Raw genomic sequence first — 115,343 nt, forward strand, 5'->3', positions numbered from 1 at the left:
CATCATGACGGTGCTCGCCGCGTGGTGCTCGATGAGCGCGCACAGCCGGTCGGCGTCTCCCGGCGGCGCGAGGACGAGCGTGGTCGGGGTGGCGTTGAGCACCATGGAGACGGTGGTGGCGCTCGCGGTGATGCCCAGGTTCACGGACGCCACCATGGGGGTGGGCTCGTCGTGCGCCATCACGGAGGGCGGTCCGCCCGCCGTCGCGAGGTTCTGGTGCGAGACGACGACGCCGCGGGCCAGTCCGGTGGTGCCGGAGGAGTACACGATCTCGGCGGCGTCCGCGGGGCTGTGCACGAGGTCCACCGGTGTCTCGCCCGGGGCGGACAGCTCGTCGAGCGTCCCGGTCCAGGCGACGGCCGAGGTCTTGGGCGGGGCGGTCCGCCCGTGGACGATGCCGGCCAGCTCGCACTGCAGGGCGCGCCGTTCGAGCTCGTCGGCCGGGAGGGCCAGCGGCAGGTGAAGGACGGTGGCGCCGGCCTTGAGCGCGCCGAGGTAGGCGACCGCGTAGCCGGCCCAGTCCATGCCACCGAAGAAGATGCCGATACGGGTGCCCCGGCTTGTGCCGGCCGCGAGCAGCCCGCGGGCCAGTGCCTCCGAGCGCCGGTCCCACTCGCCGTACAGCAGGTCGGGGCAGCCGTCGATGACGAGTGCGGTGCGGCCCGGGTGAAGTGCGGCGTGGGAGCGGAGCTGGTCGGTGAGGTAGGAGAACGTCCGTTCCGTCATGGCGTACTCAACCCACTATCTGGAATGCGACACCGTTGCGGCCCCCGAACCGCGGCGCGGTGGCGGCGAGCAGGTGGCCGAGGATGAACCGGGCGCGCTCCTGCGGCGGGTCGTCGCTCAGGGATCCGAGGTAGCGGTCGTGGGCCGCGAGGGAGCGTACGGCCCGGTCGCGGGAGTCGTCGTCGACGGCCACGGCGTGCGTGGCGTGCGGGGAGCCGGCGATCGCCACCTTGCCGGCCCGCCACGGCTCGAGTCCCTCGTCGAGCAGCTCGGGGAAGATCCAGCGGTTGGCGGCGTCGGCGACGGCGTCCAGGGCGGCGAGACCCACGGCACGGTGGTCGGGGGTGTTCCACGCGCCGGACGCCCAGGTGTCGTGGTGGTTGAAGGTGACGATGAGTTCGGGGCGGTGCCGCCGGACGGCGCGCGCCAGGTCGCGGCGCAGGCCGGGCCCGTACTCGATCGTCCCGTCGTTGTAGTGGTCGAGGAAGTCGACCTCGTGCACGCCGAGTTCCGCGGCGGCCTTGCGCTGTTCGGCCTCGCGCACGGGCCCGCACTGCGCCGGTTCCAGATCGGAGATGCCTGCCTCGCCCCGGGTGACGAGGAGGTACGCCACCTCGCGCCCCTGGGCGGTCCACTGGGCCACGGCGGGCCCGGCACCGAACTCGATGTCGTCGGGGTGGGCGACGATCGCGAGCACGCGGCTGAAGTCGTCCGGCAGTTCGAGGAGTGTGTCGGCCATGGGGTGTCCTTCCCGGTGGACGAAGGAGATGAGGTCAGGCGGCGGCGTCGGTCTGCTTGGGAACCCGGATGACCAGGGCGGCGATGAGGATCGCGGCCGCGGCCAGGCCCGCGCTGCACAGGAACGCGACGGTGTAGCCGTGCGTGTCTCCGAGGCCGCCGACGGCCTGCGTGACCGTGGTCAGCACCGCGAGGCCCAGGGAACCGCCGACCAGGATCGCGGTGTTGAAGAGCCCCGACACGGCTCCGGCGTCCGCGGGGTCGACGCCCGTGGTGGCCAGCGTGCCCGCCGGCATCATGGTCAGGCCGAGGCCGATCCCGGAGATGACCGTCGGGCCGAGGACGGTGCCGACGAAGCTGCCCGACGACGCGGCGAGGCCCAGCCACCCCATGCCGAGCCCGAGACAGAGCAGGCCGGTCATCAGCATCCGGGTCAGCCCGACGCGGGCGACCGTCTTCATACAGACCTGGGCGAACACGAGCAGGGTGGCGATCAGGGGCAGGTACGCGAGGCCGGTCTGCAGCGCGGAGAACCCGAGGATCTCCTGCAGGTACAGGGTGACGAAGAAGAAGTAACTCATCTGCGTGGCGCCGAAGATCGCCATGATGGCGAGCGCACCGCTGGTGTTGCGCAGCCGGAAGACCTGCAGCGGGACGAACGGGTGGACTTGGCGGCGTTCGACGGCGAGGAACACGGCGAACAGCACGGCCGCGACCACCAGCAGGCCGCCGCGCAGCGGAGAGGTCCACGAGCGCTGCGTGTCGAGGAACGCGAAGACGGTCATCAGCAGCGCGGCGGTGAACGTCACCGCGCCCGCCACGTCGATCGAGGGCCGCTCGTCGGCACGGCTCTCCTTGATCGTGGTGGCGGCGAGCCCCACGACCAGCGCCCCGATCGGGACGGCGACGAAGAAGCTGAACTCCCAGCCGGGGCCCGACGTGAGCAGTCCGCCGACGATCAGACCGAACAGCGCCCCGGCCGCCTGAGCGCTCCCCCACAGGGCGAACGCCCGCTGCCGCGAAGGCCCTTCCTCGAACGAGGTGATGATCAGTGAGAGGACGACGGGGGCGGTCAGCGCGCCGCCCATGCCCTGCACCGCTCGCGCGATGACCATGACCGTCGGGTCGGTGCTGAATCCGCAGACGACGGACGCCAGCGTGAACACGGTGACGCCGATGATCAGTACCCGGCGCCTGCCGAACAGGTCACCGATGCGGCCGCCGAGCGGCAGCAGTCCTCCGTACAGGAGGCCGTAGGCGTTGACGACCCAGGGCAGGCCCGACTCGGTGAAGTCGAGATCGCGCTGGATGAAGGGCAGCGCCACGTTGACGATGGTCTGGTCGACCTGGATGAGCAGCTCGGCCATCAGCAGCGTGACGAGGATCAGCCGGGCGACGAGTGCGCCCGTGGCGGGGCTTTGCTCGGCGGCCTGCCGGCCGTCGTCGGTCCTGACGGTCATGGCTCTCCTGATCTTCGTGCCACACCCGCCACTTGGGCAGGCTCGGTCGAGGCCACGTTAGGGACGGGGAGCCCGAGCCGGATGCTCAATACAGCGCATCGCCGGTGGGGGATCGAAAGACCTGCCGCGCCGGCTCGCGGCGCCTGCGACACGGCGCGGGGGCCGGGGCGTTCGCCCCGGCCCCCGCGGTGTCCGACCCCGTCGTCACCACTCGACGTGCATCACGCGCGGAGCACGAATGATCATGTCCGCCTTCCATTCGACGTCGCCGCTGAGCCGCAGGCCCGGCATGCCCTCGACGAGGGCCTTGAGCGCCTCCTGCAGTTCCACCCGGGCGAGGTGCGCGCCCAGGCAGTGATGGGCGCCGTGGCCGAAGACCATGTGCCGGTTGTCGGCGCGGTCGATGACGACCTCGTCGGCGTTGTCGAAGACGAGGCCGTCGCGGTTAACCGCGCTCGTGTCCACGATGACCGGCTCGCCCTCGCGCACGAGGACACCGCCCACCGTCATGTCCTCGAGCGCATACCTCGGAGAGATGCCGTTCGCGGCGAACGGGACGAAGCGCAGCAGCTCCTCGACGGCCGCGGGAATCGCCTCGGGGTCCGCGCACAGCCGCGTCCACAGCTCGCGACGCTGCTGGAGCACATGGACGAAGCTCGAGATCTCACTCGCCGTCGTCTCGAATCCGCCGATGAGGATCGAGATGCACAGGCCGATGAGCTCCGGCTCGGCGAGCCGGTCGTGGGCGTCGCGCGCCTCGATGAGGGCGCTCGTCAGGTCGTCCCGCGGCTCCGCACGGCGCTCCTTGACCAGGTCCTCGAAGTACTTCTGCAGATCCATGAAGCTCTGCACACACTCTTCGTCGGTCAGTTCGCCCGTGGACAGCGCCGCGTCGCACCATCCCCGCAGCCGGGTCCTGTCGTCCTCCGGTACGCCGAGGAGCTCGCAGATCACGGTGACGGGGATGGCCAGCGCGTACGAGCCGACCAGCTCGGCGGGCGCACCGCCGGCCTTCATGTCGGCGACGAGCCCGGCGGCGAGCTCGCCGATCCAGGCCCGCTTGTTCTCGATGCGCCGGGGGGTGAAGGCTTTGGAGACGAGCGTGCGCAGGCGGGTGTGGTCCGGGGGGTCCATCGTCAGGATGCTCTCGGGCACGGCCCGCGGCGTCATGCGCGGCTCGTCGCGCTGGGTGGCCAGGTGACGGGAGAACCGCCGGTCGGTCAGGACGAAACGTGCGTCGTCGTACCGCGTGACGAGCCACGCGGGCTCACCGAACGGCAGCTGTACGCGGATCGGGTCCCCGTCCTCGAAGAGCTTCGCGTACGACTGCGAGAGCTCGAGCCCCTCGCTTCCGGTGAAGGGGTACGCGACCGGTGCCGGCTTCTCGGTTTCCACTTCGGTGCTCACTGTCGACTGCCTCCTCGGAAATGCCCGCCGTGACGCGGCGTCACGCTAACGGCCCGGGCCGCGGCGGCCTGCTCAATCCGGAGCATCGGGCGGAAGTACCGGGCGGGATACTCCGCACATGACTCAGATGCGGATTCAGGCCACCTTCGTCGTCGACGTCTGGGACGGCACCGACGACGATCAGGTCGACGGCGGCCCGGTCACCGGTCGCGTCGAACTGACCAAGACCTACACGGAAGGCGATGTGAAGGGCTCGGCCACCGGCCACATGGTGACCACCCAAGGCCCCGGCGGCGCGGCCTACGTGGCGCAGGAGCGGGTCACCGGAATCATGGGCGGCCGCACGGGGACGTTCGTCCTGGAGCACCGGGCGACGCAGGTCCCGGGCACCGACCCGGTGACGTGGGCGGGCATCGTGCCGGGATCCGGCACCGGCGAACTGGCCGGCGTCAGCGGCGAGGGCTCACTCGGCCACGGCACGCTCGACCTCCAGGTCGAGTTCGCCACCGACGGGGCTGCCTAGTCCGCGGCGCGAAGGGCCGTTCAGCCCTTCCCGGCGGCCGCCAGGATCTTCTCGGAGGTGTGGAAGAACCGCCCTGTGGCCTGTACCCCGAAGGTCTTCTCGATGGCGGGGACCGGGTTGACGGGGCGGCCGTTGACCAGCCGCCACCGCACATAGGCCGTCGCCCCGCAGGCGCCGAGGACTTCCCAGTCGCCCTTGGCGGAGCGCAGCGGGAACTCGCCGTCCGTCAGCGGGCCCGAGCTGTAGACCATGGAGAACCGCTCGTCCGGGGCCGGCTGCCGGCCCACGAACGGGGACGCTGCCAGCTCCGTGCGCAGTTCGTCCGTCGTGCGCAGGATCGTGGGAACCTCGAACCCGAAGGTCTCGGCGAGGCCGGCCTCCACGCGCTCGACGATGCGGGCGCGGTCGTTCCCCGCGCCGGTGAAGAAGGCGTTCCCGCTGGCGATATAGGTGCGCGCGCCCGTGAATCCCAGCTGGGTGAGCACCTCGCGCAGGCGGGCCATCTCGACCTTGCGCCCGGGGACGTTCACGGCCCGCAGGAAGGCGATGTACGTCGGATCGGTCTGACCGGCCGGAGCAGTCACATCGGTCGCATCGCTCGGAACGGTCCTCATGTGCGTGCGGGTTCCTTCCTCGTTGCCACGTCGCGCCCGGCCGGAGCCGGGCGCCATGTTCTCACGCGTTTCAGAACGTCCGCTCGGCCACCGGGAAGCGGTTGTGCGCGGCGTTGCAGCGGGTCAGATCGTCGACGAACACGTTGAGGAGAGGCCGTTCGTCCGCGTGCCAGTGGAAGTGGCCGCCGGGGAGGCGGCGGGCGCGGAAGGAGCGGCGGGTGTAGTCGCGCCAGCCGCCCAGCTCCGCACCCCGCACCGTGAGGTCGTCCTGCCCCGCCAGCGCCGTGACGGGGGCGTGCACCGTGTTGTCGAGTCCTTCCTCGTACGACTCCGCGAGCGCGAAGTCGGCTCGCAGCACCGGCAGTTGGAGCCTCGCCAGGCCGGCCTCGCCGAACGTGCCGGGATGGATACGGGGGTGGTGGCCGGCGCGGGCCAGGAACTCCTCGTCCGGCAGGTGCCCGATGGGCTCCTCGCGCGGGGGCAGGTGAGGCGCCGGGTACCCGGAGACGTACAGCCGCTCGGCGACCAGTTCGTGGTCCCACTCCAGACGGGCCGCGATCTCGTAGGCCAGTACGGCGCCGAAGCCATGGCCGTACAGCGCGAAGGGCCGGTCGCACAGACGGGCCACGGTGGGCACCAGCTCGTGCAGCAGCGGCTCCAGGCGGCGGCGCGGCTCCTCCCGCATCCGGCTCCCGCGCCCCGGCAGTTCGAGGGGGGTGACGGCGATGTGCGGCTGGAGACGCTCGCACCACGGCAGATAGACGCCCGCTGAGGCGCCGGCGTACGGCAGGCAGAACAGGCGCACCGACGTGCCGGTCATGCGGAGGCCGCCGGGGTGGGGGTGAGGGCGGTCGATACGTCGAGCACGGTGGTTCCCCTCTCGGTCCACAAGCCCTTTCGCAGGGCTGTTGCTGCCGCCGGACCCTACGGAGGAAATGCGCCAACTCCCTTTTTCTGTAGTGGGTTTGGTGGTCGGCTCCGAGTGCTTGTGCACCGCGGGTCGATGTCCGTTGCCCACACCGAGCGGCCCCAAGGGCGCATGTGGCAGGTCTCGAGCGCCTCTCGAGTTGCCGTCCATAGCGTCCCCTCGGGGACGACCAGGACCCGAGAGAGGAGTCCCGATGACCGGCACGCTCGTGCGCGGCGCCGCCCGAACGCGTCCGCGCCTGATGGCGGTCCACGCCCACCCCGACGACGAGTCCAGCAAAGGCGCGGCGACCTTGGCGAGATACGCCGCCGAGGGCGTCGAGGTGCTGGTGGTGACCTGCACCGGAGGGGAACAGGGGTCCATCCTCAATCCGGGGTACCCGCGCCCGCGCGGGCCCGTGGACATGTCCGTGCTGCGCGCCCGGGAGATGGAGCGGGCCCGGCGGATTCTCGGCGTGCGGCACTCCTGGCTCGGATATGTGGACTCGGGGCTGCCGCACGGGGACGAACCGCTCCCTGCGACCTGCTTCGCGCGCGTCGCCCCACAGGCGGCCACGGCCCGTCTGGTGCGGCTGATCCGGCAGTTCCGGCCGGATGTCGTCACGACGTACGACGAGGACGGCGGCTATCCGCACCCGGACCATGTCATGGCGCACCGGATCACGGTGGCGGCCTTCACGGCGGCCGGTGACGGTGCGGCGCATCCTCGTGCGGGGCGTCCGTGGCAGCCGCTCAAGCTGTACTACAACCACGGCTCGCATCCGGCGCGCAGCGCGGCGCTGCACCGGGCGCTGCGGGAGCGGGGCAGCACGGCACCGTACGCGCCGCTGCCCAACGAGCCGGTGCGGCAGCCGGACATCACCACGCGGGTGCCGTGCGCCGAGTACTTCCCACTGCGGGACCGGGCGCTGCGCGCCCACACCTCACAGGTGGAACCGCACGGCGTCTGGTTCGCCGTGCCGACGCCGGTGCAGCAGGAGGTGTGGCCCACCGAGGACTACACACTCGCGCGGTCGCTGGTGCGCACGGAGCTGCCGGAGAGCGATCTGTTCGCCGGAATCACCACGGCGGCCACCGTCGGACGCCGTGGCGTCGGCCCGCGTCAGGTCAGGGCGCGCCGCCCCGAAGGGCTCCGGGTGAAGATGCCGGCGGACGCGGCGAGGGCCGCGCTGCGGGCCGCCTCGTCGGGCAGGAGCGGGTCGGGTTCGGCTCGCAGCAGGACCAGTTGGTGATAGAGCGGCGCGGTGGCGGCGACGAGCAGGGGGCGTGCGGCGGTGTCCGGCGGAACGTCCCCGCGCTCGACGGCCCGCTCGACGGTGACCTCGCAGCGCGTGTAGCGGTCGTCCCAGAACCGGCGCAGGGCGCGGGCGGCCTGTTCGGAGCGGAATGACGCGGCGATCAGGGCCGCGGTGACCGACGGCTGCTCGGACAGGGCCGTCTGGATGTCGTGGTTCAGTGCCGCCAGGTCGCCGTACAGCGTGCCGGTGTCCGCGGGCTCCCAGTCGTCGCCCATGCCGGCGTTCAGGACGTCGGCGAGCAGCCCGCCGACGTCACCCCAGCGCCGGTACACCGTGGTGCGGTGGACTCCCGCGCGGTCCGCGACGGCGTCCACCGTGAGCGCGTCGTAGCCGTGTTCGACCAGCTCGCTACGGACCGCGTCGAGCACCTGGGCGCGGTTGCGGGCGGTGCGGCCGCCGGGGCGCCGGACCGGGGGCGCCGGGGCGGCAGCGGCGGCGGCGGCGGAACCGGATGCGGTATGCGGGGCGGCAGAGTCGGTATCCGGTATTCCGGTTGCTCGGGGAGGCGGTGGCATGACAGCATCTTAATGCAACTGTTGTCGTACTAGTGGGGTCGTCGATGATCTTCCGAAGTGTTCGCCCGGCCCCGCGGCCCGCGCCGGCCGCTCCGTCCCCGAATGCTTCGGAGTCCTCACATGCCTACGCAGATCACCGTCCGCTCCGTCACCAAGTCCTTCGACGACCGGCTCGTCCTCGACGCGGTGACGTGCTCGCTCCCCGCGGGTGAGCGCGCCGGGATCATCGGGGAGAACGGCTCCGGGAAGAGCACCCTGCTGCGCCTGCTCGCCGGGCGCGAGCAGCCCGACCAGGGCAAGGTCGTCGTCCAGGCCGACGGCGGCGTCGGCTACCTCGCCCAGGACGAACAGCTCCCTTCGCGTGCCACCGTTCAGGATGTGATCGACCGGGCCCTGGGCGACCTGCGCACCATGGAGGAGCGCATGCGTCGCCTGGAGGCCTCGATGGCCGACGGCGACGAGAGCGGCATGGCCGAATACGGAGACCTGATGACGGTCTTCGAGCTGCGCGGCGGCTACGACGCGGACGCCCGCGTGGAGCGCGCCCTGCACGGTCTCGGCCTGGACCTCCTCGACCGCGACCGCACCGTGGACGGCCTCTCCGGCGGAGAGCAGGTGCGCCTGCGCCTCGCGGCCGTCCTGGCGGCCGGTCCCGAGGTGCTGCTCCTCGACGAGCCGACCAACCATCTCGACGAGGACGCTCTGAGCTGGCTGGAGGACCACCTGCGCACCCGGCGTGGCACCACGGTGGCCGTCTCCCACGACCGGATGTTCCTCGAGCGGGTGGCGACGAGCCTGCTGGAGGTGGACGCGGACAGCCGCGGCATCGTGCGGTACGGCAACGGCTACGCCGGCTATCTCGCCGAGAAGGCGGCGGCCCGAGCGCGCGCGGCCCAGGCACACGCGCAGTGGCAGACCGATGTGGCCCAACTGCGCGAGGCGGCGGCGACGACCGCCCGGCGGGTGGCACCGGGGCGAGCGATGAAGGACGGCAACAAGATGGCCTACGACCGGGCGGCGGGCCGCGTGCAGCAGTCCCTGGCCAGCAGAGTGCGCCAGGCCGAGGAACGGCTGCGCCGCCTCCTCGCCGACCCGGTGCCCTCCCCTCCGGAACCCCTGCACTTCGCGCCCGTACTGCGGGCGGCACGCGTGCAGGGCCCCGTCCTCGACGCGGCCGGCATCGGTGTCGCCGGTCGGCTCGACCGCACGGACCTCACGATCGCGGCGGGCGAGCGACTGCTGATCACCGGGCCGAACGGGGCGGGCAAGACCACCCTGCTGCGCGTCCTGGCCGACGAGCTGGCGCCGGACACCGGTTCGGTCACCCGCCGGGGCCGGATCGGCTATCTCCCGCAGGAACCGGCTCCCGGCCGGCCCGGCGAGAGTCTGCTCGCCGCCTTCGCGCGCGGCCGCTCCGGGCAGACCGCCGAGCACCGCGACCGTCTGCTGTCCCTCGGCCTGTTCGACGCCGAGCAGCTCACGGCCTCGGTACGGGGCCTGTCCACCGGGCAGCGCCAGCGTCTCGCCCTGGCACGGCTCGTGACGCAGCCGTCGGACGTGCTGCTGCTCGACGAGCCCACCAATCATCTTTCGCCCGCACTCGTCGAGGAGCTCGAAGCAGCCCTGGCCGGCTACGACGGCGCTCTCGTGGTCGTCAGTCACGACCGCCGGCTCCGCCGGCGCTGGCAGGGTGCTCAGCTCACCCTGTCGACGAGTGCACCACAGGCCGTCCGGGTCTGAGACACGGACGGCCGCACGCACCAACTCGCAAGGAGTCACCCATGCTTCAGTCCAGCGCCGTGTTCAAGCAGGTGTCCGTCGCGGACCCTCAGTTCTGTCCGGCCCCTACGACGTCACCACCGGGCCGGACGACGCGCTGTGGTTCACCCTGATCCACTCCGGAGGCATCGCCCGCCTCACACCCGACGGCGCGCTCGACCGTCATGCGCTCGACTCCCCGGCGTGCGGCCCCTCGATCATCACGCCGGGCCCGGACGGGGCCCTGTGGTTCACCCGTTGCCAGGACCACCGCATCGGGCGGATGACGGTGACAGGGCAGGCGACCTCTTTCGCCGTTGCGACGCCGGACAGCGGCCCCTACGGCATCGCCGCGGGCGGTGACGGCGCTCTGTGGTTCACCCAGTTGCACACGGACCGGATCGGCCGCATCACCGTGGACGGCCGGGTGACCGAGTTCCCGTTGCCCTTCAAGGGCGCTTTTCCCTCGGCCATCACCGCGGGGCCCGACCAGGCGCTGTGGTTCACGCTGAACCGGGCGGACGCCGTGGGGCGCATGGATCTCGGCGGAGAGGTCACGGTCCACCCGCTGCCCACCGAGCACGCGGCACCGGTCGGCATCACCGTCGGCACGGACGGCGCGCTGTGGTTCGTCGAGATCGGCGCCGGTCAGGTCGGACGGGTGGGCACCGACGGCGTAGTCCGGGAGTTCCCTCTCCCGGACCGCGCGTGCCGGCCGCACGCGATCACCGCCGACCCCGCCAGGGGCGTCTGCTGGTTCACCGAGTGGGCCGCCGGCCGCATCGGATCGATCACGCCCGACGGCCACATCGAGGAGTACGAACTCCCGGACCGCGGCGCGGAACCGCACGGCCTCACAGTGGCGCCGGACGGTGCGCTGTACGTCGCACTGGAGACGGGGCGGATACTGCGCATGGAGCTCTAGGACCGGCTTGTCCGGCGGGTCGTGCCCACGGCCAGTCCTTCCCGCGAACGCTCTTCGCCCCCGGCCGACGGCGCGGGGGCGAAGCTCTGTTCACAGGGTCTTTCCATCAGGGCTCTTCACGGTGTCACCGCTTCACCACGGACCTCCTCCGGTGTGGTGTCGCGCAGTTCACCGTCGAGCAGGACCCAGCGGGTGATCCCGATCGACTCCAGGAACGGCACGTCGTGGCTGGCCACGATCAGGGCTCCCTCGTAGGACGACAGGGCCGAGGTCAGCTGGCGCACGCTCGCCATGTCCAGGTTGTTCGTCGGCTCGTCCAGCATCAGGAGCTGGGGCGCCGGCTCGGCGAGCATCAGCGCGGCCAGGGTCGCGCGGAAGCGTTCGCCGCCGGACAGGGTCGCGGCCTGCTGGTCGGCGCGTGCCCCCTTGAACAGGAAGCGGGCGAGGCGGGACCGGATGCGGTTGTTGGTCGCCTGCGGTGCGAATCGCGCCACGTTCTCGGCGACGCTCAGGGCCTCGTCGAGTACGTCGAGCCGCTGGGGAAGGAAGCGCAGCGGCACGTGCGCCACGGCCTCCCCCTCCACGGGTTCGAGTTCACCGGTGATGGTGCGCAGGAGCGTCGTCTTGCCCGCCCCGTTGCGCCCCACGAGCGCGATCCTCTCGGGCCCGCGCAGCTCGAACTCGCCCTGTACCCGGGCGCCATGGGCGAGGTGCAGTTCGCGCAGGGTCAGTACGGTGCGCCCGGGCGGCACCGCGGTGTACGGGAGGTCGACATGGATCTCGTCGTCGTCGCGTACCGCGTCTACCGCCTCGTCGAGCCGGTCCTTCGCCTCGGCGAGTTTCTCCTCGTGCATGATGCGGTGCTTGCCGGCGGCGACCTGGGCCTGTCGTTTGCGCTCGCCCATGACGACCTTGGGCTCGCGCTTGGTGTCCCACATCTTCTGTCCGTAGCGCTTGCGCCGCGCCAACTTGATTTGTGCGTCGGCCAGTTCGCGCTTCTGCTTCTTCAGGTCGGACTCGGCGACCCGCACCATCCGCTGTGCCGCCTCCTGTTCGGCGGCCAGGGCCTCCTCGTACGCGGACAGATTGCCTCCGTACCAGGTGACCTCACCGCCTCGCAGGTCGGCGATCTGGTCGACGCGTTCCAGGAGTTCACGGTCGTGGCTGACCAGGACCATCACACCGGACCACGCCTCGACCGTGGCGTACAGCCGCCGCCGGGCCCGGAGGTCGAGGTTGTTGGTGGGCTCGTCCAGGAGCAGTACGTCGGGCCTGCTGAGGAGCAGCGCGGCGAGGCGCAGGAGCACCGACTCGCCGCCGGACACCTCGCCGATGGTGCGGTCCAGGCCGATGTGGCCGAGGCCGAGCCCGGACAGCATGGCGACGGCGCGCTCCTCGACGTCCCAGTCGTCGCCGACTGCGGTGAAGTGTTCCTCGCTCGCGTCGCCCGCCTCGATGGCGTGCAGTGCGGCGCGGGCCTCGGCGATGCCGAGGGCCACGTCGACACGCAGGGACGTGTCGAGCGTGACGTTCTGCGGGAGATAGCCGACCTCTCCGGTCACCCGGACGGTGCCGGAGGCCGGGGTCAGCTCCCCGGCGATCAGCTTCAACAGGGTTGATTTCCCTGACCCGTTGAGGCCGATGAGCCCGGTGCGGCCGGGCCCGACGGCGACCTGCAGGTCCTCGAAGACGGGCGTGCCGTCCGGCCAGGCGTAGGTGAGGCCGGCGCAGGTGATGGAGGTGGGGCCGGAGAAGTTCGGGTGGGTGGTCATGGGGCCTCGCGGTTGCTCGGTGCGAACGGTGGTGGGGGTGCAACGCGTTCGAGACACCGTGGGCGCGGCGACGACGGGAGGAGATGCCGGATTCCGGACCGCGGCCTGATGGGCGGCGGCGCGGGGAGGGGACGGCTCGTGACGTCGAGGTCGCACACAGGAGCGTCCGCAGTGCCGGGATGTACGGCGTGAGCTGCGTGACGCGACGGTGACTCGGGACCTCAGACGAGCAACGTCCTTCTCCTATCGACGGCAGCAGAATCGCTATACAGCGTATAGCGATGGGTGGGGGATGTCAACGACTCGCTCTCGACGATGCACTCCATGGCTCTGCGCTCCATGCGCTCAGTAGCGGTAGTGGTCCGGCTTGTACGGGCCGTCGACCTCTACGCCGATGTACGAGGCCTGCTCGGGGCGCAGCGTCGTCAGCTTCACGCCGAGGGCGTCGAGGTGCAGGCGCGCGACCTTCTCGTCGAGGTGCTTGGGAAGCACGTAGACGTCGGTCGGGTACTCGTCGGGCTTGGTGAACAGCTCGATCTGCGCCAGCGTCTGGTCCGCGAACGAGTTGGACATCACGAACGACGGGTGGCCCGTCGCATTGCCCAGGTTCAGCAGACGGCCCTCGGACAGGACGATGAGGACCTTCCCGTCGGGGAACTTCCAGGTGTGGACCTGCGGCTTGACCTCGTCCTTGACGATGCCCGGGATCTGCGCGAGACCGGCCATGTCGATCTCGTTGTCGAAGTGGCCGATGTTGCCCACGATCGCCTGGTGCTTCATCCTGGCCATGTCCGAGGCCATGATGATGTCCTTGTTACCGGTCGTGGTGACGAAGATGTCCGCCTTGTCGACGACCTCGTCGAGCGTCGCCACCTGGTAACCGTCCATCGCCGCCTGCAGCGCGCAGATCGGGTCGATCTCGGTGATGATCACCCGGGCACCCTGGCCACGCAGCGACTCGGCACACCCCTTGCCCACGTCGCCGTAGCCGCACACGACGGCGGTCTTGCCGCCGATCAGGACGTCGGTGGCACGGTTGATGCCGTCGATGAGGGAGTGACGGCAGCCGTACTTGTTGTCGAACTTCGACTTCGTCACGGCGTCGTTCACATTGATCGCCGGGAACAGCAGGGTGCCGTCGCGGTGCATCTCGTAGAGACGGTGGACACCGGTCGTGGTCTCCTCCGTCACACCGCGGATCTCCGAGGACATGGCCGTCCAGTCGAGTCCGCTGCGGTCCAACAGGGCGCGGACCACGGCCAGTTCCTCGTTCTCGGCCTCGGGCAGTATCCCCGTCTTGCGGTACTCGACACCCTTGTGGACGAGGAGGGTGGCATCGCCGCCGTCGTCCAGAATCATGTTCGGCCCGGTGTGGCCCGGCCAGGTCAGCGCCTGCTCCGTGCACCACCAGTACTCCTCCAGGGTCTCGCCCTTCCAGGCGAAGACCGGGATGCCCGCGGCGGCGATCGCGGCCGCCGCGTGGTCCTGGGTGGAGTAGATGTTGCAGGAGACCCAGCGGACGTCGGCGCCGAGGGCGACGAGGGTCTCGATGAGGACGGCCGTCTGGACCGTCATGTGCAGGGACCCGGTGATCCTGGCACCCGCCAGCGGCTGCGCCGCCGCGTACTCCTCGCGGATCGACATCAGGCCGGGCATCTCGTGCTCGGCGAGGGTGATCTCCTTGCGGCCGAAGGCGGCGAGGGACAGGTCGGCGACCTTGAAGTCCGTGAAGTCAGCGGGCGGCTGCGAGGGCATGTGTGCTCCTTGAGGTACGGATGCTCTGGATGTTCTCGTGGATCTCGAGCGTCGCGGTGGACCGGTTGAGGGTGATGTAGTGCAGCCCGGGCGCTCCCTCGGCGAGCAGCCGTTCGGCCATGGCGGTGGCGTACTCCACGCCGATGCGATGTCCCTCGGCCGGGTCACCGGCGGCCGCTTCGAGGCGGTCTGCCAGCGCGGCGGGGAAGCGGGCGTCGGACAGCTCGGCGAAGCGGCGGATCTGCCGCACGTCGGTGGCCGGCATGATCTCCGGGATGATCGGGGTGTCGCAGCCGGCCGCCGCGACCCGGTCACGCAGCCGCAGATAGTCCTCCACGTCGAAGAACATCTGGGTGATGGCGTAGTCGGCGCCGGCCCGGCACTTGGCGACGAAGTGGCTGATGTCGCTGTCCCAGTCGGCCGAGCGGGGATGCCGCTCGGGGAAGGCCGCGACGCCGACGCTGAAGCCGCCCAGGTTCCTGACGAGCCGGACCAGTTCATGTGCGTGCGTGAACCCCTGGGGGTGCGGCGTCCATGGCGCGTTGGGGTCGCCGGGCGGGTCGCCGCGCAGGACGAGCACATCGCGCACGCCCGCGTCCGCGTACTGGCCGATGATGTGGCGCAGTTCGGCCACCGAGTGCCCCACGGCGGTCAGATGGGCGACCGGGCGCAGGGTGGTCTGGGCGGCGATGCGCTTGGTGACCTCGACGGTACGGTCCCGGGAGGAGCCGCCCGCGCCGTAGGTGACGGAGACGAACGTCGGCGAGAGGGCTTCGAGGCGGCGGATCGCCTGCCACAGCATGCGGCTGCCGGACTCGGTCCTGGGCGGGAAGAACTCGAAGGAGAAGGTCGGGGTGCCGCTCGCCAGAATGTCGCGCAGCGTGCTCAATTGCGGCCTCCGGCGTTGAAGTAGCTCGCTTCGGGGTGGTGCAGGACGATCGCGTCGGTGGACTGCTCGGGGTGCAGCTGGAACTCCTCGGACAGGACGACGCCGATGCGTTCCGGTGCGAGAAGCGTGGCGATCTTGGCCCGGTCGGCGAGGTCGGGACAGGCCGGATAGCCGAGCGAGTAGCGGCAGCCCTGGTACTCGGTTCGGAACATGCCGTCGAGCAGGTCGGGGTCACCGCCGCCGATACCCAGCTCGGAGCGGACGCGTGCGTGCCAGTACTCGGCGAGCGCCTCGGCCAACTGGACCGACAGGCCGTGCAGTTCCAGGTAGTCGCGGTACGAGTTCGACTCGAAGAGCTTGGCCGTCTCCTCGCCGATCCGGGAGCCGACGGTGACGACCTGGAGGCCGACGACATCGGTCTCGCCCGACTCCTCCGGGCGGAAGAAGTCGGCAAGACACAGGTGCCGGCCGCGGCCCTGGCGGGGGAAGGAGAACCGGGACAGCTCCGAGCCCGCCTCGTCGAGGAGGATGAGGTCGTCGCCCTTGGACACGCACCGGAAGTAGCCGTGGACCACGGCCGCTTCCAGCAGGTTGTCCGTCTGCAGCCGGTCGAGCCAGCCGCGCAGGCGGGGACGGCCTTCCGTCTCGACGAGTTCCTCGTAGGTGGGCCCGTCGCCGGTGCGTGCCTGCTTGAGGCCCCACTGGCCCTTGAACAGCGCGTCCTCGTCGAGCCAGGAGGCGTACTCCTTGAGCTGGATGCCCTTGATGACGCGGGTGCCCCAGAAGGGCGGCTCGGGGACCGGGTTGTCGGTGGACGTGTCGGAGCGTGCGGGCCCCTCTTCGGGCCGCTCCTCGATCTGTACGTTGCCCGCCTTCACCCGGCGCTGCTTGAGCTCCGGCAGTGTCGCACCCGGCACGCCCCGCTTGACGGCGATCAGGGCATCCATCAGACGCAGGCCCTCGAACGCGTCGCGCGCGTAACGGACTTCGCCCTCATAGATCTCGTGGAGGTCCTGCTCGACATACGCCCTCGTCAGCGCCGCGCCACCCAGAATGACGGGGAAGTCGGCGGCCATCTTGCGCTGGTTGAGCTCCTCCAGGTTCTCCTTCATGATCACCGTCGACTTGACGAGGAGTCCGGACATACCGATGACGTCGGCCCGGTGCTCCTCGGCGGCCTCCAGGATCGCGGAGACGGGCTGCTTGATGCCCAGATTCACCACGTTGTAGCCGTTGTTCGACAGGATGATGTCGACGAGGTTCTTGCCGATGTCGTGAACGTCGCCACGCACGGTGGCCAGGACGATGGTCCCCTTGCCCTCGGCATCGGACTTCTCCATGTGCGGCTCCAGATACGCCACCGCGTTCTTCATGACCTCGGCGGACTGGAGAACGAACGGCAACTGCATCTGGCCCGACCCGAAGAGCTCGCCGACAACCTTCATACCGTCCAGAAGCGTCTCGTTGACGATTTCCAACGCCGGGCGGGACTGCAAGGCCTCGTCGAGATCGGCCTCCAGGCCGTTCTTCTCACCGTCGATGATGCGGCGCTTGAGGCGCTCGTCCAGCGGCAGCGCGGCCAGCTCCTCCGCCTTGCCGGCCTTGAGAGACTTCGCGGTGGCGCCCTCGAACAGCGCCATCAACTTCTGCAGCGGGTCGTAACCCTCGGCACGACGGTCATGGATCAGGTCGAGCGCCGTCTGCACCTCCTCCTCGCTGAACCGCGCGATCGGCAAGATCTTCGACGCGTGCACGATCGCCGAGTCCAGGCCCGCCTTCACACACTCGTCCAGGAACACCGAGTTGAGGAGGATACGGGCGGCCGGATTGAGACCGAAGGAGATGTTCGACAGACCGAGCGTCGTCTGCACGTCCGGATGGCGCTTCTTCAGCTCACGGATCGCGCCAATGGTCGCGATACCGTCCTTGCGGGACTCCTCCTGACCCGTACAGATCGTGAAGGTCAGGCAGTCGATGAGGATGTCCGACTCATGGATGCCCCAATTGCCGGTCAGGTCGTCGATCAGACGCTCGGCGATGGCGACCTTGTGCTCGACGGTGCGAGCCTGACCCTCCTCGTCGATCGTCAGCGCGATCAGCGCCGCGCCGTGCTCCTGCGCGAGCCGGGTGACCTTCGCGAAACGGGACTCGGGACCGTCACCGTCCTCGTAGTTCACCGAGTTGATGACCGCGCGACCACCGAGCTTCTCCAACCCGGCCCGCAGGACCTCGACCTCCGTGGAGTCCAGGACGATCGGCAGCGTCGACGCCGTCGCGAAGCGGCCGGCCAACTCCTCCATGTCGGCGACGCCGTCACGGCCCACATAGTCCACGCACAGATCCAGCATGTGCGCGCCCTCGCGGATCTGGTCGCGAGCCATCTCCACGCAGTCGTCCCAACGGGCCTCCAGCATCGCCTCGCGGAACTTCTTCGAGCCGTTCGCGTTCGTCCGCTCCCCGATCGCCATGTACGCGGTGTCCTGACGGAACGGGACCGTCTGGTACAGCGAGGCGGCACCCGGCTCGGGACGCGGCTCGCGAACGGCGGGCTGTACGCCCCGCATCCGCTCGACGAGCCGGCGCAGGTGCTCCGGGGTGGTGCCGCAGCAGCCGCCCACCAGGGACAAGCCGTAGCTGTTGACGAAGTTCTCCTGCGCGTCCGCCAGTTCGGGCGCGGTCAGCGGGAAGTAGGCGCCGTCCTTGGTCAGCACCGGCAGTCCCGCATTCGGCATACACATCAACGGCGTCGTCGAGTGCTGCGCGAGATGGCGCAGGTGCTCGCTCATCTCGGCGGGGCCGGTCGAACAGTTGAGGCCGATCAGGTCGATGCCCAGCGGCTCCAGGGCCGTCAGGGCCGCCCCGATCTCCGAGCCGAGCAGCATCGTGCCGGTCGTCTCGAAGGCCAGGGAGCAGATCAGGGGCAGTCCGACGCCCAGTGCCTCCATGGCCCGGCGGGCGCCGAGCAGACCGGCCTTGGTCTGCAGCAGATCCTGTGTCGTCTCGACGATCAGTGCGTCGGCGCCGCCCGCGATCAGGCCCTCGGCGTTCTGCTGGAAGCCGTCGCGCAGGATGTCGTAGGTGATGTGCCCGAGCGTGGGCAGCTTGGTGCCGGGGCCCATCGAGCCGAGGACCCAGCGCTGCTGCCCGGTCTTCGCGGCGAACTCGTCGGCGACCTCGCGCGCCACCCGGGCGCCGGCCTCGGAGAGCTCGACGATGCGGTCGGCGATCTCGTACTCGCCGAGGGCCGAGGAATTCGCGCCGAACGTGTTGGTCTCGACGCAGTCCACGCCCACCGAGAAGTACGCCTCGTGGACGGAGCGCACGATGTCGGGGCGAGTGACGTTCAGGACCTCGTTGCAGCCTTCGAGGTCCTGGAAATCCTCCAGGGTGGGGTCCTGCTCCTGCAGCATGGTGCCCATCGCGCCGTCGGCCACGACCACACGGGTGGCCAGGGCCTCGCGGAGGGCGGCCACGCGGGCGCGGTCGGACAGGGGCGGGAATGTGTCGGTCATGCCGTGTCCCCGAGGCAGCCCGCGAGCGGCTGTGCCGCTTCGGTTCCGTACGCCTGCGCCACCGTGTCGAACAGAGCGGCCTTGTCCACGCGGTAGGTCTGCGAGCCGACCGTGGCCAGCGCCCGCGCGGCCAGGGCGCAGCCGAGCCGGGCCGCCGTCACCAGGGACAGGTCCCGGGCCACGGCGCCGAGGAAGCCGGCCCGGAAGGCGTCACCCACGCCCGTCGGGTCGGCCACCGGCACCCCGGCGACGGCGGGCACGGTCAGCGGGGGCCGTCCCTCGCTCTCGACGAGGGCGCCGCGGTCGCCGAGCGTGGTGATCCAGGTGCCCACCCGGGACAGGACCTCCTCACGCGACCACCCCGTGCGCTCAAGGAGCAGCGCGGCCTCGTACTCGTTGGTGAAGAGCCAACGGGCGCCGGACACCAGCTCCCTGACCTGCGGGCCGTCCAGACGGGCGAGCTGCTGGGACGGGTCGGCCGCGAAGGCGACCCCGAGTTCGCGGCACTGCCGGGTGTGGCGCAACATCGCCTCCGGGTCGTTGGGGGCGACCACGACCAGGTCGAGTCCGGCGACCGGTACGGGCAGCCGGGTGAGGTCGATCTCGCGGGCCTCCGCCATCGCGCCGGTGTAGAAGGACGCGATCTGGTTGGAGTCGCGGTCGGTGGTGCACATGAAGCGGGCGGTCTGCCGCTCGTCGGACACGTGGACTCCACCGGTGTCGACGCCGTTCTCCTTGAGCCACACCTCGTACTCGGCGAAGTCGGCGCCGACGGCACCGACCAGCAGGGGTGCGAGGCCGAGGCCGCCGAGGCCGAAGGCGATGTTGGCGGCGACCCCGCCGCGCCGTACGTCGAGGCTGTCGACGAGGAACGACAGTGAGACATGGTCCAGTTGATCGGGGATCAGCTGGTCCGCGAACCGGCCGGGGAAGACGGTCAGATGGTCGGTGGCGATCGAGCCTGTCACCGCTGTACGCACGTTGGCACTCCCGTCGGGGCGACGTGACCGGTCAGATACCGGCCGCGGCCCTGAGTTGGGGGGCGCGGTCGGTCCGCTCCCAGGTGAAGTCGGACAGTTCGCGGCCGAAGTGGCCGTACGCGGCGGTCTGCGCGTAGATCGGGCGCAGCAGGTCGAGGTCGCGGATGATCGCGGCGGGGCGCAGGTCGAAGACCTCCCTGACGGCCTGCTCGATGCGCGTCTGGGCCACCCTGCCGGTGCCGAAGGTCTCGATGAACAGGCCGACGGGCTCGGCCTTGCCGATCGCGTACGCGACCTGGACCTCGCACCGGTCGGCGAGTCCGGCCGCGACGACGTTCTTGGCGACCCAGCGCATCGCGTACGCGGCGGAGCGGTCGACCTTGGACGGGTCCTTGCCGGAGAAGGCGCCGCCGCCGTGGCGGGCCATTCCGCCGTACGTGTCGATGATGATCTTGCGGCCGGTGAGGCCGGCGTCGCCCATCGGGCCGCCGATCTCGAAGCGGCCGGTCGGGTTGACCAGCAGACGGTACTCGTCCGTCTCCAGCTTGATCCCGTCCTCCGCGAGCCGGGCGAGAACGTGCTCGACCACGTGCTCCTTGATGTCGGGGGCGAGCAGGGTGTCGAGGTCGATGTCGGGCGCGTGCTGCGAGGAGACGACGACCGTGTCGAGGCGCACCGGCCGGCTGCCCCGGTACTCGATGGTGACCTGGGTCTTGCCGTCGGGGCGCAGGTACGGGAGCGTGCCGTTCTTGCGGACCTCGGTGAGGCGGCGCGACAGGCGGTGGGCCAGTTCGATGGGCAGCGGCATCAGCGTCGGCGTCTCGTTGGTCGCGTAGCCGAACATCAGCCCCTGGTCGCCCGCGCCCTGCCGGTCGAGCTCGTCGCCGTCGGCGGCGCCCTCGGCGCGGGCCTCGTAGGCGACGTCGACGCCCTGTGCGATGTCCGGCGACTGGGCGCCGATCGACACGGAGACGCCGCAGGACTCGCCGTCGAATCCCTTGGCCGAGGAGTCGTACCCGATGCCGAGGATGGTGTCGCGCACCAGCTGGGCGATCGGCGCGTACGCCTTGGTGGTGACCTCGCCCGCGATGTGCACCTGGCCGGTCGTGATCAGGGTCTCGACGGCGACGCGTGAGGTCGGGTCCTCGCGCAGCAGGGCGTCCAGAATCGTGTCGCTGATCTGGTCGGCGATCTTGTCGGGGTGGCCCTCGGTGACGGACTCCGAGGTGAACAGATAGGAGGACATGTTTCTCCAAAGAGTCTCGGGCGGACGGTGCGTCAGACCGTGCCGGTGGCGTACCGGCTCGCGGGGCGGCTCAGTCCGAGCCGGGCCCGCAGGGTGGTGTCCGCCGGCTGCGGCGCGCCGGAGCGGCGCAGCGTGGGGGCGGTCGTGGTGAGGAACGGGTCGTGCGCGCCGCTCAGCGCGACGGTGAGACCGTCGGCGCCCGAGGCGGCCAGCAGGCCCTCAGCGTCGGCGTGGTCGAGCAGGGGGACGAGGACCTTGGCCCCGGGCGCCGACGACCGTACGGCGGGAACGTCCGCGGGGTCGTCGAGCAGTACGAGGTCGGCGTCCGCGGCGAGGGCGGGGCCCCGCACGGCGACGACGGGGTGCCCCTGGGGCGGGCGGGCGACGTTGAGCGGGCCGGCCACGTCGAAGTGGCGTCCGCGGTGGTCGAGTCGGTGGATCGTGTCGAGGCGCCAGTACTGGCCGTCGGCGCGGTCGTGGACGTACGCGTCGTCGTCGAAGCTGTCCCACAGCCCGCGGGCGACCTCGATCAGTTCGGCCGTACGGCCCTCGGCATCGGCGGCGCCCGCCAGCCAGCCGGTGCGGCCCCGGCCCAGGTGGTCGAGCGAGGCGACGATCCGGGCCACGTGGTAGGGCGCCTGGTCGTCGGGGAGCGGGGAGACGATCAGGCCGATGCGGTCGGTGCGCGCGGCGAGGGCCGCGGCCAGCGTGGTCGTCTCGAACGGGGCCTGGCGGCCGGGCGACCCGGCCGCGTCGTCGAGGATCAGCGCGTCGAGACCGGCGGCCTCCGCGGCGCGTGCCACGGCGGTGAGCCCGTCGAGTGTCGGTGCGTCCGTGCCGTGCGTGGCGATCCGGCCGACCAGAAGAGGGGTGGTCATGCGGTGGCTCCTGCCGTGGTGCGGTCGGCCGGCTGCCCCGGCACGGGGGCGTCGAGGCCGAGGTTCTCGCGCAGCGTGCTGCCTTCGTACGAGGTGCGGTACAGGCCGCGGCGCTGGAGCTCGGGGATCACGTGGTCGACGAAGTCGTCGGCGGAGCCCGGCAGATACGGGAAGTCGATGTTGAAGCCGTCGGCGCCGCGCCCGGTGAACCAGCTCTCCATGTGGTCGGCGAGCTGCTCGGGCGTGCCGACGACGATGTCGCCCATCAGCCGCAGGGCGAGCTGCCGGATGGACAGGTTCTCGCTGCGGGCGAGCCCCACCAGGCGCTCGGTCGTCGACTGGGACTGGTTGGTGTACGGGATGTCGGGCACGGGGCCGTCGATCGGGTACGCGCTCAGGTCGACGTCGCCGAGGAAGTCCTGCAGGGTGCGCAGCGCGACATGGTCGTGGGTGAGGTCCTGGAGCTCCTGCAGGCGCGCCTCGGCCTCGGCCTCGGTGGCGGCGACGATCGGTGCGAGGGTCGGCCACACGAGGACCTTCTCCGGGTCGCGCCCCTGGGCGGACACGCGCTTCTTGAGGTCGGTGTAGAAGCTCTGGGCGTCGGGGAGCGTGTTGTGCCTGGTGAAGATCACCTCGGCGTGGCGGGCGGCGAACTCCCGCCCCACGGGCGACGATCCGGCCTGGATGATGACGGGGCGGCCCTGCGGCGGGCGGGCGATGTCGAGCGGGCCTTCGACGGTGAAGTGCTCTCCGTGGTGGCCGATGGGGTGCTCGCCGCTGTCCCAGAGCTGCTTGACGACGTCGATGAACTCCTCGGCGCGCTGGTAGCGCAGGCCGTGTTCCAGGTGCTCGGGGAAGCCGAAGTTCGCGGACTCCCAGGGGGCGGCGGAGGTGACGACGTTCCAGCCGGCACGGCCGCCGCTGAGGTGGTCGAGGGAGGCGAACCGGCGGGCGATGTGGGCCGGTTCGTTGTAGGTCGTCGTCGCGGTGGCGCACAGTCCGATGTGCTCGGTGGCGGCGGCGTACGCGGCGAGCAGCGTCAGCGGCTCGAAGTGCTCGGTGCGCGAGGTGCGGCACAGCGAGTCGAGGCGGGTGCCCCACACGGCGACGATGTCGGCGATGAACACCGCGTCGAACAGGCCGCGTTCCAGGGTCCGGGCGTTCTTCTTGTGGAACTCGAAGTCGAGCTGGGCGTCCGCCTGGGTCGACGGATGGCGCCAGGCGGCGACGTGACCGCCGGGGCCGTCGATGATGCCGGCGAGGGTGATGCGCCGACGGGGCGTGGTCATCGGATACCTCCGTGGATATTCCGCCCTTCAGGGCGGCGAGGAATCGGTTTCCTGCGGGGCAGGGCAACGGGCTGCGATTTGCCGTCTGGGCGGATCGCAGTGCTCTGACCCGCAGGTTTGGCCGTAAGTAGTGGGGCGGCTACTTTGTGAGCGTGACCGGGGGCCAGGTGAAGCGGGCGTTCAAGTACCGCTTCTATCCGAGTGATGCGCAGGCAGCGGAGCTGTCGCGCACGTTCGGATGTGTGCGCAAGGTCTACAACATGGCCCTGGCGGCCCGTGCCGAAGCCTGGGCGCGGCAGGAGCGGATCAACTACAACCAGACGTCCGCACTGCTCACCGAGTGGAAGAAGACCGAGGAACTCGCCTACCTCGGCGAGGTGTCCTCGGTGCCGCTCCAGCAGACGCTGCGGCACCTGCAGACGGCATTCGCGCACTTCTTCGCCAAACGGGCCCGGTACCCGCGGTTCAAGTCCCGGAAGAAGTCGCGTAAGTCCGCCGAGTACACCACGTCGGGGTTCCGCTTCCGGGACGGCGAGGTCACGCTCGCCAAGATGACGGAGCCCCTGTCGATCGTGTGGTCGCGGCCTCTGCCTCACGGGGCGGCCCCGTCCACGGTGACCGTGTCCCAGGACGCGGCCGGCCGCTGGTTCATCTCGATGCTCTGCGAGGACGCGACTGTTCAGCCCCTGCCCACCTCCGGCACGGCGGTGGGCATCGATGCGGGACTCACCCATCTGCTCACCCTGTCCACCGGCGAAAAGATCGCCAACCCCCGGCACGAGCGGCGGGACCGGACCCGGCTCGCCAGGGCCCAGCGGGAACTGTCCCGCAAGACGCCGGGCAGCAACAACCGGGCCAGGGCCCGCCGCAAGGTTGCCAAAGTGCACGCGAAGATCGCCGACCGGCGCCGGGACCACCTGCACAAGCTGACCACTCGACTCGTGCGTGAAAACCAAACGCTCGTGATCGAGGACCTGACCGTGAGAAACATGGTCAAGAACCACACCCTGGCGCGCGCGATCAGTGACGCGTCCTGGGCCGAGTTCCGGAGCATGCTGGAGTACAAGGCAGCCTGGTACGGGCGGGATGTGGTCGCAGTAGACCGCTTCTTCCCCTCCTCCAAGCTGTGCTCCGCCTGCGGTGCACTCGCCGGGCGCATGCCGCTCAACATCCGCACCTGGACGTGCGAGAACTGCGGAACGACCCACGACCGGGACGAGAACGCAGCGAACAACCTTCTGGCCGCCGGGCTGGCGGCAACGGCCTGTGGAGCCGGTGTAAGACCTCAACGGAGAACTCCGGGCGGGCAATCGACGATGAAGCAGGAAACTCCACGGCGCGAGCCGCAGGAACCCTCTCCCCTCAGGGAGTAGTGGGAAGTCAAGTTTCGGTTCTCTCCCTAGGTAAGGTTCGGTGCGCTCGGCGTCAGTTCCTGACGGCGGACGCCAGGATCCGCGCGAGGGCGCGGACGTTGTCGCCGGTCAGCATCGTCACGTGGTTGCCCGGGACGACCCGGATGGCCAGGTCCTCGACGTGGTCCTCCCAGCCGAGGCCGGCCCGCGCGTGGAAGCGGTCGCTCTCGTCGTAGTCGGTGCCCTTGCCGAATCCGGTGTCCCCGGCGCGCAGCACGGCGACGGGGCCGGCGTACGGGCCCGGCCGGTAGCGCTGGACCGCCTCGACGCTGTCGCGCATCAGCGCGACCGGGTCGCCGCCGCCGTCGCCGCGCATCCACTCGGCGATCTGGGCGAGTTCGGTCAGATAGGAGGCGGAGCCGTCGGGTTCGGCGGTCCGCGCGTCGTGTTCGCCGTCCGGGTCCGAGGGCCGTGCGCCGGGGCCTTCCGCGTCCGGGGCCGGGGCGCGGCCCTCGGCGACGGCGCGCAGCTGGTTGGCGAAGGAGCCGTCGGCGTCGGCGTCGGTGAGTTCGCCGTCGGGGGCGCCGGCGTCGACCATCACCACCAGCGGCGGGCGGCCGCCCTCCTCGGTGATCCGCCGGGCGATCTCGTAGGCGATGACACCGCCGCCGGAGAAGCCGCCCAGAACGATCCGCTCCCCCGAGTCCAGGGCGGGGCGCAACGCTTCGAGATAGAGCTCGGCGAGCTGCTCGGCCGACAGGTGCTCCGGCTCGGGGTCGTCCACGCGCGGGTCACGGATGCCGACCAGCGCCTCGGGGCCCTCGTAGCAGTGGGCGAGCTGCGCGTAGCAGGCGACCTGGCCGCCGGGCGGGTGGACGAGGTGGACGGTTCCCGCGCCGGGCCGCTCGGCGGGGCGCAGTGGTACGAGGACATCGGCGGGACCGGAGCCGGTGGTGTCCCGCGGCTCCTGGGTGAGCAGATGGGCGAGCTCACCGGCCCTGGGGTGGGCGAGGAGTTCGTCCAGGCGCAGGGTGCGTCCGGAGCGCAGGTTGAGCTCCCGCAGCAGCCGCATCGCCAGGAGCGAGTGACCGCCCGCCTGGAAGAAGTGCACACCGGGGTCGGCGACGGGGGTGCCGAAGACGGCCTGCCATGCCTCCTTCACCACCTGGGTCTGCGGTCCCTCGGGCCAGGTCACCGCCTCACCGGCGGCGTCGGCCACGGGCTCGGTGCGGTCCGCCATCCTCGGCAGGTCCGCCGGGGACAGCCCGGCGAGGATGTCGGCCACGGTCGTCGACTCGTCGGCCGTGTCGGGCAGCTCACGCAGCAGCCCGGCGCACTGGTCGACAAGCAGGGCGGCGTCGGCGTCGGCGATCCGGCCGCGGTCGTACACGGTGGTGAGGACCAGGCTGCCGTCCACGTCGCGGAAGGCGAGGAGGGTGACCGGGAAAGCGGTCTGGGAACCGGCGGCCTCCGGGAGTTCCACGCGGATGCCGTGCGCGGCGAGCGTGGACTCCAGGTCGTCGGAGGAGCGCGGGTAGTTCTCGAAGACGATCAGGCTCTCGACGAGTTTCTCGTCCGCCCTGCGCCCGCTCCACTCGTGGATCTGTCCGGTCGACACCCACTCGTACGCGGCCATGTCGAGCGCCTGGTCGCGCAGTTCGGTCAGCAGTTGGGGCACGGTGTGCGCCGGGTCGACCTGGATGGTCATGGGCAGCGAGTTCATCAGCAGTCCCGGGAGCCGCTCGACGGAGTCGAGGGCGATACCGCGGCCCGAGACGGTGACGCCGAAACCGACCGGGGACGGCCCGTGGCCGCCGCCCGCCCGGTACAGCAGCAGCGCCCACACGGCCTGCAGCGCGCTGGACTCGGTCGCGGCGCGGGCGGCCGCCCAGGAACGCAGCCGGTCGGCCTCCGGGCGGCTGAGCCGGACCTCCGCGCGGCTCCAGCCGCTCTGGCCGGTCGCGGGGCCGGGGAGCGCGGGCCGCACCAGCGGAGCGGCCGCCGGCACCGCCGCCGACCAGAACTCCCGCGCCGGAGCGGTGTCCTGCTCGGCGAGCCAGCGCGCGTAGTCGCGGATGTCGGGGCGTCGCTCGCCGCCCGGCAGGGTGCCGTCGGCGAAGTAGGCCCGGTAGAACTCCTGGAGCAGGACCGACACACTCCAGCCGTCCAGCAGTACGTGATGGAACGTGATCAGCACGCGGGTCGACGGGGTCCCGGCGCCGTCCGGGTCGTCGACGAGCGTGGCCCGCAGGAGCCCCGGCACGCGCAGGTCGAAGCCGCGCACGCGGTCCTGCTCCATCAGCTCGTCCCAGTCGACGCTGCCGGCCGGGTGCCGGACGACGTCGGCGGTGACCCGGTCGTGCAGGACCAGGCACGGCGCGTCGTCCCAGTCGAACGCGGCCCGCAGCACGGTCTCGCGGTCGAAGACGGACTGCCAGGCGGCGGTGAACCGCTCGGTGTCCAGGGGGCCGTACCAGCGCCAGAACAGCTGCTCCACATAGCGGCCGCTGCCGGAGTGGGCGAGCGCGTCGAGGAGCAGGCCGTGCTGCTGAGGGGTGACGGGCACCGTCTCCGGCGGGTCCACGGCGGACGGGCCGGCGGCGATGGAGTCGGTCAGCGCCTCGGCACGGGACGGCTCGGCCGCGCCCGGGAGAGCGGCCGGGAGGCCCGGAGCCGTGATCTCGCCAGCGGACACGGCGTCCGGGTCGGCGCCCGCGAGGGTGGCCAGGACCCAGCGCATCTGGTCCACGAGCGCCTTGACGCCCGCCTCGTCGACACCGTCGGCGGGGCTGGGCACCCAGGTGAGCCCCATGCGCAGCCGGCCGCCGTGGACGATGCCGTACACCTCGACGCCGTACACCCGCTCGCAGCGCGCGGAGTGCTCGCGCGGGATGGGGCGGCCGGACATGGTGAAGCCGCCGTCCGCACTCAACTGGTCGGCCTGACCGTAGTAGTTGAAGCAGACGAGGGCGGGCGGCAGAGCACGCAGCTGGGTGCGAAGCGCGGGATCGGAGGAGAACTCGCGGCAGGCGCCGAAGCCGACGCCGCCGTCCGGCACGCCGGTCAGGCCGTCGGCGACCTGGGCGAGCCAGCGCTCCGGGTCCGTGGCGCGCTCGGCGGCGAGGACGACCGGGTGGATGGAGGTGAACCAGCCGACCGTGCGGAACAGGTCGTCGCGGCCGTGCCTGCCATGGGTCTCGACGTCGAAGGTCACCTCACGGGTACCCCGCCACCGGGCGAGTGCCTGGGCGAAGGCGCCGGTCATCACCTGGTGGACCTGCAGGCCGAGCTTACGGGGCAATGGTCCGATGAGGCGGGTGGTGGCCTCGGGGTCGAGGGAGAACTCGACGCGGCGGATGTCCTGCTCGTCGGGCGCCGGGGTGGTGAGCAGCAGGCTCTGGGCCTCGCCGCGGGCGGCGGCCAGGGCGCGCCAGTAGTCGGCCTCGCCGGGGCGTGCGGCGACGGCGGGGAGGGAGGCGACCCACTCCTCGTAGCGGCACGCCTCGTCGGGCAGGGCGGGCAGTGTGCCGTCGGACAGGGACGCCAGTGCGTGCTCCAGGTCCTCCAGGAGGATGCGCCAGGAGACGCCGTCGACGACCAGGTGGTGGATGGCGACGAGCAGCAGGCCGTTGTCCTCGGGCCGACGCCGGTCGTGGGCGAGGAGAGCGCGGACGTGGACGCCCTTGAGCGGGTCGAGGCTGCGCTCGATCTCTTCGAGGGCCGCGTCGAGTTCGCCGTCGTCGGTGACGTCGCGCTCGCGCAGGACGTCACGTGGGTCGTAGGCGGAGAACGGCGCGGCCCCGGTCATGTGGCCCTCGGAGAAGTCGCCGTGTGCGTCCGCCGTGAAGCGGGCGCTGAGCGCGGGGTGTGCCGCGACGACGGCCTGCAGCGCGAGGCGCAGCACGGTGGGGTCGACGGGGCGGTTGAGTTCCAGGAGCACCGACTGGTTCCACTGGTGCAGGTCCGTCCTGATGTGCCGGAAGAACCAGGACTGCACCGGTGCGAGCGGGGAGACACTGCTGCCGCGGGTGCGGTCCGCGACCGCCGGTACGTCGGCGGCCGCCCCGGCGGTGGCGGGTTCGCCGGTGGGCTGCGGTGCGGCGTCGGCGTCCAGGTGTGCGGCGAGATCGGCCAGCACGGGATGGCGGTAGATCTCGCGCATGGCGAGGGTGAAGCCCTCGCGGCGCAGCCGGGAGACCATCTGCATGGCGAGGATCGAGTCGCCTCCGGCTTCGAAGAACTGCGCGTCGTCGCGCACGTCCCCGAGGAGCTCTCGCCAGACGCTACGGACGGCCGGCAGCGAGCTCCTGACGTCGGCACGCGGCGCGGGAGCGGCCGGCGCGGGAGCGGCCTCGGGCGATACGGCGGGCTCGACCGGCCCGGCGGGCTCGGCCTCGACGGCCGGCTCGCCCTGCGTCGCCAGCTGGTCGAGGGCCCGGCGGTCGGTCTTGCCGTTCGGCAGGACGGGGATGCGGGGCACCCGGTGGAAGTGGGCCGGGACCATGTGGGACGGCAGCAGCGGCCCGAGAGCCGCGCGCACGTCCGTGACCTCGGCCCGCGTCACCACATGGGCCACGATCTGGAGGCTGCCCCGGGCGTGGCGGGAGACCTGGACCGAGGCGTCCTGGACGGCGGGCAGCGACATCAACGCCGCGCGGACCTCGCCCAGTTCGACCCGGTTTCCGTTGATCTTGACCTGGTCGTCGAGGCGGCCCAGGTGGGTGAGAGCGCCGCCCGGCAGGAGCCGGACCAGGTCCCCCGTGCGGTACACGGTGTCCGTGCGGCCGCCCACCTGCAGGGCGCGGTAGCGGTCCGCGGTGCGCTCGGGGTCCCCTACGTAGCCGTCGGAGACGGTGCCGCCCCCGATCCACAGCTCGCCCGGTGCGCCCGGCGGCAGTTCGCGCAGGGACTCGTCGAGCACGTAGGCGCGGATGTTGTCGAAGGGCACTCCGATCGGCACCTCGCCGCGGCGTGTCCAGAAGGAGTCGTCCCCGCGGCCCCAGGAGAAGACCGTGGAGTACGACGTCTCGGTCGGCCCGTAGGCGTTGTGCAGCCGGGCCGGGTGCGCCGCCTCGAAGGCGATGCGGAGCTCGTTGGGCAGTGACTCGCCGGTGGAGACGACCGTGCGCAGGGTGCGGTTGGCCGTGAACGCCTCCGCCTCCAGCAGCAGGCGCAGTTGGGAGGGGACGGCGTGCAGCAGCGTGACGCCGTGCCGCTCGATGGCCTCGGCCAGCAGGTCCGGATCGCGTTCGGCGTCCGGTGGCGCGACGACCAGGCGGGCGCCCGACACGAGGGCGACGAGCATCTCGTGGGCGCTGACGTCGAAGGTGAAGGGCGCCTTGAGGAGCATCGCGTCGTCGGAGCCGATGCCGAAGTGCCGGACGGCGGCGAGGACGTCGGTGACCAGGGCGCGATGGCTGAGCTGGACGCCCTTGGGGGTGCCGGTGGAGCCGGAGGTGTAGAGGACGTGCAGCGCGTCGGCGGGCGCCGGTCCCTGCACGGCCGCCACGCCGGACCTGGCCAGTTCGGCCAGCGGCACCTGCTGCGGGCCCGCCGGGCAGGCCCCGGCGGTGTCGGGGGCGACGATCGCGAGCCGGATCCCGCTGCTGTCGACGATGTGGCGGCGCCGCGCCTCGGGGTGGGCGGCGTCCAGAGGCACGTATGCGGCACCGGTGCGCAGGATCCCGAGCATCGCGGCGACGGCCTCGTCGCTGCGGGGCAGCAGGACGCCGACCCGGTCGCCGGCGCGCACGCCGCGGGCGACGAGTCCGGCGGCGTACCCCTCGATACGGGCGTCCAGTTCGCGACGGGTCCAGCGGCGGTCGCCGAACTCGACGGCCACCGCGTCCGGGCGTGCCTGCGCGGCGGCGCGGATCAGTGTGTCGATGTCCGTGTCGTCGAGGGGGTGGTCGGTGGCGTTGAGGTGGTCGAGGGTGGCGCGGGCGCGCGGCCCGATCCCGTCGAGCTCGGCGACGGCACGGTCCGGCCCGCGCACCAGCTGCCGGGCGAGCTCGCAGACGTGCTCGGTGAAGGCCTCGGCGGTCGCGGTCTCGATGCGGGCGGCGTCGTACTTGAGCCGGCCGCGCAGCGTGCCCCCGCCCTCGTACAGCTCGAGGGTGAGCAGACCGAGGCCGGGGGTGGGGACGTCCTGGCGCCAGCGGGCGCGCAGTCCGCCGCGCAGCTCGACGCCCTCGTCGGCGGCGGCGCCCGGGTCGGCCCAACTGTGCAGCACGAACGTGCAGTTGAACGGGTCGGCCGCGGCGCCGCCCGGGGCGAGCTTCGCGATGCGCGGGAACGGAAGGCGCGAGTGGTCCACGGCGCGGGCCAGTTCCCGCTGCACGCCGCCGACGAACGCGGCGGCCGTCAGGTCCGGGTCCTGGGCGGGGGCGCGCACCAGGAGGGTACGGACGAAGTAGCCGACGGTGCGGTCGAAGCGCGGGTCGGTACGGGCGCCCAGCGGGACACCGACGGTGGGTGCCTGCTGGCGGCCGTACGTGCCCAGGGCCTTGAGGTAGGCGGCGAGCAGCACGGCGGCGGCACCGGCCCGGTGCTTCCGCGAGAACGCGGTGATCTCGCCCCACAGCCCGGCGTCCAGGTCCAGCGGCACCATCGCCTCGCGGGGCGCGTCGGCGCCCGGGGTGTCCAGCGGGAAGTCGACGGTGAGGTCGGCGCCGTCGAGCCGGCCGCGCCAGTACTCCTCGGCGGCGGCGGTGTCCTGCCCGGCCTCGTGGGCGCGGGCGGTGACGTAGGCGCCGAATCCGGCGGGGGCGGCACCGGGCACCTCGCCGTATTCGTACGCGCCGAGCAGGTCGGCGAGGAGGAGGCCGGTGGACTCTCCGTCGACGACGAGGTGGTGCACGACGAGCAGCAGCGTGTGGTGATCGGGTGCGTGCGCGATCAGCACGGCGCGCAGCACGCCGTCGCGTTCCAGGTCGAGTTCCCGGCGGGCTTCGGCGAGCAGGGCCCGGGCCGGAGCGTGACCGGTGTCGGGGGCGGCGCCGCGGCGCTCGATGCGCGGGGCGCGGGCCGGGTCGACGTCGAGGAAGGGCAGTCCGTCGCCGCTGCCGGTGTCGTCGTCGCAAACGCGCGCCGAGAGCAGCGGGTGGCGGGCGACGAGAGCGGCCAGGGCGGCCTCCAGCGCGGCGTCGTCGAGCGGGCCGCGCAGGTCGATGGCGAGCGGCACGTTGTACGGCGAGTTCTGCGGGTCGGCCCGGTGCTGGAGCAGCAGCCCGAGCTGGTCCTCGGTCAGGGGTACGGTGCCCGCCTCGGCCGCCCCTGGGCCGGCGGTCGCGGCGGTCTGCGCGCCTGAGCGCTGGAGCATGGTCATCAGGTGTCTCCTGAGTCGGAATCCGAGGCTTGGGTTCGTCCGGGCACACCTCGGCCCGGTGGTCCGCACGGTCCGGGCACGAGTGTGGTGCGCGCCGCCGACACGTCGCTGACGTGCGGCTGATGCGGCGCGCGACGGCGGACCGCCCGCCGTGCCGGACGGGCGGGGTGTCAGCTGCGGCCCGAGCGGGCCTCGACCAGGGCCGCGAGGCGGTCCAGGCCGACGTCGATGTCCTGGGCGGTCAGCACGGAGTACGACAGCCGCAGCTGGCGCAGTCCGCCGGTGCCCGCGTAGAAGTGGTACATCGGGGTCCACAGCACGCCGAAGCGCCGGGCGGACTCCTCCAGTGCCTCCTCGTCGGCGGTGAACGGCACGGTGACCACGGCGAACAGGCCGCCGGTGGGCACGTTCCAGCTCACCCCGCTGCCCCCGCCCTGCGGGAAGCGCGCGGCGAGGCCGTCGAGCAGGGTGCGCAGGTTGCGGCGGTAGACGGCGGCCTCGCGGGCGCAGGCCCGTTCCATGCTGCAGCCGTGCTCGAGGAGCAGTCCGCCGATCGCCGCCTGCGCGAGCGCCGAGGTGTTGAGCGTGAACATGCTCTTGAGCTTGGCGAGCTGATCGGCGAAGAAGCCGCCCTGCGCGACCGGCTGGTCGGCGACGACGTACCCGATGCGGGCGCCGGGGTAGGCGGTCTTGGAGTACGAGCCGATGTAGACGACCCGTCCCGCGCTGTCCAGGGACTTGAGGGTGGGCAGCCGGCCCTGGCCGTCGTGGAACATCGAGTACGGGTTGTCCTCGATCAGCAGGATGTCCTGCTCCTCGGCGACGCGCAGCAGGCGCCTGCGGTCGTCGAGGGACATCCGGGAGCCGCCGGGGTTGGCGAAGTCGGGGATGACGTAACAGGCCCGCGGGTGCAGGCCGTCGGCCCGGGCCCGGGTGATGCTGCGCGCCACGTCGTCGGGGTCGAGGCCGCCGGGGCCCTCGGGCACCAGGTGGACCGCGGTCTCGGTGAGGCGGGCGGCGCCGGTGAAGCCGACGTAGGTCGGCGCGGCGGCGAGCACGACGTCGCGTTCGTCGCGGCGCAGTGCACGCAGCAGCAGGACCATGGCCTCCTGGCAGCCGGTGGTGACGAGCACCGCGTCCGGGTCGGCCGGGATCCCTTCGTCCACCTCCAGCTGACGGACGATCAGCTCGTTGATGATGCCTTTGGTGGGGCCGTACTGGAACAGGGCCCGGCGCACCTGTTCCTCGCCGAGTCCGCGCTCCTGCTCCAGGTACCGGGTGAACCGCCGCAGATGCCGGTGCAGCGCCTCGGTGCGGTAGTGGCCCTCGAAGGGGCGGCCCGCCGCGAACGACACGGCGTCGGGGTAGTTCCCGGTGACCTCGTTGAGCAGCGTCATCGAGGTCAGCGCGGGGTCGGCGAGGCTGGTGTGCAGGTCGGCGACGGCCAACAGGGGCGCGGCCCGGGGTGCTTCGAGCAGCGCGGCCGCTTTCATGCGGCGGCCTCGTCCATGGCGTCCACGAGGCTCTTGGGCCGCATGTCGGTCCAGTTCTCGCTGATGTGGGCGAGCGCGCTCTCGCGGTCGGTGGCCGGCAGGGCGATGCTCCAGCCGGCGGGGACCTCGGCGAAGGACGGCCACAGCGAGTACTGGCCCTCGTGGTTGACCAGGACGAGATACGTGCCTTCGGCGTCCTCGAAGGGGTTGCTCATGACGGTCTCCCGGTTCCTTGTGCTAGGCGTGGTGGGACAGCGGTTGCAGTGGTCCCCATCCAGGCTGGCCGGGAGGGCCGACGCGGGGCTGACATGTCGCTGACGAGGTCGTCGACCAGCTCGAGCAGTACGGGAGCGGGCTCGTCGGCCAGGTGGAAGTGGCCGCCGGAGAAGGTCCGGTGGCGTACGGGACCGGTGGTGGCGGCGGTCCAGTCGGCGGCTTCGTCCGCGGTGAGTTCGGGGTCGCCGGTGGCCCGGTGCACGGTGAGGGGCAGGTCCGGGGCGGGCCCGGCGGGCTGTACGTAGGTCTCGGCGAGCGCGTAGTCGGCGCGCGCGGTGCGCAGCACCAGGTCGAGCAGGTCGGGGTGGGCGAGGACCTCGTCGGGAACGCCCTCGAGACGCCGCAGTTCGGCGATGAGTTCCCGGTCGCTGCCGAGGTGGACCCGGCCCGGCCTGACCCGGTGCGGCGGGGGCATACCGGAGACGATCAGCCTCAGCGGCGGGTGGCCCGCGGCCAGCAGGCGCCGGGCTGTCTCGTAGGCGGCGAGGGCGCCGAGGCTGTGCCCGTACAAGACGACGGGGCGGTCGAGCAGGGGCCGGGCCGCGTCGGCGGCGGCGTCGGCCAGCGCGTGCAGATCGGTGTGCAGCGGTTCGGCGATGCGGTCGGTGTGGCCGGGGTACTGGACGGCGTGCAGCTCGACGGTCTCGGGCAGCAGGGCGGGCCAGTTCCAGTAGGCGGTGGCCGAGCCGCCGCCGTGCGGGAAGCACACCAGCCGCACCTGGGCGGCCGGCCGGGGCACGGGGCAGCGGTACCAGGCGGCGGTGACACCGGTGGTGCTCATGCGGCCGCTCCTGGCCGCGCGGGCCATTCAAGGCGGGCCACGGCGTCGAGGACGCGCTGGACGTCCGGGAGGTAGTGGGCTTCGAGCAGCGGGGCGGGGTAGGGCACGTCGAAGCCGGTGACGCGGCGCACCGGGGCCTCCAGGTGGTAGAAGCAGCGCTCGGTGATCCGTGCCGCGATCTCGGCGCCGGGCCCGGCGAAGCCGTGGGCCTCGTGGATGACGACGGCACGCCCGGTGCGGCGGACGGCGGCGCACACGGTCTCCTCGTCGAACGGCGACAGGGTGCGCAGGTCGACGACCTCCAGGCTGATGCCCGCTTCGGCCGCGGCCTCGGCGGCCGCCATGGCCACGGGCAGCGAGGGCCCGTAGGTGACGAGGGTGGCGTCGGTGCCGGGCCTGCGGACGGCGGCCCAGCCGAGCGGCCCGGTGTCGACGGGGAGCGTGACCTCCTCCTTGTGCCAGTACAGGCGCTTGGGTTCGAGGAAGACGACCGGGTCGGGCGAGGCGATGGCGCGGCGCAGCAGCGAGTACGCGTCGGCGACGGTGGCGGGCGTGACGACGGTGAGGCCGGGGGTGGCCATGTAGTAGATCTCGGAGGAGTCGCTGTGGTGCTCGACGCCGCCGATGCCTCCGCCGTAGGGGATGCGCACGGTGATGGGCAGCGGCAGGGAGCCGCGGGTGCGGGAGCGGAACTTGGCGACGTGGCTGACGAGCTGCTCGAAGGCCGGATAGGCGAAGGCGTCGAACTGCATCTCCACGACGGGGCGGTAGCCGTACATCGCCATGCCCACGGCGGCGCCGATGATGGCGGACTCCGCGAGCGGTGTGTCGAAGCAGCGTTCGTCGCCGAACTCGCGGGCCAGGCCGTCGGTGACCCGGAAGACGCCGCCGAGGGTGCCGACGTCCTCGCCGAAGACCAGGGTGCGCTCGTCCTCGCGCATCGCGTGCCGCAGCGCCGAGTTGAGGGCCTTGGCCAGGGTGACCTCGGTGGCCGGGGTCATCGCCGGGCTCCTTCTGCCGCGGGACCGGTGTCCGCGGCCCGTTCGTCCGCGAGCAGTGCCGACTGTTCGCGCAGGTGGTGCGGCGGGTGGTGGTAGACGTGCTGGAACATCTCCATCGGGTCGCGCCGCGGCGGCTCGGCGAAGTCCCGGCGCAGCGCGGCGCTCAGCTCCTCGGCCGCCCGCGCTGTTTCGGCGATCCCCGCCCGGTCGAGGACGCCGTCGTCGACGAGGGTGTGCTCCAGGCGGGCGACCGGGTCCTTGTCGGCCCAGGCGGCGACCTCGTCCGCGGAGCGGTAGCGGGTGTCGTCGTCGGCGTTGGTGTGGGCCTCCATGCGATAGGTGAGGGCCTCGACGAGGGTGGGGCCGCCGCCGGTACGGGCCCGGTGGGCGGCCTCGGCGACGACGGCGTGCACGGCGAGGGCGTCGTTGCCGTCGACGACGGCTCCGGTGGCTCCGTAGCCCTCGGCCTTGTCGGCGAGGGAGCGGGCCGCGGTCTGCTTGCTCAGGGGGACGCTGATCGCGTACTGGTTGTTCTGGATGAAGAACACGACGGGTGCCCGGCGTACGGCCGCGTAGTTGACGGCCTCGTGGAAGTCGCCCTCGCTGGTCGCTCCGTCGCCGATGTAGGCGAGGGCCACCACGTCGTCGCCGCGCATCCGGGCCGCGTCGGCGAGGCCGGCCGCGTGCAGGCACTGGGTCGCGAGCGGGGTGCACTGGGGCGCCGCCCGGTGGGCGGCCGGGTCGTAGCCGCAGTGGCGGTCCCCACGGAACAGGGTGAGCACGTCCTCGGCGGGGATGCCCCGCGTCAGCAGGGCGACGCTCTCGCGGTAGGTCGGGAAGATCCAGTCGGTGGGGCGCAGGGCGAGCACCGAGGCGGTCTGGCACGCCTCCTGGCCGCGCGAGGACGGATAGACCGCGAGCCTGCCCTGCCGGGTGAAGGTGGTGGCCGTCCGGTCGAAGGCACGGCCGACGACCATCGCCCGGTACAGCTGGAGCCCGGTCAGGGCCGCGGCCGTGCCGGGTGCGGCCGGTGCGGGCGCGTCGAGCACCGTCATCGCTTCTCGCCGCCGCTCGCGCCGGCGTCGGCCCCGCCCCGGTTCCGGTTGATCCAGGTGTTCTCCAGGGTGGTGATGAGGCCGGGGCTGTGCAGCTGGCGGGCCTGCTCGTACGCGTACTGGGCCAGGTAGCGGCGGAACAGTTCGAGGGGCTCCTCGACGAGGTTGAGCATGCGCCGGTTGGCTCCGACGGCCGGGTGGTCGAGGTGCCCGGCGGCCGCGCGGACGGCGCCGTCCATGGCGTCCGCGGGCACGGTCTCGTCGACGAAGAGGGACGCCTCGGGGTCGGTGGCCCGCAGTTTCCTGCCCCAGAAGATCAGGCGCCGCGTCAGGCGCGAGCCCGTCAGGTGCAGCAGGCGCATGTTGGCGACGCCCGGGACCAGTCCCTCCTCCATGGCCGGCAGGCTGAACCAGGAGTCGTCGGCGGCGACGACCCGGTCCATGGTGGGCAGGATCTGCATGCCGCCGCCGATGGCGAAGGCGTCGACGGCGGCGACCCACGGCTTGTCGGCGTCCGGCCACCAGCCGTCGCCCGCCGTGTCGTCCAGGCACAGGCCGCGCACGAACTTGGCGATGTATCCGGCCTCGCGGCGCAGCAGGAAGCCGAGCAGCGAGATGTCGCCGTGGTAGAGGTGCGTGAGGTTGATGCCCGCGCTGAAGACGCGCCGGCCCGCGTAGGCGGGGTGGGACTGGGGGGCGCCGCGCAGCACGCCGACGTGGCTGGCGGGGTCGAGCAGCACCAGGTCGGTGCCGGTCTCCAGGGCCTCGACGGCTGCGTCGTCCTCGGCGTTGAGGAACTCGGCGTTGCACAGCTCCAGTTGGGCGATGCCGTCCTCACGGGTGACGGTGGCGATGCCCAGGTCGGCGTGGCCGGTGAGCTGGTAGTCGAGGAGGGCGGCACGGGCGCGCGCGGTAGGGCGGAGCATGGAGCGCAGCAGGTGGTTGCCTGCGATGGGGGCGTTCAGGACGGCCTGGAGGAAGATGCCGACGGCGATCTCCCAGCCCTCCTTGTTGCGCTGCGTGTGCCGTGACTCCGCGGCGAGCTGGGCGCGGGTGGGCACCAGGCCCGGGAAGTGCGCGGCGGCCAGGCCGGTCAGTTCCTCCAGGCGCGGGCTGCGGGTGAGGCCGTCCGTGAGCTCGGCGTAGATCCGCTCGGCGTACGCCGCGAGGAACCGGCGGCGCAGGCTGCTCGCCTCGTCGTGGAGGGCCGCGGCGTCGCGCTGTTCGGCGGCGGTGCGCTCGGTGCGCGGCGGCATCGCCTCGACGATCCGCACGACGGATTCGAGATGGGCGGTGACCGGGCCGCAGTCCTTGGCGAAGTCACCGCTGAGGTTGGGTGGGTGGCCGGGTGCCGTCCGCAGCAGCACGGCGGGGGCGGCGAGCGTGGGTGAGCGCACGGTGTGTCTCCGATCGTTCAGTTGCCGGCCCGCGTGGCGCCGCGGTCCGCCAGGGTGCGGGCGATCACGCCCAGGGCCTCGGGCCGGGCAAGACCCGCGTGGTCGGTGTCCAGGTGGTGCTCCTCGACCCGGCCGCTGACGTAGGGCCGCCAGCTGTCCGGGGTGAGCGCCGGGTCGGTGCGTCCGACGGTGGCCCCGAAGAAGACGAGGTCTCCGGCGAACGGCTGCGGCCTGAAGTCCGTGATGAGCCGCGTGTTGTTGAGGAAGACCGTGACCATGCGGCCCACGGACGCGTCGTCGAGGTTGGCCAGTGCGCTGCCGCTCTCGCCGAGGCGCTCCAGGACGGCGGCCCGCTCCAGGGGCGCGTCGCCGAAGGTCTCGGCGCGGTCGATGCCGGCGGCGTTGAGCAGGATCGCGAGGACCTGTTCCTCGCCGACCTCGTGCTCGGTGCCGTCGTAGGCGTCGGGATAGCCGTCGAGGACGGCGAGCAGCGTCACTTCGGCGCCTTCCGCCTGGAGGCGGGTGGCGACGGCGTGGGCGACCAGACCGCCGAAGGACCAGCCGAGGATCTCGTACGGGCCCTCGGGCACCGTCTTGCGGATCTGCTCCGCGTAGTCGCGGGCCATGGCGTCGATGTCGGCGGGCAGCGGCTCCTCGTGGCTCAGGCCGCGTGCCTGGAGCGCGTACAGGGGCTGGTCACGGTCGATGTGCCGCAGGAGCCCGGAGTAGATCCAGCCGAAGCCGCCGGCCGGGTGGACACAGAACAGCGGGGTGCCGCTGCCCGTGGCGCGCAGGGGGAGCACCACGCCGAACGGGTCGTGCTGGGCCGGTGAGCCGCCGTCGATGCGGGCGGCGAGCGCGGCGACGGTGGGTGCCTCGAAGAGGGTGCGGACGCCGACCTCGGTGCCGAGCCGGGCCCTGATGCGGCCGACGAGCCGGGTGGCCAGCATGGAGTGTCCGCCGAGTTCGAAGAAGTTGTCGTCGATGCCGACCCGCTCGGCGTCGAGGACCTCCGCGAACAGGCCGCACAGCAGTTCCTCGCGCGGCCCGCGCGGCAGTCGTCCGGCGCCGCCGCCCCACTCGGGCTCCGGCAGCGCCGCACGGTCGAGCTTGCCGTTGGGGGTCACCGGCAGGGCGGTCATCGGCACGAACGCGGCCGGGACCATGTAGTCGGGCAGCAACTGCTCCAGTTCGGCGCGCAGTTCCGCGGGGCGGACGTCCTGGCCGACGACGTAGGCGACCAGCACCTTGTCCCCGCCGCGCGGGCGGGCGACGACCACGGCACGGGTGACGCCCGGGTGGGTGGCGAGCGCGGTTTCGATCTCGCCGGGTTCGATGCGGAAGCCGCGGACCTTCACCTGCTGGTCGGCGCGCCCGAGGAACTCCAGGGCCCCGTCGGCATTGCGCCGGGCGATGTCGCCGGTGCGGTACATCCGGCCGCCCGCGTCGTCGAAGAGCTCTGCGTAGGGGTCGGCCGTGAAGCGCTCGGCGGTACGGGCCGCCTGGGCCAGGTAGCCGCGGGCGAGGCCGGCGCCCGCGATGTAGAGCTCGCCGGGGACGCCGGGCGGCACCGGCCGCAGCTTCTCGTCGAGGACGTAGGCGCGGGTCTCGTCCAGGGGGCGGCCGATCGGCACGGCGGCGGGCACCTGCCCGGCCTCGGTGAACCGGTGCCAGGTGCAGCCGAGGGTGATCTCGGTGGGCCCGTACAGGGCCTTGACCGTGGTGCCGGGGCAGGCCTGAAGGACCCGGCGGACGGCGGTGGGCGGGACCACGTCGCCACCGGTCCACACGTCCTTGACGCCCGCGAAGACCTCGGGGGCCTCGTCGGCGACGGCGCCGAGCAGGCCTGCGGTCAGCAGCAGCGAGGTGACGCCCTGTCCGGGCAGGACGCGGCGCAGCATGGTCGCGTCGACGTCCCCGCGGGGGGCGACGACGATGCGGCCGCCCGCGAGCAGCGGACTCCACAGCTCGTAGGTGGAGATGTCGAAGGCGTACGGGGAGTGCATGAGGACCCGCGACTCGGCGGCGGTCTCCCAGCAGCGGTCCACGGCGAGGGCGATGGCGTCGCGGTGGGTGATGCCGATGCCCTTGGGCAGGCCGGTGGAGCCGGAGGTGTACATGATGTACGCCAACTGGTCCGGCTGAACGGTGACTTCGGGGGCGGTGGCCGGCTCCCCCGTGAGCGGCCCGTCGTCCACGGCGAGGGTCCGGGTGCCCAGGCGGGCAGCGGTCTCCTCGTGGAAGGCGTCGGTGAGCAGCAGCGCCGCGCCGGTGTCCGTGAGGACGTGCCGCATCCGGTCCTCGGGATAGCCGGTGTGCAGCGGCACGTACACGCCACCCGCCTTGAGGACGGCGAGCGTGCTGACGACGAGGTGCGCGGAGCGTTCCTGGAGGACGGCGACCGGTGTCTCCGTCCGCACGCCCTCGGCGACGAGACGGTGCGCCAACTGGTTTGCCCGTGCCTCGAGTTGGGCGTAGGTGAGCGTGGTGGCGCCGGGTTCGGTGACGGCGATCGCGTGCGGGGTGCGGGCGGCGCGTTCGGCGACGCGCTGCGGGAGCGAGGCGTCGGCGGCGGCCCGGCCTGGGCGGTGCGCCGTGTCGTTCCAGCCGGTCAGCACCAGGTTCCGCTCGCCGGTGCCCAGGATCGGCACATCGGTGACGGTGGCGTCGGGGTCGGCGGCGACGTACCGCAGGAAGGCCACGAGGCGGTCCGTGAGTGCCTGCGCGGTGGCCGCGTCGAACAGGTCGGTGCTGTATTCGAGGACGGCGTCGATCCCCCGGGGTTCGCCGCTCGCGCCGTGCCGTTCGGCCAGGTTGAACGTCAGGTCGAACTTGGCGGCGCCGAGAGCGACGACCTCGGGCCGTGCGGTGAGCCCGGGCAGTTCGAGGACGGCCTCGGGGGTGTTCTGGAGGGCGAGCAGCACCTGGAAGAGCGGGTGGCGTGCCAGGGAGCGCCCGGGACTCAGCTCCTCGACGAGTTTGTCGAACGGCACGTCCTGGTTGGCGTACGCGGCGAGGTCGGACTCCCGTACCCGGTCCAGGAGTTCACGGAAGGTGGGGTCGCCGGAGGTGTCGGTGCGCAGGACGAGCGTGTTGACGAAGAAGCCGACGAGATCGTCGAGCGCGTCGTCGGTGCGGCCCGCGACGGGGCTGCCGACCGGGATGTCGGTGCCCGCGCCGTGCCGGGTCAGGACCGCGGACAGCGCGGCCTGCAGCACCATGAACAGGCTGCCGCCGCTGGAGCGGGCGAGCGCGAGGAGCTGCCGGTGCAGGTCGGCGTCGAGGGTACGGAAGACCGCCTCGCCGCGGTGCGCGGGAACGGCCGGGCGGGGCCGGGCGGCGGGGAGTTGCAGTTCGTCGGGCAGCCCGGCCAGGGCCTCCTTCCAGTACGCGCTCTGCCGGGCGATCGTGCTCGCCGGGTCGGACTCGTCGCCGAGCACCTCGCGCTGCCACAGCGTGTAGTCGGCGTACTGGACCGGCAGCGGCGCGAACTCGGGGGCGCGGCCCTTTCCGCGGGCCTCGTAGGCGGTGACCAGGTCGCGGGTGAGCGGGGCGAGGGACCAGCCGTCACCCGCGATGTGGTGCAGCAGGAGCAGCAGTACGTGCTCCCGCTCGTCGAGGCGGAACAGGACCGCCTTGAGCGGGAGGTCTGCCGTGAGGTCGAAGGAGTGCCGTGCCGCCGCGGCCAGGTCGGCTGCCAGGTCGTCCTCGGTGGTGTCGCGCCGGTGCAGGGCGGGGCGCGCGTCGGCCGGGGCGAGGATGTGCTGGCGGGGGCTGCCGTCCTCGCCCTCGGGGAAGACGGTGCGCAGCGTCTCGTGCCGGGCGCTCACGTCGGCGAGGGCCGCGGTGAGTGCGTCGGCGTCGAGGGTTCCGGTCAGGCGCAGGCCCACGGGCATGTTGTAGCCGGGGTCGTCGCCGGTGAGGCGGCCGAGGAACCACAGGCGGCGCTGGGCGGGCGAGAGCGGCAGCTCGGCCGGCCGTTCCATGGGGCGCAGTGCGGGGCGGCTGCCGCGCCCGGCGGCGTCGACGGCCTCACCGAGCCGGGCCACGGTGGGTCCCTCGAACAGGTCGCGCAGCGAGACCTCGGCGCCCAGGACCGTCCGGATGCGGCTGAGCAGCCGGGTCGCGAGGAGCGAGTGTCCCCCGAGGTCGAAGAAGTTGTCGTCGATGGAGATCTGTCCGGTGCCGAGGACTTCCGCGAACAGGCCGCACAGGATCTCCTCCCGCGGGCTGCGCGGGGCGCGGCCCGCTGCGTCGGGGGCCTCCGGCGCCGGCAGCGCGGCCCGGTCGAGCTTGCCGTTCGGGGTGAGCGGCAGCGCGTCAAGGACGGTGTACGCGGCGGGGACCATGAAGTCCGGCAGCCGTGCGGCCAGGTGGGCCCGTACGTCGCCGAGGTCGGCGCCCTCTCGGGTGACGAGGTAGGCCACGAGCCGGTCGCCGTGCGGCAGGGCCGCTGCCTGGACGATGTGCGGGTGCGCGGTGAGCGCCGCCTCGACCTCGCCGGGCTCGACGCGGAAGCCGCGGATCTTGACCTGGTGGTCGATACGCCCCGCGAACTCCAGCTGTCCGTCCGCGTTCCAGCGGCCGAGGTCACCGGTGCGGTACATACGGGTGCCTTCGGCGCCGTACGGGTCGGCGACGAAGCGGGCGGAGGTCAGGGCGGGCTGTCCCAGATAGCCACGGGCGACGCCCGCGCCGGCGAGGTACAGCTCGCCGGTGACGCCCGGCGGCACCGGGCGCAGCGCGCTGTCGAGGACGTACACCCGGTCGTGGTCGACGGGGCGTCCGATCGGTACGGCCTGCGGCCAGTCAGCGGGGTCGGCGGGCAGGGTGTGGGTGGTGACGGCGTGGGTCTCGGCGGGGCCGTACACGTTGTGCAGGCGCCGCCCCGGAACCGCGTACGCGAAGTCACGCATCCGCTCGGTCGGGGTGAGCGCCTCGCCGCCCTGGAGGATGTCCGTGAGGTGGGGCAGGGTGCGGCCCGCTTCGGCAGCGGCCTCGGCGACCGCCTCGACGACCAGGTTCGGCGCGAACAGCTCGGACACGTGGTGCTCGTCGAGCCAGCCGGCGAGCAGCTCAGCGCTGTGCCGGACCTCGTCGGACGGCACGAGGAGCGTCTTGCCCATGACGAGCGGGGAGAGGATCTCCTGGACGGAGAAGTCGAAGCCGATCGCGGTGAACTGGGCGGTGCGCACGCCCTGCCCGCCGGGGAAACGGCGGGCGTGCCAGGTCAGCAGGTTGACCAGGGCGCTGCCCGGCATGACGACGGCCTTGGGGGTGCCGGTGGACCCGGAGGTATAGATGACGTACGCCGGGTGCTGGGGCAGCAGCGGCGTGGTCCGGTCGGCGTCGGTGAGGTCCGTGTCGGAGTAGGCGGACAGGCCCTGTGGCATCGAGTCGAGCACGATCGCGGGACGGGCGTCGTCGATCATGAAGGCGATGCGTTCGGCGGGGTAGGACACGTCGACGGGCAGGTACGCCGCGCCGGTCTTGAGGACGGCGGCCATCGCCACGTACAGGTCCGGGCAGCGCGGCATCCGCAGCGCCACGATCCGTTCGGGCCCGGCGCCCAGCTCCACGAGGCGGCGTGCCAGCCGGTTGGCCCGGGCGTTGAACTGGGCGTACGTCAGCGACTCATTGCCGTGCACCAGTGCCAGAGCATCCGGCGTACGCGCCACTTGGCGTTCGAGAAGGTGGGGTACGCGCGCATCGGTGTCGCTCTCCGTTCCATCGGTCTCGTTCCACTCGTCCAGAACCCGGCGGCGTTCGGCGGGGTGCAGCAGTTCGACGCTGCCGACGGTGGTGTCGGGGTCGTCCGCGACGGCGTCGAGGAGTCGTTCGAGCCGGGTGACGAGCGCCTCGGCGGTGGCCCGCTCGAACAGGTCCGTGCTGTATTCCAGGGCGGCCTGGATGCCGCCGGGACCGCCGTCCCCCGCGCGCAGTTCGACCATGCTCAGGTGCAGGTCGAACTTGGCGACGCCGACGCCGACCGGCAGTGCCTCGGCCTCGAGGCCGGGCAGCGCGAGGCGGGCCTCCCCGCTGTTCTGGAAGGCCAGCATGACCTGGAACAGGGGGTGGCGGGCGAGGGAGCGCTGCGGGCGCAGCCGCTCCACGAGCTTCTCGAACGGCACGTCCTGGTTGGCGTATGCGGCGAGGTCTGACTCCCGTACCCGGTCCAGGAGTTCGCGGAAGGTGGGGTCGCCGGAGGTGTCGGTGCGCAGGACGAGCGTGTTGACGAAGAAGCCGACGAGGTCGTCGAGCGCGTCGTCGGTGCGGCCCGCGATGGGGCTGCCGACGGTGATGTCGGTGCCCGCGCCGTGCCGTGTGAGCAGCGCCGCGAACGCGGCCTGCAGCACCATGAACAGGCTCGCGCGGCTGGTGCCGGCGAGCGCGGCCAGGCGCTGGTGCAGTTCGGGTGTGATCCGGAACGGCACGGTGTCGCCGCGGTGGGTGGCGACGGCGGGCCGGGGCCGGTCGGTGGGCAGCTCCAGTTCCTCGGTGATGCCGTCGAGCCGGCCGGTCCAGTAGGCGAGCTGGTGTGCGTAGCGGCTGTCGGGGTCGTGCTCGTCACCGAGCAGTTCGCGCTGCCACAGCGTGTAGTCGGCGTACTGGACCGGCAGCGGCGCGAAGTCGGGGGCGCGGCCGGCGCGACGCGCGGCGTAGGCCTCGGTCAGGTCGCGGGCGAGCGGCGGCCAGGACCAGCCGTCTCCCGCGATGTGGTGCATGAGCAGCAGCAGGACGTGTTCCTGCTCGCCGAGCCGGAACAGGGTGGCGCGCAGCGGGAGTTCACCGGCGAGGTCGAAGCCGCGGCGGGCCGCCTCGGTGAGCTCCGCGCCGAGGCGCTCGGCGGTGGTGGACACGGTCTCGAAGGAGGGCCGCTCGGCGTCCAGGACCTGCTGGCGGGGGACGCCGCCGCGCTCCGGATAGACGGTGCGCAGCGTCTCGTGACGCCGCATCAGGTCGGTGAGGGCGGCGCGCAGGGCGTCCTGGTCGAGGTCGCCGGTGAGCCGCAGACTCATCGGGATGTTGTAGGTGGCGCTCGGGCCTTCCATGCGGTGCAGGAACCAGAGGCGGTACTGGGCGAAGGACAGCGGCATCTCGTCGGGACGGGTGCGTACGGTCAGTGCCGGGCGCGCGTCGTGCGCGCCGTCGACGCGCTCGGCGAGCGCGGCGACGGTCGGCGCCTGGAACAGGTCGCGGACGGCGAGTTCGGCGCCGAGGACGGTGCGGATGCGGCTGAGCAGCCGCGTCGCGAGGAGCGAGTGCCCGCCCAGGTCGAAGAAGCTGCGGTCGATGCCCACCTTGGGCAGCCCGAGCACCTCGGCGAACAGGGTGGACAGGATCTCCTCGCGGCGGGTGCGCGGGGCCTGCCCGGTGGCTTCGGTGCCCCAGTCGGGGGCGGGCAGCGCGTCCCGGTCGAGCTTGCCGTTGGCTGTCAGCGGCAGCGCGTCCAGCAGCACGTAGGCGGCGGGGGCCATGTGGGCGGGCAGCCGCTCGGCGACGAGGTCGCGCAGCTCGCCGGTGAGGCGGGAGTCCTCGTGGCCGCGGGCGGGATCGTTGGCGAGAGGGCGGTCGCCGCCGCGCGGGGTGTAGGCGGGGCCGTCGCCGGTGTACGCGTCGAAGGTGTCGTCGTGCGCGCCCCAGGTGCACACGGCGCCGAGGCCGCGCACCGCGTCGGGGTCGACGGCCCCCTCGGGCACGGGTCCGTCGAGGAGGCCGGCGGCCTCGGCGGCCCCGCCGCCGGTGAGCGCGGCGCGCGCCGCGCCTTCGCGCACGAGCCGGGCGTTGGGGATGCCGGTGACGCGCACGTGGCGCTCGCCCAGTGCCTCGGCCAGGCCCTCGAAGGTGTTCACGTCGGCGTTCCAGCGCAGGGTCCGCTCCGGCGCCACGGCTGCCGTGGGCCCGGCGGAACGGCGCAGGGTGACGTCGTAGCGGTGGCGGCTCATCTCGTTGTGGTGGGCGGCGTCGCGCAGGGTGACGTCCGCCGAGGCGAACAGCGGCTCCCGCGCGGCGAGGTCCGTGAAGAAGTCCGGGTCGAGGAGGAGTTCCTTCTCGGTGACCAGGGACTGCTCGACGGCGCGGCGCACCGCCGACGGGTCGGCGAAGGCGCCCGCGCGGCGCAGTTCGACGGCCGTGCGGAAGGTGCGCAGGGTCCGCAGGTTACGGAGGTCGCCGAGGAAGACGGTGCCGCCCGGGGCGAGCAGTCGCGCGGCCGCGCGAAGGACGTCGGCGAGGTAGCCGGCGTTCGGGAAGTACTGGACCACCGAGTTGACGACGACGGTGTCGAACCGGCCCTCGGGCAGGCCCTCCGTCTCGTGCGCGGCCCGCGCGCGGACGGTGACCTTCGCGGACAGTTCGGGCCGGGCGTCCAGGTGGGTCCGGAGCTGGGCGACGACGCTCGTCGACAGGTCCGTGCCCCAGTACTCCTCCACGTGCGGGGCCACCTGCGAGAGGATCAGGCCGGTGCCGCAGCCGATCTCCAGGACCCGGCGCGGACGCAGCGCGAGGACCCGCTCGACGGTCGCGGACCGCCACTCCCGCATCTCGTCCAGGGGGATCTCCTCGCCGGTGTAGCTGCTGTTCCAGCCGGAGAAGTCCTCGCCGAACACGCGGCCGGGCTCGGCCTCGTAGAGCTGCTCGTACGTCTCCTGCCACATGCCGACCTGTTCGGTGCCGCGCGCCTCGTCCTCGGTGCCGCCCTGGGTGTCGCGCACCAGGTAGGCGACGAGCCGCTTGTCGCCGCTTGTGGCGGGGCCGTCCTCGCGGGCGACGACGGCGGCCGTGGCGACGGACGGGTGCGCGGTGAGCGCCGCCTCGACCTCGCCGGGCTCGACGCGGAAGCCGCGGATCTTGAGCTGCCGGTCGGCGCGGCCGGCGAACTCGAGCTGCCCGTCGGTCCGCAGCCGCGCGAGGTCGCCGGTGCGGTACATGCGGGCGCCGGTCTCACCGAACAGGAGCGCGTACGGGTCGGGGACGAACCGCTCGGCGGTCAGTTCCTGGCGGCCCAGATAGCCGCGGGCGAGGCCGGCGCCGGCGACGTACATCTCGCCGGTGACGCCGGGCGGCACGGGCCGCAGCCGCTCGTCGAGGACATACACGCGCGCGCCGTCGACGGGGCGGCCGATCGGCGGGACGACGGCCCCGGCCAACGGTGCGCTCAAGGTGGCGCACACGGTCGTCTCGGTGAGGCCGTACGCGTTGACCATGCGGCGGTCGGGGGCGAACCGCTCGCTCTGGTCGGCGGCCGTGGTGTCGCCCGCGACGATCAGGTCCGTGCCGGGCGGCAGCGCACCGTCGGGCAGGGCGGGAAGAGCGCTCGGCGGGAGGGCGATCAGCGTGACGCCCTGGTCGCGTACGAGGCGTGCGAGGCCGGGGCCCGGCAGGAGTTCGTCCGGCGTGGCGATGACCAGACCGGCGCCGGTGAGCAGGGCGGAGGTGAGCTCCCACAGGGCCGCGTCGAAGCTGATCGAGGCGAAGTTGAGGACGCGGCTGTGCGGGCCGAGACCGAAGGCGGCGGCCTGCGCGGGGAGCGTCGCCGCGGCGGCGCGGTGCGGCACCACGACGCCCTTGGGCAGACCGGTGGAGCCGGAGGTGTAGATGACGTACGCCGGGTGCTGGGGCAGCAGCGGGGTGAGTCGGTCGGCATCGGTGAGGGCCGTGTCCGGGTACTCGCTCAGGTCCTGCGGGAGCGATTCGAGGACCAGCGCCGGGCGGGCGTCGGCGCGCATGTGCGCGATGCGGTCGGCCGGATAGTCCGGGTCGATGGGGAGATAGGCGGCGCCGGACTTCCACACGGCGAGCACCGCGGTGAACAGGTCGAGGGAGCGGGGCAGTTGGAGGGCGACGATGCGCTCCGGTCCCGCGCCCTGTGCGACGAGGTGGCGGGCGAGCCGGTTGGCGCGGGCGTCGGCCTGCCCGTACGTGAGCGACCGGGTCCCCATGACCAGCGCGGTGGCGTCGGGGGTGCGGGCGGCCTGTTCCTCGAAGAGCGCGGTGAGGGTGCGCTCCGTCCTGTCGGGCGCGCCGGCGGGGAGGTTGAAGTCGACGAGCACGTGGTGGCGCTCGGCGGGGCCGAGCAGGTCGACGGAGCCGATGGTGCGCTGCGGGTCGTCGGCGACGGCGTCGAGGAACCGCACCAGTCGCTCGCCGAGGGCCTCCACGGTGGCGCGCTCGAAGAGTTCGGTGCTGAACTCCCAGTCGCCGCGGATGCCGGCGCGGACGCCGTCGGCGGTGTGCTCCTCGACGACGGCGAGGCCGAGGTCGAACTTGGCGAAGCCGACGCGGACGGGCTCCGCGGCGACCTCAAGGCCGGGCAGGGCGAGGTCGGCGGCGGGCATGGACTGCAGGGCGAGGACGACCTGGAAGAGCGGGTTGCGCGCGAGGGTGCGCTCCGGGTTGACCTCCTCGACGAGCTTCTCGAACGGCAGGTCCTGGTGCGTGTACGCGGCGAGGTCGAACTGCCGCACACGCTTGACCAGTTCGGCGAACGACGGGTCGCCGGAGGTGTCGGTGCGCAGGACGAGCGTGTTGACGAAGAAGCCGACGAGGTCGTCGAGCGCGTCGTCGGTGCGGCCCGCGATGGGGCTGCCGACGGGGATGTCGGTGCCCGCGCCGTGCCGTGTGAGCAGCGCCGCGAACGCGGCCTGCAGCACCATGAACAGGCTGCTGTCCGAGGCCTTCGCGAGCGCGGTCAGCTTCTCGTGGAGCTCGGCGGCGATGCGGAACGGCACGGTCTCGCCCCGGTGGCTCGCGACGACGGGCCGCGCGTGGTCGGTGGGCAGCTCCAGATGTGCGGGAGCCCCCTTCAGCGCCTCGCGCCAGTGGGCCAGCTGAGCACCGTGCAGCGACCCGTCGTCGTCCGCGTCACCGAGCAGCTCGCGCTGCCACAGCGTGTAGTCGGCGTACTGGACCGGCAGCGGCGCGAAGTCGGGGGCGCGTCCGGCGCACCGCGCGGCGTAGGCGCGTCCGAGGTCACGGGCGAGCGGGGCCAGGGACCAGCCGTCGCCCGCGATGTGATGCAGCAGCAGGAACAGCACGTGCTCGCGCTCGCCGAGCTCGAACAGCGTGGCGCGCAGCGGGAGTTCGTGGGTGAGGTCGTAGGGCTGCGCGGTGGCCCCGGAGAGCCGCTCGCCGAGTGTGGCCTCCTCGGCGGGTACGACGTCCAGGGCGGGGGCGGCCTCACCGGGCGGCAGGATGTGCTGGTAGGGCTCGCCCTCGTGGCTCGGGTAGACGGTGCGCAGTGTCTCGTGGCGGGTGGTCAGGTCGGCGAGGGCGGCTCGCAGCGCGGCCCGGTCCACGTCGCCGCGCAGCCGCAGCGTCAGCGGGATGTTGTAGGTGCTGTTGGGGCCGTCGAGGCGGCCCAGGAACCACAGCCGGCGCTGGGCGTGCGACAGCGGCAGCCGCTCGGGGCGCTCGGCCGGGGCCAGGGCGGGGCGGGCCCCCGACGCCTGGTCGAGGCGGCCGCCCAGGCCCGCGACGGTCGGCGCGTCGAACAGGTCGCGCAGGGAGACCTCGGTGCCGAGGACGGTGCGGATGCGGCTGATCAGCCGGGTGGCGAGCAGCGAGTGCCCGCCCAGGTCGAAGAAGTTGTCGTCGATGCCGACCTGCGGGACCTTGAGCACGGCCGCGAAGAGGGTGCACAGGATCTCCTCGCGGGGCGAGCGCGGCCCGCGCCGGACCGTGGTCACCTGGGGTGCGGGCAGTGCGGCCCGGTCGAGCTTGCCGTTGGGGGTGAGCGGCAGCTCGGGCAGGGTGACGATCGCGGCGGGGACCATGAACTCCGGCAGCGAGCGGGCGAGTTCGGTGCGCAGGGCCGTCGTGTCGAGGAGGCTGCCGGGGCCGTTCGCCGGGACGACGTAGGCGACCAGACGCTTGTCACTGCTTCCGGCGGGACCGTCCTCGCGGGCGAGTACGGCGGCACGGGCGACGGCCGGGAGCGCGGTGAGCGCGGACTCGATCTCGCCGGGCTCGATGCGGAAGCCGCGGATCTTGACCTGGTGGTCGGCGCGGCCCGCGAACTCCAGCTGTCCGTCCGCGTTCCAGCGGCCGAGGTCGCCGGTGCGGTACATACGGGTGCCCGCGGCGCCGTACGGGTCGGCGACGAACCGCTCGGCGGTCAGCACGGGCCGGTTCAGATAGCCGCGTGAGACGCCCGCGCCGGCCAGGTACAGCTCGCCGACGGCGCCGGGCGCCACCGGGCGCAGCGCGCTGTCGAGGACGTAGACGCGGGCCCCGGAGACGGGGCGGCCGATCGGGGCGGGCTCGGTCCAGGCCATCGGGTCGTCGGGCAGGGCGGTACCGGTCATCACATGGGTCTCGGCGGGCCCGTAGTGGTTGTGCAGCCGCCGCCCCGGCACGGCGGCGACGAAGTCGCGCACGGCGGGGCCGAGCGACAGGGCCTCACCCGCCTGGGCGATGTGGCGCAGGGCGGGCAGGGTGCGGCCCGCTTCGGCGGCGGCCTCGGCGACGGCCTCGATGACGAGGCTGGGCGCGTACAGCTCGGCGACGTCGTGCTCGTCGAGCCAGGCGGTGAGCTGCTCCGCGCTGCGCCGCACGTCCTCGGCCGGGACGGCGAGGGTCTTGCCGTGCAGCAGGGTGGCGAGGATCTCCTGGGCGGCCACGTCGAAGCCGATGGTGGTGAACTGTGCGACGGCGGTGCCCGGTTCGCCGGGTATCTCCCGCTGGTGCCAGGCGAGCAGGTTGACCAGGGCGCTGCCCGGCATGACGACGGCCTTGGGGGTGCCCGTGGAACCGGACGTGTAGATGACGTACGCCGGGTGCTGGGGCAGCAGCGGCGTGGTCCGTTCGGCGTCGGTGAGGTCCGTGTCCGCGTAGGCGAGCAGGTCCTGGCCGCTCTCCTCGCCGGTGAGGACCACGGCGGGCCGGGCGTCGTCCATCATGAAGGCGATGCGCTCGGCCGGGTAGGCGACGTCCACCGGGAGGTAGGCGGCGCCGGTCTTGAGGACGGCGAGCAGCGCCACGTACAGGTCGAGGGAGCGCGGCAGCCGCAGCGCGACGGTCTCCTCGGGGCCCGCGCCCTGCTCGACGAGTCGGCGCGCCAGCCGGTTGGCGCGCGCGTTCAGCTCGGCGTACGTCAGCGACTCGTCGCCCACGGCCAGGGCGGTGACGCCGGGGGTGCGGGCGGCCTGTTCCTCGAACAGTGCGGCCAGGGTGCGCTCGGGTGCCGGGGCGCCGCTCGCGTTGAACTCCTCGACGACCAGGCGGCGTTCGTCGCCGGACAGCAGGTCGAAGCGGCCCACGGGCAGGTCGGCGCCGTGCTCGGCGATGTCGGACAGCAGCGCGTCGAGCCGCCCGAGCAGCCTGCGCGCGCCCGCCTCGTCCACCACGTCGCCCCGGTGGTCGAGGCGGAAGCGGATGGTGTCGCCGGGGATGGCGAGCAGGCTCAGCGGGTAGTGGGTGGCGTCGCCGACCTCGAAGCCCGCGAGGCGCAGGCCCCGGGACTCGGCGCGCAGGACGGCCGGGTCGAGGGGATAGTTCTCGAACACCACGACGGTGTCGAAGAGTTCGCCGGTGCCGGCCGCCGCCTGCACCTCGGTGAGGGACAGGTGCCGGTGCTCGATCAGAGCGGCCTGCTCCTGCTGGACGCGGCCGAGGAGCTCGCCGAGGGTCTCGGACGGGCGGACGCGGACGCGGACCGGCAGGGTGTTGATGAACATGCCGATCGTCGACTCGATGCCGGGTATCTCCGGCGGGCGGTGGGCGACGGTCGCGCCGAACACGACGTCGTCGCGGCCCAGTTCACGGCCGAGCAGCAGCGCCCAGGCACCCTGCACCAGCGTGTTGGGGGTGATGTTGCGGGAGCGGGCGAGCGCCGTGAGCCGAGTGGTGGTCGCGGCGTCGATCTCGTGCCAGATCTGGCCGGGCAGGGCGGACCCGCCGGCCGCGCCCCGGCCGGCTCCGGCGCCCGCGACCAGGCTCGGTCCCTCGAGATCCGCGAAGGCGGCGCGCCAGGCGGCGCGCGCCGCGTCGTCGTCGCGCCCGGCGAGCCAGCCCAGGTAGGCGCGGTAGGGGGTGACGGGCGGCAGGCCCGCGTCATCGCCGAACTGCCCGTAAAGCGTGAACAGTTCGCGTACGAGCAGCGGCATCGACCAGCCGTCGAGGAGCAGGTGGTGCGTGGTGAGGACGAGCTTGTGGTGCTCGGGGGCGAGGGCGAGCAGCCCGAAGCGGATCAGTGGCGGGGCGCCCGGGTCGAAGCGCTCGGCGCGGTCGTCGGCGACGTACGCCGCGACGGCGCGCTCGCGCTCCTCGTCGCCGAGCCCGGTGAGGTCGCGGGTCCGCCAGGGCAGCGGCACCTCGTGGGGCACGAACTGGACGGGCCGTTCGACGTTCTGCTGCCAGAAGCCCGCGCGCAGGTTGGGGTGGCGGCGCAGCAGGGTGCGGGCGGCCGCCAACAGGTCGTCCTCTGCGAGCGGGCCGCGCAGCTCGAAGACCATCTGGACGGTGTAGACGTCCGTGCCCTCGGCCTCGGCGCCGTAGGTGACCTGGAAGAGGAGACCTTCCTGGAGCGGGGACAGGGGCAGAACGTCGGCGAGTCCGGACTGCGTCATCGGGCTACCTTCCAGGCGGCTTCGAGCTGGTCGATCTGGTCCTGGCTGAGTGAGACCAGGGACAGGTCGGAGGGAGTGATGCCGCCCGCGTCGGGACGTTCGGCATGGGTGACGAGGGCCTTGAGGGCGCGGAACCAGGTCTCGCCGAGGTCGCGCACGGCGGCCTCGTCGAGGAGCCGGCCCGCCCAGGTCCACACGGCCTGCAGCCGGGGGCCCGAACTCCCGTCACGGGTGAGGGCGTTGACCTCGACGGCGTGCGCCAGGGGCAGATCGGCGTCGGTGCCGTCGCCGATCGCGTCGGCGTCGGGGGCGGCGGTCCACAGACCGCCCTCCTCACCGAGGAACCGGCCCAGGTAGTTGAACCCGAGGTCGGGCGTGCCGTGCGGGGCGAGCGCGGCGAGGCTGCGGCCGGTGCGGGCGTCGAGGTGACGGAGCAGGCCGTGGCCGATGCCGCCGTCGGAGATCTCGCGCAGCTGCTCCTTGATCCGCTTGACGGCCTGCCCTGCGGCGGGGCCGCCCGCGAGGGCGTCGGCGCGGTCGAGGGCGCCGGGGGCCAGCCGTACGGGGTACATGCTGGTGAACCAGCCGACGGTGCGGGAGAGCTCGGCGCCGCTGCCGCCGGGCTCGCGGCCGTGCCCTTCGAGGTCGATGAGGACGGCGTCGACGTCACCGAGGCCCCGGCGGCGGCGCCAGTCGGCGACGGCGAGCGCGAACGCGGTGAGCAGGACGTCGTCGACGCGCCCGTTGAACGCGGCGGTGACGGTGGTGAGCAGCGCGGAGGTGGTCGCGCCGTCCAGGTCGATGCTCAGGCTGCGGGCGGTGGCGGCGGTGTCCAGCCCCGGGTCGAGCGGCTGCGCGGTCACGGGCGCGGCGCCACCGGCCAGCGTCCTGGTCCACAGGGCGAGTTCGGCCGTCCGTTCGGGCCGCGCGGCCTCTTCGGCGAGGTAGCGCGCCCAGGCGCGGAAGGGCGTGCCGACGGGCGGCAGGGACCCGGTGACGCCCGGCTCCGTGGCCTCCCAGGCCGCCTTCAGGTCGGGCAGCAGGATGCGCCAGGAGACGCCGTCGACGACCAGGTGGTGGAGGGTCAGCAGGAGGCGGCCAGGCCGGCCCGGGCCCGCGTCCAGCCAGACGGCCCGGCCGTTGCGCCCGGCGAACGGGTCGAGGCGGTCCCGGGCGGCCGCGGCTTCCTCGGCGGCCAGGGCGCGCAGCGCCGCGTCGTCGAGTCCGGCGGCGTCCACGCGGCGCACCCAGTCCTCGGCGTGTGCGCCGCCGGGGGCGTCGATCCGCATCGACCAGCTGTCGCCGTCGCGCGTGAACACCGCGCGCAGCACGTCGTGGTGGTCGATGAGGGTGCGCAGCGCGGCGACGAGCCGGGCCTCGTCGAGCTCCGCGGGGACCGCGACCACCATCGACTGGCTGAACGCCTCGACGGGGCCGCCGCGTTCGCGCAGCCAGTGCATGATCGGGGTGAGCGGTACATCGCCCGTCGCCGCCGACGCGAGGGCTCCCTGCCGGGGTGGGGCGGGCTCCTCGGCGAGGGTCTCGGCGACGCCGGCGAGCGCGGCGACCGTCTTGTGCTCGAAGACCTGCGTGGCGGTCAGCGAGAGCCCTGCGCGCCGGGCCTTGCCGACGAGCTGGATGACCATGATGCTGTCGCCGCCGCGGTCGAAGAAGCTGTCGTCGATCGAGACGCCGTCGGCGCCGAGCACCTCGGCGAACAGCACCGCGAGCAGCTCCTCGCGCGGGGTTCGCGGGGCGCGCCCGGCCGATTCGGCGGCGCCGAAGTCGGGGGCGGGCAGGGCCCGCCGGTCGAGCTTGCCGTTGGCGGTGAGCGGCAGCGCGTCCAGGCCCACGAACGCGGCGGGCACCATGTAGTCGGGCAGCGCCGCCGCGACGTGCCGGCGCAGCACGGCGGTGTCGACGTCGGCGCCGGGCGCGGCGACGACGTAGGCGACGAGCCGCTTGGCGTTGTTCGCGAGGGACCCGTCCTCGCGGACGAGGACGGCGCACTGGGCGACGCGCGGGTGGGCGCCGAGCACGGACTCGATCTCGCCGAGCTCGATCCGGAAGCCGCGCACCTTGACCTGGTGGTCGGCGCGGCCGAGGAACTCCAGGATGCCGTCGGGGCGGCGGCGCACCAGGTCGCCGGTGCGGTACATGCGGGCGCCCGGCGCGGCCGCGAACGGGTCGGCGACGAACCGCTCCGAGGTGGCGTCGGGCCGCTTGAGGTAGCCGCGGGCGAGCCGGGCGCCGCCGATGTACAGCTCGCCGCTCACGCCGGGCGGTACGGGGCGCAGCAGGTCGTCGAGGACGTGGCAGGTGGTGTTGTCCAGGGGGGTGCCGATGGGGACGGTGCTCTCCTGCTCCCAGGGGGCCCGCATGAAGTGGTGGGTGGCGAAGGTGGTGGCCTCGGTGGGTCCGTAGCCGTCGACGACCATCGTCGTCGGGGACGCCGCGAGCACCCGGCTGACGGCGGCCGGGGAGACGACGTCGCCGCCGGTCCACACCTCGCGTACGCCGGTGAAGCAGCCGGGGGACTCCTCGGCGAGCAGGTTGAACAGGCCGGACGTGAGCCACATGCCGGTGACCCTGCCGTCCACGATCGCCCGTTCCAGGGCCCGGGTGTCCAGGTCCCCGGGGGGCGCGACGACGACGGCGCCGCCGGACAGCAGGGGCACCCACAGCTCGTACTGGGAGGTGTCGAAGGAGTACGGGGAGTGGAGCAGCACGCGCTCCTGGTTGCCGGTGCGCCAGCAGTGGTCGGCGGCGAGGACGCCGACGTCGCCGTGTGTGATGGCGACGCCCTTGGGGTTGCCGGTGGAGCCCGACGTGTACATCACGTAGGCGAGCTGGTGCGGGTGGGCGGGGACGACGGGCAGCGCGTCGCCCTCGTCCGGGAGCGCGTCGACCACGAGTACTTCGGCGTCGCCCGCCCAGGACGCGCAGGCGTGTTCGGCGTCGGTGACACGGTCGGTGAGCAGGACGCGCGCGCCGACGTCGCCGGTGATCAGGCCCATCCGGGCGGCCGGGTAGCGGGTGTTGAGCGGCACGTAGAACCCGCCGGTGCGCAGCACTGCGAGCAGGGACACGACCAGGTCGGCCGAGCGCTGCTGAAGGACGGCGACGGCCGACTCGCGGCCGATGCCGGACTCGGCGAGCCGCCGCGCGAGCCGCCCGGACCTCAGGTCGAGCTCGGCGTAAGTGAGTTCGGTGCCGTCGTCGCCGACCACGGCGACGGCGTCGGGGGTGCGGGCGGCCTGCGCGGCGAACTGCTCGGCGAGCCCGGTGGCCGGGACGGGCCTCGCGGTGTCGTTGTAGTGGGCGAGCAGGGCGCTCTCGGTGGCGTCGAGGAGCTCGTGGGCGCCGACGGGCGTGTCGGGGGCGGCGACGGCCGCGTCGAGCAGGGCGAGGAAGCGGCGTACGACGGTCTCGGCGGTGGCCCGGTCGTACAGCGCGACGTCGTACTCGAGATCGCCGTCGATTCCCGCGAACTCCCCCGCGCCGGTGCGGTGCTCGACCACGTTGAAGGTGAGGTCGAACTTGGCGACGCCGAAGTCGACCGGCTCGCGCCGGACCTCGACGCCCCGCAGCTCGGCGGGGGCCTCGAAGTCCTGGTAGGAGAGGACCACTTGGAACAGCGGATGGCGGGCGGCCGAGCGTTCGGGCTGGAGCCGCTCCACGACGCGGTCGAAGGGCACGTCCTGGTGGGCGTACGCGGCCAGGGCGGCGGTGCGGACGCGGGCGAGCAGTTCGGTGAAGGAGGGATCGCCCGAGGTGTCGGTGCGCAGCACGACGGGGTTGACGAAGAAGCCCACGAGGGCGTCGAGGGCGCTGTCGGGGCGTGAGGCGGTGGGGCAGCCGATGGAGATGTCGGTGCCCGCGCCCAGACGGCTGAGCAGCGCGGTCAGCGTGGCCTGGAGCACCATGTGGCAGGTGGATCCGTGAGTGCGGGCGAACGCGTCGATGCGGGCGTGCAGGGCGGGCGCGATGTCGAGAGGGACGGAGCCGCCGCGGTGCTCGGCCACCGGCGGGCGGGGCCGGTCGGCGAGCAGTTCCAGCTGGTCGGGCGCGCCGGCCAGGTTCCGCTCCCAGTGGGCGAGCTGGCGTCCGGCGAGGCTGCCCGGGTCCCGCTCGTCGCCGAGCAGGTCGCGCTGCCACAGGGCGAAGTCGGCGTAGCCGACCGGCAGCGGCGGGAGGTCGGGCGCGTGCCCGGCCAGCCGGGACGCGTACGCGGCGGACAGGTCGCCGAGCAGGGGGCGCAGCGACCAGCCGTCGCCGGCCACGTGGTGCATCAGCAGCAGCAGTACGTTGTCCCCGTCGGGCAGCGTGAACAGGTAGGCCCGGATGGGGAGTTGGCAGTCGAGGTTGAACGGGGTGCGGGCCGCGGCGGTGAGTTCGTCCGGCAGCCTCTCGGGCTCGATCCGGGACTCGATGACCCAGGGCCTGGCCTCCTCGGGCGGCAGCAGCCGCGGGGCGGCGCCGCGCTCCCCGCGGGGGTAGACCGTACGCAGGCTCTCGTGGCGGGTGACCAGGTCGTGCAGGGCCTCGCGCAGGGCGATCCGGTTGAGGGCGCCGGTGATCCGCAGGGCGATCGGCATGTTGTAGGTGGGTGCGGCCCCCTCCACCTCGCGCAGGACCCACATGCGGTGCTGGGCGTACGACATGGGGGGCTCGTCACCGTGCGCCGCGGGGCGCAGCGGGGGCCGGGCGGCCCTCGCTGCCCCGGCCACGCGTGCGGCGAGGCCGGCCGGCGTCGGCGCCTCGAAGAGGTCCTGGATGGTGATCTCGGCGCCGAGCGCCTCGCGCACGGCGCCGGTGAGCCGCCCGGCGAGCAGGGAGTGGCCGCCGAGGGTGAAGAAGTCGCTGTCGCCGCCGACGCGGGCGGTGTCGCCGACGCCCAGGACGTCGGCGAAGATCCGGCGCAGTGCCTCCTCCTCGGGTCCTGCGGCGGGCGCGGCGGCCTCGCGGGGCTCGTCGGGAGCGGCGGGCGCGGGCAGCACGGCCCGGTCGAGTTTGCCGTTGGCGGTCAGCGGCAGCGCGTCGAGCGGGGTGAAGGAGGCGGGCACGCAGTGTGCGGGCAGCGTCGCGGCGAGCAGGCGGCGCCAGTCGGCAGGGTCGGGGGTGTGTCCGGTGACGGGCACCGCGTAGGCGGCGAGCCGCTTGTCGCCCGGCCGGTCCTCCCGGACCACGACCGCGGCCTCGGCGACGCCGGGGTGCGCGACGAGCGCGGACTCGATCTCGCCGAGTTCGATGCGGAACCCGCGGATCTTCACCTGGTGGTCGCCGCGGCCCAGATAGTCGAAGGTGCCGTCGTCCAGGAGCCGCACCAGGTCACCGGTGCGGTACATGCGGGTGCCGGGCGGGCCGTAGGGGTCGGCGACGAAACGGTCGGCGGTCAGGTCGGGGCGGCCGAGGTAGCCGCGGGCGAGGCCGGGGCCGGACACGTACAACTCGCCCGTGAATCCGGCGGGAACGGGGCGCAGCGCGGAGTCGAGGACGCGGGTGCGCAGGTCGGTGAGGGGGCCGCCGACGAAGGACCGGGCACCGGGAACGGCGTGTTCCGGGCCGAGGGGCGCGCAGGTGACGTGCACGGTCGTCTCGGTGATGCCGTACATGTTGACCAGCCGGGCCGCGTCGGCGCCGCGCCGCGCGTACCAGTTCGCCAGCCGCGCGGGCTCCAGTGCCTCGCCGCCGAACACCACCTGGCGCAGGGCGAGTTCGGGGGCGTCGGCGCCGCGTTCACGGTCGGCGGTGTCGAGCTGGTGGAAGGCGGTCGGGGTCTGGCTGAGGACGGTGACCCGTTCGCGGGCGAGCAGGTCGAGGAAGCGGTCGGGCGAGCGGCTGACCGTGTACGGCACGACGACGAGACGACCCCCGTGGAGCAGCGCTCCCCAGATCTCCCAGACGGAGAAGTCGAAGGCGTAGGAGTGGAACAGGGTCCACACGTCGTCGGCGCCGAAGTCGAACCAGCGGCCGGTGGCGGAGAACAGCCGCAGCACGTTGGCGTGCGGGATCACGACACCCTTGGGCCGGCCGGTCGAGCCGGAGGTGTAGATGACGTACGCGGGGTGCGAGGCGTCCGCCCGGACCCCCGGGTCGGTGTCCGGGTACGCGCTCAGGTCCTGGCGCATCGCCTCGGGGTCGAGCACGAGGACGGGCCGCGCGTCCTCGAGCATCCAGGCGCGCCGGTCCGCGGGGTAGTCGGGGTCCACCGGCAGGTAGGCGGCGCCGGACTTCAGAACGGCGAGCAGCGCGACGACCAGGTCGGGCGAGCGTGGAAGGGTGAGGGCGACGAGCCGCTCGGGTCCGGCGCCGGCCGCGACGAGGCGGTGGGCCAGGCGGTTGGCGCGGGCGTCGAGTTCGGCGTACGTGAGGTGGTCGCCCTCGTGGCTGACGGCGACCGCGTCGGGGGTGGCGGCGGCGCGGGCCACGAACCGTGCGTGCAGGGTGCCGGTCGCGGCCGCCTCCTGCGGGTCGCCGTCGGTCGGCGTCTCCCCGGCGTGCAGTCGGGCCAGGGGCGTGTCGGGGTCCGCGGCGGCGAGGGCGCGCAGGAAGCGGGTGAAGCGCTCCAGGTGCGCGGCGGTCTCCGCCTCGCCGTACAGGTCCGGGTTGGCCTCGACATCGATGCGCAGCCCGGTGTCGCCCGGCTCCTCGTACACGGAGAACTTCAGGTCGTCGACGGGTCCCGTGGACACCGGGTGCACGGAGGCGGCCGCCTCGCCGAAGTCCAGGGCCCGCTGATAGGGCATCACATTGACGACCGGCCCGTAGCCGCGCTCACCGACCAGACCGAGGTCGCGGCGCGCCTCCTCGTACGGGTAGCGCTGGTGCCGCAGCACGGGGACGAGGGCGTCACGGACGTCGGCGACCAGCTCGGCGAGCGGGGCGGCGGGGCGCGGTGCGACGTACAGCGGGAGGACGTTGGCGACCATGCCGGGGGTGCGGCGGGCGGCGGCGGTGAGGCGCGCGGTGACCGGCATTCCCAGGGTGATGCCCGGCTCTCCTGTCAGCCACTGGACGTACGCGGCGACAGCGGCGGGCGCGACGACCTGCCAGCCGGTCTCGGCGGCGGCGGCGACGGCGGTGAGACCCGCCAGCACGTCACGGCCCAGGAAGGCGGTGTGCCGCCGGGCGTGCGGCGCGGCGGGCGCGGTGGACCCGGCGAGAGTGACGGGAGTGCGGCGCGGGGCGGCGAGCCAGTGTGCGCGGTCCCGGTCGTGGGCGGGCGAGTCGCGCCACGCGGCCTCGGCGTCGGTCAGCTCGCGTGCGGAGCAGTCGGGTCCGGCGACGGCACCGGTGTAGGCGCGGGCGACGCGTTCGGCGACGAGCCGGAACCCGTAGCCGTCGATGAGGAGGTGGTGGACGTGGCTGAACCAGCGGTGGGACCCCTCCCCCAGTGTGAACAGCGCCTGGGTGAACAGGGGCCCGCCGCCGGCGGCGTCGAGGGGGCGCGCGATGACGTCCCGCATCCAGGCGTCGGCGGCGGCCGCCGGGTCGGGCGAGTTGCTGACGTCGATCCGGTGGACCGTGAAGGAGGGGTCCGCGTCGGCGCTCTGTGTGACGGTCCCGTCGGCTTCGGGGTGGAAGCGCAGCCGCAGCGCGTCGGTGCGGGCGATGACGTCGCGCAGCGCCCTCTCGAAGCGGTCCGCGTCCAGCGGGCCGGTGAGTTCGACGTACTCGCCGGTGTTGTAGACGGGGCTGTGCGGGTCCCGGGCCTGGGCGAACCAGATGCCGAGCTGGGCCGCCGTCAGTGGCAGACGCGTGCCGTCAGGAACGGGAACAGACACTCTTCCCCCAAAGTCCGGGCCGTCCGCTGCTGGTCGGCGCAGTACCGGTTCAGCCTCACGCGGCGGGTTGACGGCACGCTGACCCGGACCTGATGCGGGGCGTGTCAGCGCAGGCCGGCCTCGAAGGCGTAGATCGCCACATGGACGCGGTTGCGCAGGTGGAGCTTGTGCAGCAGGTTCTGCACATGGGTCTTGACCGTGTGCTCGGACAGCGTCAGTGACTGCGCTATCTCCGTGTTGGACAGCCCCCGCGAGACCAGGTCGAGCACCTGTCCCTCGCGGCCGGTCAGCGCGTCCGGCGGCACGTCGGAGACGGAGGTGGTGCCCCGCGGTCGGGCGGGAGCGCCCGCCGCGGCCGGCAGCGGACCGCGGGCCAGGGCATAGCCGGCCGCGGCCAGGGACACGGCGGCGGCGAGCTGCCGCGCCGTGGTGGTGGCGGGCAGGTGGCCGTGCAGGGCGGACGCGGTGCGCGCGTCGGGTTCGCAGCCGCCGACGGTGAGGACGGGCAGCGCCGGGTCGACGTCCTCAAGGACTGCGGCGACCTCGCGGGCTTCCCGCAGGCCGTGCAGGACGAGCACATCGGGGCGGTGCGCGCGCAGCGACGCCACGGCACGGGGCCCCGGTTCGTCGTCGCCGACGAACGTGATGTCGTCATGGCTGTCGAGCAGCGACCTCACCCCCGCCCGCGCGAGGGCGTCGCCGCCCACGAGGAAGAGCCGCACCCCGCCGGGCGCGGACGCCGCGGCACCGCCGGGCAGCACCCGCAGCTTGGCGGACGGTACGAAGTCGATTCCCGCTTCCGGCATGACGCGCCCCCTCACGCACTCGTGGACGCCGAGCACGCTATCCGGCGCGCGGCACGCTGCCGCCCTCTCTCCAGCCGGATTCAAGGGCCCGGCAAGTGCTTCCGGAGCCGGGCACGCCGCGCGCCGGCCTCACCCGGGCTCCGGCACGGGGTCCGCCATGGCCGCCGCGAAGCCCGGGTCGAGCATGGTGCGCGCCGAGGTGTCGTTCGCCGCGTCGAGTCCCGTGTCGTGGCAGGCGGTGCTGAGGAGATAGCGGCCGAGCGCCCGGTGCGTGGCGAAGGACCACTCGTCGCGCGAGGCGAGGGTGCCGTCGGGGGCGAGGAGACGGCCCGTGCCAAGACCGAACCCGAACTCCGTGAATCCCAGCCGCATCCCCTGGCCGAGCGCCTTGGTGTAGGCCTCCTTCAGCGTCCACAGCCTCAGTGTCTGTGCGGTCTGTTCGCCCTCCGGCAGCGGGGCCAGCTCCGCCGCCTCCGTCGGCGTGCACATCTGGGCCTGCAGCAGGTCGAAGCGCATGCGGCGGTCGGCGGGCTCCGCGTCGACACCGATCCGGCCGTCCCTGCTGAGCCCGACCGCCATCAGGTCACCGGTGTGCGTGAGGCTCACGTCGATCTGGTCGAAGCCGCGCAGATACGGGCGTCCACCAAGGCGGTAGGACAGATCCAGCGACTCCGCCTCCGTGCGCAGCGCGGCGGCCGCCGTGTACTTCATCAGCAGCCGCGAGGCGACGAAGCGGTAGCGGACCGTCGGGTCGGTCATACGGCGGTAGCGCGTCCAGTCCCGGCCGAGCAGATGGCGCAGCCGGGTGTGGGTGAGGGCGGTGGGCAGCCATTCGCCCCAGGTCGTGAACGCCACCGCGTTGCCGTACTCCGTCAGATTCTCGTGCACCTTCCGCCACGGCCCGCTGGGCAGGACATGGATGGGTGCGCCGATCCCCGGATGGTCCATGGTGTCTCCCCTCCCTCTAGCCCGCGATCCGTGTGTCGTACACGTCGAGACTGCGGCCCTCGCGGAACCGCAGGAGCACCTCCGACAGGACCGACTCCGTCACCCCGTCGGGCAGTTCGGGGACGGGCACGCCGAGCCTGCGGCCGATCCGGGACAGGGCGAGAACCGCCCAGGCGGGCTGCGAAAGGAACGAGTCGGTGCCGTCCTGGCCCTGCCACACCCCGAGGCAGGCGGCGGCGGCGAGCACCAGGGCGTACCGGTCGGCGAGCGCGCAGGCGCGCGGGTCGGCGAGTGTGGCGCGTACGGACTCCGGGAGCGCGGCGCACTGTTCGCGCAGCGCCCGCATCTCCTGGACGAACGCGTCCGCGAGGTCGGCGAGTGCCGCCCACTGGGGCCCGGCCGGGCGCAGCGCGCCGAGTCGCTCGCCGGCCCCGACCAGGGTCGCGGTCAGCACGTCGTCGCTGCCCGACAGGGTCAGCTTGCGGTAGTCGAGGGCCGGGACGGGCGCGGACAGCAGGAAGAGCCGCGCGGTGGGCTCCTCGGTGCGGAACCACGACGTCCGGGCGAGCGCGCGCAGTTGGGGTATCAGCACGGCCTGGCAGGCCGCGCTCCCGGCGTGACCGAGTCCGGCGACAGGCAGGTCCCGTACGAGTTTCTGGAAGCCGCCGTAGAGCGGGCCCCGGTCATAGCCGTGGAAGCCGAGCACGGTGGCGAGTTCCTCCAGGTCCTCGCGCAGCAGGTCCGGCATGGTCAGCTTGACGGCGGCGGCCATCAGGTGGGCGCTGTCGGGCAGCAGGCTCAGCGCGCGCAGCCCGGTGACGGCCATGCTGTCGCAGGCCAGCAGGTCCGCGAAGACACCGGCGAGCACCGTGTGGTGACGGCGCGCCGGCTGCCCGGCGGGGCGTCCCGCGGTGGCGGCCCGCACCGCGAACCGCAGCGCGCTGTCCACCCCGGCGACAACGGTGCCGGGGATCAGACAGCGGTTGACCATGAAGGTGCGCAGGGCGAGGGACACCCCGTCGCCGACCTCGCCGACGAGGGTGTCGGCCCGAACGCGGCTGTCGGTGAACTCCAGCCCCGCGAACCGGCTGCCGCGCATTCCGGGGGTGGGAACGCGCTGCAGCCGGCGCAGACCGCCCGGCGGGAGCCGCTCGGGATCGAGCAGCAGCACGGAGTGGCTTCTTGGGCCTGCCGAGGTCGCCGTGCGGGCGTACATGACGAACGCGTCCGCCCGGTCGGCGTTGATGACGACGTCCTTGCGGCCGCCGAGAACGAAGCCGCCGGGCACTGAGCGCGCGGTGAACTCGTCCCGCAGGATGGCGTTCGCGTGGGCGAGTTCGTGGTGCAGGATCGTGACGCGGCCACCGCCCCCGTCGAGCAGCAACGCGGCCGTACGGGCACGCTGTCGGTCGTCGCCCGCCGCCCAGACGGCGGACGCGCCGAACAGGGACGTGATCCCGTAGCCGAAGCCGAGGGCCACGTCGCGCCGGAACACCGGCCGCAGGACGCGGGCGAGCACATCCGGGCGGGCGAGCCGGCCGCCGAGCTCCCGGGGGACGAACTCGGCGGTGAGACGGGCGTCGGTGAGCAGTTCCTCGGTGGCTTCCGGTACGCGGCGCCGGTCGTCGGCGTCGAGCAGACTGCGGTAGCCGTGCGGGTTGTGCGGATCGTCGGGGTCGCCGAGGAGCGCCTCGATCCAGGCGGCGCGCTCGGCGCCGTCCAGCGGCGCTTCGCCGGCCGCGGTCCGGGGCGGGGCGGGCGGCCCCGCCCCGGCGGCCTCGGGTGCCGGTGGCGTCAGCGTCTCGGTCACAGGACAGTGACCGCACTCTCCGCGTGCTTCTTGGCCAGGTTGAGCGTCGCCGTGCTGTTGCGGCCCAGGGCATCGCGGACGTAGCGGCGGGCCCGCGCGATGTCCGCGTCCTCGCCGAGCACCTTCGCGATGTTCTCCTCGCGCAGCACCACGCTGTGCTGCGAGATGACCGTGGTGCCCGTCTCGTCGGGCACCACGGACCACTCACCGGTGTGCGCCGCCATCAGCGCCGGCGTGGCCGTCTGCTTGTAGACGATGCGACCGGCGTGCGGGAAGCACACCCGGACGGACTCGGTCGTGTGCGACGAGCCGTCGGCGGTACGGGTGTCCATCGACATGACCTGTACGCCCGGCTCGTCCTCGGTGAAGTCGAGCCGGGAGACGTGGGGCACCAGCTCCGGCCAGTCGCCGATCCGGTAGAGGAAGTCGTAGACCAGCTCGGCGGGACCGTGGACGCGCACCGAGTCCTCGAACGACAGGACCAGCTCGTCGAGCCGGGCCCAGCGCTCGGCGAGCCGGCTCAGATTGTCCAGCTCGGCACGGCTGTTGGTGGCGGTGGCCCGCTCGACCCACGCCACCTCGTCCGGGTCGTCGTCGGCGACCGTGAAGTCGTGCAGCAGCGTCAGCCGCGACCGGTCGGCCCCGAGCGAGTCGACGATCCAGGTGCCGCCCATGGACTGGACGGGGGCGGCGGGCAGCTCCTGACGGAACTCGACGCGGCGCCGCTCGGGGTCCAGAGTGCGGCGTGATGTCCACGACTTGACCTGGTCGTTGGCGGTCGCCCACATGCGCAGCCGCTCGTGTCCGCCGTCGAACTCGAGCTGCTCCACGTGCACGCTGGGCGGAAAGTACAGCGGCCACTTGACCGCGTCGGCGATCAGGCCGTAGACGACGCCCGCGGGCGCGCCCACGTTCACCTCGTGCGTCGTGCGGTGCACTCGCTCAGCGGACATGTCCAGTTCCTCACTTCCGGATCAGGAGGCGGCTTGGGCGGCGGTCAGAAGTTGCCGAGGCCACCGCAGACGTTGAGCGCCTGTGCGGTGATGGACGCGGCGTGCTCGGTGGTCAGGTAGCCGACGAGTCCCGCGACCTCCTGCGGTGTGGAGTAACGGCCGAGCGGGATCTTCGCCTCGAACTGTTCCTGCACGTGGTCCTCCGTGGTGCCCCAGGCGTCTGCGTAGCCCTGGCGGACCCGCTCGGCCATGGGCGTCTCGACGTAGCCGGGGCAGACCGCGTTGACGGTGACACCCCGGGGGGCGAGCTCCTTGCCGAGCGCCTTGGTGAAGCCGACGACGCCGTGCTTGGAGGCGGAGTAGGGGGCACCGAGCAGGACGCCCTGCTTGCCGGCGGTCGAGGCGATGTTGATGATGCGGCCGCCCTGGGCGTCGGCCAGGCCGCCGTTGTTGAGCACCTCGCGCGTCAGCAGGAAGACTCCGTTGAGGTTGGTGTCGATGACGTCGTACCAGAGGTCGTCGGTGATGCCGGCGGTGGGGCCGCCGCCGCTGCGTCCGGCGTTGTTGACGAGGACGGTGATCGGGCCGAACGCGTCGACCGCGGCGCGGACCAGGGCTGCCATGGACTCGGCGGAACGCACGTCGGCGGCGGTGCCGTCGACCTCCAGGCCCTCCTCGCGCAGGTCCTCCACGGTCTGCTTGACCTGCTGGGCGGTCCGCGCGCAGATGAAGACGCGGTGGCCGAGACGGCCCAGTTCACGGGCGACGGCCAGGCCGATGCCGCTCGTGGCGCCCGTGACCAGGGCGACCGGCTTCGCGGGCGACGGTGAAGACGGCGGTGACGGCTGTGACTCCTGCGTCGTCATCGTGTTCTCTCCATTTCCATGGCGCCGGTGATGGTCTCGGTCTCGACCGTGTCCTGAACGGCTCGAAGGCCACCTGAGCGGCGCTTGAGAGGTGCTGCACGATCACCGGCACGGGGACGTACGGGGGCGAGCGCCTCGGCGAGCGCGCCGGCGGTCAGGAAGTCGCCCCGCGCGGCGAGGTAGCCGTCGGGCCGGACGAGCGCCCAGGAGCCCGCCGCCAGGCCCAGGGCGGCACACAGGGCGCCGTCCGGGTCGGGCAGCGGCCGGGGCCCGGCGCCGCTGCCGCCGACGGAGCGCACGGACAGCCACGCGCCGTGCTGCCCGGCCGCGTCGCGGGCGGCGCGCACGGGGACGCCGTCGGCGTCGTGGCCGCCGGGGGCGACGAGCAGGGTCCAGCGCACGTCGCGCAGTTCACGCACCAGCGCGTCGCTGACCGTCGCCGCCCCGGACACGCGCTCGCCGGGCGCGGGCACGTGCCCCCGGCGCGGGACCATGACGGGCGAGGCGACGGGCGTCACGATGGGCACGGGTTCGGGCCCGCCGCCGGTGGTCAGGGAGGACCGGGCGTAGCCGAGGCGCAGCCCCGACATACCGCCGAGGACCTTGCGCTGGATGGCGCGCCGCAGCGGGGGCAGGTTGCGTACCACGGAGAAGACGACGGGCAGGGCCACCGCGGCCAGGGCGTTCTTGAACTGGACCAGCGAGGTGGCGGTGCGGGTCGAGCCGAGCAGGGCTTTGCCGACCGGGACACGCTCCTCCCCGTACGTGTCGAGCAACGGCCGCTCCGCGTAGCCCCGGTGGACCATGGCGAGCTTCCAGGCGAGGTTGTACGCCTCCTGGACGCCGGTGTTCATGCCCTGCCCGGAGGCCGGGCTGTGCACGTGGGCGGCGTCCCCCGCGACGAACACGCGGCCCTCGTGCATCCGCGGAACCATGCGCTGCTGGAAGGTGAACACGGACGTCCACTCGGGTTCGCCGACCCGTACCGCGCTGCCGAGGCCCCGGGAGAGCTTCGCGGTGAACCGCTCGGCGGCGCCGGTCGCGTCGGGCCTGTCCGGGGCCGTGTCGAGCAGGCGCCAGTGGCCCTCGCGGGCGTAGGGGACCATCATCAGGGCCTGGCCGCCGGTGTGGACCCAGTAGATGCTGTCGGGCGGCAGGTCGGTGCTGACGGGGGCGTCGGCGAGCATCCAGGTGTCGCGGCTCTCGCCGAGCAGCGGCAGGCCGAGGGCCTTGCGCACGGTGCTGTGGCCGCCGTCGCAGCCCACGAGCCAGGGCACCGTGCAGATCTCCTCGGTCTCCCCGGTCTCCCCGGTCTCGCCCCTCTCCCCCGTCTGCCCCGTCTGCCCTGTCTCTCTGGTGCCGTCGGCGCGGGTCAGTCGCGCTCGTACGCCGGTCCCGTCCTGCTCGAACCCGGCCAGCCGGACGCCCCACTCGACCTCCACGCCGAGCCGGGCCACGGCCTCGCGCAGCACGGCTTCGGTGCGGGTCTGCTCGATGATGACGCTGTAGGGGTGGCGGGTGGGCATCGACGTGTAGTCGGCGTCGAGGCGGACCAGGCGGCGGCCACCGGCGTACATGGTGAACGCCCTGTTCCTGCGGCCGTGCCGAAGGATGCCGTCGACCGTTCCCATCTGGTCGAAGGTCTCCAGAGTGCGCGGGTGGACGGCGACGGCGCGGCTGGTGCGGGAGGGCCCGGACGCCGCGTCGACGAGCCGGACGCGCAGGCCCCTGCGGGCCAGTTCGTGGGCGGCGGTCAGGCCGACCGGACCGGCGCCGACGACGAGGACCGCCGGGCCGGGTGCCACGGGCCCGGTGCTCATCACAGGCCGGACGCGATCGGCACGGCGGCCGTGCCGGCGCTGCGCTCGGGCACGGTTTCGTACAGGGCGGGCTCCGGGGTGGCCAGTTGCTTGAGGCCGCCGACGAGCGCCCCGAAGGCCGGGCTCGTGACAGCGGCGCGGTGGGCCGCGGCGTCCTGCCAGTCGGCGAGTTCCAGGAACACCGGCTCGCCGCCGGCCAGACGCAGCGTCCGGTGGCCGAGGTATCCGGGCTGGGCGCTCATGTAGGCGGTGACACGGTCCTTGGCGGCGAGGAACTCCTCGACATCGCCGTGGACGGTCAGCTTGTTCACGAAGGTCACCATGGCGGGTCTCCTGTCGGGGGGCGGTGCGTGGTCGGTGGTTGGGTTCAGGCGGCGGCTTCGGCGGCGGCGAGGGCGCGCACCTTCTGCCTCAGCGCCTGCCGTTCGGGTTTGCCTGTGGGGGTGCGGGGCACGGCGTCGAGGGCCTCGACCCTGCGGATGCGCTCGAAGGGGGCGAGCCGCCGGTTGGCCTCCTCGGCGACCGCGTCCAGCGTGTCCAGCGTGTCGAGGCCGGTGTACGCGGCGCGGCGCGCTGTGCCGGTCGGGTCACGCAGGACGATGCCCGCCCAGACGACGGCTCCGTGCACCGCGTCGGGCCAGCCGACGACGACGCATTCGGCGACCCTCGGGTCCTCGGCGATGATCCGTTCGACGCCGGTAGGTGACACGAGTTCGTTGTCGTACTTGAAGACGTCGCCGAGCCTGTCCACCAGGAACAGGCGGCCGTCCTCGTCGAGCCAGCCGGCGTCACCGGTGGAGAACCAGCCGTCGGCGTCGATCCGGGACGGCTCGTCGTCGTTCAGGTAACCGGCCATCACCTGCGGCCCGCGCACCTGCACCTCACCGGTGGCCCACACGGCGACGGGCTCCCGCGAGCCGAGGTCCACGACACGGCATTCGGTACCGGGCAGGACTGCGCCGACGGCGCCGCGCACCGCGGGGTCGGCCGGGCGCTGCATGTGGGAGAGCGGGGAGAGTTCGGCGAGGCCGTACCCCTGGACGACGGGCACACCGAGCGCCTGCCGCAGGCGGTGGGCCGCCGCCGGCGCCAGGGCGGTGCCGCCGGACATGACCGCGGTCAGCCGCGGGCCCGCCGGAACGCCCTCACAGGCGGTGGTCAGCCGCGGGTCGTCGGCGAGCCGGTGCAGCCGGGCAGGGAGCCCGTAGTAGTGGGTGGCGCCCTCGCGGGCGGCCAGGGCGAGCGAGGCCACCGGGTCCGGGTCGTGGCACAGGATCTGTGAAGCGCCCGCGCACACGGCCGAGTTGAGGTGCATCACATGGAACAGCGGCAGGTGGTTGAGGGTGACCGAACCGGGGCCGAGGCCCTGGGCCAGGGCGGTCTGCGTGGCGTTGGCGACGAGGTTGCGGTGGGTGAGGCGGACGCCCTTGGGGCGTCCGGTGGTCCCGGTCGTGAACTGGATGCACACCACCGAGGACGGATCGACGTCCGCCGGTTCGTCCCGCTCGTACGGCCCGTCGGGTGTCTCGTCGAGGGCCACGTGAAGGGGGACGGTGTCACCGGGGACCACCGCGTCGTCGGCGTCGGTGACGACGATGGTGTGCAGCAGCGGCAGCCGGTCGCGCATCTTCATCAGCTGCTCGCCGGTGGCTGCCGGTACCAGGGCGATCTCGACGCCGGCGGCGGCACAGACGTGGTGCAGCGCGTGCTCGTTCACCAGCGGATTAATCAGCGCGACGGTGTTGCCGCTGCGGCTGGTGCCGTAGTAGGCGGCGGGGAAGACCGGGTCGAGCGTGTTGGCCACGCCGACCACGGCGCCCCGGCGGCCGACGGCGCGCGCGAGGAAGCGGGCGATCCGGTCGGCGTGGGCGTCGAGCTGCCCGTAGGTGACGGTGCCTCGCCCGGTGGTGAGGGCGGGCGCGTGGGGGTCGCGTGCGGCGGCGCGACGCAGAAGGCCGTCCAGTGGCAGTTCCGGGTACGTGAAGTGCGGCACGGCGTGCGGCCCCCTTCGACGGGCTGACTGGTTGACGTGCTGTGTGCGTGCGGTTGCGCACCACGCTCGGCGCGTGGGCTCGAGAAATGTTCGAAAGCCGCTCAACCCCGGCCTCAGAAGGTGGGGGGACCCGGCGGAGTCCACCGCCGCACCGAACGGAGTGGCCATGACCGCGCAGCTCGAAACCGCCCCGCACTCAACGGCGTTCGGCGCCCTGTACGCGCAGGTGCAGCAGTTCTACGCGCACCAGATGCAGCTCCTCGACGGCGCCGAGTCACAGCGGTGGGCGGACACCTTCACCGAGGACGCCGTCTTCGACGTGCCGACACTCGCGGAGCCCGTGCGCGGCCGTCCCGGTCTGGTCGCGGCCAACCGCGGCGCCGCGGCGCGGCTCGCGGAGGCGGGCGAGCGGCACCGGCACTTCATGGGCATGTTCGATGTGGTGGAGCGCCCGGACGGCGCCCTGGACGTGCGGTCGTACACGACCGTCTACGCCTCGGTGATCGGCGGCGTCTCCCGCGTGCACCGGGTGTGCGTGTGCGAGGACGTGCTGGTGCGCGGCGCGGACGGGCGGTTGCTCGTGGCGACGCGCAAGGTCACCCGCGACGACCTCGGGTGAGCCGGTTCGTCCCGGTGGTGCCGGTTCAGGCGAGGCAGCAGGGCGGTCCGCCGTTGAACTCGATCATCTCGCCCAGTGCGGCCTGCCTTTCGGACATGGGCAGCGGGGCGTCGGCGGGCAGGCCCTCCAGTTCCGCGTACGCGCGGCGGAGGTTGGGGGCCAGCCGCTCCGGGTCGAGGAGGTCCGCGTAGCGCCCCAGGTGTGCGCCGCGCGCCGTCCGGATCGGTGTCAGGCCTGCCCGCAGGCCCTCCTGGGCGAGCCGCTGCACCAGGCGCAGATAGCCCTCGACGGCGTCGAACGTCTCGGGGCCGCCGACCGGTCCGTGTCCGGGTACGACGGTGGTGTCACCGAACGCGCGCAGCCGCCCCAGGGCTGCCAGCGATCCGGCGATCGAGCCCATCAGGCAGAAGGGCGTCACGCCGTTCATGACGAGATCGCCGGTGAACAGGACCCGCTGCCCGGGCAGCCAGACCACGGTGTCGTTCGAGGTGTGGGCGGGCCCTGTGTGTTCCAGCTCGGCACGGATCGCGCCGACGTGCAGGGTGAGGCGGTCGCGGTAGGTCACGGTGGGCGGCGCGAGCTCGATGCCGCCCCACACCACGTCCGGCCACAGGCCCGTCAGGTGCAGCCCGGCCGCCATCATCTCCGTACGCGTGCGCTCGTGGCCGATGACGACGGCCTCGGGGAAGACGAAGTTGCCGAAGGCGTGGTCGCCGTGGAAGTGCGTGGTGACGACGGCGCGCGGCGCCACGGGGTTCAACTCCAGTGCGGTGGCCCGCAGATGACGGGCCCGGGCCTCGGTCGCCGTGGTGTCGACGAGGGCGCTCTCACCGCCGGACACGATGATGCCCGCGTTGTTCAGGCACCACCCGCCGGGCGGCTGGAGATACGCGTGGACACCTTCGCCGACCTCGACGGCGCGGCCGAGCGGAGCGACGGCGGGCACCGGGGGACGGTCGGTGGTAGTGGGCTGCACGGCCGGTCTCCTCACACAGTTCTCGGTCCCACCGAGCGTGCTGCGCACGCCTCGCATCGCGGTGGACAGCGGGCCGCACCAGAGGCTGCGCGACGGGGCCGGGCCCGGCGCGAGCCGGTCTCGAGCGGTCGTCGACCGTTTCCCCGGACCGTTGCGGCCTACGGGTCCACCGAGCGAGGGAGCCAGCATGGCCGAGCGGCGTCGATGGTCGTCCCTACTGTTGCGGGAGGTCTGGTCCGGGCTTGTCGCCCTCGGCGCGGTGTACGTGACCGGTGAGACGAGCCGCTCGCGCACACCGCGCGTACTCCTGGCGCAGCCTCCCGCCGGCCATCCCGAGCGGCTGCGCCCGGACGTGCCGCTGACGTCGCTGGAGCTGGCCCTGATACGGGAGTTGGAGACCCGCTGACGTTCTGCCGCAGCCGCTCCGGTGCCGCCGGACACGCGCTAGGACCGGTCGAAGAGATCCGTTCGTACGTGGACGGGGACTCGGCCGTGGGCGATTCGGGACGTGATGCGCGGGCCGATCGGAGTCCGGGTGACCAGCTTCGCGGCGCCCGCCCTGGCGAGCGTCGCGACGCGTCCGGACGTGCCCAGGAACGCCTTGGCCTGCAGGCGCTGGACTCGGGTCACCGCGTCGGCGGCGGGCCCACGCAGTTCCTGGAAGCGGGCGAGGCGTGCGCGGCTCACGTCGCCCGCGCGCAGCGCCTCGACGAGAATGGGGTGGAGCACGGCGGCGTCCTGCAGCGCGAGGTTGATGCCCTGGGCGCCGAGGGGCCCGTGGGTGTGCCCGCTGTCCCCGACCAGGACGAGCCCGTCGTCGGCCCACGACGGGGCACGCGCCGCGAACACGTCGAGCAGCTTCAGATCCGCCCGGCTCGTCAGGTGCCGGTCGATGAGGTCGGCGAACTGCGGTACGGCGACGGCAAGTTGGTTCTTGATCGCGGTGAGGCCGGCGTCGGCGACCTCGGGCCAGGCGCGGTGCGGCAGCGTCCAGCCCACGCGGATCCGGTCGGGGTAGGTGTCGTGGACGAGGACAGCCGTGCCGGCCGCGCGGTGGATGCGCACGAGCCCGGTGGCCCGGCCGGGCGCGGGCAGCGAGAACCACACCACGTCCTGGTCGAACGCCTCGGTGCGCCCGGCGTCGATCCCGGCCAGCGCGCGGGTCTTGGAGAACCTCCCGTCGGCGGCGACGACCACCCGGGCGGGCACAGCCACCCGGCGCCCGCCGGGTCCGCTCGCCACCGCCCCCGTGTACCGGCCGCGCTCCTGGAGCAGCTCCTTGACCCGGTGCCCGTCGAGACAGGTGAAACCGGGCAGCCGGCGGCAGGCCGCGAGCAGGGCGTCGAGCAGGTGGCGCTGCGGCAGCGCCAGGAGCCGGTCGTACGGTGCGTCCAGGCGCCGGTAGTCGATGTCGAGCAGCAGGCGGTCGCGCTCGAGGACCTGGAAGCCGCGCAGGGTGCGGTCCCCGCGGGAGCGCGCGGCGGCCAGCACCCCGAGTTCGTCCAGGATCCGCTGGCCACCGGGCTGGAGTATCTCGCCGTGGAAGTCGCGTGCGAAGGCCCGTGACTTCTCCAGGAGCGTGACGCGCACGCCGGAGCGCAGCAGCATCAGGCTCAGGGCGAGGCCGGCCGGGCCCGCGCCGACGACGCAGACATCGGTGCGGTGCGTGGCGGGGGTGGTGGCGGCGCGCTCCGCCTGCTCCGTCTGCGCGGCTCGCCCCGTCTGCCCGGACATGCTCAGGCCACGGCCCTGGCGGCAGCCAGCGCCCGGTCGACCAGGGCGAGGAGGGCGCGCGGGGTCTCGGCCTCGTCGAGGCCGTCCTCGTCCAGGCTGATCCCGTATTCGCGCTCGATGCGTCCGGTGGTCTGCAGGAGTGCGAGCGAGTCGTAGCCGAGTTCCGTGAACGTGACGTCGATGACGTCGCCGTCCAGGTCGACGCCCTCCTCCTCGCCGGCGCACTCGCGCAGCAGGGTCTTCAGGTCGCTCAGTTCGAGGCGGTCCATGGTCTCTCCGTTCGGGTCGCGAAGCTGCGGGTCGGGCGGGGTGCGAGGGCGGACGGGGCTTACGCGGGGGCGCTGACGACGGCCGCCGAGTTGAACCCGCCACGGCCGCGCGCGAGGACCAGCGCGTGCCGCAGCCGGATCCCGGTGCGGGTGACGGTGACCAGGTCGACGGGGCAGTCGTCCGCGGGCCGCGCCGTGCCGGTGGTCGGCGGGATCACCTGGTCGCGCACGGCGAACAGGGCGGCTGCCAGGTCGAGCGAGGCGCCGCCCGCAAGGAGACGGCCGGTCATCGACTTGGGGGCGGTGACCGGTACGCCGCAGGCGCCGAACACCTCGGTGAGCGCGGCCGCTTCGGCCCGGTCCGCGGAACGCTCGCCGGCCGCGTCGGCGAACACGACGTCGATCTCGTCGGGCCGCACGCCAGCGTCGGCGAGCGCGATCCGTGCGGCGTCCACGAGGCGGGGCGTGCCGGGGCCGTCGAACGTGGCGGCGTATCCGGCGATGGTGCCGTACGCGGCGGCGCCGCGCGCGCGGGCGGCCGCGGCGTCCTCCAGGACGAACAGCGCCCCGCCCTCGCCGACGACGTGTCCGGTGGCGTCGGCGGCGAACGGCAGATACGCGGCGGCCGGGTCCTCGACGGTGCTCAGGCCACCGCCGGCCAGATGGGCGGCCCAGCCCCACGGGCACAGGCCGGAGTCGACCCCGCCGGTGATCATCACGCGGGCGCCCTTGCGGATCTGGCGGCGGGCGTGCGCGACCGCGTCGAGGCCGCCCGCCTGTTCGGACACGACGACTCCGCTGGAGCCGCGCAGTCCGTGCCGGATGGAGATCTGGCCGGTGTTGACGGCGTAGAACCAGGCGAAGGACTGGTAGGCGCTGACGTACTGACCGCCCTTGCTCCACAGCTCTTGAAGCTCACGCTGGCCGAACTCGAAGCCGCCCGCGGAACTGGCGGTGACCACGCCCGCGCTGTAGGCGGGCAGGTCGGCGGGATCGGTTCCGGAGTCGTCCAGAGCTTCCTTGGCGGCGACCAGCGACAGTCGGGTGACCCGGTCGGTCTGTCTCAGGAGCCGGCTGGGCAGATGTTCCTCGTCGAGGAAGCCGGGGACCTCGCCCGCGATGCGCACCGGGTAGCCGCTCGCGTCGAAGCGGGTCAGGCGGCGGATCCCGCTCTCGCCGCGCAGCACGGCGGCCCACCAGGCCTCGGCGCCCAGGCCGTTGGGGGCGGCGACGCCGATGCCGGTGACGACGGTGCCCGTGGTGGACGGGGCGAGGGCCGGAGCAGCCGGCGCCTCCATGGTCGCTGTGCTCATGCTGCCTCCTGCAGTCGCGGCCGGGTCAGGACGATGGCGCTCTGGAAGCCGCCGAAGCCGCTTCCCACGCTGAGCACCGTGTCGGTGCGCTGTTCGCGTGCCGTGAGCGGGGTGTAGTCGAGGTCGCAGGCCGGGTCGGCCTCGTGCAGGTTCGCCGTCGGGGGCACGGTGTTGTGCTCGATGGCGAGGGCGCTCGCGGCGACCTCGAGGGCTCCGATCGCACCGAGGGAATGCCCGATCATCGACTTGATGGAGCTGACGGGCGTCCGGTACGCGTGGTCGCCGAGGCTGCGCTTGAACGCGGCGGTCTCGTGGCGGTCGTTCTGCTTGGTGCCGGAGCCGTGGGCGTTGATGTAGTCGACGGCGGCCGGGTTCAGGCGCGCCTCGTCGAGCGCGGCCCTGATGGCCTCGGCCATTTCCTCACCGTCGGACCTCAGTCCGGTCATGTGGTACGCGTTGGAGCGCCCGGCGAATCCGGCGATCTCCGCGTACACGTGGGCGCCGCGACTGCGGGCGTGCTCGAACTCCTCCAGGACCAGAACGGCGGAGCCCTCGCCGAGCACGAACCCGTTGCGGGTGCGGTCGAAGGGGCGTGAGGCGGTCGCCGGGTCGTCGTTGCGGGAACTGGTCGCCTTGATGGCGTCGAAGCAGGCCACGCTGATCGGGGAGATCGGTGCCTCGGTGGCCCCGGCGATCATGACGTCGGCGCTGCCCTCGCGGATCAGGTCGACGGCGTGGCCGATGGAGTCGAGGCCGGAGGTACAGCCGGTGGACACCAGCGAGACGGGTCCCTGGGCGCCGGTGGCCAGGGCCACTTCGGCGGCCATGGAGCTGGGCACGAAGTAGTCGAAGAGGTGGGCGACGGCCTTGGTGTGGTCGACCTCCCACCGGGAGCCGTTCTCGCTGACCACTCCGTACTCGTTGTCGAGGCCGGTGGTGCAGCCGAGCGCGCTGCCGAGCGTGACGCCCGTACGCACCGGGTCGAGTTCGTGGCCGAGGCCCGCGTCGGCGACGGCCTCGCGGGCGCTGGTCAGCGCGAACTGGGCGGCCCGGTCGAGGCGGGCGGCCTCGCCGGGCGTGAACCCGTGGGCGGCCGCGTCGAAGTCGGCCTCGGCGGCGATGCGCGAGCGGAACGAGGACGCGTCGAACAGGGTGATGCCGCGGGTGGCCGTGCGGCCCGCCGTGAGCGTCTGCCAGTAGTTGTCGGTGCCCACGCCGCCGGGGGCGACGACTCCGATGCCGGTGATGACGGCGCGTCTCATCGGTATCCCCTCACAGTTGTCCTCCAGCAGGTCCGGGTACGAGCGCGGTGCGGCGCGCCACGCGGCAGGCACGTCCGATGAGCGGGGGCAGTTCCGGGCCGCGTACGAAGAAGTGGTCGCCGGGCACCGTGCGGCGCACGAAACGACTGCTGGTCCAGCGCTGCCAGCCGGCCAGTGCGGCCGGCCCGACCACGGGGTCCTCGCGGCCGCCGACGGCGAGCACGGGCACCGGCACTGGGCCCTTGGCGACGTCGTCCACGGCGGCGGCGCGCAGCGCGCGGGCCAGTTTGAGGTCGTCCCGCAGCACGGGCAGGACGGTGCGGTGCCAGACGCTGCCCCGCTCGGCGAGCGCTCCGTCCGGCGCGGAACCCAGGTCCCCGACGAAGCGCAGCAGTTGCTCGTCGGTGATGTCGCCCGGGTCGGCGGCGGGCGCGACGGTGTGCGGGGCGGGGCAGGCCCCGACGGCCAGCAGCTGGGGACCGGGCAGGCCGGCGTCGAGGAGGGCGCGGGTGAGGGTGTGGGCGACCATGCCGCCGAGGCTGTGCCCGTACAGCGCGTACGGGCCTTCTTCGGCGGCGGCGGCGAGCGGGCCGAACAGATCGTCGAGCAGAGCGCCGCGGTCCGTCGGTCGCGGCTCGCGGCGCCGGGCCTCACGCCCCGGGAGCAGCATGGGGACGATGTCGATGCCCGGCCCGCAGCGTTGCTGCCAGCGGCCGAAGCTCGTCACCCCGGCGCCGGCGTGCGCGAAGCAGTACAGCCTTACGTCCATGGGACCCGAGCCTCGCCGACCGGCCTGGAGAACGACTTGAACCGGCCGGCCACCCGCACCGAAGCGGCCGTCAGGCGGCGTACAGGTCGAACGTGGAGGAGCGGCGCGGCCCGCAGATGACGTCGAGCTTCGGGTCGACGGCGAGCATCGCGTGGTGCAGGCGCTGGAGCTGCGGCGCGGGTTCGACACCGAGCTCCTCGATGAGCCGGCCGCGCAGCCGGTGATAGATGCCGAGCGCCGCCGCCTGCCGGCCGGAGCGGTAGAGCGCCACCATGGCCTGCGAGTGCAGTCCCTCGTGCTGCGGGTGACGGGCGATCAGATCGGTGAGTTCGGCGATGACCTCGACATGGCGGCCGAGGCGCAGATCGGCGTCGATGCGGCGCTCACGGGTGACGAGCCGGCTCTCCTCCAGACGCATGACCTCGATCGACAGGATGGGCCCGACGCGCACGTCGACCAGCGCGGCGCCCTCCCACAGGTCGAGCGCCTCCCGGTAGGCGCGGGCCGCCTGCTCGTCCTCGCCCTCGTCGGAGGCCTGCTGCCCCTCGGCGACCAGACGCTCGTACTCGCGTACGTCGACGGCCTCGGACGGGATCTGCAGGAGGTAGCCGCCGTGCCGGGTGGCCAGTACGTCCTTGGCGGCGCTCGGCACGCCGGGCCCCATGGCCGTGCCGAGGCGTCGGCGCAGCTGGAGTATGTACGTCTGGAGGGTGGTGAGCGCGCTCTGCGGCAGCTCGGTCCCCCAGATCTCCTCCATGAGCGTGGGCACGGGCACGACCCGTCCCGGGTAGAGCGCGAGCAGTGCGAGGATCTGCCGTGGCTTGCCCGCCGTCGGAACGATCGACATCCCGTTGACGGCGGCACTCAGCGGACCCAGAACCTGAATCTTCATGGTCTCCTCCGTACCGGTATCCGATGGGCATCGATATTGCGCCGCAGAGCGGATTCCTGTCTTTTCCTCACGAGCCGGGGACGAGAGGCACCGTAGCCGCCCTCGATCTTTCGCAGCGTCATCCTCCAGGCGCCTTCGAGCAGTTCTCCACGCGCCTCTGTCTGACACGGCACTGACGCGGGCCTGACCCTTCGAATGGGGCGCCGACAACGCCTTCCGGAGGAGTCGCGGCGCTATTACCTTCCCTTCCATGAATACCCGTGAAAAGCGTGATGTGCCGGCGGAAGCGGATCCCCTGACCCGGCAGCTGCTGCGCCAGATGGTCGCCGGTGCGATGCAGCTCGAGCTGTCCGAACTCCCGGATGACGAGGGTGACTTGGTCAACCACGGCCTGGATTCGATCAGCACGATGCAGCTGATCGCCGCGTGGCACCGGCGCGGGGTCGAGGTGGGCTTTCCCGAGCTGATGGCCCGGCCCACGCTCGGCCACTGGTGGGAGCTGATTTCCCGCCCTGCCGACGGCACGCGCGCCGCCTGAACGGGCCGGTATCCGTGGGACGGTGGCCGGCTTCGCGCCTCAAGGCCTCACCCACGGTCCCTTGAGAGGCACTCGCGTCCGCCCCGCGAAAGCTCCGATCCGTCTATGGTCCGATAGCCGAAGAGCTATTCATGGTTTTCCGGGAAGCACCGGAAACGGATCACCAGACGGAGCCCCCATGGAATTCGGCGTGAACTTTTTCCCGGTCGTCGACCCGGCGAAGAAGAGTGCAAGCACCTATTACGACGAGAGCCTTCAACTGGTCGAGCTGGCCGAGGCGCTGGAGTTCGAACACGTCCAGACCGTCGAGCACTACGGCTCCGCCTACGGCGGCTACAGCCCCGACCCGGTCGTGTTCCTGACCGCCGCCGCCGCGCGCACCAGCCGCATACGCCTGGTGACCGGCGCGGTCGTCGCGTCGTTCGCCCACCCCGTGCAGATCGCCGCGCGCCTCGCGCTCCTCGACAACCTCTCGCACGGCCGCCTCGACGTCGGCTTCGGCCGCGGTTTCCTGCCCGACGAGTTCGAGCTGTTCGGCGTCTCCATGGAGGAGAGCCGCACCCGCTTCACCGAGGTCGTCGACGCGTGCATCGCCCTGTGGAGCGGCGAGGAGGTCCGCTTCGAGGGCGAGGTCCACCGGTTCGGCCCGGTGTCCGGCTTCCCCCTGCCCTACCAGCGCCCCCGTCCCCCGGTGTTCGTCGCGTCGGCGACGAGCGCAGAGTCGTGCGCGCTGGCCGGCACACAGGGCCACCACCTTCAGGTCGTGCCCTCCGTGACCAGTCAGCAGCAGCTGACGGAGATGACCGCCGCCTACCGCACGGCGCGCCGCGCCGCGGGGCACGAGGGTCCGGGCCGCATCCAGATCAAGTACACCTGCTACCTCGGTGAAAACCGTGACGTGGTCCTCGCGGACGCCCGCGCCAACGAGCAGAACTACGTGGACATGATGGCCGGCGCGGTCGCCTCCTGGGCGGGTGCGCGCTCCGAGCAGTACCCGGGCTACGAGAAGTTCGTGGAGAAGGCGCGTGCCTACGACTTCGACCAGGCCCTCGCCGGCCACAAGGTCCTCGCGGGCACGCCCGACGACGTGCGCGCGCAGATCGAGACGATCCGCGGCTGGTACGGCCCGGACATCTGCCTGAGCCTGCAGTTCAATCCGGGTCATCTGCCCTACGCGCGCGCCGTGCGCGCCATGGAACTGTTCGCCGCCGAGGTCGCCCCCGCCTTCGCCGACTCCGCCGTCGCGGCCGCGGCCGCGGCCGCGTGAGAGGGGTGAACGGTATGCAGCAGCCTCTGCGCCTGTTCGTCTTCCACCACGCCGGCGGCTCCCACCTGTTGTACCGCGAGTGGCCGGCCAAGCTGCCCGCCCACTGGGACGTGCGTCTCATGGACGCGCCCGGCCGCGGCCGCCTCACAGGCGAACCGCCGATCGACGACGCGGGTGAGCTGGCGGCCTTCTTCCTGCGCCGCCTCGCCGCCGATCTGACCGGCCCGTTCGCCTTCTTCGGGCACAGCATGGGCGCGCTCGTCGCGTACGAGATGACGCGTCGCCTCGCCGCCGAGGGGCGTGAACTGCCGGTGTGGCTGGGCCTGTCGGCGCGCGGCGCGCCACGCCCGCTGGGCGAGAACACCCGTCGCCACGCGCTGCCCGACGAGGAGCTGCGCCTCCATCTCGCCGCGATGGGCGGCACGCCCGTCGAGGTGCTGCGGGACCCCGACCTGTGGGAGATGTTCGCCCCGGCGATCCGTAACGACCTGAAGCTGGTGGAGAGTTGGCGCCCGCTTGCCGACACCCCGGCGCTGACGATGCCGGTCGCCGTGTACGGCGGCATGAAGGACGTCGTCGTACCGCCCGAGCGGCTGGCTGCCTGGGAGCAGCACGCCGAGCGCTTCCAGGGGCTGCGGATGTCCGAAGGCGGCCACTTCTACTTCCAGGCCGACCCGCGCCCGCTGCTCGGCCTGATCACCCGGGACGCGACGGCCGCCCTGTCGGCGGCGGTGAGCCCGTCATGACCGGGCCGGACGCCGATATAGCCCACACAGCAGACTCAGCCGACACAGCCGACGTAGCCGTTGTCGGCCTGGGTGCCTGGGGTGCGAGCGCGCTGTGGCAGCTGGCCCGGCGCGGCATCCGGGCGGTCGGGATCGAGCGCTACGGTCTCGCCAACATCAACGGCTCCTCCCACGGCGAGAGCCGGATGTTCCGCACGGCGTGCCTGGAGCATCCCGCGCTGGTGCCGCTGGCCCAGCGTTCGCGGGCACTGTGGCGGCAGCTGGAGAACGAGACGGGCACCCGCCTGTTCGAGCCGACCGGCGCGATGCTGATCGGGCCCGAGGACGGCCGGATCGTGGGCGGCGCCCTGCGGGCGGCCCGTGAACACGGCCTGGACATCGAGGTGCTGGACCGCGACGCGCTGCGCCGGCGCTGCCCGGCCCACGAAGGACTGCCGCAAGGCCACATCGGGGTCGTGGAGCCCGCGGGCGGACTGACCCTGCCGGAGGCGACGATCCGGGCGGCGGTCGGTGCGGCCCGCGCCGCGGGGGCGCGGATCCTCACCGACACGCGCGTCACGGCGTTGGAGTTCACCGGGCCGGATGTCGCGGTGCACACGGCCGCGGGCCGGGTGCTGCGCGTCGGGCAGGTCGTGGTGTGCGCCGGGCCGTGGCTGGACCAGCTGGTGCCCGGCCTGCCGCTGGAGGTCGTACGGATGCCCACCACGTGGTTCACGCCCGAGGTGCCGGACGAGCGGTTCACGCTCGGGCGGCTGCCGGTGTTCATGCGTGAACTGGACGGCGGGGACGTGCTCTGGGGCCACGGCACGCTGCCGGGGGGCACCGAGGTGAAGCTGGGTCTGGAGGACGGCGGCAAGCACTTCCGGGTCGTGGACCCGGAGACTGTGGACCGGTCCGTCGCACCGGCCGACTGGTCCGTGCTCGCCGGGCATCTGGCGACGACGGTGCCGGGCGTGGGCCCGGACCCGTCGCGGGTCACCGCGAACCTCTACGCGCGCACGCCGGACGGCCAGTTCGTCATCGGCAGGCCGCGCGGCAAGCCCGGGCTCGTGGTCGCGGGCGGCTGCAGCAGCCACGGCTTCAAGCACTCCACGGGCATCGGCGAAGTGGTCGCCGACCTCGTCCAGGGCAAGGAGCCCGCGTTCCCCCTGGGCTTCACCGACCCCGACCGGTTCGAGTGACGCGCGTGCCGCGTGAGGCGTGACGCGCGAGGAAGATACGAGGGAGAGATGCAGTTCCGCATTCTCGGTCCCGTGGAGATCCAGGACGAGCGAACCGGCCTGAGGATTCTTCCGACGGGCGCCAAGCAACGCGCCCTGCTGGGCGCACTCGTGGTGAAGTCCGGGCAGGTCGTGTCCGTCCACCGGCTGATCGACGAGCTGTGGGGCGAGCACCCGCCCGCCAACGCGACGAACGCGCTGCAGGCCCATGTGGCCCGGCTGCGCCGGCTCCTGCCCGTGCCCGAACCCGGATCGGGCGAGCCGCACCACGAGTGGATCGTGACGCGCTCGCTCGGCTACGTCCTGCGCCTCGGCCGGGACGCGACGGACACCACGGACGCCGCGCGGTTCAACGAGCTGGCCACCCGGGGCCGGGCCGCCGCCGCGGACGACCCGCAGCACGCGGCCGAACTGCTGCGCAGCGCCCTGGCGCTGTGGCGGGGACCCGCGCTGGAGGGCAGTGTGCGGGGGGACATCTGCGCGGCCGAGGCGGCGCAGCTGGAGGAGAACCGGCTCACCGCTCTGGAGACGCTGTACGACGCGTGTCTGCGCGCGGCGCGGCACGACGAGATCATCGGCGAGCTGGAGGAGCTGACCACGGATCATCCGATGCGGGAGCGGTTCTACGACCTGCTGATGGTGGCCCTCTACCGGTGCGGACGCCAGGCCGAGGCCCTGAGCGTGTACGACCGTGCGCGCAAGCGCCTGGTGCACGAGCTGGGTGTGGAGCCGGGTCCCGCGCTGCGCGGCCGGATGGACGCGATCCTCCAGCACGATCCGGGTCTCGCGGCGCCGGGGACGGCCGAGTGGGTGGCTTCGGTGCACCCGATGCCGCTGCCGGCGCGGACCGGCGTGCCGGGACCTTCGGGCGTGACGGGCGGGGATGCCGGGCCCGACGCGACAGTGCTGAGCCTGAGCGGGGAGATCACCCGGCTGCGGCACCGCATCGAGCGGCTCTCACTGGAACAGGAGGAGCTGATGCGCCGGTTCGACCGGCTGACCGCGCATCCGGCGGCGGGCCAGTAGGCCCGCCGCCGGGCGGTCGGCGGGTCAGATCCGGTGCTCGCGCGCCGTGTGGAAGCCGCGCCGGTACCACAGCAGCGGATCGGCCACCGGGGCACCGGGGCGGATCTCGGCCGGTGTCCCGAGCACGAGGTCGTGGTCCCCGGCGCGGACGATGCGCGCCGTGCGGCAGCGTACGAGGAGCGCCGCGTCCGGGAGGTACGGCGTGCCGGACCCCTCCCACGCCGCGAATCCGCCGCCCGTGAACCGGTCGACGTCCTGCGTGGCGAAGCGCCGCGCGAGGGCCCGGTGGCCCTCGCCGAGCACGTTGACCACGAACTCCTCGGCATGCGTCAGCGTCGCGTGGCAGCTGGAGGTCAGCGCGATCCCGACCATGATCAGCGGTGGCTCCAGCGAGACGGAGGTCACCGAGCTGGCCGTGAAGCCGCGGCGCTGCCCGTCCGGGTCGAGGGCGGTGACGATGCTGACCGGTGCGGCCAGCAGCGCCATCGCGTCCCGGAAGGCCTGCGGGGCGACCACGGGGCGTGTCTTTTCCTGCAGTCCTGTCATGCGTGCTCCTCGATCACGGATACGGCGTCCGCGAGCGGGCGCAGCTCGCGGTGCGGTGCGGGCAGCGACACCTCGCGCGGCGCGGCGCGGCCCCAGGGAAAGCCGTCATGGACCTCGAGCCGCCGCGGCGCTGAGCCGTCCGCCCCGCGCTCCACGCAGAGGGACACCAGCACCTGCGGGCGCGGCGCCAGTTCGGCGAAGCACCAGCGGTCCGCGCTGTCGCCCGCGGGCGGCCTGAATCCCAGCACGCCCTGTTCCTCGTCCAGTTCGAAGGCGAACGAGTCGAAGGGCAGCCCCAGGCCGAGACCGCGGGCCTTGGCGTACGCCTCCTTCAGGGTCCACAGCCGCAGCGTGGCCCGGTCGCGCCTCGCACCCTCCGCGATGGCGGCGAGGTACGAGCGCTCCTCCGGCGCGAACGACTCCACGATCCACTCGAAGCCGCGTTCGCCGCCCCGGTCGATCCGCTCGATGTCGATACCGACCCGGCGGTCGCGGGCGACGGCGACGACGTTGAAGCCGTGCGCGTGCGAGAGGTTGAAGTCCAGGTCGCGCCCGCCGCCGGGCAGGCCGCCGGGCGGCGACTGGAGGAAGGGGCGGCCGCGCGAGGAGCGCCAGATCGTGGCGTCGGCCTCGGGGATGCCGGTCTCCAGGGACAGCACGCGCCGTACGAGGCTGTGGGCGACGAGGTACTGCCGCCGGTCGCGCTCGAACAGGAACCGGCCGGCGATCTCGCGCTCGTGCTCGTCGAGCCAGTTCCGCGCGAGCAGGGTGCTGGTCGCCTCGTCGAGGCCTTCGTTGGGGCAGAACCAGATCCCCACGGTGTCCCGGCCGCCGCCCGGGCGCTCACCGGTCATCGAGTGCCCGCCCCGGTCAGGAGCTGGTCCCGCTCGCGGCGGATCTGGCGCAGCATGCCGGCGAGCACCCTGCCGGTGCCGATCTCGGTGAACTCGGGCTCGGGACCGTAGACGCCGGTGAGGATCGCCTCGACGGTCTCGTGCCAGCGCACCGGCTGGTGGATCTGCTGGAGCAGGGTCTCGCCGATGCGGTGGTGCTCGTAGGGGCGGGCGGTGGCGTTGGCGATCACCGGGTACGCGAGGGGGCGGAACGGCGTTGCCCGTACGACGGGTCCGAGGCTCTCGGCGGCCGGGGTCATGTAGCGCGAGTGGAAGGGGCCGCTGACGTCGAGGCGGCGCACCATGCGGGCGCCCGCGTCCTCCAGGATCGGCCCCGCCTCCGCCAGGTCGTCGGCCGGTCCCGCGAGAACGATCTGGCCGGGGGTGTTCAGGTTGGCCAGGTCGAGGGAGCCGAACCCGGCGCGCAGCAGCAGGAAGCGCAGCCTGCTCTCGGGCAGGCCGATGACGGCGCTCATGCCGCCGCCGGTGACCTCGGCCATCGCCGCGGCCCGCGCGGCGACGAGCCGCAGCCCGTCGGCGAAGCCGAACGCACCCGCCGCGTGCAGGGCGTTGTACTCGCCGAGGCTGTGGCCCACCGCGAGGTCCGGGCGCTCGCCGCCGTCCTCCAGGTGGGCGCGGTGGGCCAGGGCGTTGACGACGAACAGGGCGGGCTGGGTGTAGCGGGTGTTGCCGAGCTGCCCTTCGGGGTCCTCCAGGCACAGCCGGCGCAGGCTGTAGCCGAGCACGTCGGCCGCCTCCTGTTCCGCATCGGGAAAGCGGGCGAACAGTTCCCGGCCCATGCCGACGCTCTGGGCGCCCTGGCCGGGGAACATGAAGATCCGCGTCATGGTGGTCACTTCCTTCGGCTCAGACGGTCACAGGTGTGGGGAAGGCCTGGTCGGCGAGGTCGCCGAGGTCGGCCGCGGTGAAGAGGGTCTCCAGCGGGAGCTCGCGGCCTCCGTCGGCGGCGATGCGGGCGGCCAGCCGCAGGAGCTGCCTGCTGGTGGCTCCGAGGGCGAACAGGTCCTGTTCGGGGCGGAGTTGGCCGGTGTCGGTCCCGAGCTCGGCGGCGACGATCCGGGACAGGCGGGTGAAGGGGGCGGCGGCTGCGGGTTCGGCGCCGGCTCCGCTCGGGGCAGCGCAGGCCACCGGTGCGGACTCCGCGGCGAGGCCGATTCCCCACACGGAGCCGAGGCGGGCCGAGAGAGTGTCGGCAGCTTCGGGCGCGGGCGAAGGCAGGGGCGCGGCAGCCGGGGCCGGTGCGGCCGCGGCGGTCGGACCGGCTGATCCGGTCGATGCGGCCGATGCGGCGGGTGCGGTCGGTCCGGTCGGTGTGGCCGGTGCGGTCGGTGTGGCCGGTGCGGTCGGTGCGGTCGGTGCGGTCGGAAGCAGGTAGCGCGTACGGGTCAGTGGCGTGGCCGGGAGCGCTGCCTTGGCCGCGGCGATCGGGGGCCAGTCGACCTGCTCCCCCGCCGCCCACGCGGCCAGCGTGTCCGCCTCCCGCCGCGGGCTGTCGGCGCCCGCGACGACGACGCCCTCGCCGCCGCAGCGCATGCGGTGGGCCAGCGCGCGCAGGCCCGCGACAGCCCCTGCGGCGTCCGTGACCAGGCCGCCGCGCGCCGGGCGGTCGGTGCGGCCCTCGCGCAGGGCGCGGGCGACGCGCCCGGCGCCCAGGGACGGGTCCCGCGCCCAGGCGTCGGCGAGGCTGTCGGCGAGCGCGGCGAGGTTCTGCGGCGTGTCGGCGGACAACGGCAGCGCCCAGGTTCCCTGATCGTCGGGGCCCGGCTCCACGGCCGGCGGTTCCTCGACGACGAGGCTGCCGTACGAGCCGCCGCCCGCGAAGCCGTTGACCAGCACGCGGCGGGGCGCACCGGGTGCGGTGCGCCAGCTGTCGGCGCCCTCGGCGGCCAGGGCGACCGATCCTCCGGTGCGGTTGAGCGCCGGGTTCACCGCCGAGGTGAGCAGCGTCGGGTACACGTCGGCGCGACGGAACTGGGTGACGACCTTGCCCAGTTGTGCGAAGACCGAGGCCGCCTCCAGGTGTCCGGTGTGGGGCTTGACCGTGCCGACCGGCACAGGTGCCGTGCCGGCGCCGTCGCCGCCGAACAGCCGCCCCAGCGCGGTGAATTCGAGTGCGTCGGCGAGCGCGGCGCCGGCCGCGGCCGCCTCGACGTACCCGATGTCGGCGGGCCCGATCCCGGCGTCGTCGAGCGCGGCCCGCATGGTGGCCTCCTGCCGCTCCGGGTCCGGGATGCCGAACTGGCGTGTCGTACCGGAGTGCTGGAGCGCACCGCCGCGCAGCACGGCGTGCACCGGGTCCCCGTCGGCAAGTGCGCGGTCCAGCGGCTTGAGCAGGACCGCGCCGACCCCCTCGCCGACCAGCCAGCCACTGGCCCGGTCCGTGAAGGCGCAGGAATCGGCGTCCTGGGCGACGAGGCCCATCTCGGACAGGACGTCGAGGTGGTCGGGGTGGAGCACCAGGTTGGACCCGGCGGCGAGCGCGGCCTCGCAGCGTCCGTCGGCGACGGCCCTGTAGGCCGCCTCGACCGCGGCCAGACCGGATACACAGCCGCTGTCGATCAGCAGGCTGGGTCCGGTGAGGCCGAAGGCGTGCGAGGTGCGGTGGGCAAGACCGCCGCGGGTGGCGTGCGTGCCGTCCTCGGCCCGTTCGTCCGCGCGGGCGGCGACGCCGTACAGGGCGTGGTCCTGCCACATGGATCCGACGTAGACCCCGACCCGGCCGTCGAGGCGGTCCGGGGTGAGCGCGGCGTCCTCGAAGCACCGGCGGGCGACGGACAGCAGGATGCGCTCCTGCGGGTCGATGGCGCTGCCTTCGGCCTCAGGGATGCGGAACTCCTCGGCCTCCACGGCGAGTACGTCGTCGAGGTAGCCGCCGACAGCCGCGCCGGCCCGCCGGGCACGTGAGCGCAGCGGCGCCCAGCGCTGCGCGGGCGCGGGCCCGGTGGCCGTGCCGGAGCGGGCGATGAGGTCGTCGAGTTCGTCGAGGGTGCGGGCTCCGGGCAGTTCGGCGGCGAAGCCGACGACGGCGACGGCCCGCTCGCCCTGCGGCGTGAGCACGGGCGCGGCGGGGGCGAGCGCGGCGCGCCGGCCGCGGGTCTGCTCGGTGAGGGCGCCGCCCCACAGGGACAGCAGCAGCTCCTGGTCGCCGCCGACGCCGAAGTCGCCGCGCACCGCGTCGAAGTCCATCTCCCCGACCGCGCACAGGCCGAGCCCCCGCTCGGGGGCTCCCGTCAGCAGCAGCTGGGCGATGTGCCCGGCCTCGACGGTGGAGAAACGGGTGGCGTTGCGTTCGCCGTAGGCGGGGGCGATGGCGGCCGGGGTGGAGACCAGGAACACGCCGAAGCCGGAGCCGGCGACGAGGGCCCTGTTGTGGTGGACGTGCAGGTCCGTGCCGTACCGGGCGTCGGGAGCAAGGGCGATCAGGGCACGCTCGGCCGGGTGCAGGTAGTACAGGCCGGGTGCCAGGTCCTGTACGGCGCCGGGGGCGACGTACACGTACACCTGGACCGGGTAGAAGCCGCCGCCGGACGGATAGCGGCGCTTGGCGCGGCCGTCGAGCTCGCCCCAGGTGACGCCGGCGAGGAGGCCGAGGAGGTCGTGGGCGGGCAGCGGGCCGGCGGCGAACTCCCGGAAGGAGGAGGCGTCGAACAGGGCGCGCGCCTCGTCGGGGGCGGCCGGCGGGACGGGGACGCGGCGCAGCGACGGGGGCAGCACCCGCTCGGCGACCCGGGCCTCCTTGAAGGCCGCCTTGGCCGCCGGGTCCAGGGCGATACGCACGTCGGGGCCGGTGGCAGAAGCGGTGGGCGCGGACGCGGGCGTCGCGGGCGCGGGCTTCGGGGCGACGCTCTGCGCGATGGACCGTGGGGTGGGGCTCTGGATGAGGACGTCCACGGGGACCTGTGTCCCCGTCACCGCCTCGATCTCCTGGGCGATGCGGATCATCGTGAAGGAGGTCGCTCCCAGGTCGAACAGGTCGGCGTCCAGGTCGACCCGGTCCACGCCGAGTATCCCGGCGGCGCTGCGGGCGACGTCCTCGGCACCGATCGGCGCGGCGGCGCTGTTCGAGGAGGCCGGGGACGCCGGAGGTGTCGCAGGTGCCGCGCCCGTCGCCGGTGACGCGTCCGTCGCCGGTACGGCGGCCGCCGTGAGCGCGTCGAGCGTCGGCTTGCTGATGAGGGCGTCGACCGGCAGCGCGGTTCCGGTGAGCCGTTCGATCTCCTGCGCGATGCGGATCATGGTGAAGGAGGTGGCGCCGAGGTCGAACAGGTCGGCCCCGCCGTCGAGTTCGGCGACCCCGAGCACGTCGGCGACAGCGGCCCTGATGTCCCCGCGCACGTCTGTCCCGGATACCGGCGCGGACGCCGGCTTCGCGCCGAAGAGCTCCGCGGCGGCCGGGCGGTCCAGTTTGCCGTTCGTGGTCAACGGAAGGTCCTCCACGAAGCGGAAGTGGCTCGGTATCAGGTACGCGGGCAGCAGGTCGCCCAGGGCGCGGCGGATCTGCGACACCCGAGGCGCACGGTCCCTCTCGCGGGCCACGCAGACGGCGGCGAGGATCTGTTCGCCGGAGGCCTCGTCCTGGACCGGCAGCACGCGCGCCTCGGCGACCCCGGGCACATCGGCGAGGGCCGCCTCGATCTCCTCGGGCTCGATGCGCAGCCCGCGCAGCTTGAACTGGCCGTCGATCCGTCCGAGATAGCGGATCTCGCCGTCCTCACCGACAAAACCGAGGTCCCCCGTGCGGTAGAGCCGCGGCGACGGGTCGAGGCCGGGGAAGGGCGACGCGACGAATCGCTCGGCGGTCAGCTCGGGCCGCCCGTGGTATCCGAGAGCGACCTGGCGGCCGCCGATGAGGATCTCCCCGGGGGTGCCGGGGGCCACCGGGCGCAGCCGCTCGTCCACCACGTGGATGCGGGTGTGCGCGACGGGGCGTCCGATCGGCACGGTCGGTTCGTCCCAGTCGGGCCGGCAGGCCCAGTGCGTGACGTCGATGGCGGCCTCGGTCGGCCCGTAGAGGTTGTGCAGCTCGGGGCCGCCGGCCGCCTGTCCGCGTGCCGCGAACACCTCGTAGAACTGCCGCATCGTGGCGACCGGGAGTGCCTCGCCGCTGGTGAACACCGTGCGCAGTGCGGTGCACGCGGAGGCTGCGGGGTGGCGCAGGAACATGCCGAGCACGGACGGCACGAAGTGGGTGACGGTCACCTTTTCGTCGCGCAGCAGCCCCGCGAGATAGCCCGGGTCGACATGGCCGCCGGGCCGGGCGACGACGACGGACGCGCCCGCGAGGAGCGGCCAGAAAAACTCCCAGACCGAGACGTCGAATCCGTACGGGGTCTTCTGGGCGACCCGGTCGTCGGGGGTGAGCCGGAAACGGTCCTGCATCCACAACAGCCGGTTGGCGACGCCCTGTTGGGTGTTGCGGCAGCCCTTGGGCCGGCCGGTCGTCCCGGAGGTGTAGATCGTGTAGACGGGGTCGTCGGGGCCCACCGTGACGGCCGGCGCCGTGCTCGGCAGTGCGTGGAGCGCGGCCCGGTCCGCGTCCCGGTCCGGGCAGACGACGACCGCGCCGGCCTCGGTGGGAACGGCGGCGAGGGCCTCGTCGGCCACCACGACCTTGGCGCCGCTGTCCTGAAGGAGGTAGCGCACGCGCTCGGGCGGGTTGGCCGGATCGACGGGGACGTAGACGGCACCCGCGCGCACGATGCCGATCAGCGTGGCCACCAGGCGCTCGGAGCGGTCCATGTGGACGGCGACGTGGTCGCCGGGGCGTACCCCGAGAGCGTGCAGGTGACGGGCCAGCCGGGCGGTGCGGCGGTCGAGTTCGCCGTAGGTGAGGGTGCGCCCGGCGTAGTGGACGGCGTCCCGCTCGGCGTGCCCGGCGAACGCGGCCTCGACGAGCTCGACGAGGGTCACGGGCGTGTGGTCGTCGACGGACCCGGCGCTCCCGTCCTGCTCAGAGTCCTGTTCAGAGCCCGGCTCAGAGCCCGGCTCAGAACCCTGCTCAGAGGCCTGCTCAGAGGCCTGCTCAGAGGCCTGCTCAGAGGCCTGCTCCCCCGCGACGAACTCCCGCACCCGGCGCGCGTACCGCTCGAACATCGCGTCCAGACGGTCCGGCGCGAGGGCGCCGTCGGCCGCGTCCCACTGGCCGGCGAGCTCGTCGCCGACGAGCAGCGGCACATGGTCGAGCGCCACCTGGGCGGTCTGCGACTGGCTGGTGCGCAGCAGCACGCCGTCCGGGTGCAGGGCGGGGTCGATCTCCGGAACGCGGGTGAAGACCACCGGCAGACGCAGCGCGCCGCCCGAGCGGAACACCCGGGTGCGCAACTCGCCCAGACCCGGGACCAGTTCGCCGCGCTCCAGGTCGCCGCGGACCCGGCTCCACAGCTCGCGGGCGCGCTCGGCGAAGCCTTCGGGGAGCGAGTCGTCGACGGTGACCCAGGCGAGCTGGGTGAAGTCGGCGACCATCGCGTCGGCGTGCGCGAGGCCGTGGGGGCGGTCCCAGGAGACGACGGTGACGGTGAACGGGCCCGCGGCCCCGTACTCGGCGCGCAGTTCGTCGGTGTACGCGGTGAGCAGCACGAGGTCGGCCGGGACGCCGATGGCCGCGGCGCGCTCGGTGAGCTCACGCCACGATCCGAGCGGCGCCCTGCGGTGGGCGCGCGGGGCGCCGGGAGCGGGCTCGGGCAGGGCGGGGCCGGACGGCAGGGCGGCGAACTTCTCGCGCCAGGCGGTGCGCGCCCGCTCCCCGGCCTTGGTGCGCCTGCGTTCGGGCAGCGCGCGCAGGTGGGCCGTCGGATCGGCGGGGGTGTCCAGGACGCGGTCGTCGCCGTCGTGCAGGGCGAAGAGCTGGCCGAACAGGAGCGCGAAGCTGCGGGCGTCCGCGAGCAGGGCGTCGAGGACCACGTGCAGCACGACCGTTCCGTCGGGCAGCGCGCTGGCCTCGAGCGTGTACATCGGGCTGCTGCCCAGCGGGAACGTGGTGTCGCGCAGCCGCGCGGCGATGCCGGCGAGCGCGGCCTCGACGTCGGCCGCCGCGGTCAGGTCGTGGCGGGCGATGCGGTACGGGGTGACGGCCGGAGCAACGGTCAGCGTGCCGTCCTCGTGGACGGCGGCCCGCAGCATGGGGTGGTGCGCGGCGAGCCGGTTCCAGGCCCGTTCGAGCGCGTCGACGTCGTGCCGTCGGAGCAGGAACTCCTGGTAGACCCTCGTCTCTGCATCCCCGCCGAGCCCGCCGATCCGCCCGACGAGATAGGCCGACTGGACGTCGGTGAGGGGAATGGGGTCCCCGGCCTCGTCGGTGGAACCGGCACCGTCGTCGCAACCGGGGAGCGCGGCGGGCAGCGCGAAGGCATCCGTCCCCTCCTGCGCGATCCGCTCAAGTGCCGTGCGCAGCGCGGCGAAGGCGTTCTCGGTCCGGGTGCCGTCCACGGCGGTCGGCGCGAAGTCCCACGAGACCAGGAGCGCCCCGTCGCGTTCCTGCACACAGCTCTCCAGGTGGACGCCCGGGGTGAGCGTCGCCGAGGACTCCAGGTCCACCCTGGCTGCCCAGTTGTCCGGATCGTCGGTCAGGGCGGACAGGCTGCCGAGGAGGCTGGTGAAGACCATCGGCACCGCCAGGCCCCGTCGGCCGGGTTCGGTCCGCGCCCGTTCCCGCAGGGCCCGTACACCGCTGACCGCCGCGTGTTCCAGGTCGCTCCACAGCCGGGCGCGCACCAGGTCGAGCCGCTCCCCCGCGGTGCCCGTCGCGGGCGGCGCGACGAAGACGGACGTCGAGATGAACGGGCCGACCAGGCGCGGCACATCGGCGTGCACCCGCTGCCGGTTGTACGTGGTGAGGACGACGGGCAGCGGCGCCTGACCGCCACCGTCGGCGCCCTGCACCGCGGCCGTGCACAGGGCGAGCAGCAGCGCGGTCGGGGTCGCCCTGGCCTCCTTGGCCGCGGCCTTCACCCGCTCCCAGCGATCGGGCTCCAGGCGCAGGGCGAGCCTGCGGTGGCCGGGCCCGTCCGCGGCGCCGCCGCCCAGGGGCAGCGGGCGTTCGAGGTCGATGTCCGCGAGCTGGTCGCGCCAGTACGCCAGGGAGGCCGCTGGCACCTCGGCGCCCGCTCCGGCGGTGCAGTACGCGCGGAAGGTGAGTCCGGGCTCGGTGACCGCACTCCCGTGGGCGTACCGCTCGTACCACTGCTGAAGCAGCAGCGAGACGCTCGGGCCGTCGGCGATCAGCTCGTCCACGGTGAACAGCACCCGGGCCCGGCCGCCCGCCAGGTGCGCGACGCGGATCGCGAAGAGCGGCCAGCGGTGCGGGTCGAACCCGGCCAGCGCCTCCCGGCGCAGCCGCGCCAGTTCGGCGTCCCGCTCGGCGGGTGCAGCGGTGGTCAGGTCGGCCCGGACGAACCGGTGGGCGGTCACCTCTTCGCGCACCGTCTGCCGTGCGTCGGGCAGGACGTGGGCACGCAGCATGTCGGTGGCGGCGACCACGTCGTTCCAGGCGGCCTCCGCACGGTCGGTGTCGAAGGCGTCGGCCTCGAACTCCAGGTGGATCTGGGTTCCGGGGCCGTTGCCGCCCCCGAGCGTGCGGCCCACGTAGAACGACTCCTGGACTTCAGTGAGGGCGAACGGTTCGAACCGGGCGGTGGGGTCGGTCTGCGGCATGGCTGGGTTCTCCGGTTCCCTCTACTGGCTCTGCAGGTCGGACAGGCGGGCGACGAGTTCGTCGACGGTGAACTCGCTGAGCAGCTGGAGCGGCAGCGTCTCGCCGAACCGCTCGGTGATCTCGAAGCGCAGGTTCATCGCGCCGATGGAGTCCACGCCGAGTTCGACGAGGGTCCGTCCCGTGTCGACGGGCCCCTCGGCGCCGGGCCCGGCGGCCAGCTCGCCGACAAACTCGACGATGCGGGCGAGACGGGGGTCCGACGCCGGGCCGGACGCCGGATCGGCCGAGGCTTCTGCCGGAACTTCGGCCAAGGCTTGGAGCGGGGTTTCGGCCGGGGCTTGGATCGGGGTTTCGGCCGGGGTTTCGGCCGGGGTTCCGGCGTCGGCGGTCTCGTCGTCGTCCTCGTCCTCGGCGAGCCAGTAACGGCCCCTGATGAACGCCGATGGCGGTACGGACACGATGCGGCCCGGGCCGGGGTCGAGCGCCGTCCAGTCGACCTCCCAGCCGGTCACCCACAGATCGGCGATCTGCTCAGGACGGTCCGCCCGCCACAGCGCGGCCACCAGGTCGTCGGTCTCCGGGGCCTGGGCACGGGCCGTGCCGGCGGTGCCCGTGCGCAGCGCGCCGGAGGCGGTGCCGTCCGCGGCGAACCGGGCCAGTTCCGCGGCGAGTTGAGCGGCGGAGTCGGCGACGACGGCGAGGCGGTGCTCGTGGACCGCGCGCCCGCTGCGCAGCGTGCGGGCCACGTCCGCGAGCGGGGCGCCGGCGCCGGGCAGCCACTGGGACAGGCGTGCGGCGGTGGCGGCGAGGTGGGCGGGGGTGGGCGCGGACAGGACGACGAGCTCCCGCCCGGCCGGCTGCGGCGCGCTCTCGTCGGCCACCGGGCGTGGCAGATGCTCCTCCACGACGACATGGGCGTTGACGCCGCCCGCGCCGAACGAGCTGACGCCCGCGCGGCGGGGCAGTTCGCGGCCCGAGGCGTCGCGCAGCCGCGGCCAGGGTGCGGCCTCGTACTGAAGGCTGAAGCGCGTGCCGGCGAGGCCGAGGCCGGGGTTGACGGGATCGGCGTGCCAGGTGGGCGCCACCGTGCCGTGGCGCAGCTGGAGCAGCACCTTGGTGAGAGCGGCGATACCCGCGGCGGACTCCCCGTGGCCGATGGCGGACTTGACCGAGCCGAGGGAGCAGGGCACCGCGGCCGCGTCGCCCCGGCCGTACGACTCCTGTAGACCGGCGAGTTCGACAGGGTCGCCGAGTTCGGTGCCGGTGCCGTGGGCCTCGATCACGTTCACGGTGGCCGGGTCCACGCCGGAGCGGCGCAGAGCCTCGCGCAGCACCCGGGCCTGGGCCCACGGGCTGGGCGCGGTGAAGCCGTTGGTGCGGCCGCCATGGGCAACGGCGGTGCCGCGGATCACGGCGTGCACGGTGTCGCCGTCGGCGAGGGCGCGCGCCAGCGGTTTGACCACGACGGCCCCGGCGCCCTCGCCGGGCCCGAACCCGGCGCCCCCCGCGCCGAAGCTGCGGCACAGGCCGTCCTCGGCGAGGAATCCGGACTGCCGCAGCATGCGGAACCGGGAAGGGTGCAGATAGAGGTTGACCCCGCCGACGAGCGCGGCGGCGCACTCGCCGCGCCGCAGCGCCTCCACGGCCAGGTGCAGGGCGACCAGCGAGGACGAACAGGCGGTGTCGACCGGCTGGCTGGGACCCCGCAGGTCGAGGAGGTACGAAAGCCGGTTCGGCAGCGACCAGAAGTGGCCGGAGGGCATGTCCCGGTGGCCTGCCGCCCAGCGCTCGGCGCCGAGCAGCGGGTAGTCGGCGGAGGTGATGCCCGCGAAGACACCGACGCTGCGGGGCTCGCCGTCGGGCGCGGTGAGGGCGTCGAGGCGGGCCCCGGCGAGTCCGGCGTCCTCCAGCGCCTCCCAGGCGACTTCGAGGAAGAGCCGCTCCTGTGGGTCGGTGAAGGCGGCTTCCCGCGCCGACAGACCGAAGAAAGCGGGGTCGAAGGAGTCCACCCGGTCGAGGAAGTGCCCCTTGGCCCGTACGCCGCCGGCACTGCGCCAGCGGTCGGTGGGCAGGTCGCCGACGGTGTCCTTGCCGACGAGCAGGTTCTCCCAGAACGCCTCGGGGTCGTCCGCCCCGGGGTAGCGCCCGGCGAGCCCGACGATGGCCACGGCGTCATCGGGGCCGGATGCCGGGCCGAGTGCGGGGCCGACTGCGGGGCCGTCGTGGGGGGTGCCCGTCACCGCGGCAGCGGCCCGTACGGGCGGCTCGGCGACGGACGGTCCGGACGGCTCGACGGTCACGGCGGCCGGTGCCCGCTGCGGGGTCAGGCGCGCGAGGTGGCCCGCCAGTTCGGTCAGATCGCGCAGGCCGAAGAGCATCTCCGGGCCGACCGGGGCCACTTGGGCACTCAGCTTCGACGCCAGCGTGCGGATCATCACCGAGTCGAGGCCGAGCGCCTCCAGGGAGGTGCGCGGGCCGATCGCCGACGGGTCGTGGCCGAGGGTGTCGGCGACCGTGCGGCAGACCAGTTCCACCAGGCCGTCGGGCGTGACGTGGGGTGAGGTCGTGTCCACGGCGCCGGCCGGGGCCGGGGCCGCGCTCTCCAGGCCCGGCAGCAGGTGCAATTCGGCGAGGTGGCGGTGCCAGGCGTCCGCCCGGCCGTGGAAGAGCGACACGACCTGCGGACCGCCCGGGCCGAGCAGCCGCTCCAGGGCTCGCAGTCCCCGCTCGGCGGGGAGCGGGACCATGCCGACGTGCTCCTCGACCACCTCGCGCACCGGCTCGGGGATGGTCATCCCCGGCACGTCCCACAGCGGCCACTGCACCGACACGGTGCGACCGTGCCGCTCCCCCGCGGCGGTGAGACCCGCGCGGCGCTCGGCCAGGGCGTCCAGCGCGCCGTTGGCGTAGGCGTAGTCGGCCTGGCCGATGTTGCCGCTGACCGCCGCGACCGAGGAGAACAGGGCGAAGACGTCGAGCGGCAGTCCTGCCGTCGCCTCGTCGAGTGCGGCGGCACCGGCGGTCTTGGGGGCGAGCACCGCGGCCACGTCGGCGGGAGTCTTGCGCAGCAGGTACGCGTCGCGGACCACGCCCGCGGCGTGGAAGACACCGTGCAGGGCGCCCTCGTGGGCGAGGATGCCGGCGACCAGTTCCGCGGCCCCCTCCGGGGCGGTGACGTCGGCGCGTACGTAGCGGATGCCTCCGGCCCCGTCCGCCGGAGGACGCGCGGCCGGATCCAGCTCGGCCCAGGGGGTGCGCCCGCACACCACGACCCGGGTGCCGGGACGCGCGGCGAGCCGGCGCGCCAGCGCACGTCCGATGCCGCCCATGCCGCCGGTGACCAGGTACACGCCGTCGGGGCGTGGCACGAAGCCCTCTTCGGGCAGGGCGGCGGGGCGCAGCACACGGCGTACGCGGCGGGCGCCGCGCACGTCGGCGAGGTGTCCCGACTCGGCCTGGGGCACGGCCAGTTCGGCCCGGACGGACGGTGCGGCCGCGGCCCCGTCGTCGGCGACGAGCAGGGCACGTCCGTCCAGGCGCGGGTTCTCCTGGCGCAGCGTCTGTACGAGGGCGCGCGCGGCGTCGGCCCGCAGGGCGTCGGCGGTGACGGCGAGCACGGTCAGCCGCTGTGTGCGGAAGGCGGAGAGCACCGTGCGCAGGGCGGCGAACGCCGCCGCGTCGGCGTCCGGGTCCGGGCCGATGCGCACCACGAGCGTGACGGCGTCGGGCTCCGTGGCCCGCACCGTGTCGATCTCGTCGAGGCCGGTGCCGCCCAGCGCGGCGGCGAGGTCGCCCCGGGTGTCGTGCACGAGCAGCGGCCCCTGGGCGGGGCGCGGGGCGTCGGCGGGAAGGGGGGCGTCCTGCCAACCGGGCGCGTACAGGACGAGGTCGTCGAGGGTGTCGTGAGTGTCGAAGGCGTCGGGGACGGCGTGGGGGTCGGGGACGGCGCTCGCGGCGGGCCGCGCGCTCACGTAGTGGCGGTCGCGTGCGAAGGCGTATCCGGGGACGGAGATGCGGCGGTAGCGGCCGGGCGGGCACAGCCGGGTGAAGTCGACGTCGTGGCCCTCGGCGTAGAGCCGGGCCAGTTCGCGCAGGTGCCCCCGGTTCCCGGGCTCGTCCGCCGCCCGGTCGAGGACGCGGCGCAGGAGCGCGGCGCGGGCGCGGCGGGCCTCGCGGTCGGCGGTCCGCGCGCTTGCGGCAGGCGCGGCAGGCCCTTCGACGCGTCGTTCGTCGTTCCCGCCCACCGCCAGCCGGTCGAGCGAGTCGAGGAGTTGCTCCCGGTCGTCGACGAGCAGCGCGGCCCTGTGCGGGTGGTGGTCACGGGCGCACGACAGGGTGTGCGCGAGGTCGGCGAGTGCGGCGTCGGCCCCGCCGGGCGAGCGCAGCCAGCGGGCGAGTTCGGCGGCACGGTCGGCGAGCGCGCCGGGGCGGCGGCCGGACACCGGCACGAGCACGGGCAGGTCGGTCGCGACGGCGGTGACGGGTCCTGCGGGCGGGGGCTGCTCGACGACGACGTAGGCGTTGGTGCCGCTGAAGCCGAACGAGCTGACGGAGGCGCGGCGCGGCCGTCCCCCGGTGCCGGGCAGGGTGAGCCGCTCCGTGGCGACGGTGAACGGGCCGTCCTCGAAGGGGATGCCGGGGTTGAGCGTCGCGGCCGAGCAGTGCAGCGAGGGGGGCACCTGCCCGGTGCGTACGACACCCATGGCCTTGATCAGCCCGGCGAGCCCGGCCGCGGCCGAGGTGTGGCCGACGTTGCCCTTGACCGAGCCGATCGGCACGCTGCCCGGCGGCCGGCCCGCGGGCCCGAACACCTGGTTGAGCGCGGTGATTTCGATGGGGTCGCCCAGCGGGGTGCCGGTGCCGTGGCACTCGACGTAGTCGACACCGTGCGGGTCCAGGCCGAACCGGTCGAGCGTGCCGGCGATGAGCCGGGCCTGCGAGGCGGCACTGGGCGCCGTGATCCCGTTCGTCCTGCCGTCCTGGTTGAGGCCTCCGGCGCGGATCACCCCGTGCACGGGGTCTCCGTCGGCGACCGCCCTGGACAGGGGTTTGAGCACGACGACGGCGCAGCCCTCGCCGGGGACGATGCCGTCGGCGGACGCGTCGAAGGGACGGCAGCGCCCGCTGGGCGAGAGCATCCCCGCCCGGCTCATGAAGACGTGCGGCAGTTCGGTGAGGTAGAGGGTGACGCCGCCGACGAGCATCATGTCGGCCTCGCCGAGCCACAGCGACTGGCAGGCCTGGTGGAGGGCGACGAGGGAGGACGAGCACGCCGTGTCGACGGTGACGGCCGGACCCTTGAGATCGAGGTGGTAGGCGATGCGGGCGGCGAGCAGCGAGTTGGAGTTGCCCTGCATGACCTGCGCGAGCCGGGTGTGCTCGCTCTCCCGCTCGATGAGGTCCTGGTAGTCGTTCATCATGACGCCGGCGTGCACGCCGACACGGGCTCCCGCGAGCGCTCCGGTGCGCTGCCCGGCGTGTTCCAGCGCGCGCCATGCCTCCTGGAGGAAGAGCCGGGCCTGCGGGTCGGTGAGCTCGGCCTCGCGCGGGGTCATCCGGAAGAAGTCGGCGTCGAACCGGTCGGCACCGTCCACGAAGGCGCCCCATTTGGAGACCGATTTGCCCTCGGCCGCGGGGTCGGCGTCGTAGTGGTCCGCGATGCGCCACCGCTCGGCGGGCACCTCGGTGACGAGGTCGTCCCCGTCCAGGATCCGCTGCCAGAAGGTGTCGGCGTCATCGGCGCCGGGGAACCGGGCGCTGTAGCCGATGACGGCGATGGGCTCGGGCACGCCCGCGGGCGCGGGCGCCGGCGCGGCCGGGGTGGCCTGGCCGGCCGCCGCCCGCAGCAGAGCGGCCGCGGTGGCGCCGTCCACCCCGGCGGCCGGTGCGGGCACCGGTGCGGGGGTGGCCTCGGCCCGCAGCAGCGCAGCGGCGGACGCGGCGTCCAGCGCACCGGTCTTGACTCGGGTCAGGATCTCTTTCGCGTCCATGCCGTCCATGCCGTCCATCGGTTCCTTCGGTTCCTGGTGGTCGTGTCAGCTCGTGTCAGGTCGTGTCAGCTCGTGTCGGTGGCGGCAGTGCCGTACGCGCCGACGATGCGTTCCATCACCTCGGGCAGCCGGAACGACGTGCGGTGCAGGGCCGCCTCGCGGGCCACCGCCTCGCCCGTCGCGGCCAGCAGCGGCACGGCCAGCTCCCGCTTGAGCAGCTCGATCGACGCACGCGGGGCGCCCGTCATCGACAGCGCCAGTTCCCGGGCCGTGCCCGGCACGTCCTGGTGCGGCACGACGCGGACCGGGGCGCCGCGCTCGCGCAACTCGGCGCCGCGGTAGTTCCGGGCGGTGAAGAGCATCTCCGTACCCAGTTCGCGCCCGAAGCGGCTCGGGAACAGGTAGCTGGCGCCCATGCCGGGCGTGAAGCCGTACTTCATGAAGTTGCCCGCGTACATGGAGCGTTCGCTGAAGACCGCGAAGTCGGCGTAGAGGGCGAGCACGAGCCCGCCGCCGATGGCGTGGCCCTGCACCGAGGCGATCACGGGCAGCGGGCACCGGGCGAAGACCCGGAAGAAGTCGTCGGTGTCGAAACTCCCGTTCCCCCGGGCGAAGTTGACCAGCTCGCGCTGGGTGCCGCCCGCGCAGAACAGCTCGGGCCTGCCCTCGACGACGACGGCCCGGGTGCGCGGGTCGGCGGCGGCCTGCTCGATCGAGTCGACGAGGCCCGAGGTCAGGCCGGCCGAGAACGTGTTGCGGCCGCCCGGGTCGTCCATGGTGACGACGGCGACAGGCCCCTCCCAGGACAGCCGGACGACGGACAGAGCGGCATCGACGGTCGGTGCGCTCATGCGGCACGCTCCCCGATCAGGCGGTGCACGGCGGGGTCGGTGAGCCGGTCCAGGAAGGCACGTCCCGCATCAAGGCCGAGCCGCTCGTCGCGGGGGAAGAGCCGGGCCCGGTACTCCTTGAGCGCCCCGGCGGTGGGCCGGTCGACCCGGCTGAGTTCCACCAGGGCGCGCCGCAGGGCCTGTTCGGCGTCGTCGGCGGCCGTGTCGGCGAGGCCGGCCGCGACCGCGCCGGCGGCGTCCAGGGCCTCGGCGAGCAGGGTGGCCGAGAACGCCCGCTGCTCACCGGTCCTGCGCGCCACGAACGGCAGCGCCATGGCGGGCACCAGACCGACGAGGGCCTCGGTGAGGCGGAAGCGGGCCCGCGGACCGGCGATCACCAGGTCGCAGGCGGCCGCGAGCCCGACGCCGCCCGCGGTGGCGTGGCCGTCGACCAGGGCGACGGTGACGACGGGGGTGCGGGTGAGACGGTCGAGGAGTTTCCAGTACGGGAGTTCGTCCGCTCCCGGTTCCGGCACCTCGGCGGGCACCCCGTCCGACAGGTCGGTGCCGGCGCAGAAGTCCTCGCCCCGCGCGGACAGGACCAGGACCCGGCAGTGCGGATCGGCCTCGGCGCTGTCGAGCGCCGCGTGCAGGCCGTCGAGGAGCTCCGGCGTGACGGCGTTGCGCAGTTCGGGCCGGTCGAGGCGGGCGCGGAGCACTCCGCGGGCCGCGGTCAGGGTGACGGCGGTCATCACTGATCGCCTCCCAGCCACACGTACTCACGGTGGTAGTCCCGCACGCCCCGCAGTACGAGGCGCCGCCCGCCGTCGAAGCGCGCCTTGGTGATCTGCGGGAAGCGGTCGAGGTCGAAGGTGAAGTCCTGGGTGCCGAACTTCAACTCGGCCGTGGCCGCGAGGAGTTCGTCGTACTCGTCGGTGCTCAGCGAGTACCGCGCGTCCAGCGCCTCGCGGATGCCCATGGCGCGTACGGCGCGCTGCGACGCGGGCGTGATGACGGCGCTGTAGAACTCGGAGGCGCAGCCGGAGCCGTACGAGAAGACACCGACTCGGCGCTCGCCGTCGATGACGGCGTTGTCGATGGTGGAGGCCAGCGCGAGGAAGACCGTGCCGGCGTAGATGTTGCCGACCTGCTGCGGGTACTGGATCGCCGGGCCGAGGCGGGTCGTGAAGTCGTCCTCGACGGCCTGCGGCGACGTGCCCCGCTTCAGCTTGCGCAGTGCGGCCCGGTGCGCGCCCTTGACCATGCCGGGGAACGGCGTGTGCATGGCCAGCAGGTCGAAGGAGTCCACGAAGTCGGCGCCGTCGACCTTGCGCGCGTAGTCGGTGAAGGAGCCCTTGAGGCAGTCGATGTACGTCAGCAGCGACAGGTCCGTGTCACCGGCCTCCCGCTCCGGGTCGGGGCGGCAGGTGTCCATCACCTCATAGCTGTGGAAGCCGTTGGCACCCTGGTCGAAGGCCGCGACGACCGGATTGTCGCTGACCAGCATGGCCATGGCGCCGGCGCCCTGGCTCGGCTCGACGTAGGTGTGCGGCACAGGACGGGCCACGTCGCTGCTGATGACCAGGGCCTTGGTCCCCTCGAAGGGGCTGGCGGCGACGACGGCGGCGGCCATCTGCAGGGCGGCGGTGCCGCTGTAGCACGCCTGCTTGGTCTCGAACAGGCGGCAGCTGCGCGACAGCCCCAGGTAGTCGTGGACGTAGGTGGCGAGCGACTTGCCGAAGTCGACCCCGGACTCGGTGCCCACGATCAGCAGCTCGATGGAGTCGCGCTCCTCGGCACTGAGGGCGTCGACGATGGGCTTGGCCGCGTTGACGGCGAAGGACACGGCGTCCTCGCAGTGCAGCGCGACGCTCTTGCGCGCCATCATCAGGTTGCCGATCCGGCTGTCGTCGAGGCCACGGGCCGCGAACAGGGCCGGAACGTCGATGTAGGTCTCACCGCAGTAGGCGTTGATGGCTTCGATGCCGACCTGTTTCATGGTCTTCTCCGTAACTACAGGAACTGCAGGGCTGCTTCAGGGCTGCTCGGGGCTGGACGCGGATCTGCGGATCACGACGGAGGCATTGATGCCGCCGAAGGCGAAGCTGTTGCTGAGGGCGGTGCGCAGCGGCCGTCGCTCGGCCGTGCGGCCGGCCAGTGGCAGGCCCGCGGCGGGGTGTTCGAGGTTCGGGTTGGGGTGGACGGCCCCGGCCCGCAGCTGTGCGATCGCCGCCACGGCCTCGACGAGCCCCGCGGCGGTGAGGCAGTGGCCGGTGAGCGGCTTGGTGGAGTTCACGCGGTACGTCGTGCGGTCGCCGAACACCTTGTGCAGCGAGGCCGCCTCGGTCTCGTCGCCGAGCACGGAGCCGGTGCCGTGGGCGTTGACGTAGTCGATCTCGTCGGGCGTGATGCCGGCCGTCGCGAGGGCCGCGCGCATGGCGGCGGCCTGCCCCTCGGCGTCGGGTTCGGTGCCGCGCCGCGCGTCGAGGCGCTGCCCGTGCCCGGTGATCTCGGCGAGCACGTCGGCGCCGCGCTCCCGGGCCGCGCCGACCGGCTCCAGGATGACGGCCGCCGCCGCCTCACCGCGGACGAATCCCTGGCGGTCGCGGTCGAACGGGCGGCACATCCGGGCGGGTTCGTCCCTGAAGCGCTCGTGGGCCATGGCGCCGGTACGGCGGAAGGACTCGGCCTCCACGGGCGACAGTTCGGCGGCCGGGGCGACGACGAGCACGCGCTCGGCCCAGCCGGCGGCGATGGTGCGGACGGCCTGCACGAGCGCGAGCGTGCCGCTGGCGGAGGCGCCGCCCAGCGTCCAGCCCTCGCCGTGGATCCCGGTCAGCTCGCTGACCGTGCCGACCACGTCCACGTCGAGGTGGGTGAGCGCGTACGAGGCGCGCAGCCGACCGGGGCTGCGGGCATGGCCGAGGACGGTCCCGGCCTGGTGGGCCAGGGCGAGGTTGCTTCCGGCGACGATCAGGGCGGTGCCGTCGGCGAGCTGGTCCCGGGTCAGCCCGCTGTCGCGGACAGCGCGCAGCGCGACGCACGCGGCGGTGCGCGCGGGCAGCGCGGCGCGGCCCGCGACCTTGCGCAGCCGTGCCGCCGTCGCGGGATCGTGCGCCAGGTGCCGCCCGGCCCAGTCGGCGAGGGCGAACCCGTCGAGCGCGGCGACGGGCAGGCTCTCGCCGTCGTCGTCCGCCGCCGGCAGGGTCACCGCGCTGCGGCCGGCGAGCAGCGCGGCGGTGAAGCCGTCGAGGTCGTCGGCGAGCGGGGTGAGCACCGAGGCGGCCGTGACGGCCACGGCGCCGGATATGTGACTCACGCGTGCGCGCTCGCGTGCTCGCGGAACACCGCGACCAGGGACCGCAGATCGTTGGCCTTGGTCAGCTCCGCGTTGGGCACCTTGATGCCCAGTTCGTCCTGGGCGGCGATCACGACGTCCATGCGGTCGATGGAGTTGGCGCCGAGGTCGCGCATGCTGTGGTCGAGGGTGATCTCGATGTCGGCGACCTCGGGCAGGACGTCGACGATCTGGGCGCGGATGACGGCGAAGATCGCTTCGTCGGTCATGGGGAGGTCCTTTCGGATGCTCGGGAGTGCGGGGTGCTCGGGAGTGCGGGGTGCTCAGGAGTGCTGGGGCAGGAGGGCGAGGGCCTGCTCGACGGTGAGCCGGTTGTCGCGTACGGCGCCGAGCAGGGCGTCCAGGTCGGCGGCGCTGATCTGCCCGGCGGCGGCGCCGGTCGTGGCCGGGGCGTTCGTCGCCGGGGCGGGTGCGGCGCCGCGGGCGGCGATGTGCGCGGCGAGGGCCGTCAGGCTCGGGTGGTCGTAGAGCACCCCGGCCTTCTCGTCGAGGCCGTACGCGTTGTTGAGGAACGCGACGAACTCGACGCCGAGGATCGAGTCGAGGCCCAGGGTGTTGAAGGTGGCGTGGACGTCGATGTCCCAGACGTCGCAGTACAGGGTCTCGGCGAGCTGCTCGCGCAGGGTCTCCAGGACGGCGGCGCCGCGGTCGTCGGCGGCGGGGGCCGCCTTCGGGGCGGGGGCCTGCGCCGGCTGCGGCCGGGCGGGCGGGGCGGGGACGGCCTGCTGGGCGGCGGGCCTGACCGGCTTGTCCCCGGCGGCCTTGGCGGCGACCTGGCGGGCGAAGGCGCTCGGCGTGGGGTGGTCGTACAGCTCGGTGGCCTTGATGTCGGTGCCGAACCGGGCGTTGACCAGCGCCACGAACTCCACGCTGAGGATCGAGTCGACGCCGAGCGTCTGGAACGTCTGCTCCGGGTCGAGGTCGGCCGGGTCCATGTAGAGCACCCCGGCGAGGACCTCACCGACCTCCTCGGCGACCCGGTCCTGATGCGCACCGTCGTGCGGTGGAGCGACCGGAGCGTGGGCCGCGGCGGCGGGGGCGGGCGCACGTACGGGAGCGGGAGCCGGAACGGGTGCGGGAGCCGGAGCCGTGTCCAGCGGCCGGAGGGAGATCTTGCGGTCACGAGTCATGGAGGACGTCTCCTGTGGAGTCGGAGTGGTCGTGTTCTTCGCGGGCACCGGCCGCGGCAGGGACGGGACAGCGGGCGTGGGCTCGGGCGCGGGCGCGGGGGCCGCTGACGGCTTCGGGCGGGAAGCGGGCGCGGCCCGGTCCTCACGGCCGAAGTCACGCAAGTGCCCGCGGTCCAGCGCCGGTTCGGCCCCGGCCGTGCCCTGGCCCTGCCGGTGCAGCCGCTCGATCTGCAGGTCGTACCAGCAGCGGACGCGTTCGAAGGGGTAGTGCGGCAGGGGCGCACGCCGTGCCTGCGCTCCCGCGGCCGACACCACGACCCGGTCGATCCGGCCGCCGTCGAGCCACACCCGTACGGGGTCGTCGGCGGTGACCTCGGTGCGTCGCCACGGCCGGGGGCGGCCCGCCGCGACCGCCGCCAGGCCGGACAGCAGTTCCGGCATCGACCCGGCCGCCACGGCAGCCCTGCGTTCCAGGTCGGCGCGGCCTGCCGCGAAGGTGTACGCGACGTCGGCGAGCGGTATCTGCGTGCCCCGCTCCCCCGCCGCGGTCAGGTCGTCGCGCAGCGCGGCGGCGTACGCCGCCAGCGCCTCGTCGGTGCGGGCGGACAGGAACACCACGACGGGTCCGGGCTGTTCGGGGGCGCGGGGTGCCCGCGGCGGCGGACCCTCGACGACGATGTGGGCGTTGCCGCCGCCGGCACCGAACGAGCTGATGCCCGCGCGCAGCGGCCGGTCGGAGCCGTCACGGGTGGTCCAGGGCGCGACGCCCTGCTGGACCGTGAACGGCACGCCGTCGAAGTCGATCTCGGGGTTCGCGGGGGTCGCGTGCAGCGAGGGCACGAGGGTGCGGTGCCGCATCTGGAGGAGCACCTTGGCGAGGGCGACCGCGCCGGCTGCCGATTCGAGGTGTCCGACGTTCGACTTCACGGAGCCGATGGGCAGGTCGCCCGCGCCCTTCATGCCGTCCCGTGCGAACGCCGAGGCCAGGCCGCGGATCTCGATGGGGTCGCCGAGCGAGGTGCCGGTGCCGTGCGCCTCGACGTAGTCCAGGCCGTCGGCGGTCAGGCCCGCGTCGCGCAGCGCCTTGGTGACGAGGTCGGCCTGGGCGCGCGGGTTGGGCACGGTGTAGCCGTTGGTCCGGCCGCCGTGGTTCGCGGACGTTCCCCGGATCACGCCGTGGATGTGGTCGCCGTCGCGCACCGCGTCGGCCAGCGGCTTGAGGACGAACGCCCCGACGCCCTCGCCCGGTACGTAGCCGTCGCCGCCCGCGCCGAAGCTGCGGCAGCGCCCGTCGCTCGCGGCGAACCGGCCCTGGCCGAGCATGAAGTACTTGTTGGGGTGGATCAGTACGTTGACGCCGCCCGCGATGGCCACCTTCGAGCTGCCGGCGCGCAGCGACTCGACCGCGAGGTGGATCGCGGTGAGCGCGGAGGAGCAGGCGGTGTCGACGGCGGTGGACGGCCCCTGGAAGTCGAAGTAGTACGAGACACGGTTGGCGATGGACCAGTAGGCGCTGTTGGCGAGCACGTGGTTGCCGCGCAGCCGCTCCTCCGCCTCGTGCAACTGGTACTCGCCGTACATGGCGCCCACGAACACGCCGACGTCCTTGCGGTGCACCGGGTCGTCGGCGGTGACGAGCGTGTCCGGGGTGTACCCGGCGTCGTCGAGGGCGGCCCAGCAGGACTCGAGGAAGAGCCGGGCCTGCGGGTCGACGGTGCCCGCCTCGCGCGGAGAGATGCTGAACAGCGGCGCGTCGAAGTTCTCCACGCCCCGCACGAAGCCGCCCCACTTGGTGTAGGTCCGGTCCACGCGGGTCTTGTCCGTGTCGTACAGGGCCTCGGCGTCCCAGCGTTCGCGCGGCACCTCGGTGATGCTGTCGCGCCCCGCGAGGAGGTTGGCCCACAGCTCGTCGAGGCCGTCGGCCTCGGGGAAGCGTCCGGCGACACCGATGATGGCGACCGCGCGGGGATCGATGCCGGCGTGCGGATCGGGGGCGCCGGGCCGTGCGTCCTTGTCGCCGGTCGCGCCGCGCAGGCTCACGTCGAGGAGCGCGGTCGAGGAGGCGGGCGGCTCCTCGGTGACCGGGATGTCGGCCGGCTCGGTGGGGCCGATGAGACCGGCGCACCGCTCGGGGAACTCCTCGACGAGGTGCTCGGCGAGTTCGGCGACCGTGCGGCACTCGAAGAGGAGCGTCTTGGAGAGCCGTCCGAAGTCGGACTCCAGGAGTTCGACGACGCGGATGGCGAGCAGCGAGTCGATGCCGAGGTCGTCGAAGGGCCGGTCGGGCCACACCTGGTCGACGGGGGTGCGGGTGGCCTCGGCGACGACGGCGCGCAGCCGCTCCTCGAGCAGGCCGGCGGCGGGCACGGACCGGGGGGCGGCCTGCTCCGCCGGCGTGCTCGGGGGCGGGGTCGGCGTCGGCGTCGGCGTCGGCGTCGGGCCAGGTGCGGGAACCGGATCCTGGGTGAGCAGCGGGAACGACTCGCGCAGCCGGTCCAGATCCCCGTACAGCACGACGGGTGCGCTCTCCTCGCCGTCGCGTTCGGGGGCGCCGAGCAGCGCCTCCAGGACGGTGATCCCGGTCGCGGACGGCATCGGGCGCATCCCGAGCCCGTCGAGCACCTGCTCGGCGTCGGGGCCGGTCCGCATCCCGCCGTCGGCCCAGTACGGCCAGCTCACGGAGAGCGAACGGCCCGTGCGGGAGGCGGACTTGACGAGGCGGGCCCGGCGGGTGACGAACTCGTCCACGGCCGCGTTGGCGAACGCGTAGTCGGCCTGGCCGGGGCTGCCGAGGGCCCCGGAGACCGACGAATAGACGACGAAGAAGTCGAGTTCCCAGTCGGCGGTGGCCGCGTCGAGCGCGGTGGCCGCGGTCAGCTTGGCCGCCAGCACCGCGGCGGCGTCGTCGATGTCCTTGCGCAGCACGTACGCGTCGCGCAGCACGCCCGCGCAGTGCAGGACACCGTGGACGGGGCCCTCGGCGTTCAGCCGGTGCGCGAGGGCGCGCACCGCGGCCGGGTCGGCGCTGTCCAGGCGGTGATAGGTCACCGATCCACCGCTGCGTGCGGCGCGTTCGGCGAGCCGGGCGATCTCGGCGCCGCGCTCGCCCTCGGCGGCGGAGCGGCCGGTGAGGACGACGTGCGCCGCGCGGGTGTCGATCAGGTGGCGGGCCAGGTGCGCGGCGAGGCCGCCCATGCCGTTGATCCAGTAGCGCCCGCCCGTGCGGAACGGGGCGCGGCCTGCGGCGGGAGCGTCGCAGTGGCGCAGGACGGAGGTGGTGAGTGTGCTGTCGCGGGCCACGCCGAGCCATCGCGCCGCGGGCGCCTGGGCGACGGCGGCGCGCACGGCGGACTCGAGGGCGTCGGGGCCGGCCTCCGCGTCGAGGGCCACTGCGGTCAGTTCGAAGCGCGGGTTCTCCCCGGCGAGCGAACGGCCCAGTGCGGCGATGCCGTGGCCGGTGACGGCGGCGTCGTCGTCGAGTGCGCCGGTGGGGAAGGGCACGACGATCCGGGCGCCGCGCCGGGACAGGGGGCGCAGCAGGGCCCTCAGCAGGGCGAGCACGCGCAGGGCGTCGGACGCGGATCGGGTGCCGGGCCCGGCGAGCGGCCACACCACGACGGGCGGCCGGGAGTCCTCGCCGAGCCGCGCGACCAGTTCGTCGCCGAGGGCGGCGGCGCGCTCGGGGTCCTCGGGGTCGGCAAGGCGCACGGCCGCACCGGCCAGGGGGGCGTCGCCGATGACGACGAGGGGGGCGGGTTCACCGCCGGGGCCGCCGTCGAAGGGGACGGTCGCCGGGGCGAAGAGGTGTACACCGGACGGGAGTACGGGGACGGCGGGGGTCGACTGCGCGGCGTCGCGCGGGACCGGGCGGAGTGCCAGACCGGCCAGCGTGAGCACCGCTGTGCCGTCGGCACCGGTGACCGTCACGTCGTACTTGCGCACCCGGCGCCCGCCGCCGGCGAGCCGGACCGGGCGGACCCGTACCCATGCCTCGCGCGGCAGCGGAGCGTGCAGGGTGAGTGTGTCGACGGCGAACGGGATGAACGTCTCGCCGCCCAGGTCCTCGCGCAGCACGCACCCGATGACCGTCTGCAGGGCGCCGTCGAGGACGTACGGGCACAGGGTGTCGCCGCCGGACGGGCCGTCCGCCACGACGCGCGCCAGCGCGCCCTCGCTGCCGTGCCGCAGTTCGCGCAGCACCTGGAAGGCGGGGCCGTAGACGACACCGTGGTCGGCGAAGTACCGGTACAGATCGGCCGGTTCGGCCGAGTCGGGGTACGCGGCGCGCAGTGCGGCCGGGTCGAGGCGCTCCGGGGCGGCCGGTGGGCCGGCGAGCAGGCGTGCCTCGGCGTGCGCGGTGTCGGACAGGATGCGTACGGCGTCGCCGTCGACGACCGCGCGCAGCGTGACGGGGCCGGTGACCTCCACCGGCCGGTGGAAGGCGACGTCGGCGAGGCCGGCCGTGGCGGGTGCGGTGCGCCGGGCGGCGGTCAGGGCCAGGTCGAGCTGGGCGGCGGCGGGCAGCACCGGCCGGCCGGCCACGACGTGGTCGGCGGCGACCGGGTCCTCGGGGCGCACGGTGCGGGCCGGGGCGGCGCCGGGCCGGGGCCAGACGGTACGGGCGAAGGGATAGCCGGGAAGCCGCACGCGTCGCGCCCCTGCCGCGTCCTGTTCCGGCAGGTCGCCCTCACCGGCCGCCCAGGCCCGGTAGCCGTCGGGCGCGGCGTCGGTGACCAGAGGCCCGCCTGCCGCCAACTCCCTCAGTGCGTACGACAGTTCGGTGATGGTGGCAGCGCCGAGCACGGCGCGGATCCGGCGCCGGCTGCGGCCCGTGTGCAGGGTGTGCGCCACATCGGCGAGGGACCGTCCGGCCACGGCGCCGGCGAGGTCACCGGCGAGCTCGCGCAGCGCGGTCTCGGTGTGGGCGGACAGCACGGTCCAGCGCACGGCGCCCCCGGCGTCGGCCGCCGACTCCGCCAGGGGCGGGGCCTGTTCGAGGACGACGTGGGCGTTGGTGCCGCCGATACCGAAGGAGCTGACGGCGGCGCGCCGCGGTCCTTGTGGGACGGGCCAGCCGCCCTCCACGACGCCCCGTTCGGCGACGCGCAGGCCGCCGGCGCCGCGCAGCGCGCGGTTGGGCTCGGAGAAGGGGGCCTGGAGCGGCACGGTGCCGTTCTCCAGCGCCAGTACGGCCTTGGCGACGCCCGCGATGCCGGCGGCGGTGTTGAGGTGTCCGAGCACCGCCTTGACGGAGCCGACGGCGGCGGGATGCGGACGCTCTCCTCCGTAGACCCGTTCCAGGGCGGCGAATTCGACGGGATCGCCGAGCGGGGTGCCGGTGCCGTGGGTCTCCAGGTAGCCGACCGAGTGCGGGTCGGTGCCCGCGACGGCCAGGGCCTCGCGGATCACGGCCTCCTGCCCTTCGGGGGACGGCGCGTGGTAGTCCATCTTGCGGCTGCCGTCGTTGTTGACGGCGCTGCCGCGCAGCACGGCGCGGACCGGGTCGCCGTCGCGCACCGCGTCGGCGAGGCGGCGCAGCACCAGGGCGCCTCCGCCGTTGCCGAAGACGGTGCCGTCGGCGGTGTCGTCGAAGGGGCGGCACTCACCGGTCGGCGAGAGGATCATGCCGGGCGCGGCCAGGTAGCCGGCCTGCGGGAAGTGCAGGGACGCCGCCGCCACGACGGCCAGGTCGCACTCCTGGCCGAGCAGGCTCTCGGCGGCCAGGTGCACCCCGACGAGTCCACTGGAGCAGGCGGTCTGCACGGTGAGGCTGGGGCCGGTGAGGCCGAGCTTGTAGGACACGCGGGTGGCCGCGAAGTCCTTGTCGGAGGAGGAGAAACGGATCATGCCGGCCGCGTCGAGGTCGGTGATGGCGACGGGCGGCTGCGTCGGCTGGCCGACGGAGACGTAGGCGGCGGTGCGCAGCCCGGTGCGGTCGGGGGCGAAGCCCGCGTCCTCCAGGCCGTGCCAGGCGACCTCCAGGAGCAGGCGCTGCTGCGGGTCGAGCCACTCGGCGTGCTGGGCGCTGTATCCGAAGAACTCGGCGTCGAAGGCGTCCGCGTCCTCCAGGACGACTCCGGCGGGGACGAACTCCTCGCGGGCCACGGTGGCCCGGTCGTGCCCGAGGCCGATGAGTTCGGCCTCGGTGTAGCGGCGGATACCGGTCTTTCCCTCCTCGAGCAGCTCCCAGAGCCGGTCGGCGGAGGTCGCGGGCCCGAATCGGCAGGCCATGCCGACGACAGCGATGGCGTTGGGGTCGATTCCGGGGTCGTCGTGGGTCATCGATCGTCTCCGAGTCGGAACGCGCGCCGCAGCTCACGGCGGGAGGGTCGGACGGGTGCGGTGGCCGTGGCCGCGACGGGGCCCGTCGGGGAGGGGGCGAGGCGTTCGGCGAGGAGGCCCGCGATGTCGTCGACGGTGGGCCGGGCGAACAGGTCGGCGAGCTCGATGCCGGTGTCCGGGTAGGCGTCGTCGAGCCGTGCGAAGAGCCGCCCGAGGAGCAGGGAGTTCCCGCCGATGTCGAAGAACCTCCGGTCGCTCGGGACGTCGTCGATCTCCAGCAACTCGCCCCACAGGGCGAGGACTTCGCGCCGCAGGTCCGCCGTGCTCGCGGCCGCTGCGCCGGGGCGTTCGGTGTGCCCGTGCGCCTGCGGGTCCGTCCGGGCCCCCGGCTGGGGCAGGGCGCCCTGCGCGGCCAGCCGTACGGCTTCCTTGCGGTCGACCTTGCCGTTGGGCGTCAGGGGCAGTCCCTCCGCCGCCACAAGGCGGTCGGGGAGCATCCACGGCGGCAGCGTCGACGAGGCGAAGTCGCGCAGTTCGCCGAGGCTCGGCAGACTGTCGCCGGTCCGGGGCACGGCGATCACGAGGAGCCTGGCCGAGGGGCCTTCGCCGTGTACGGCGAGGACGGCGCGGGCGAGCGCGGGGTGCGCGCCCAGCACAGCCTCGATCTCGCCCAGTTCGACCCGGTGGCCGCGGATCTTGACCTGGCTGTCGGCCCTGCCGAGGAAGAGCAGCCGCCCTTCCTCGTCGCGGCGCACCAGGTCGCCGGTGCGGAACCAGCGTCCGCCGCCGACCGCGCGGACCGGGTGACCGGTGAAGCGCTCGGCGGTCAGGTCGGGGCGCTGCCAGTAGCCGTGGGCGACACCCGCCCCGCCGATCCACAGTTCGCCCGGCTCCCCCGGTGCGGGGGGACGGTGGCCGTCGACCTCGGTGAGGACCAGCTCCGTCGCGCCGATCGGCTCGCCCAGGTGCACCGGCCCCGTGTGCGTGACGCGCGCGATGGTGGACCAGATGGTCGCCTCGGTGGGGCCGTAGACGTTCCAGAGGCTGCCGGTGCGTTCGACGAGGGCGGTGGCGAGGTTGCCCGGCAGGGCCTCGCCGCCGCACAGCGCGGTCAGTCCGGGCGCCCCGCTCCAGCCGCCGTCGACGAGCAGTTGCCAGCCGGCCGGGGTGGCCTGCATGGCGGTGATCCTGCGGGTGTCGAGCAGACGGGCCATGCGCCGGGCGTCGACGACGTCCGAGCGTTCGGCGACGACGACGGTGCCGCCGACGAGGAGCGGCAGGAACAGCTCCAGGACCGAGATGTCGAAGCAGACGGTGGTGACGGCGAGGAGCCTGCCGGGCGCCCGCTCGTCGATGCCGACCCTCGCCGCGATGGCGTCCAGGGTGTGGACGACGTTGCCGTGCGTGACGCCGACGCCCTTCGGCTTGCCCGTACTGCCGGAGGTGAACATCAGGTACGCGAGGTCGGTGGGCGCGGCGGAAGTGCCCGGCGTGCCCGAGGCCGCGGCGGTGTCGGCCCGGATGTCCCGCGGGTCGACGATCCGCAGTCGCTGCGGCAGCAGCCAGGTCAGGTCCCGGTCGGCGAGGGCGACCTCGCAGCCGGCGCCCTCGACGACCATCGCGAGGCGCTCGCTCGGGTAGGAGTCGTCCAGCGGTACGTACGGGCGGCCGCTCTTGAGGATGCCGAGGAGTACGGCGGGCAGCCGCGCGGAGCGGTGCATGAGCACGGCGACGGGCTCGCCCGGCGCGGCGGTGGCGTCGACCCGGCGCGCGACGGCGTCGGAGAGTGCGTCGAGTTCGGCGTAGGTGAGGGTCTCGTGGTGGTCCTCGACGGCGGTCGCGTCCGGGCAGCGCCGGGCGCTGGCGGCGAAGCGCGCCACGAGGGTGCCGGCGGCCGGGTCGAGCAGGTCACCGACGGCTGAGCGGGTGTTGCGCGCCAGTTCGACGGTGGTGCGGCGCAGGTCGTCGACGAAGCGGTCCACGGCGGCGCCGTCGAGGACGGCGGTGCGGTGGTTGGCGAGGACCTCGACGCCCTCGGGGGTGTCGGTGACCTCGAGGCCGAGGTCGAAGTGGCCGCGCTGGCCGCGCCGGTGCACCGGCTCCCATCCGTCGTCGGCCGCCTCGGTGCCGCGCTCCCAGTTCTGGTAGGCGAGGGTGACGGTCGGCACGCCGTCGTCGCCGTGCGCGGCGCGGCACAGCGCGGCGAACCGCGGGTAGGGCAGCGCGGCGTGCCCCAGGGCTTCGCGCACGGCCTGGCCGAGGTCCTGAAGCCAGGTGGCGAGCGGGAGTCCGGGGTCGAGGTCGACGCGCAGCGGCACGGTGTTGACGAAGCAGCCGACGGTGGCCTCGTCGTCGTCGGAGCCGCGCCCGTACGTGGGTACGGCCATCAGCATCGAGCGGTGCCCTGTGGCCCGCGCGAGGGCCACGGCGAACGCGCCGAGCAGCGCGGTGAACCGGGGCACTCCGGCGGCGCGTGCGATGTCGCCGAGCGCGTCGGACAGGCTGCCGGGCAGACCGTACTCGCGGTGGGCACCGGCCGCGCCGGCCCCCTCTCCGCCCCCGGGGAAGAGCACGCCCGCGGGCGTGCCGTCGGCGAGCCGCGTACTCCAGTGCTGTTCGGCGTCGGCCCACTCGGCGGCCGTGGCGGTGTCGCGTTCGCGGCGCAGTGCCCCGGCGAACGAGCCGGCCTCGGGGAGGTCGGCCGGTCCGCCGCGGGTGAGCGCCGTGTACAGGGCGGCGACGTCACGGCGCAGCAGGTCTGCCGAGCGGCCGTCCACGACGATGTGATGGGTGGTCAGCTGCAGGACGGGGCGGTCCCCGGCGACCTCCCAGAGAACGGCCCGCAGCAGGGGTTCGGACGAGGTCCGCAGCCGGCGGTCGGCCTCCTCGGTGACGGCACGCTCCAGGGAGTCCTCGTCGACGATCCGGGTGACGAGCGCGGGCGTGTCCCGGGCGGGCACGAAGGCGGGGTTCCCGTTGTGGGTGCGCACCGAGCACCCCAGCACGGGATGGCGCCGCACCAGTTCGGCGACGGCGCCACGCACGGCCTCGCGGTCCGCGCCCGCGGGCAGCCGCCAGGACAGCGAGATGTTGTACGGGGCGTGCGGCGCGGCCGACTGGTCCGCGGCCCACATGCCGAGGAGGCGATCGGGCAGAGCCGCCGGAAACGTGTCGGGAACGGCAGGGGCGGGGGCGGGTTCGGCGGAGGCGGGTTCGGCGGCGGCACCGGTCCCGGCGGCCGGAGCGAACCCGGCCGCCTCGACGGCGGCCTTCAACTGGGCCCCGCGCGCGTCGAGCAGACGCTCCGTCAGATCTTGTAGGCCGGTGCTGTCCAGGAGCAGGGACAGTGGCACCCGGCCGAGGTCGTCCTCCAGGATCCGGCACAGGCGCATCAGGGCGATGGAGTCGACTCCGTAGTCGGAAAGGGGTGTCCCGGGGTCGAGTTCGTCGGCGCTCCTGCCCACGGTGTGCGCGACCCGCCCGGTGATCCAGCGCAGCGCGGCCCGCGCGAGCCCGTCCGCGGGCGGCACGGTGACGGGCGCCCCTGAAGACACCGGCTCCCGCGCGGCAGGCGCCTCGACGGTTCGGGCGGGGACGTCAGGCGCGTCGTGGCGGACCTCAAGGGCCCGGTCCCACACGTCGAAGTCGCCCGCCACCAGTGCCGCGTACGGCGTCGGGGCGTCCTTCGCCGGGTCGAGCAGCGGCCACACGGAGCGCAGGGCGGTGCGGGTGGCGACCGGGCGCAGGCCGTACGTACCGGCCAGGTAGGTCAGTGTGTCCGGCTCCGGAGCCATGCCCGCGTCCGCGAGGACCGGCCAGCCGACGGACAGGGTGCGGCCCGGCCGCCCCGACGCCGTGCGGCAGGCGGCGAAGCCGTCGAGAAACCCGTTGGCGAAGGCGTAGTCCGACTGGCCCTGGTTGCCCACCAGTGCCGCGAGGGACGAGGCCAGGACGAAGAAGTCCAGCGGATGTCCGGCGAGCGCCGCGTCTAGGCGGAGCGCGCCGAGGACCTTCGCGCGGCACACCTCCTGCACCGCCTCGGGTGTCTTGCCGCGCAGGAATCCGTCGCGCAGCACCCCCGCGGTGTGGACGACACCGCGAAGCCGTACGCCCTCCCGCTCCAGCCACCGCACCAGCTCGGCGACATCGCCCGCATCGGAGACGTCGCAGCGCCGGTAGGTGACCGAACCGGTCCGGCGCAGGTCCTCCAGCGCCGCCTCGTCCGGTTCCGAACGCCCCACCAGCACCAGCCGTGCCCCCGGCGCGCGCGCCAGGACATCGGCGGCGACATGCCGGCCGAGCCCGCCGAGCCCGCCGGTGACCAGGTAGGTCCCCCGGGGGTCGAGCACGGTGCCCGCCGTGTCCGTGGCAGCCGTGTCTGTGGCTGCGAGGGGAGTGAGCACCGACACCCGGCGCCCCCGCGGGCCCAGCCGCACCCAGTCGACGCCGTCGGCGGCGCGCATCGCCTCGGCCACCAGGGCCTCGGCTTCAGCGTCGTCGGGGTGGTCGCCACCGTGGACGTCGAGGGTGGCCAGACGCAGCGCGAAGCGGCCGGTCTCGCCGGCGACGGTCCGCGCCAGGCTGTGCAGCCCGTGCACCAGCGGCGCGACGTCGCCGTTCTCCTCGGCCCGGGTCACCAGCAGGATCCGGGCCCCGTCCAGGGCCCGGCTGCGGACGAACGCCCGCAGCAGTCCGAACACGGTGGCCAGTGCACCGCTCGCGAACCTCGACCACTGCGAAGTAACGCCGTCCTGGGTCAGCGGGGCGCGGCCGAGTCCGTCCGCGGCCGGGCCCCGGGTGAGGTCGACGAGGACCACGCCCGGTGTCCCGGTGCGTTCGGCCGTGGCCGCGAGGACCTGCTCGTCGCCGGCCTCCCCCGACGTCAGGGTGGCGGCGGCCTGTGCGCCCCACCGGGGCACCGCGTCCCCGATGACCCACAGCGGCCCCTGCGGGCCGGCGTGTGCGTCGTCGCCGATCGGGGCCGGCCGCCAGTCGAGGCGGTATCCGGCCACCGGTACGCCGTCCGCCGCGCCGTCGCTCGTGTCCGTGGTCGCCGGCCGCGGCGTGGTCGGCTGCGGCCCGGCGTCGACGCGGATGCGGAAGCCCGCCACGTCGACGAGCACGTCGCCGCTGTCCGTATCGATGATGTTCAGGTCGAAGACATGGATCCCGGCCGCGTCGTCGCGGCGTACCCGCCGGGCGTGCACATAGGCGCGGCCGGTGGCGGGCTGATGGACCGTCAGCCTGTCCACGGCCAGCGGCCGCAGGGTGCGCCGGGTCCCGGTCTCCTCGGTGAGGAGCAGATACGCGGCACTCTGGCAGGCCCCGTCGAACAGCGCCGGGTGCAGCACGTGGCGCCCGTCCGGGTCCTCGCCTTCGGCGAGCCGCAGCTCGGCGGTGACCTCGTCGCCGTGGACGGCGGCGCGCCGCACGGTGCGGTACAGCGGCCCGTACGCGAAGCCGTGCGCCGCGAAGGACCGGTAGAAGTCCTCCTGGTCGCCGTCGCCCAGGTGGGTGTCGAGGTCCGCGGTCCGGTAGACCAGGACCGGCCGCACCGGGCCCGCCGCC

General features: G+C 73.5%; 62 protein-coding genes and 1 pseudogene (2 of these 63 only partly in view). 12 read left to right on the top strand and 51 right to left on the bottom strand.

Annotated features, from left to right (window positions below):
* From OG574_RS52025 to OG574_RS52040, 4 genes are all read right to left on the bottom strand, one after another.
* Positions 1–726, bottom strand: partial view of a class I adenylate-forming enzyme family protein gene (locus OG574_RS52025; protein WP_326779353.1) — the 5' portion only. Its footprint begins 825 nt before the window's first position; the window shows 726 of its 1,551 coding nt (coding positions 1–726); it begins with the start codon at positions 724–726; its stop codon lies off the left edge, out of view.
* 7 nt (positions 727–733) lie between these two features.
* On the bottom strand, positions 734–1,465 hold the full coding sequence (locus OG574_RS52030; protein WP_326779354.1) for a PIG-L deacetylase family protein: 732 nt from the start codon (positions 1,463–1,465) through the stop codon (positions 734–736).
* Between the two features lie 34 nt (positions 1,466–1,499).
* The gene (locus OG574_RS52035; protein WP_326779355.1) at positions 1,500–2,924 is read right to left on the bottom strand and encodes an MFS transporter; all 1,425 of its coding nucleotides are present in this window, start codon (positions 2,922–2,924) and stop codon (positions 1,500–1,502) included.
* Positions 2,925–3,128: 204 nt separating this feature from the next.
* The gene (locus OG574_RS52040) at positions 3,129–4,319 is read right to left on the bottom strand and encodes a cytochrome P450 (protein ID WP_442816979.1); all 1,191 of its coding nucleotides are present in this window, start codon (positions 4,317–4,319) and stop codon (positions 3,129–3,131) included.
* A 130-nt stretch (positions 4,320–4,449) separates the two neighbouring features.
* On the opposite strand from OG574_RS52040, the gene OG574_RS52045 reads away from it, so the two are divergent.
* Positions 4,450–4,854, top strand: a complete 405-nt coding sequence (locus OG574_RS52045; RefSeq protein WP_100596197.1) for a DUF3224 domain-containing protein — start codon at positions 4,450–4,452, stop codon at positions 4,852–4,854.
* Positions 4,855–4,874: 20 nt separating this feature from the next.
* Here the strand turns inward: OG574_RS52045 and OG574_RS52050 are convergent, their stop codons facing one another.
* Positions 4,875–5,468: a DUF1697 domain-containing protein gene (locus tag OG574_RS52050; RefSeq protein ID WP_326779357.1), complete on the bottom strand. Its 594-nt coding sequence runs from the start codon at positions 5,466–5,468 to the stop codon at positions 4,875–4,877.
* A gap of 70 nt (positions 5,469–5,538) precedes the next feature.
* A complete protein-coding gene (locus OG574_RS52055) occupies positions 5,539–6,288 on the bottom strand; it encodes a thioesterase II family protein (protein WP_326779358.1) in 750 nt (249 codons plus the stop codon).
* 349 nt (positions 6,289–6,637) lie between these two features.
* Between OG574_RS52055 and mca the strand changes: the two are divergent.
* Positions 6,638–7,396, top strand: a pseudogene (mca, locus tag OG574_RS52060) (mycothiol conjugate amidase Mca); the annotation flags it as partial.
* Between the two features lie 101 nt (positions 7,397–7,497).
* On the opposite strand, the gene OG574_RS52065 reads toward mca, so the two are convergent.
* Complete coding sequence (locus OG574_RS52065; protein WP_326779359.1) at positions 7,498–8,208, bottom strand: TetR/AcrR family transcriptional regulator; 711 nt, start codon at positions 8,206–8,208, stop codon at positions 7,498–7,500.
* Between the two features lie 120 nt (positions 8,209–8,328).
* Here OG574_RS52065 and abc-f point away from each other — a divergent pair, with 120 nt between their 5' ends.
* Both abc-f and OG574_RS52075 read left to right on the top strand, forming a co-directional pair.
* Complete coding sequence (gene abc-f, locus OG574_RS52070; RefSeq protein ID WP_326779360.1) at positions 8,329–9,948, top strand: ribosomal protection-like ABC-F family protein; 1,620 nt, start codon at positions 8,329–8,331, stop codon at positions 9,946–9,948.
* 94 nt (positions 9,949–10,042) lie between these two features.
* Positions 10,043–10,891 carry a virginiamycin B lyase family protein gene (locus tag OG574_RS52075; RefSeq protein ID WP_326779477.1) on the top strand — a complete coding sequence of 283 codons (849 nt, stop codon included), beginning with the start codon at positions 10,043–10,045 and terminating at the stop codon, positions 10,889–10,891.
* A gap of 116 nt (positions 10,892–11,007) precedes the next feature.
* Here the strand turns inward: OG574_RS52075 and OG574_RS52080 are convergent, their stop codons facing one another.
* The 8 genes from OG574_RS52080 to OG574_RS52115 form a co-directional block, all read right to left on the bottom strand.
* Positions 11,008–12,663: an ABC-F family ATP-binding cassette domain-containing protein gene (locus tag OG574_RS52080; protein ID WP_326779361.1), complete on the bottom strand. Its 1,656-nt coding sequence runs from the start codon at positions 12,661–12,663 to the stop codon at positions 11,008–11,010.
* A 345-nt stretch (positions 12,664–13,008) separates the two neighbouring features.
* Positions 13,009–14,418, bottom strand: coding sequence for an adenosylhomocysteinase (gene ahcY / locus OG574_RS52085; protein WP_326779362.1), 1,410 nt, complete (start codon positions 14,416–14,418; stop codon positions 13,009–13,011).
* The gene (gene metF, locus OG574_RS52090; RefSeq protein ID WP_326779363.1) at positions 14,396–15,307 is read right to left on the bottom strand and encodes a methylenetetrahydrofolate reductase [NAD(P)H]; all 912 of its coding nucleotides are present in this window, start codon (positions 15,305–15,307) and stop codon (positions 14,396–14,398) included. The genes ahcY and metF overlap by 23 nt, the downstream gene beginning before the upstream one ends.
* Positions 15,304–18,819, bottom strand: coding sequence for a methionine synthase (metH, locus tag OG574_RS52095; protein ID WP_326779364.1), 3,516 nt, complete (start codon positions 18,817–18,819; stop codon positions 15,304–15,306). Before metH ends, metF begins: the two co-directional genes overlap by 4 nt.
* Entirely contained in the window at positions 18,816–19,799 is a 984-nt protein-coding gene (locus tag OG574_RS52100; protein ID WP_326779365.1) for a carbohydrate kinase family protein, read from the bottom strand. Before OG574_RS52100 ends, metH begins: the two co-directional genes overlap by 4 nt.
* Positions 19,800–19,830: 31 nt before the next feature.
* Entirely contained in the window at positions 19,831–21,045 is a 1,215-nt protein-coding gene (metK, locus tag OG574_RS52105; RefSeq protein WP_326779366.1) for a methionine adenosyltransferase, read from the bottom strand.
* Between the two features lie 32 nt (positions 21,046–21,077).
* Positions 21,078–21,923 (bottom strand): LLM class flavin-dependent oxidoreductase, encoded by an 846-nt coding sequence (locus OG574_RS52110; RefSeq protein ID WP_326779367.1) that lies wholly within the window; start codon positions 21,921–21,923, stop codon positions 21,078–21,080.
* Positions 21,920–23,212 carry an LLM class flavin-dependent oxidoreductase gene (locus OG574_RS52115; RefSeq protein WP_326779368.1) on the bottom strand — a complete coding sequence of 431 codons (1,293 nt, stop codon included), beginning with the start codon at positions 23,210–23,212 and terminating at the stop codon, positions 21,920–21,922. Before OG574_RS52115 ends, OG574_RS52110 begins: the two co-directional genes overlap by 4 nt.
* A gap of 152 nt (positions 23,213–23,364) precedes the next feature.
* Between OG574_RS52115 and OG574_RS52120 the strand changes: the two genes are divergently transcribed.
* Positions 23,365–24,585: an RNA-guided endonuclease InsQ/TnpB family protein gene (locus tag OG574_RS52120; RefSeq protein ID WP_326779369.1), complete on the top strand. Its 1,221-nt coding sequence runs from the start codon at positions 23,365–23,367 to the stop codon at positions 24,583–24,585.
* A gap of 52 nt (positions 24,586–24,637) precedes the next feature.
* On the opposite strand, the gene OG574_RS52125 is transcribed toward OG574_RS52120, so the two are convergent.
* The 17 genes from OG574_RS52125 to OG574_RS52205 form a co-directional block, all read right to left on the bottom strand.
* The gene (locus OG574_RS52125) at positions 24,638–31,891 is read right to left on the bottom strand and encodes a non-ribosomal peptide synthetase (RefSeq protein ID WP_326779370.1); all 7,254 of its coding nucleotides are present in this window, start codon (positions 31,889–31,891) and stop codon (positions 24,638–24,640) included.
* A gap of 170 nt (positions 31,892–32,061) precedes the next feature.
* Positions 32,062–33,384, bottom strand: coding sequence for an aminotransferase-like domain-containing protein (locus OG574_RS52130; protein ID WP_326779371.1), 1,323 nt, complete (start codon positions 33,382–33,384; stop codon positions 32,062–32,064).
* Positions 33,381–33,599, bottom strand: coding sequence for an MbtH family protein (locus OG574_RS52135; protein WP_100598467.1), 219 nt, complete (start codon positions 33,597–33,599; stop codon positions 33,381–33,383). Before OG574_RS52135 ends, OG574_RS52130 begins: the two co-directional genes overlap by 4 nt.
* On the bottom strand, positions 33,596–34,441 hold the full coding sequence (locus OG574_RS52140) for a thioesterase II family protein (protein WP_326779372.1): 846 nt from the start codon (positions 34,439–34,441) through the stop codon (positions 33,596–33,598). The genes OG574_RS52135 and OG574_RS52140 overlap by 4 nt, the downstream gene beginning before the upstream one ends.
* Positions 34,438–35,442: an alpha-ketoacid dehydrogenase subunit beta gene (locus OG574_RS52145; protein WP_326779373.1), complete on the bottom strand. Its 1,005-nt coding sequence runs from the start codon at positions 35,440–35,442 to the stop codon at positions 34,438–34,440. The genes OG574_RS52140 and OG574_RS52145 overlap by 4 nt, the downstream gene beginning before the upstream one ends.
* Positions 35,439–36,497 carry a thiamine pyrophosphate-dependent enzyme gene (locus tag OG574_RS52150; protein WP_326779374.1) on the bottom strand — a complete coding sequence of 353 codons (1,059 nt, stop codon included), beginning with the start codon at positions 36,495–36,497 and terminating at the stop codon, positions 35,439–35,441. Before OG574_RS52150 ends, OG574_RS52145 begins: the two co-directional genes overlap by 4 nt.
* Positions 36,494–37,894 carry an enoyl-CoA hydratase/isomerase family protein gene (locus tag OG574_RS52155; protein WP_326779375.1) on the bottom strand — a complete coding sequence of 467 codons (1,401 nt, stop codon included), beginning with the start codon at positions 37,892–37,894 and terminating at the stop codon, positions 36,494–36,496. The genes OG574_RS52150 and OG574_RS52155 overlap by 4 nt, the downstream gene beginning before the upstream one ends.
* 17 nt (positions 37,895–37,911) lie before the next feature.
* Positions 37,912–52,461, bottom strand: coding sequence for a non-ribosomal peptide synthetase (locus tag OG574_RS52160; protein ID WP_326779376.1), 14,550 nt, complete (start codon positions 52,459–52,461; stop codon positions 37,912–37,914).
* Positions 52,458–60,248 (bottom strand): non-ribosomal peptide synthetase, encoded by a 7,791-nt coding sequence (locus tag OG574_RS52165; protein ID WP_326779377.1) that lies wholly within the window; start codon positions 60,246–60,248, stop codon positions 52,458–52,460. Before OG574_RS52165 ends, OG574_RS52160 begins: the two co-directional genes overlap by 4 nt.
* A gap of 104 nt (positions 60,249–60,352) precedes the next feature.
* Complete coding sequence (locus OG574_RS52170) at positions 60,353–61,054, bottom strand: response regulator transcription factor (protein WP_326779378.1); 702 nt, start codon at positions 61,052–61,054, stop codon at positions 60,353–60,355.
* Positions 61,055–61,183: 129 nt separating this feature from the next.
* Positions 61,184–62,002 carry a 4'-phosphopantetheinyl transferase family protein gene (locus tag OG574_RS52175; RefSeq protein ID WP_326779379.1) on the bottom strand — a complete coding sequence of 273 codons (819 nt, stop codon included), beginning with the start codon at positions 62,000–62,002 and terminating at the stop codon, positions 61,184–61,186.
* 16 nt (positions 62,003–62,018) lie between these two features.
* Positions 62,019–63,812 carry an acyl-CoA dehydrogenase gene (locus OG574_RS52180; RefSeq protein WP_326779380.1) on the bottom strand — a complete coding sequence of 598 codons (1,794 nt, stop codon included), beginning with the start codon at positions 63,810–63,812 and terminating at the stop codon, positions 62,019–62,021.
* Positions 63,809–64,765 carry an aromatase/cyclase gene (locus tag OG574_RS52185; protein ID WP_100598476.1) on the bottom strand — a complete coding sequence of 319 codons (957 nt, stop codon included), beginning with the start codon at positions 64,763–64,765 and terminating at the stop codon, positions 63,809–63,811. Before OG574_RS52185 ends, OG574_RS52180 begins: the two co-directional genes overlap by 4 nt.
* A gap of 44 nt (positions 64,766–64,809) precedes the next feature.
* Positions 64,810–65,631, bottom strand: a complete 822-nt coding sequence (fabG, locus tag OG574_RS52190; protein ID WP_326779381.1) for a 3-oxoacyl-ACP reductase FabG — start codon at positions 65,629–65,631, stop codon at positions 64,810–64,812.
* Entirely contained in the window at positions 65,628–67,436 is a 1,809-nt protein-coding gene (locus OG574_RS52195; protein ID WP_326779382.1) for an FAD-dependent oxidoreductase, read from the bottom strand. Before OG574_RS52195 ends, fabG begins: the two co-directional genes overlap by 4 nt.
* A 14-nt stretch (positions 67,437–67,450) precedes the next feature.
* Positions 67,451–67,774, bottom strand: a complete 324-nt coding sequence (locus tag OG574_RS52200) for an antibiotic biosynthesis monooxygenase family protein (protein ID WP_100598479.1) — start codon at positions 67,772–67,774, stop codon at positions 67,451–67,453.
* A 44-nt stretch (positions 67,775–67,818) separates the two neighbouring features.
* Entirely contained in the window at positions 67,819–69,444 is a 1,626-nt protein-coding gene (locus OG574_RS52205; protein WP_326779383.1) for a class I adenylate-forming enzyme family protein, read from the bottom strand.
* Positions 69,445–69,610: 166 nt separating this feature from the next.
* Between OG574_RS52205 and OG574_RS52210 the strand changes: the two genes are divergently transcribed.
* Positions 69,611–70,063, top strand: coding sequence for a nuclear transport factor 2 family protein (locus OG574_RS52210; RefSeq protein WP_100598481.1), 453 nt, complete (start codon positions 69,611–69,613; stop codon positions 70,061–70,063).
* A gap of 25 nt (positions 70,064–70,088) precedes the next feature.
* On the opposite strand, the gene OG574_RS52215 is transcribed toward OG574_RS52210, so the two are convergent.
* Positions 70,089–71,039 (bottom strand): MBL fold metallo-hydrolase, encoded by a 951-nt coding sequence (locus tag OG574_RS52215; protein WP_442816969.1) that lies wholly within the window; start codon positions 71,037–71,039, stop codon positions 70,089–70,091.
* 187 nt (positions 71,040–71,226) lie between these two features.
* Here OG574_RS52215 and OG574_RS52220 point away from each other — a divergent pair, with 187 nt between their 5' ends.
* Complete coding sequence (locus OG574_RS52220; protein ID WP_234374773.1) at positions 71,227–71,445, top strand: DUF6059 family protein; 219 nt, start codon at positions 71,227–71,229, stop codon at positions 71,443–71,445.
* A gap of 38 nt (positions 71,446–71,483) precedes the next feature.
* On the opposite strand, the gene OG574_RS52225 is transcribed toward OG574_RS52220, so the two are convergent.
* The 6 genes from OG574_RS52225 to OG574_RS52250 all read right to left on the bottom strand — a co-directional run bounded on the left by OG574_RS52225 (position 71,484) and on the right by OG574_RS52250 (position 77,278).
* Positions 71,484–72,773 carry an FAD-dependent monooxygenase gene (locus OG574_RS52225; RefSeq protein WP_326779384.1) on the bottom strand — a complete coding sequence of 430 codons (1,290 nt, stop codon included), beginning with the start codon at positions 72,771–72,773 and terminating at the stop codon, positions 71,484–71,486.
* 2 nt (positions 72,774–72,775) lie between these two features.
* Complete coding sequence (locus tag OG574_RS52230; RefSeq protein ID WP_326779385.1) at positions 72,776–73,042, bottom strand: acyl carrier protein; 267 nt, start codon at positions 73,040–73,042, stop codon at positions 72,776–72,778.
* 59 nt (positions 73,043–73,101) lie between these two features.
* Positions 73,102–74,355 carry a ketosynthase chain-length factor gene (locus OG574_RS52235; RefSeq protein WP_398378181.1) on the bottom strand — a complete coding sequence of 418 codons (1,254 nt, stop codon included), beginning with the start codon at positions 74,353–74,355 and terminating at the stop codon, positions 73,102–73,104.
* The gene (locus OG574_RS52240; RefSeq protein WP_100598505.1) at positions 74,352–75,617 is read right to left on the bottom strand and encodes a beta-ketoacyl-[acyl-carrier-protein] synthase family protein; all 1,266 of its coding nucleotides are present in this window, start codon (positions 75,615–75,617) and stop codon (positions 74,352–74,354) included. The genes OG574_RS52235 and OG574_RS52240 overlap by 4 nt, the downstream gene beginning before the upstream one ends.
* Before the next feature lie 10 nt (positions 75,618–75,627).
* Positions 75,628–76,386, bottom strand: a complete 759-nt coding sequence (locus OG574_RS52245; protein ID WP_326779386.1) for a thioesterase II family protein — start codon at positions 76,384–76,386, stop codon at positions 75,628–75,630.
* 70 nt (positions 76,387–76,456) lie between these two features.
* Positions 76,457–77,278 carry an AfsR/SARP family transcriptional regulator gene (locus OG574_RS52250; protein ID WP_100598487.1) on the bottom strand — a complete coding sequence of 274 codons (822 nt, stop codon included), beginning with the start codon at positions 77,276–77,278 and terminating at the stop codon, positions 76,457–76,459.
* A 250-nt stretch (positions 77,279–77,528) separates the two neighbouring features.
* On the opposite strand from OG574_RS52250, the gene OG574_RS52255 reads away from it, so the two are divergent.
* From OG574_RS52255 to OG574_RS52275, 5 genes are all read left to right on the top strand, one after another.
* Positions 77,529–77,816, top strand: a complete 288-nt coding sequence (locus OG574_RS52255; protein WP_326779387.1) for a phosphopantetheine-binding protein — start codon at positions 77,529–77,531, stop codon at positions 77,814–77,816.
* A 178-nt stretch (positions 77,817–77,994) separates the two neighbouring features.
* Positions 77,995–79,083 (top strand): LLM class flavin-dependent oxidoreductase, encoded by a 1,089-nt coding sequence (locus OG574_RS52260; protein WP_326779388.1) that lies wholly within the window; start codon positions 77,995–77,997, stop codon positions 79,081–79,083.
* A 14-nt stretch (positions 79,084–79,097) separates the two neighbouring features.
* Positions 79,098–79,829, top strand: coding sequence for a thioesterase II family protein (locus OG574_RS52265; protein ID WP_100598490.1), 732 nt, complete (start codon positions 79,098–79,100; stop codon positions 79,827–79,829).
* Positions 79,826–81,010, top strand: a complete 1,185-nt coding sequence (gene solA / locus OG574_RS52270) for an N-methyl-L-tryptophan oxidase (protein ID WP_326779389.1) — start codon at positions 79,826–79,828, stop codon at positions 81,008–81,010. Before OG574_RS52265 ends, solA begins: the two co-directional genes overlap by 4 nt.
* A 48-nt stretch (positions 81,011–81,058) precedes the next feature.
* Positions 81,059–82,075 (top strand): AfsR/SARP family transcriptional regulator, encoded by a 1,017-nt coding sequence (locus tag OG574_RS52275; protein WP_326779390.1) that lies wholly within the window; start codon positions 81,059–81,061, stop codon positions 82,073–82,075.
* A gap of 24 nt (positions 82,076–82,099) precedes the next feature.
* On the opposite strand, the gene OG574_RS52280 is transcribed toward OG574_RS52275, so the two are convergent.
* The 12 genes in view from OG574_RS52280 to OG574_RS52335 are tightly spaced (at most 54 nt apart) and all read right to left on the bottom strand, a layout consistent with a single transcriptional unit that may run on beyond the window.
* Complete coding sequence (locus OG574_RS52280; RefSeq protein ID WP_326779391.1) at positions 82,100–82,621, bottom strand: flavin reductase family protein; 522 nt, start codon at positions 82,619–82,621, stop codon at positions 82,100–82,102.
* The gene (locus tag OG574_RS52285) at positions 82,618–83,475 is read right to left on the bottom strand and encodes a 4'-phosphopantetheinyl transferase family protein (RefSeq protein ID WP_326779392.1); all 858 of its coding nucleotides are present in this window, start codon (positions 83,473–83,475) and stop codon (positions 82,618–82,620) included. Before OG574_RS52285 ends, OG574_RS52280 begins: the two co-directional genes overlap by 4 nt.
* A complete protein-coding gene (fabD, locus tag OG574_RS52290; RefSeq protein ID WP_326779393.1) occupies positions 83,472–84,362 on the bottom strand; it encodes an ACP S-malonyltransferase in 891 nt (296 codons plus the stop codon). The genes OG574_RS52285 and fabD overlap by 4 nt, the downstream gene beginning before the upstream one ends.
* 19 nt (positions 84,363–84,381) lie before the next feature.
* Complete coding sequence (locus tag OG574_RS52295) at positions 84,382–92,184, bottom strand: non-ribosomal peptide synthetase (RefSeq protein WP_326779394.1); 7,803 nt, start codon at positions 92,182–92,184, stop codon at positions 84,382–84,384.
* A 21-nt stretch (positions 92,185–92,205) separates the two neighbouring features.
* Positions 92,206–98,193, bottom strand: a complete 5,988-nt coding sequence (locus OG574_RS52300; protein WP_326779395.1) for an SDR family NAD(P)-dependent oxidoreductase — start codon at positions 98,191–98,193, stop codon at positions 92,206–92,208.
* 47 nt (positions 98,194–98,240) lie between these two features.
* Positions 98,241–99,026, bottom strand: coding sequence for a polyketide synthase (locus tag OG574_RS52305; protein ID WP_326779396.1), 786 nt, complete (start codon positions 99,024–99,026; stop codon positions 98,241–98,243).
* On the bottom strand, positions 99,023–99,757 hold the full coding sequence (locus tag OG574_RS52310) for an enoyl-CoA hydratase/isomerase family protein (RefSeq protein WP_326779397.1): 735 nt from the start codon (positions 99,755–99,757) through the stop codon (positions 99,023–99,025). The genes OG574_RS52305 and OG574_RS52310 overlap by 4 nt, the downstream gene beginning before the upstream one ends.
* On the bottom strand, positions 99,757–101,004 hold the full coding sequence (locus OG574_RS52315; RefSeq protein WP_326779398.1) for a hydroxymethylglutaryl-CoA synthase family protein: 1,248 nt from the start codon (positions 101,002–101,004) through the stop codon (positions 99,757–99,759). Before OG574_RS52315 ends, OG574_RS52310 begins: the two co-directional genes overlap by 1 nt.
* A 36-nt stretch (positions 101,005–101,040) precedes the next feature.
* Positions 101,041–102,324, bottom strand: a complete 1,284-nt coding sequence (locus OG574_RS52320; protein WP_326779399.1) for a beta-ketoacyl synthase N-terminal-like domain-containing protein — start codon at positions 102,322–102,324, stop codon at positions 101,041–101,043.
* Positions 102,321–102,572 carry a phosphopantetheine-binding protein gene (locus OG574_RS52325; RefSeq protein WP_100598887.1) on the bottom strand — a complete coding sequence of 84 codons (252 nt, stop codon included), beginning with the start codon at positions 102,570–102,572 and terminating at the stop codon, positions 102,321–102,323. The genes OG574_RS52320 and OG574_RS52325 overlap by 4 nt, the downstream gene beginning before the upstream one ends.
* Positions 102,573–102,626: 54 nt before the next feature.
* Positions 102,627–109,775 (bottom strand): beta-ketoacyl synthase N-terminal-like domain-containing protein, encoded by a 7,149-nt coding sequence (locus OG574_RS52330; protein ID WP_326779400.1) that lies wholly within the window; start codon positions 109,773–109,775, stop codon positions 102,627–102,629.
* Positions 109,772–115,343, bottom strand: the final stretch of a protein-coding gene (locus tag OG574_RS52335; RefSeq protein WP_326779401.1) for a non-ribosomal peptide synthetase. Its footprint extends 9,269 nt past the window's final position; the window shows 5,572 of its 14,841 coding nt (coding positions 9,270–14,841); its start codon lies beyond the right edge, outside the window; it ends in the stop codon at positions 109,772–109,774. The genes OG574_RS52330 and OG574_RS52335 overlap by 4 nt, the downstream gene beginning before the upstream one ends.

It is taken from the genome of Streptomyces sp. NBC_01445 (assembly GCF_035918235.1).
Taxonomy (GTDB): Bacteria; Actinomycetota; Actinomycetes; order Streptomycetales; family Streptomycetaceae; genus Streptomyces.

What these genes read in the sequence shown, in the direction of transcription:
- OG574_RS52275 (WP_326779390.1), top strand. Translation starts at nt 81,059, where the DNA reads ATGCAGTTCCGCATTCTCGGTCCCGTGGAGATCCAGGACGAGCGAACC.
- OG574_RS52050 (WP_326779357.1), bottom strand. Translation starts at nt 5,468, where the DNA reads ATGAGGACCGTTCCGAGCGATGCGACCGATGTGACTGCTCCGGCCGGT.
- OG574_RS52310 (WP_326779397.1), bottom strand. Translation starts at nt 99,757, where the DNA reads ATGACCGCCGTCACCCTGACCGCGGCCCGCGGAGTGCTCCGCGCCCGC.
- fabD (WP_326779393.1), bottom strand. Translation starts at nt 84,362, where the DNA reads ATGACGCGGATCTTCATGTTCCCCGGCCAGGGCGCCCAGAGCGTCGGC.
- OG574_RS52295 (WP_326779394.1), bottom strand. Translation starts at nt 92,184, where the DNA reads ATGCCGCAGACCGACCCCACCGCCCGGTTCGAACCGTTCGCCCTCACT.
- OG574_RS52175 (WP_326779379.1), bottom strand. Translation starts at nt 62,002, where the DNA reads ATGGACCATCCGGGGATCGGCGCACCCATCCATGTCCTGCCCAGCGGG.
- OG574_RS52330 (WP_326779400.1), bottom strand. Translation starts at nt 109,775, where the DNA reads ATGACCCACGACGACCCCGGAATCGACCCCAACGCCATCGCTGTCGTC.
- OG574_RS52125 (WP_326779370.1), bottom strand. Translation starts at nt 31,891, where the DNA reads ATGACCATGCTCCAGCGCTCAGGCGCGCAGACCGCCGCGACCGCCGGC.
- OG574_RS52240 (WP_100598505.1), bottom strand. Translation starts at nt 75,617, where the DNA reads ATGAGACGCGCCGTCATCACCGGCATCGGAGTCGTCGCCCCCGGCGGC.
- metK (WP_326779366.1), bottom strand. Translation starts at nt 21,045, where the DNA reads ATGTCCTCCTATCTGTTCACCTCGGAGTCCGTCACCGAGGGCCACCCC.
- OG574_RS52245 (WP_326779386.1), bottom strand. Translation starts at nt 76,386, where the DNA reads ATGGACGTAAGGCTGTACTGCTTCGCGCACGCCGGCGCCGGGGTGACG.
- solA (WP_326779389.1), top strand. Translation starts at nt 79,826, where the DNA reads ATGACCGGGCCGGACGCCGATATAGCCCACACAGCAGACTCAGCCGAC.
- OG574_RS52305 (WP_326779396.1), bottom strand. Translation starts at nt 99,026, where the DNA reads ATGAGCGCACCGACCGTCGATGCCGCTCTGTCCGTCGTCCGGCTGTCC.
- OG574_RS52280 (WP_326779391.1), bottom strand. Translation starts at nt 82,621, where the DNA reads ATGACAGGACTGCAGGAAAAGACACGCCCCGTGGTCGCCCCGCAGGCC.
- OG574_RS52265 (WP_100598490.1), top strand. Translation starts at nt 79,098, where the DNA reads ATGCAGCAGCCTCTGCGCCTGTTCGTCTTCCACCACGCCGGCGGCTCC.
- OG574_RS52035 (WP_326779355.1), bottom strand. Translation starts at nt 2,924, where the DNA reads ATGACCGTCAGGACCGACGACGGCCGGCAGGCCGCCGAGCAAAGCCCC.
- OG574_RS52185 (WP_100598476.1), bottom strand. Translation starts at nt 64,765, where the DNA reads ATGTCCGCTGAGCGAGTGCACCGCACGACGCACGAGGTGAACGTGGGC.
- OG574_RS52160 (WP_326779376.1), bottom strand. Translation starts at nt 52,461, where the DNA reads ATGACGCAGTCCGGACTCGCCGACGTTCTGCCCCTGTCCCCGCTCCAG.
- OG574_RS52300 (WP_326779395.1), bottom strand. Translation starts at nt 98,193, where the DNA reads ATGGACGGCATGGACGGCATGGACGCGAAAGAGATCCTGACCCGAGTC.
- OG574_RS52055 (WP_326779358.1), bottom strand. Translation starts at nt 6,288, where the DNA reads ATGACCGGCACGTCGGTGCGCCTGTTCTGCCTGCCGTACGCCGGCGCC.
- OG574_RS52110 (WP_326779367.1), bottom strand. Translation starts at nt 21,923, where the DNA reads ATGACCACCCCTCTTCTGGTCGGCCGGATCGCCACGCACGGCACGGAC.
- abc-f (WP_326779360.1), top strand. Translation starts at nt 8,329, where the DNA reads ATGCCTACGCAGATCACCGTCCGCTCCGTCACCAAGTCCTTCGACGAC.
- fabG (WP_326779381.1), bottom strand. Translation starts at nt 65,631, where the DNA reads ATGACGACGCAGGAGTCACAGCCGTCACCGCCGTCTTCACCGTCGCCC.
- OG574_RS52170 (WP_326779378.1), bottom strand. Translation starts at nt 61,054, where the DNA reads ATGCCGGAAGCGGGAATCGACTTCGTACCGTCCGCCAAGCTGCGGGTG.
- OG574_RS52225 (WP_326779384.1), bottom strand. Translation starts at nt 72,773, where the DNA reads ATGTCCGGGCAGACGGGGCGAGCCGCGCAGACGGAGCAGGCGGAGCGC.
- OG574_RS52065 (WP_326779359.1), bottom strand. Translation starts at nt 8,208, where the DNA reads ATGCCACCGCCTCCCCGAGCAACCGGAATACCGGATACCGACTCTGCC.
- metH (WP_326779364.1), bottom strand. Translation starts at nt 18,819, where the DNA reads ATGACCGACACATTCCCGCCCCTGTCCGACCGCGCCCGCGTGGCCGCC.
- OG574_RS52250 (WP_100598487.1), bottom strand. Translation starts at nt 77,278, where the DNA reads ATGAAGATTCAGGTTCTGGGTCCGCTGAGTGCCGCCGTCAACGGGATG.
- OG574_RS52045 (WP_100596197.1), top strand. Translation starts at nt 4,450, where the DNA reads ATGACTCAGATGCGGATTCAGGCCACCTTCGTCGTCGACGTCTGGGAC.
- OG574_RS52145 (WP_326779373.1), bottom strand. Translation starts at nt 35,442, where the DNA reads ATGACCCCGGCCACCGAGGTCACCCTGGCCAAGGCCCTCAACTCGGCG.
- OG574_RS52220 (WP_234374773.1), top strand. Translation starts at nt 71,227, where the DNA reads ATGGCCGAGCGGCGTCGATGGTCGTCCCTACTGTTGCGGGAGGTCTGG.
- OG574_RS52235 (WP_398378181.1), bottom strand. Translation starts at nt 74,355, where the DNA reads ATGAGCACAGCGACCATGGAGGCGCCGGCTGCTCCGGCCCTCGCCCCG.
- OG574_RS52260 (WP_326779388.1), top strand. Translation starts at nt 77,995, where the DNA reads ATGGAATTCGGCGTGAACTTTTTCCCGGTCGTCGACCCGGCGAAGAAG.
- OG574_RS52325 (WP_100598887.1), bottom strand. Translation starts at nt 102,572, where the DNA reads ATGACCGACGAAGCGATCTTCGCCGTCATCCGCGCCCAGATCGTCGAC.
- OG574_RS52150 (WP_326779374.1), bottom strand. Translation starts at nt 36,497, where the DNA reads ATGACGGTGCTCGACGCGCCCGCACCGGCCGCACCCGGCACGGCCGCG.
- OG574_RS52115 (WP_326779368.1), bottom strand. Translation starts at nt 23,212, where the DNA reads ATGACCACGCCCCGTCGGCGCATCACCCTCGCCGGCATCATCGACGGC.
- OG574_RS52135 (WP_100598467.1), bottom strand. Translation starts at nt 33,599, where the DNA reads ATGAGCAACCCCTTCGAGGACGCCGAAGGCACGTATCTCGTCCTGGTC.
- OG574_RS52230 (WP_326779385.1), bottom strand. Translation starts at nt 73,042, where the DNA reads ATGGACCGCCTCGAACTGAGCGACCTGAAGACCCTGCTGCGCGAGTGC.
- OG574_RS52200 (WP_100598479.1), bottom strand. Translation starts at nt 67,774, where the DNA reads ATGGTGACCTTCGTGAACAAGCTGACCGTCCACGGCGATGTCGAGGAG.
- OG574_RS52130 (WP_326779371.1), bottom strand. Translation starts at nt 33,384, where the DNA reads ATGAAAGCGGCCGCGCTGCTCGAAGCACCCCGGGCCGCGCCCCTGTTG.
- ahcY (WP_326779362.1), bottom strand. Translation starts at nt 14,418, where the DNA reads ATGCCCTCGCAGCCGCCCGCTGACTTCACGGACTTCAAGGTCGCCGAC.
- OG574_RS52315 (WP_326779398.1), bottom strand. Translation starts at nt 101,004, where the DNA reads ATGAAACAGGTCGGCATCGAAGCCATCAACGCCTACTGCGGTGAGACC.
- OG574_RS52030 (WP_326779354.1), bottom strand. Translation starts at nt 1,465, where the DNA reads ATGGCCGACACACTCCTCGAACTGCCGGACGACTTCAGCCGCGTGCTC.
- OG574_RS52285 (WP_326779392.1), bottom strand. Translation starts at nt 83,475, where the DNA reads ATGACCGGTGAGCGCCCGGGCGGCGGCCGGGACACCGTGGGGATCTGG.
- OG574_RS52140 (WP_326779372.1), bottom strand. Translation starts at nt 34,441, where the DNA reads ATGAGCACCACCGGTGTCACCGCCGCCTGGTACCGCTGCCCCGTGCCC.
- OG574_RS52210 (WP_100598481.1), top strand. Translation starts at nt 69,611, where the DNA reads ATGACCGCGCAGCTCGAAACCGCCCCGCACTCAACGGCGTTCGGCGCC.
- OG574_RS52080 (WP_326779361.1), bottom strand. Translation starts at nt 12,663, where the DNA reads ATGACCACCCACCCGAACTTCTCCGGCCCCACCTCCATCACCTGCGCC.
- OG574_RS52255 (WP_326779387.1), top strand. Translation starts at nt 77,529, where the DNA reads ATGAATACCCGTGAAAAGCGTGATGTGCCGGCGGAAGCGGATCCCCTG.